The following is a 115,343-nucleotide window of genomic DNA, read 5'->3' as shown; positions in this document are numbered from 1 at the left end:
ACGTGTCCCGCGGGGACATGATCACGACGGGGGCGGCCGACACGGCGCCCTCGCTGACGCGGGACGTCCGGGCGGCGGTCTGCCATCTGGCGGAACGGCCGCTGCGGGTCGGCGACCGCGTCCTGCTCCGGCACACCACCCGTACCGTCCAGGCGATCGTCAGGGAACTCGGCGGGTTCCCCGAGCTGACCACGAACGACCTGGGCCGGATCGTGCTGCGCACGGCCGAGCCGCTCGCGCTGGACGACTACGCGGCGGTGCGGCGGACGGGGGCGTTCATCCTGGTCGACCCGGCGGACGGGGCGACGCTGACGGCGGGGATGGTGGAGCTGCGGTAGCGGCCTCCCGGGGCTTGTCCGGTGCTCGTCCGGTGTTCGTCCGGGGCCCGTCCGGCGGGTTGTCGCCGGACAAGCCCCGGCCCGTCGGCTCGGTGCCGGGAAGGGCTCGGCGCTTGAGCGTGAAGGTGAAGGTGAAGTCGCCGGAGAGCCGACCGTTCAGCCGGACCGCCGAGACGAGCTTCCCCTCCGTGATCAGTCGCTCGACCCCGGCCCGTGGGAGACCGAGGCCTTCGGCGATCGGCCGCACCGGCCGGAGGGGGATCCGCGCAGCGAAGCTGACCGACACATCGATCACCTCATGGTCCGGACGATCCGCTCCCCCCGTGTCGAGTGCCAGGGCGGGGTCGTTGTCCTCCACCGGTTTTCGGGCGCCCTCGCGGTACGGCCGCCGTCGGCCAGGACGAGGTCGGCTAGGACAGGGTCAGCCGGGGTTTGGGGGCGTCCGTGCGGCCCGTGGTGGGGCGGCGGCGGCCGGCCAGATAGGGGGAGGGCCAGGCCACGCCCGGCCCCTCGTAGCCCTGCTCCGCCGCCGCGTGGAGCGTCCAGTGCGGGTCGTACAGATGGGGGCGGCCGAGGGCGCAGAGGTCCGTACGGCCCGCCAGGATGAGGGAGTTGACGTCGTCCCAGGAGGAGATGGCGCCGACGGCGACGGTCGGTACGCCCACCTGGTGCCGGATACGGTCCGCGAACGGGGTCTGGTACGAGCGGCCGTACTCGGGGTGTTCGTCGGCGACCACCTGCCCGGTCGAGACGTCGATCGCGTCGGCGCCGTGCGCGGCGAAGGCACGGGCGATCTCGACGGCGTCCTCGGCCGTGGTCCCCCCGTCGGCCCAGTCCGTCGCCGAGATACGCACGGTCATCGGGCGCTCCTCCGGCCACACCGCCCGTACGGCGTCGAAGACTTCGAGAGGGAAGCGCAGCCGGTGGTCGAGCGGGCCGCCGTAGCGGTCGGTGCGGCGGTTGGTCAGCGGGGAGAGGAAACCGGAGAGCAAGTAGCCGTGGGCGCAGTGGAGTTCGAGGAGATCGAAGCCGCTGCGGGCGGCCCGGCCGGCGGCTGCCGTGAACTGTAGGCGGATGTCGGTGAGTTGGGCCCGGGAGAGGGCGCGCGGGGTCTGGCTGCCCGGCTTGTACGGGATCGGGGAGGCCGCCGTCAGGGGCCAGTTGTCCGCGTCCAGCGGCTCGTCGATGCCCTCCCACATCACCCTGGTCGAGCCCTTGCGGCCGGAGTGGCCCAGCTGGACGCCGATGGCCGTGCCGGGCGCCCGCTCGTGCACGAACCGCACCGTGCGGCGCCAGGCCTCGGCCTGCCGGGAGTTCCAGAGTCCCGCACAGCCCGGGGTGATCCGCCCCTCGGGGCTCACGCACACCATCTCGGTCATCACCAGCCCGGCGCCGCCGAGGGCGCGGGCGCCCAGGTGGACGAGGTGGACGTCGCCGGGGACGCCGTCGGTCGCCGAGTACATGTCCATCGGGGAGACGACGACACGGTTGCGCAGGGTCAGACCGCGCAGCCGGAACGGGGTGAACATCGGGGGCGTTCCCGGCGGGCAGCCGAACTCCCGCTCCACCGCGTCCGTGAAGCGCGGGTCGCGCAGCCGGAGGTTGTCGTGGGTGACACGGCGGCTGCGGGTGAGCAGATTGAAGGCGAACTGCCGTGAGGGCTGGTCGAGATGGAACCCGATGTTCTCGAACCACTCCAGACTGGCCCGCGCCGCCCGCTGGGTGGAAGCGACCACCGGGCGCCGCTCCGCCTCGTACGCCGTCAACGCCCTTGCCAGGTCCGGCTGTTCCTCCAGACAGGCGGCGAGCGCGAGCGCGTCCTCGACGGCCAGCTTCGTACCGGAGCCGATGGAGAAGTGCGCGGTGTGCGCGGCATCGCCGAGCAGCACCAGATTGCCGTGCGACCAGCGCTCGTTGACGACCGTGCGGAAGGTCGTCCAGGTGGAGTTGTGGGAGCGCAGGGGCCGGCCGCCGAGCGCGTCCGCGAAGAGTTTCGCGCAGTGCTCGACCGACTCCCGCTCGTCCGCCCGGTCCAGCCCGGCGGCCCGCCACACCTCCTCGCGCATCTCCACGATGACCGTGGAGGCGTCCGGCGCGTAGGGGTAGCCGTGCAGTTGCGCCACACCGTGCTCGGTCTCGGCGATCTCGAAGCGGAAGGCGTCGAAGGCGAAGTCGGCGGCGAGCCAGATATAGCGGCAGCGGTGCGCCTGGACGGTCGGCCGGAAGACCTCCGCGTATGCCTCACGGGTCGCGCTGTGCACCCCGTCCGCCGCGACGACCAGGTCGTACGTCTCGCAGAGCCAGGCGGGGTACGGGGCCTCCGTGCCGAAGCGGAGCTCTACACCCAGTTCTCGGCAGCGGGTGTGCAGGATCTGGAGGAGGCGGCGGCGGCCGAGGGCGGCGAAGCCGTGGCCTCCGGCGGTGTGGCGGGTGTTCCGGTGGACGATGGTGATGTCGTCCCAGCGGGTGAAGTGGGGGCGCAGGGCGTCGTAGACCGTGGGGTCGGCGTGTTCTATGCCGCCCAGGGTTTCGTCGGAGAGGACTACGCCGAAGCCGAAGGTGTCGTCCGGGGGGTTGCGTTCCCAGACGGTTATCTCGCGGGATGGGTTGAGGCGTTTGAGGAGGGCGGCGGCGTAGAGGCCGCCTGGGCCTCCGCCGATGATCGCGATACGGGTGGGGAGGTTCTGTCCGGTTGGCGGCTGCGGGTTTGTTGTGGCTGGTCGCGCCCACGCGGCGGTAGCCGCATATTCAGTACTGCCCCGCGCCCCTGGGTGGGCTGCCCCTGGACTTGGCGTGACAGGCGACGTCGGCATCAGTGGCCCTGCCACTTCGGGGGGCGCTTCTCCGTGAACGCCGCGTGGAATTCCGCGTAGTCCTCGCCGGTCATGAGGAGGGCCTGGGTGGCCGCGTCCAGTTCCACGGACGCGGAGAGCGGCATGTCCAGTTCGGCCGTCAGCAGGGCCTTGGTCTGGGCGTGGGCCAGGGCCGGGCCCTCGGCCAGGCGGCGGGCGAGAGCCTGGGCGGCCTCGTCGGCGCTGCCCTCGTCGGTGAGCTGGCTGATCAGGCCGATGCGTTCGGCCTCGGGGGCGCGGACGGGTTCGCCGAGCATGAGGAGGCGGGTGGCGTGGCCGAGGCCGACGACGCGGGGCAGGAGATAGGCCGCGCCCATGTCGCCGCCGGAGAGGCCGACGCGGGTGAAGAGGAAGGAGAAGCGGGCGGTGGGGTCGGCGACGCGGAAGTCGGCGGCCAGGGCGAGGACCGCGCCGGCGCCCGCGGCCACGCCGCGCACGGCGGCGACCACCGGGAACGGGCACTCGCGTACGGCCCGCACGACCTGCCCGGTCATCCGGTTGAAGTCGAGGAGCTGGGCGGTGTCCATGGCGAGGGTGGCGCCGATGATCTCGTCGACGTCGCCACCGGAGCAGAAGCCGCGGCCCGCTCCGGCCAGCACCAGGGCCCGTACGGACCTCTCGCGGGAGAGTTCGGCCAGCAGATCGCGCAGGTCGGCGTAGGCGCCGAAGGTGAGGGCGTTGAGTTTCTCGGGGCGGGCGAGAGTGACGGTGGCCACACCGTCGGTGATCTCGCACCGCAGATGTCGCCAGTCGGTGGTGCGGGCGGCGGAGCCGGTGAAGGGACTCATGACGGGCGGCCTCCTCGGGGGCTACCGCTGCGCTGCGGCTACTTCCCTGCCTGTACTTCCCCTGCCTACTTCCCTTGCTTCCCCGCCTCTCGAAGTTATCACTGATATCTGACTGTCGTCACGAGTACGCGATAGGGCGTTCGGGGTCGTCGGGGTCCGTGACTCGGTCACGGACGTTCGACAAGCCGGTAACGACGGGCTCGGTCGGGCGCGGCGGGGCGTTGCCAGGGGTAGACCGCCCGCAACGGGGCCGACGGTCCCCCACGGCTCCCGCCGCGCGACTCCGCCGGTCCTCGCCGTACCATTCGTCACGTTGAAAGCAGGACGACCCATGACCTGCTCCATGAACGGATCCGCCGCCTTGCAAGAACCCTCCGCCCCCGCCTCCTGGCGCATCGCGCTGCCGCACACCGCCGCGGCCGTGCCCGTGGCCCGTGCGCTGGTGCGTACGGCCCTGACCGAGCTGGACCACGGGGCGGACTGCGACACGGCGGAGCTGCTCACGGCGGAACTGGTCGCGAACGCGATCGAGCACGCGGCCGGGGACGGGCCCATAGAGCTGGTCGTGGAGCTGGTGCCGACCGGCTGCAAGGTGGAGGTCCACGACCCGGACCCGGCGCCCCCGGGCGACCTCACCGCCCCGGGCCGGATCGACCCCGACCCCTGGCAGGAGCACGGCCGCGGCCTGCTGCTCATCCGCGCCCTCAGCTCCGCCTGCGGCCATCGCCCCACGGACTCCGGCAAGGCGGTGTGGTTCAGGCTGCCGACGGTGCCGCCCCAGCGCCGCCACGCATAAGCGGGGGCGGGGGAGCGGGTGCTTACGCCAGCGTCGCCACCAGTACCGCCTTGATCGTGTGCAGACGGTTCTCCGCCTCGTCGAACACGACGGAGTGCGACGACTCGAACACCTCGTCCGTCACCTCCAGCGAGTCCAGCCCGTGCAGCTCATGGATCTCGCGCCCGACCTTGGTACCGAGGTCGTGGAATGCGGGCAGACAGTGCAGGAACTTGACGTCCGCGTTGCCGGTGGACCGCAGCACGTCCATGGTCACGGCGTACGGGGACAGCGCCCCGATCCGCTCGTCCCAGACCTCCTTGGGCTCCCCCATCGACACCCAGACGTCGGTGGCGACGAAGTCGGCGCCCTCGACCCCGTCGTGGATGTGCTCGGTGAGCGTGATCCGCGCCCCGCTGATCTCCGCGAGCTTGCGCGCGTGGGTGACGATCTCCTCGGCCGGCCAGTACGCCCGCGGGGCGACGATCCGGACGTCCATGCCGAGCAGGGCCCCGGTGACCAGGTAGGAGTTGCCCATGTTGAAGCGGGCGTCGCCGAGGTAGGCGAAGGTCATCCCGTGCAGCGGCTTGTCGCTGTGTTCGGTCATGGTCATCACATCGGCCAGCAACTGGGTGGGGTGCCAGTCGTCGGTGAGGCCGTTGTAGACCGGCACCCCGGCGTAGGCGGCCAGCTCCTCGACGTTCGCCTGGCTGTCGCCCCGGTACTGGATGGCGTCGAACATCCGGCCGAGCACCCGTGCGGTGTCCTTGACCGACTCCTTGTGGCCCATCTGCGAGCCGGACGGGTCGAGGTAGACCGTCCGGGCCCCCTGGTCGGCCGCCGCGACCTCGAACGCGCAGCGGGTGCGCGTCGAGGTCTTCTCGAAGACGAGCGCGATGTTCCTGCCCCGCAGCAGCGGGGTCTCCGTCCCGGCCTTCTTGGCCGCCTTCAGCTCCACGGCCAGCTCGATCAGCCCGCGGAACTCCTCCGCGGTGAAGTCCAGCTCCTTGAGGAAGTGGCGCCCGGCGAGGGCGTGGGGGACGGTCGCCATGGGGGCGCTCCTGGGTCTACGGGGCAGGGACAAGGGCAAGGACAGGATGAGGATCAGGAAGACTGGAAGTCTATACGATGTTCCACATTTCTATACGGCACCCCCTGGTGCGGCAAGAGGCCGCCGCTACACGGCGGATCTCTCCACCGGGCAGCTCATACAGCGCGGCCCACCCCTCCCCCGCCCCAGCTCGCTCCCCGGGATCTCGATCACCTCGATGCCCTGCTTGCGCAGATGCGTATTGGTGGTCGCGTTGCGTTCGTAGGCGACGACGACACCGGGCTCGACGGCGAGGACGTTGCAGCCGTCGTCCCACTGCTCGCGTTCGGCGGCGTGGACGTCCTGGGTGGCGGTGAGCACCCGGATGGAGTCGAGGCCGAGCGCGGCGGCGATCGCTCGGTGCATGTGCTCCGGCGGATGGTCGGTGACCTTGAGTTCCTTCTCCCCGACTCCGGGTTCGATGGTGTACGAGCGGAGCATGCCGAGTCCGGCGTACTGGGTGAAGGTGTCGCCGTTGACCATGGTCATGACGGTGTCGAGATGCATGAAGGCCCGGCGCTTCGGCATGTCGAGGGCCACGATGGTCTGCGCGGAGCCGGCGGCGAAGAGCTTGTGGGCGAGCATCTCGACGGCCTGGGGCGTGGTGCGCTCGCTCATGCCGATGAGGACGGCGCCGTTGCCGATGACCAGGACGTCGCCGCCCTCGATGGTGGACGGGTAGTCGGCCTGCCCCTCCGACCAGACATGGAACGTCTCGGGGCGGAAGAGCGGGTGGTGCCGGTAGATCGCCTCGAAGTGGACGGTCTCACGCTGGCGGGCGGGCCAGCGCATGGCGTTGATGGAGACCCCGTCGTAGATCCAGGCGGAGGTGTCGCGGGTGAAGAGGTGGTTGGGGAGCGGGTCGAGGAGGAATTCGTCCAGCTCCATGACATGGAAGCGGACGGAGGCCGGCTCCATGTGGGCGTCGAGGAACTCGCGCTTGGTCATGCCGCCGATCAGGGCCTCGACCAGTTCGGCCAGGGGCAGCGATTCGAAGGCGGCCCTGAGGTGGTCCGTGGCGAGCGGGCCGTACTCCTTCTCGTCGAAGACGCGGTCGAGGACGAGTTCCCGGGCCTGCGGGACACGCATGACATCGGTGAGGAGGTCGCCGAAGAGGTGGACGGCGACGCCCCGGTCCCGCAGCACGTCGGCGAATCCGTCGTGCTCGGCGCGCGCCCGGCGCACCCACAGCACATCGTCGAAGAGCAGCGCGTCCTTGTTGCTGGGGGTGAGCCTTTTGAGCTCAAGATCCGGCCGGTGCAGGATGACGCGGCGCAGGCGCCCGGCCTCGGAGTCGACATGGAATCCCATGTCCTCATCCTGACCATTCGGGCGCGTGTTCACCCGCCGGTCGGCCGAATCGGAACCCTTCCGCCCGCCCGCCCACCCCTTCATATCGTCCTCTTGACGATAAGAGCGGCGATCCATTATCGTCGGAGTGACACTAATCGGTGTCGCCCGGACGTCACGAGGGGGATCATCCATGGCCGACATCACCAGACGGCTCGGCTGGCGGCATCTGCGCGGCGCGCCCACCGCGCACATCCGTCACCACCGCTCCGGGCGGCTCGCGCACGACGGCCCGGGGCTGAGCTTCTGGTACCGGTCGCTGAGCGCCGCGCTCTCCGAAGTCCCGGTGGACGACCGGGAGTTGGCGATGACCTTCCATGCTCGTACGTCCGACTTCCAGGATGTGGCGGTGCAGGCGACGGTGACCTACCGGGTGAGCGACCCGGCGATCGCCGCCGCCCGCCTCGACTTCTCCATCGACCCCGACACCGGGATCTGGCGCGGCGCTCCCCTGGAGCAGCTGTCGACCCTGCTGACGGAGACCGCCCAGCAGCACGCGCTGGACGTCCTGGCCCGTACGACGCTGGCCTCGGCCCTGGTCGACGGGGTCGCGGCGGTCCGGGAGCGGGTGGCGAGCGGGCTGGCGGCCGAGCCCCGGCTCCCCGCCACCGGCATCGAGATCGTGGCCGTACGCGTGGTGGCGCTGCGGCCCGAGCCCGAGGTGGAGCGGGCGCTGCGCACACCGGCCCGGGAGCAGATCCAGCAGGAGGCGGACCGGGCGACGTACGAGCGGCGGGCCGTGGCCGTCGAGCGGGAGCGGGCCATCGCGGAGAACGAGCTGGCCAGTCAGATCGAACTCGCCCGGCGCGAGGAGCAGTTGGTCGACCAGCGGGGGACGAACGCACGGCGGGAGGCGGAGGAGCGGGCCGCGGCGGACGCGGTGAAGGCGGGCGCGGAGGCGGCCCGGACGGTACGGCTGACCGAGGCGGAGGCCGAACGGACCGTCAGGCTGGCGGACGCGGAGGCCACACGGAGTGTGAGGCTCGCCGAGGCCGAGGCGGTACGGCAGGTCAAGCTGGCCGAGGCGGAGGCACGGGCCGCGCGGGCCGTGGGCGAGGCACGGGCCGAGGCACAGGCGGCATGGCTGCGGGTGCACGCCGAGGTGGACGCGGCCACGCTGCACGCGCTGACCGGGACCCGGCTCGCGGAGAACCTGCCGCGGATCGAGAGCGTGACGGTGTCCCCGGACGTGCTGACCGGGCTGTTGGCGAAGCTCGGCGCGGCGGGCGGCGGAACGGCGGCCGGGCCGGGGGCCGGGGGCTCGGCGTGAGTCTGGCGCCGCGGGTGGTGCTGGTCCATCGCACCACCGAGTACGAGGAGTTGGTGGCCCGGCACGGTACGCACGGGCAGGCCGCCTTCTTCCTGCGGTCCCGGGGGCGGGACATCGAGGACGTGGCCGAGCGGCACCGGCGGGAGCGCGGGGCGCTTGCCGAGGTCACGTCCTCGGTCCCGCTGACCTGGCGTCAGGCACGAGTCGAGCGGGGTGACTTGGACCGGTTCCTGTTCGCGCCCGAGGACGTCGTGGTGGTCGTCGGGCAGGACGGGCTGGTGGCCAATGTCGCGAAGTACCTCGCGGGCCAGCCGGTGGTGGGCATCAACCCCGATCCCCGGCGCAACCCGGGGGTGCTGGTGCGGCACCGGCCGGGGCAGGCGGGCAAGTTGCTCGCTTCCGTGCTCCAACCCGGCTCCTCGACCGATGAGTTGACCATGGTCGAGGCCGTCGCCGACGACACACAGCGGCTGGTGGCGCTCAACGAGATCTACCTCGGCGCGGCGGGGCACCAGACCGCCCGGTACCGCCTGGGGCTCGACGGCGACAGGGGTGCCGTCGAGCCCCAGGCCTCGTCCGGGGTGCTCGTCGGGACCGGGACCGGGGCGAGCGGGTGGATCCGGTCGGTGTGGCAGGAGCGGGCGAGCGAGCTGGTGTTGCCCGGTCCGGGTGAGGCGCGGCTGCTGTGGTTCGTGCGGGAGGCGTGGCCGTCGCCGGTCACGGGGACGTCGTTGGTGGCGGGGGCGCTCGTGGGGGACGGGCGGTTGTCGCTCGCCGTCGAGTCGGACCGGCTCATCGTGTTCGGGGACGGGATGGAGGGGGACGCACTGGAGCTGACATGGGGGCAGACGGTGCGGGTGGGGGTGGCGGGGGTTCGGTTGCGGTTGGTGGGGTGACGAGGGGACGCGGGGGGGGTGCGTTCATCGGGTGCGGGTGCGTGGGGGCTGGTCGCGCGGTTCCCCGCACCCGGCAACGCACAGTCACGCCCCCACCCCTGATCCGGCGGTTACTCGGCCCCCTTCGCCGGGGCAGCCGAAGCCGCCCCCTTGCGACGCTTGCGCTGGGTGTAGGCGACCACCGCCTCCCACAGATCGAGGCGGTCCACCTCCGGCCAGGGCTGGTCGGTGAAGTGCAGCTCGGCGTAATGGGCGTGCCAGGGAAGGAAGTTGGAGGTACGGATCTCCCCGCTGGTGCGCCACAGAAGGTCGACGTCGGGCAGGGCGTGATGCGGCAGATGCGCGGCGAAGAGCTGCTCCGAGACCCTGGCGGGGTCGACCTCACCGGCCAGCGCGGCACGCGCCAACGCCGCGCCCGCCTGGGCGAGTTCGGCGCGACCGCCGTAGTTGACGCAGACGTTGAGGGTGAGACCGGTGCGGTGGCGGGTGGCGTGCTCCTGGGCGCGGAGGACCTCCACCACGTCGTCCGGGAGGCCGTCGGGCGAACCCACCCAGCGCAGCCGCACGTCATGGTCCAGCAACTCCCCGTCGAGGAGTTCGGAGCGCATGATCGCGAAGAGCTTGGAGACCTCGTCGGGCGACCGCTTCCAGTTCTCGGTGGAGAAGGCGTAGACCGTCAGATGCGCGAGGCCGATCTCCAGGGCGCCCTGGACGACGTCCCTCAGGGCGACCGCCCCGGCGCGATGGCCCTCGTCACGGGGCAGCCCGAGGCCGGTGGCCCAGCGGCCGTTGCCGTCCATGACGATCGCCACATGCTGCGGGAGATGGGCCTCGGCTATGGCCGGCGGGCGGGCGCCGTCGCGGTGCGGGCGGGGCGGGAGGGGTGGTTCGGCGATCCGGGTGGTGGGCAGTCCGGTGCCGGTCAGCGGGTCCGGTGCGGTGGCGTCGCCCGGGGTCGCGGGGGCCGCCGCCGTCCGCGCGGGGGCGTCCGCCCGGCCGGGCGGCAGCGTCAGCCGCCACACCACGGCCGCCCGTGCCCGAGCCGGGCCGAGGAGCCGCCACTCGATGTGCCGGGGAACGCGGACCGGACGGTGCAGCACGGCGGATCCGGCCCGGACGATCGCGTCCAGCTCCGCGCCGAACAGTTCGACGGCGCTGTCGAGCACGATGGAGGGGCCCAGCGGCAGTGTGTTCCGCAGCGCCCGGCGGGAGCCCTCCAGCCATTCCCGGGCCTGGCCGGTGAGATGCGCGATCAGCTCCCGGACCTCGGGGGTCCACTCACGGGCGATCAGGTCGGCCGGGGTGACCCGGAAGCGGTCCATGACATCGGCGGGAAACCACACCTGTCCGGCGTCCAGGTCCTCGCGGAGGTCCCGGAGCATGTCGGTGAGGAACAGCCCGTCCACGAAACGGGTGAAGCCGGGCAGGTCGCGAAGGCGTACGGGCACGGGCAGCCCGACCCGGACCAGCATCCGCATCAACTGCTCGGGCCAGCTGATGTTCTGGGAGTGGGCCCGCTCGCGCCACTCCTGCCAGTTCGCGACGCCCGTGCGGCCGTCGTCCCGCTGGACCGCGTCCATGGCGGCGAGCAGGTCGCCGAGGTCGAGCCCCCAGTGCCACACGGAGTCGGTCAGCGCGAGCCGGATCGGGTCCTCGCTGGTGCCGCTCGCCAGGTCGGACTCCAGTGCGACCCGCCACTCCTGAAGCCGCCGGCTGCGCTCCTCGGGGGTGCCCTCGGTGGAGTCGATCAGATCGTCCGCGCGGGAGAAGGCGGCGTACAGGGCCCAGCAGGCGGGGCGGGCCACCGGGGGCATGAGCTGCATCAGGGCGTGCTCGGTGGGCCGGGTCGTACGGACCAGGTGGCGGCACTCGTCGTACGCGGCGTCGAGTGCCGAGCGCTCTCGCCCGGACCGTGAGAGGGACCGGGTGACGGACCGCGTGGTACTGCGACGCATGGGGAACCCCACATACCTTCGAATGGGACCGATGGGACCGACTCGGGTGACAGAGATCGCCTGCGACTGGCCGCGATCACTGTCCCCCGAGCACTGCCGGAACCGCTGGAACCATTCGAACGCAGTGCACGGCCACGCCTGCCCGCGACATTATCAGCCGCATTGTCGCCTCACCGGGGTGGGTCCATCCGCCACGGACGCCCGCCGCGGACACCTGCCCCGAACGGGCGTCCGTGGCGGGCCGGAGGCTCACAGCCGGGGGGCGAGGCTCACAGCCGGGGGTCGACCGGCTCCGACTCCAGGGCCAGTACCCCGAACACCGCCTCGTGCACCCGCCACAGCGGCTCCCCCTCGGCGAGCCGGTCCAGGGCCTCCAGGCCGAGGGCGTACTCGCGCAGCGCGAGGGACCGCTTGTGGTTGAGGAACCGGCCGCGCAGCCGGGCGAGGTTCTCGGGGCGGGTGTACTCCGGGCCGTAGATGATCCGCAGATACTCCCGGCCCCGGCACTTGATGCCCGGCTGGACCAGCCGCCCCTTCTCTCCCCCACTCTCGGCTTCGCTATAGCGGGGGCGACCCCATCGCACCACCGCCCCGACCGGCTTGACGACCATGCCCTCGCCGCCCCGGCCGGTCATCTCCAGCCACCAGTCGATGCCCGCCCGTACGGAGGCCTCGTCGCCGGTGTCGACGAAGAGACGCCGGGTGGTCTGCAGCAGACCGCTGACGTCGAACTCGACGAGCCGGTCGATCAGGGCCAGCTGCTCGTCGTGCGGGAGCGCGGCGAGGCTGCGGCCTCGGACGGCGAGGATCTGGAAGGGCGCGAGACGTACGCCGTCCAGGCCCTCGGTGGGCCAGCAGTAACGCCGGTACGCCTCGGTGAACGCGGCGGCGTCGGCGGCCCGCTCCCGCTGCTCGCCGAGCAGGTCGCCCACGTCGACACCGCGTGCCGCCGCGCCCTCCAGGGCGGCCAGCGCGCCCGGGAACACCGCGCCGGAGGCGGCGCCGACGGCCGCGTACTGGGTGCGCAGCAGCCCGGACGCCTTCAGCGACCACGGCATCAACTCGGCGTCCAGCAGCACCCAGTCGGTGTCGAGTTCGGCCCAGAGTCCGGCCGCCGTCATGGCCTCGCGGATCCGGCCGAGGACCAGTTCGGTACGGGCCTCGTCGTCGAAGAACGGGCGTCCCGTGCGGGTGTAGAGGGAGCCGGTGGGGCCGTCCACGCCGAAGCGCTCGCGGGCCGCGTCCGCGTCGCGGCAGACCAGGGCGACCGCCCGCGAGCCCATGTGCTTCTCCTCGCACACGACCCGCGCGACCCCGTCCTCCTTGTACTGCGCGAAGGCCTCCGCCGGGTGTTCCAGGTAGCCCTCGATGTGCGAGGTGGCGGTGGGGGCCATGGTCGGCGGCAGGTACGGCAGCAGACGCGGGTCGATCGCGAAGCGGCTCATGACCTCCAGGGCCGCCGCCGCGTTCTCCTCGCGGACCGACACCCGGCCCGCGTGCCGGGTCTCGACGACCCGCCGGCCGTGCACGTCCGCCAGGTCCAGCGGCCGTCCCTCGTGCCCGCCGGGCGCCTCGGTGACCAGCGGCCTGGCCGGTTCGTACCAGACCTGCTCGGCCGGTACGTCGACCAGTTCACGTTCCGGCCAGCGCAGCGCGGTGAGCCTGCCGCCGAAGACCGCGCCCGTGTCCAGGCAGATGGTGTTGTTCAGCCAGGTGGCGGTGGGCACCGGGGTGTGGCCGTAGACGACGGCCGCGCGGCCCCGGTAGTCCTCGGCCCACGGGTAGCGCACCGGCAGCCCGAACTCGTCGGTCTCACCGGTGGTGTCGCCGTACAGCGCGTGGCTGCGGACCCGGCCGGAGGTGCGGCCGTGGTACTTCTCCGGCAGACCGGCGTGACAGACGACCAGTCGGCCGCCGTCGAGGACGTAGTGGCTGACGAGTCCGTCGATGAACTCCCGTACCTCCTTCTTGAACTCCTCGCTCTCGCCCTCCATCTGCGCGACGGTCTCGGCGAGCCCGTGCGTGTGCTGGACGTTGCGGCCCTTGAGGTAACGGCCGTACTTGTTCTCGTGGTTGCCGGGCACACAGAGCGCGTCGCCCGAGCCGACCATGGACATCACGCGGCGCAGCACGCCCGGACTGTCGGGGCCCCGGTCCACGAGGTCGCCGACGAAGACGGCCGTACGGCCCTCCGGGTGGCTGCCGTCGACATAGCCCAACTTGCCGAGCAGGGACTCCAGTTCGCTCGCGCAGCCGTGGATGTCGCCGACGATGTCGAAGGGGCCGGTGAGGTGGGTCAGGTCGTTGAAGCGCTTCTCGGTGACGATCGTGGCGTGCTCGATGTCCTCGACGCCCCGCAGGATGTGCACCTTGCGGAAGCCCTCGCGCTCCAAGTGCCGCAGGGAGCGCCGGAGTTCACGGGTGTGGCGCTGGATGACGCGGCGCGGCATGTCCGCGCGGTCGGTGCGGGTCGCGTTGCGTTCGGCGCAGACCTCCTCCGGCACGTCGAGCACGATGGCGATCGGCAGCACGTCGTGCTCGCGCGCCAGCTCGATCAGCTGCTTGCGGGACTCCGACTGCACGCTGGTCGCGTCGACGACGGTACGGCGGCCGGCCGCGAGGCGCTTGCCCGCGATGTAGTGCAGCACGTCGAAGGCGTCCTTCGTCGCGCTCTGGTCGTTCTCGTCGTCGGAGACCAGGCCCCGGCAGAAGTCGGAGGAGATGATCTCGGTGGGCTTGAAGTGGCGTCGGGCGAACGTCGACTTGCCCGAGCCGGAGGCGCCGATCAGCACCACGAGGGAGAGGTCGGTGACGGGCAGGGTGCGCCCGTGCTTCTGCTGAGTCCCGGTCATGCCGCCTTCGCCTCCTTGCTGGTGCTGTCGGTGCTGTCAGTGCTGTCGGTGCTGTCGGTGTCGCGCTGGTCGAAGACGGCCATCTGCGTCGGCGGGCCGACCTCCGGGTCGTCGGGCCCCACGGGCACGAACCGGACCTCGTAGCCGTGCCGTTCGGCCACCGTGGTCGCCCAGGTGCGGAACTCCTCGCGGGTCCACTCGAAGCGGTGGTCGCCGTGCCGGGCGTGGCCGGCGGGGAGCGTCTCCCAGCGGACGTTGTACTCGACGTTCGGGGTGGTCACGAGCACGGTCCGGGGGCGGGCCGAGCCGAAGACCGCGTACTCCAGGGCGGGCAGCCGGGGCAGGTCGAGGTGCTCGATGACCTCGGAGAGCACGGCGGCGTCATAGCCCTTGAGCCGCTTGTCGGTGTAGGCGAGGGAACTCTGGAACAGCCGGACACGGGAGGCCTGGCGCTCGCCCATGCGGTCGAGCTTGAGCCGGCGGGAGGCGATGGTGAGCGCGCGCATCGACACGTCCGTACCGACGATCTCGGTGAAGCGGACGTCCTTGAACAGCGCCTGCACCAACTGGCCCTGACCACACCCGAGATCGAGGACCCGGGCCGCCCCGGACTCCTTGAGCGCGGCGATGATCGCGTCCCGTCGCCGCACGGCGAGCGGCACGGGCTTTTCCCCGGCCGCGCCTTCGCCCTCGGCCACGCCTTCGCCCTCGGCCGCGCCGCCCTCGCCGTTCACGTTGGATTCGGCGTCTTCGGTCTCTTCCGTCGCGTCGGTCTCTTCCGTCTCCGTGACCGCGTTGTCGATCTCCTCGACCTCGCTGTCGTCGGCCTCGGCGAGCCGTACGAGTTCCAGGCGCTCCATGGCCTGCCGGGTCAGCGACCAGCGGCGGGAGAGGTAGCGGCTGGTGATCAGCTGGTGCTCCGGGTGGGCCGGGAGCCAGCCCTCGCCCGCGCGCAGCAGCTTGTCGACCTCGTCCGACGACACCCAGTAGTGCTTGGCGTCGTCGAGGACCGGCAGCAGGACGTACAGGTGGCGCAGCGCCTCGGCCAGGGTCAGCGACTCCGACTCCAGCACGAGCCGTACGTAACGGGAGGCGCCCCACTCCGGGAACACGGTGTCCAGCGCCACCGGCTCGGCGGCGACCGTCCAGCCGAGCGGCTCGAAGAGCTTGGCCACGAGGGCCGGGCCGCCGCGTGCGGGCAGCGCCGGTATCTCGACGCGCAACGGGCGGACCTGTTCCGGGAGTTCGGGCCGGGCCTTGCACTGGCCGCGCACGGCGCTGGAGAAGACGTCGTTCAGCGCGACGGCGAGCAGGGAGGAGGCCGCGTACGGGCGGTCGTTGACGTACTGGGCGAGCGCCGCGTCCGGTGCGCCGCCACGGCCCTTGCCCTTGCCGCGCCGGACCAGCGCCACGGCGTCCACCTCCAGCAGCAGCGCGGCCGTGCAGCGCTCGGCGTCCGCCTCGGGGTAGAGGACGTGCGCCTTGCCGTAGGAGGTGGAGAACGCCTGCGTCTTGTCGGGGTGCTTGTGCAGGAGGAAACCGAGGTCGGTCGCGGGGCGTTCCGGGGTGCCGGTGGTACTGATCGTCAGGAACACGGTGGGGTGCCTCGTGGTGGGTGGTTGAGCTGCGGAGAGCCCAACGTACAGGGGAAGGGGGCGTGCTTACCTGGGCTTTTCGCCCCCGCCGGCTCGGGCGTGCGGGGGCGGGTGCGTCGGCGGGTCCGGGTGGTTCGTGGTTGCTCACGCAGTTCCCCGCGCCCCTTTCGGGGCGCGGGGCGCGGGCCCGGCTTACGACAGCTGGGACCGCACCTGGGTGGAGATCAGCTCCAGGTGGTCCAGGTCGTCGAGGTCGAGGATCTGGAGGTAGACACGCTGGGAGCCGACGGCCTGGTAGCGGGCGATCTTGTCGACCACCTCGGCCGGGGAGCCGGCGAGGCCGTTGGCCTTCAGCTCGTCGACCTCACGGCCGATCGCGGCGGCGCGGCGGGCCACCTCGGCGTCGTCCTTGCCGACACAGACGACCAGGGCGTTCGAGTACACCAGGTCGTCGCCCTTGCGGCCGGCCTCCTCGGCGGCCTTGCGGACCCGCCCGAACTGCCGCTCACTGTCCTCGATCGAGGCGAACGGCATATTGAACTCGTCGGCGTACCGCGCGGCCAGCCTCGGCGTACGGCTCGCGCCGTGGCCGCCGATGAGCACCGGCACCTTGGCCTGCGCGGGCTTGGGCAGCGCGGGCGAGTCGGTCAGCTGGTAGTGGGTGCCCTCGTAGGAGAAGGTCTTGCCGACCTCGGTGGCCCACAGACCGGTGACGATGGCGAGCTGCTCCTCCAGCCGCCCGAACTTCTCCTTGGGGAAGGGGATGCCGTACGCCTTGTGCTCCTCCTCGAACCAGCCCGCGCCCAGGCCGAGTTCGACACGGCCACCGGACATCTGGTCGATCTGGGCGACCTGGATGGCGAGCACGCCGGGCAGCCGGAAGGTGCCGGCGGTCATCAGGGTGCCGAGGCGGATGCGCTTGGTCTCGCGGGCGAGTCCGGCCAGGGTGATCCAGGCGTCGGTGGGGCCGGGCAGGCCGTCCGACGAACCCATGCGGAGATAGTGGTCGGAGCGGAAGAAGGCGTCGAACCCGAGGTCCTCGGTGGCCTTGGCGACGGTGAGGAGGGTGTCGTAGGACGCCCCCTGCTGGGGCTCGGTGAAGATGCGAAGATCCATGCCTCCATCCTGCACGTTCGGCCCTCGGCCCTCGGTCAACGGCATCGGTGCCATCGGCGCCACGGGCCCACGGTCGGGTGAAAATCCGTCAATCCGGCGCATGGGGCGGGCTCGGGCCAGTGACCGGCGGGAACGGTGATCGTTGCTCGGGAGGAGCCGGACCGCCCGGCACCCGTCGCCGGCGGTCGCTGCCGGGACGCCCGCACACGTGCCCCCTCGCGGGGCGAGGGCCGAGGAGGCCGTCACATGTCCCAGGAAGCCGTGCCGGAGCAGGCCACCGTGCCTGCGCAGCCGAAGGGTCTGCTCCAGCAGATGGAGGAGCTGATGGCCGCGCTGAACGCGGACCTGTCCCAGCTCGACGCGGATCTGTCGGCACCGCGTGCCGCTGTCGCGGAGGAGCGCGACACAGCCTGACCTTCCCTGAGCCATGGAACACGACGCCCGGCCCTTCCGGCCGGGCGTTCGTCATGTGCGGGCCCCGGGGGGCGGTCGGGCGTTCGTCATGTGCGGGCCCCGGGGGGCGGTCGGGCGTTCGTCATGTGCGGGTCGGTGGGGCTTCTCGCGCAGTTCCCCGCGCCCCTCGAAAAGCCGGGGCTGCGCCTGCGCCCCTTGCTTCTCGCATGGCTCACCCCGTGGGCGCGTCCCTCTCCGACAGGACCTGGTCTCTCACCGCCAGGCGGCGCAGCATCTCCAGGACCCGGTCGCGGGCCTCGTCCGCCGCGTCGATCGCCTCCATGCACTGCCAGTACGTCGCCTCGTCGTCCGCTCCGCTCGCCAGCCCCACGAGGGCGATGCCGACCTCGCCGAGGAGGACACCGAGGCGGACGAGGGAGTCATGGGCGTCGCCCAACTCGGTGAGCTGGGCGGCACGTAAATCGCCCACACCGAGCGGCGGGGCGCCGAGTATGCCGCAGCCGCTGCCGGCCAACTCGGTCAACCCGAGGGCCTCACCACGTAGTTCGGGTGGTCCCGAGACCGCGAGACGGCTGCCGATCGCCTGGGCGAGGGCATAGGACTGCCACGCCTCCGCCATGAGCTGAGGCCCCTCGGCGCTGCCCGCCAGAGCACGCCTGCTGGCCATGATGAGCCGCACCGCATCCATGCGCTGCCCCCGACTGTCCCGACGCGCTCTCACACGTCCGCCCGAACTCCTGCCTGTTCATTACCCACAGTGAGGGTCACTGAGACAGAAAGCCAGAGGAAGCCTGAAATCTGTGGATAACAAGTCGGCTGTGGACAAGCCCTTAACTCCGGAGAGTGACAACCGGACGAGCGCGCTCGACTTGAGGCGCCCTCAAGGCTTCCCTGGCGCCGGAAATCTCCGCTCGTTGCGGTCGATCTTCGCATCCAGCGCCGACAACGGATCGATGCCCAGCACCGCGCAGAACTGGAGCAGATACGCGAGCACGTCGGCGACCTCGTCCGTGACACGGTGCGCGGTCTCCGGGTCCGCCATCACGCGCGCGGACTCCTCCGGGGTCAACCACTGGAAGATCTCCACGAGTTCGGACGCCTCGACGCTCAGCGCCGCGACCAGGTTCTTGGGTGTGTGGAACCGCTGCCAGTCCCGGGCGGCGGCGAACTCGGCCAGCCGCCGCTGCAGCGCGGGCAGGTCAAGCTCTCGTACGGGTTCTCGTGTTGGTTCCTGCGCGGCTTCTCGTACGGGTTCTCGTGCGGGTTCAGGATCTTTCACGGGTTCAGGTCTACCACCGTCACCCCTGCCACCCCGGCGGCCCAGGACGCGTCGCTCACCGCGCCGACCAGCCGGATGTGCCCCCGTTCGCACATCCGGGCCGCCAGCCGCACCAACTCCAGGGCCTGCCTGGGGTCGAGGGCCCGGTCGAAGCCGTCGGCGAGGACCGTGAGCGTCTGGAGTGCCGCGGGCACCTCCACGACCGGGTCGATCTCCAGCACACCGGGGCCGGTGAACAGCACGAGGGCCAGTGCCAGATACCTCAACTCCCCGTCCCCGAGCAGCCCCAGGGCGGTCCGCACGCCGTCGCCCCGGTCCAGCACCGCCCGTACCGCGCCGTCGCGCAGCGGCTCGGCGAGCAGATCGAGCACCGGTCCCGCACAGCCGTCGCGCACGGCACCGACGAGCAGCGCGTGCCGTCGCCCGCACTCGGTCCGCGTACGCCAGAGCACGTCGGCGAGGTTGTCGCAGCCCCGGAGCAGCCGGCCGGAGCCGAGCGGCACGGCGGCGCGCATCCGGCCGGGGCGCGGATCACAGGCGTAGACCGAGCGCAGGGCGACCACCATCTGTTCGGCGGCGGCGAGGACCTGGCGCTGGCCGTCCGTCTTTCCGGCGACGCGCAGAGGGAGCAGCGCGGTGCCGAGCAGGTCGTCGGGGAGGGGGCCCCGGGTGACCGGGGATGTGCCGGCGGTGTGCCAGGAGGCCTGGACGACGGGGCGGCTCGGGTCGACGAGCGCGGTCTCCAGGAGCGTCAGCCCGCCGGACCTCAACCGCTCGCCCACGATGCGGAGTTCGGGCTCGGCCTGGACGGCGACGTCGAGATGTACGGGTCCCTCCGGGCCGTCGGCCGTGCAGCCGATGCGGAAGCCGCGCCGGCGTTGGGCGTCGGGGCGGGCCCGTTCGGGGACACAGCTGAGCGGGTCGGGGAAGACCTCGCCGAGGTGGACGCCGCCCCCGAGTCTCGCCAGTGCCTCGTACGCCCGCAGCGCGGTGGTCTTGCCGCTGCCGCTGCGGCCCGCGAGGAGGGTCAGCGGCCCCAGTGGGAGGAAGACACCGCGGTGCCCGGCGAAGGCGGACAGCCGCAACTCGGTGACCCTCGGCCGCTCCGGACGCGCCCCGGCGTCCACGCCGGACACCACCGGCGACAGGGATGACACGGTCATATGCGGACCGTAAGGCCCCGCCGGGCAGGCAAACCGTTCCGCCGAGTGGATCTTCCCGCTATCGGGGGAGCGCCCGGCCGAGACGAGGGCGCCCCGAGCAACCGAGGAGCGCGCAAGACCGACTACGGGCGCCCCGAACACCGGGAGCGCTCATTGGGGGCGGTTCCAGGAGAGATCAGGAGAGATGGAGTGCGGTGGAGAGAAGGAAGAGGGACGGAGGCCAGGCCGAGGGGGAGGCGGAGAAGGGAGGTCGAGGGAGGGAGGCGGAGCCCACTGGGCGGCGCCAACCGACTCTCCGTCGAACTCGGCCTCGGCCCGCAGCGCGACCATGCGGCACGCACCCTCGCCGACCCCGCCACCCACGGCCTCGCCAAGCGAGACGCGTCCGATCGCCGGCGCTCAGGGCAGGTCAGGAGTGCCGGGCACCCACCACGAGCGCGCCGAACCCGTACGGACGCCGGGCGTCGCCCCCCGGCGCTCCGGACTCAGCCGGAGCACCGCACCCGGGCCTCGCCTCACGCGGTCCGGACACGCGCGCCGCACCCCACAGGTCCAGGCACCCGCAGGCACCCTCGCCCGCCCCGCCCGTCACACCCCAGGAACCCCCGCGCCCTCCATCAACCCCCGCACCTCGGTTCCCGGGGGCGTGAGAAGGAACACGTTTCGGTCGACGCGGTGCATTCCGCTGGCGAGGCCGAAAACGACCCCCGTACTGAAATCGAGCACGCGTTTGGCGGTGTCGGTCTCCGCGCCGGAGAGGTCGAGCAGCACCGGGATGCCCGCCATCAGCGTCTCCGCCACGTCACGGGCGTCCGCGAAGACGTTGACACGCAGCACCACGAAACGCCGCCGGGCCTCGGTCTCGGCTTCCGGTATGGTCCGGTGGCCGACCGCCGACGGCCAGGCGTCCCGGCCCCGCAACGGCACGACCTGGGCGAGCCCCTCCCACTGTTCGTCGGTGACATCGTGGCTGTTCACCCTGTTCACCGGCCCTCCCCCTGGCTCGCACTGAATGACTGCATCAGCCAATTCTTACGCATGGTCACCCGTTCGGCCCAACAGCGACACGGACCGCGACACCCCTGTCCCGCACAACGGCCGGAACCCGCCCTCACAGCCCCTTGCGCCGCCGTGTGTGGCGGGCGTAACGCTCCATGATCAGGTCATGTGACACAGGCGTAACGGGCAATTCGTACGATCGAACCTCCCGGACGGGTCCCGGACAGCTCCGGACGGGTTCCGGTCGGCTCCCGGAGGCTGAGCGGAAGCCGACCGGCCGCCGTACCAGAACGCAACCGCCCGACCGCACCGCCACCGGACCGACGGCCCGGCCGACCCATGGACCGCCGTGCCGGAGATGCGACCGACCGGACACCCGGACGCCGACAGAGAGGGGCCGCCCGTGGCCGCACAGGGCCCGCGGAGCACCACGAGCAGCACGACCCAGGTGCGGACCGTGTGCTCGTACTGCGGTGTCGGCTGCGGCATGCTCCTGGACGTCGGGATGGGGCCCGACGGCCGGCGCACGGTCCTGAAGGCGTCCGGCGACAAGTCCCACCCGGCGAACTTCGGCCGTCTCTGCACCAAGGGCGCGACCACGGCCGACATGCTGTCCGCGCCCGGCCGCCTCACCACCGCCCTCGTCCGGGACGACCGGGGCGACGAACCGGCCCCCGCGCCCGTCGCGGACGCGATCGCCGAGACCGCCCGGCGGCTGCGCGCGATCATCGACGAGCACGGGCCGGACGCGTTCGCCTTCTATGTCTCCGGGCAGATGAGCCTGGAAGCCCAGTATCTGGCGAACAAGCTGGCCAAGGGCTTCATCCGCACCAACCAGATCGAGTCCAACTCCCGGCTGTGCATGGCGAGCGCGGGCACCGGCTACAAGTTGTCGCTGGGCGCCGACGGACCGCCCGGCTCGTACGAGGATCTCGACAAGGCGGATGTCTTCCTCGTCATCGGATCGAACATGGCCGACTGCCATCCGATCCTGTTCCTCCGGATGATGGACCGGGTCAAAGCGGGTGCGAAACTGATCGTCGTCGACCCGCGGCGGACGGCGACGGCCGAGAAGGCCGATCTCTTCCTCCAGATACGCCCCGGCGCGGACCTCGCCCTCCTCAACGGTCTCCTCCACCTCCTGCACACGAACGGGCACACCGACCCCGAGTTCATCGCCGCCCACACCGAGGGCTGGGAGGCGATGCCCGACTTCCTCGCCGAGTACCCGCCGGAGGCCGTCGCGGACCTCACCGGCATCCCGGCGGACGACATCCGCGAGGCCGCCCGGCTGATCGGCGAGGCCGCCGAGTGGACGAGCTGCTGGACCATGGGGCTCAACCAGTCCACGCACGGCACCTGGAACACCAACGCGCTCGTCAACCTCCATCTGGCGACCGGCGCGATCTGCCGTCCGGGCAGCGGCCCCTTCTCGCTCACCGGGCAGCCCAACGCCATGGGCGGACGCGAAATGGGCTATATGGGCCCGGGGTTGCCGGGGCAGCGGTCCGTACTCGTCGACGCGGAACGGGCGTTCGTCGAGGAGCTGTGGGAGCTGGCCCCGGACAGCCTCCGCAAGGACGGCGTCGGCAAGGGCACCGTCGAGATGTTCCAGAAGATGGCCGACGGGGAGATCAAGGCCTGTTGGATCATCTGCACCAACCCGGTCGCGTCGGTCGGCAACCGGAAGACCGTGATCGAGGGGCTGGAGGCCGCCGAGTTCGTCGTCACCCAGGACGTCTTCGCGGACACCGAGACCAACGCGTACGCCGATGTCGTGCTGCCGGGTGCGCTGTGGACCGAGTCCGAGGGCGTCCTCATCAACAGCGAGCGGAATCTCACGCTCGCGGCCCCCGCCGCCGACCCGCCCGGCGAGGCGACGGCCGACTGGCGGATCATCGCGGCCGTCGCACGGGAGATGGGCTTCGAGAAGGGCTTCTCCTACGACAGCGCCGAGCAGGTCTTCGAGGAGATCAAGCGGGCCTGGAACCCGAAGACCGGCTGGGATCTGCGGGGTGTCACGTACGAGCGGCTGCGGTCCGGGTCCGTGCAGTGGCCGACGGCCTCGGAGGACGGGCCGGCCCGCAATCCGATCCGGTACGCCGGGGCCGGGGCGGACGGAGGGCTCCTCTTCCCCACCGCGAGCGGGCGGGCCGTCTTCCACGCCCGGCCGCACATGCCGGCCGCCGAACTGCCCGACGACGACTACCCGTTCGTGCTCAACACCGGCCGCTTGCAGCACCAGTGGCACACCCTGACCAAGACGGGCAGGGTCGCCAAGCTCAACAAGCTGAACCCCGGGCCGTTCGTGGAGGTGCATCCCGAGGACGCGCGTGAACTCGGCGTCCAGGACGGGGACTCCGTGGAGGTCGCGTCCCGGCGGGGGCGTGCCGTGCTCCCGGCGGTGGTGTCGGACCGGGTGATGCCCGGGTGCGTGTTCGCCCCGTTCCACTGGAACGACCTGTTCGGCGAGTACCTCAGCATCAACGCGGTGACGAGCGACGCGGTGGATCCGTTGTCGTTCCAGCCGGAGTTGAAGGTGTGCGCGGTGTCGCTGGCGAAGGTGGCGGCGCCGGTACGGGTGTCGGCGCCGACACCAACTCTGGCCGACACCAAGCCCGTCGGGTCGCTCGCGCCGGCGACGGTGACCGTACCGACGACGGTCACCCCCGGTGGCAACCCGTTCGGTCTCGAGCCCTCTCCCCCGCCCGTCCTCTCCGCCCAGGAACGCCAGTACCTCACCGGCTTCCTCGCCGGGCTCGGCTCCGGGGTGCAGGGGGTGCCCGTACTGCCGGTGGACGCGCCGTTCAGCCCCGAGCACGCGATGTGGGTGAACGGGGTGCTCGCCGGGATGTACTCACGGTCGGCGACCCCGAGCACGGCGCCCGCCGCCACCGGAACCACCGGGCCCGCCGGACGGGAGGCCCCCGGACGCGAGGTCGTCGTGCTGTGGGCCTCGCAGACCGGGACCGCCGAGGAGTTCGCGACGGCCGCCGCCGAGCACCTCGGGGCCGCCGGACACCGGGCGACGCTCGTCGGCATGGACGAGGCCATTCCCGACCAACTACCGCTCGGCGCCGACCTGTTGCTGATCACCAGCACCTTCGGGGACGGCGACGCCCCCGACAACGGCTCCGGCTTCTGGGACGCGCTCTCCCACCAGGAGGCCCCCCGCCTGGACGGCGTGCGCTACGCCGTACTGGCCTTCGGCGACTCCTCCTACGACGACTTCTGCGGCCACGGCCGCCGACTGGACGCCCGGCTCGACGAGTTGGGCGCCGTACGCCTGGCCCCGCGCACGGACTGCGAGCCGGACTACGAACCATCGGCGGACGCCTGGCTGGGCCAGGTCATCAGCGCGCTCGGCACGGACGCGGAGGCGGACGCGGGTACGGCGACCGCAGGTGGCGCGGGCACGACCGGTACGACGGGTACGGTGGCGCAGCCGCAGTCCCGTCCTGGCTCAGCCCCCGGCTCCGCTCCCGCGTCCGTCCCCCGCGCCCCCAAGCCCGCGCCCGCCGTCGCCCGGCTGGTCGGCAACCGGCTGCTCAGCCTGCCCGGGGCGGGCAAGGAGGTACGCCGGTTCACCTTCGACACCAGCGGGACGGGACTGTCGTACGAGGCGGGCGACGCGCTCGGCGTACGGCCGGTCAACTCCCTGGACCTGGTGGCGGAGTGGCTGGCGGTGACCGGTCTGGACGGCTCGACTCCCGTGGAGGTCAACGGAGTTGGCGAGGTCCCTTTCGCCGAGGCGCTGCACCGGCATCTCGACATCACCCGGATCACCTCGGACCTGCTCCGCTTCGCGGCCGAACGGACGCGGGACAACCGGGAGTTGAAGCGGCTGACCCGCCCGGACAACAAGGACGGGCTGGCCCAGTGGTCATGGGGACGGCAGGCCGTCGACGTGGTGGCCGAGTTCGCCGTACGGGCCTCCGCGCAGGAGTGGACCGGTGTGTTCAAACGGCTCCAGCCCCGGCTGTACTCCATCTCGTCGAGCCCGCTCGTCGACCCGCACCACATCTCACTGACGGTGTCGGTCGTGCGGTACGAGAACCTGCGCGGGCGCCCGCGCGGCGGGGTCTGCTCGCCCTTCCTCGCGGACGGCGAGGCGGACCTGGAAGTACCGGTCTTCGTGCAGCGCTCGCCGCACTTCCGGCCGCCCGCCGACGCGACGACCCCCATGATCATGGTCGGCCCCGGCACCGGGGTCGCCCCCTTCGTCGGCTTCCTGGACGAGCGTCGGGCGCTCGGCCACCGGGCGCCCAACTGGCTGTTCTTCGGGGAGCAGCACCAAGCGTCGGACTTCTACTACGAGGAGGAGCTGACGGCTCTTCAGGAGGCGGGCACGCTCAGCCGGTTGGACACCGCGTTCTCCCGCGACCAGCGCGCGAAGGTGTACGTCCAGGACCGGATGCGCGAGCACGGCCCCGAGTTGTGGCACTGGCTCCAGGACGGCGCCCGCTTCTATGTCTGCGGCGACGCCTCCCGTATGGCGAAGGACGTCGACCAGGCGCTGCGGGACATCGCGGCCACCCACGGCGGTATGACGGAGGGCGAGGCCGCCGCGTACGTCAAGCAACTCTCCACGGAGAAGCGGTACGTGCGGGACGTGTACTGAGCGCCCTCCCCCCTTTGCCATCTCTTTACAACGCGGTCCGTCCCTGTCTCGTCTCTCCGCTCGCTACGTGATGCCGCCGTGCCCCGGGCAATCTGCCGGGTGGCGGCAGGGAACCGACGAGAGAGAGCGACTCATGCGCCGAACCGTCCTCAGTGCCACGGCACTCGCCTTCACCACCGTGCTGGCGACCGCGTTGCCCGCGTTCGCGGACGGCACCAGCCCGTCGGCCGTACCGCAGGAGGCCTCCAAGGCGCCGAGCCCGGTCCCGTCCGCCCCCACCGCGGAGCCTCCGACGGAGGCCGAACCCAGCAAGGTCCCGGCCGACCGCGACGCGACCCCGGCGCCGAGCCAGGTCTCGGTCGTGCCCAGCGGCGCCCCCGACACCGGTGTGGTGGCGGAGTCGAAGGAGTCGGGCGGCGCGAGCGTCCTGGCCGGTACCGGCGCCGCCGCCCTGCTCGTCGGTGGCGGCGCGGCCGTCGTGCTCGTACGCCGCAGGCGGGCGAACGAGGCGTGACACGGCTCTCCAGGCGCGCCTTCGTCACCGCGGCGGGTGCCTCACTGCTCGTGGGCTGCGAGGGCGGCAGCCGCACCGACCACGCCACGACCACGCCTTCCGAGGGCGGCGCGTCCCCGTCCCGGTCCACACCGTCCGACACCGGCGTGGGCGCCGCGCGCGCCCTCGGCCGCTCGGTGCCGGTGCGGCTGCTGATCCCGGCGATCGAGGTCGACACCCCGGTCATCCGGCTGGGGCTGGCCCCGGACGGCACCGTGGAGGTGCCGCCGATCACGGCGCACGACCGGGCGGGCTGGTACCGGCACTCCCCGACACCGGGCCAGACCGGCCCGTCGGTGATCCTGGGTCATGTCACGGTGGGCTCGTACGGGGACGGCGTGTTCCGTCATCTCGCCCGGCTGCGGCGGGGCGAGCGGATCGAGGCGCGCCTGGAGAACGGCACGACACCGGAGTTCACCGTCGACTCGGTACGGACGGTCCCCAAGGCCGACTTCCCGGCGGCCGAGGTCTACGGCAACGTGGACCGCCCCGCGCTGCGTCTCATCACCTGCGGCGGCCCCCGTACGGGACGCTCGGGAGACGAGTACGGAGACGAGTACGGAGACGATTACGACGAGTACCGGGGCGGCCACCGGGACGAGTACCGCGACAACGTGATCGTCTTCGCCACGCTGGACTCCGAGCGGAACGGGGAGCGTTGAAACGGTCCCGTGGATCCCGTGAGCAGGCCGCGTCCGAACTGTTCGCCGCCCTCTACCCGCGCCTCGCCGGCTGGTGCCGTCGGCTGGTCGACGACGACGAGACGGCCCACGAGATCGCGTCGGAGGCGTTCACCCGGCTCTGGGCCCGCTGGACCTCCGTGGCGGAGCCGCACGGTTTCCTCTACGTCACCGCGGCCAACCTCGTACGGGACCACTGGCGCAAACTCGAACGCGAACGCAGGGCGATGCACCGGGCCACCGCCGAGGCGGTGGTGCACCCGCGGTCGTCCCACACCGAACAGTCCGACCCCTCGGTCCGCATGCTCGTGCGGTCCCTGCCGGAACGGCTGCGGGTGCCGATCCTGCTGCACTACTACGCTGACATGCCGATCCGGGAGGTGTCCGAACTGACCGGACGCAAGGAAGGAACCGTCAAGGCCGACCTCCACGCGGCCCGCGAACTGCTCCGCGCCCATCTGAGGAGAAGCCTTGATCACACGCCCTGACGAGGGCCCGGACTTCGAGCCCGACGACCCGCTCACCGTCCTGCTGCGCCCCCCGGCCGACCGTCTCGGCCCGCCCCCCGGCCGCTACGAGACGATCCGCCGCACCGCCGCCCGCCGCCGACTCGTCCGGGCCGCGGCCGGTGCCGCCGCGACCTGCGCGGCCGTCGCCCTCCTCGCCCTCCCCACGTACTTCGCCGGGAACGACGCCCCCGCCTCCCCCTCGGTCCCCCTGGCCCCGCCCCCCGCGACCAGCGGTTCCCCCACCGCACCGCCGACCCCGGCGCCCGACACCCGGCCCCCCACCGAACAGCCCCCGAGCCCGGTCCCCTCGGGCCCACCCACCAAGTCCGCCGCCGAGACCACGGTCCCTTCGGCGACCCCGGCCCAGGGCACCGCACGAGCATCGAAGCCGCCATCGACTCCCTCAACTCCCTGAGTCGTCATCCGTATCCGTCGGTGCGCGGGGATGTCCCGGGAAGTTCCACGGCGATACGGATGCCTCCGGTGGGGCGCGGGGTGAGGGTGAGCGTTCCGTCGTGTGCCCGGGTGATGGTTCGGACGATGGCCAGGCCGAGGCCGACGCCCGCGTGGTCGGTGTGTACGCGCTCGGTGCCGCGCTGAAACGGTTCGGTGAGTGTCGAGACCAGCTGCGGGGTGAGTTCCTCGCCGGTGTTCTCGACGGTGAGCACCACGGCGCCGGGGCGAACGCCGGTGTTCACCCACACCGTGCCCTGTTCCGGCAGGTTGTGGACGATCGCGTTGTGCACGAGATTCATGGTCAACTGCAGCAGCAGCGCGTGCGATCCGCTCACGGAGGCGATGTCGCCGCGGGTCTCGACGGTGACGCCGCGCTTCTCCGCGAGAGGGAGAAGCGTTTCGGTGGCCTCCTCCGCGAGGAGGGACAGGTCGACCGGTTCTCGGGTGAAGGCGCGCTGGTCGGCCCGGCTGAGCAGGAGCAGCGCCTCGGTGAGGTCGATCGCCCGGGAGTTGACGGCGTGGAGGCGGTCGACGAGTTCACCGGCGTCGCGGCCGGGATCGGTGCGGGCCACGTCGAGAAGCGCCTTCGAGATCGCCAGCGGGGTCCGCAGCTCGTGGGAGGCGTTGGCCGCGAATCTCCGCTGCTCGGCGATGTGCGCCTCGTGCCGCGCGAGCATGGTGTCAAAGGCGTCGGAGAGTTCGCGGAACTCGTCCTTGCGGCCCGGTAGTCGGACGCGGTGGGAGAGCGATCCGTTCGCGGCCATGCGTGTGGCGTCGGTGATCCGGTGCAGAGGGGCGAGCATGCGGCCGGCCAGGATCCACCCTCCGACAAGGCCGAACACCAGCAGGAATGCCAGCACCCCGGCCGCTCTCGGGGCGAACACCTCCAGAAGGCCGGACCGGACGGGAAAGACTCCCTGCGTCAGGTCGTCGTCCTGGTCGATGAGCGTCGCCCGCTCGGGGACGTACCGCAGCAGGAACACCCACACGGCGGCGAGCAGCAACGCACCCGCCACCATGAGGAATCCGGCGTAGCTGAGGGTGAGTTTGAGGCGAACGCTCAGCCCGGGTGCCCTGCTCCTATCCACGCCCGCCCTCCTCGTGCCCGGCCTGCGGTCGCGTGTCGATCCGGTAGCCGACGCCGGGCACGGTGGCGATGATCGAGGGTTCGCCGAGCCGTTTGCGCAGTGCCGAGACGGTGATGCGTACGGCGTTGGTGAACGGGTCGGCGTTCTCGTCCCACGCCCGCTCCAGCAGCTCTTCGGCGCTGACGACACCGCCCTCGGCGGCGAGGAGGACGTCGAGCACGGCGAACTGCTTCCTGGTCAGCGCGACATAGCGGCCGTCCCGGTAGACCTCACGGCGGAACGGATCCAGCCGCAGACCGGCGAGCGCTCGCACGGGAGGTCTGTTGTGGGCACGTCTGCGGTCCAGCGCCCTGAGCCTGAGCGCGAGTTCTCGGAGTTCGAACGGCTTCGTCAGGTAGTCGTCGGCGCCGAGTTCGAACCCCGAGGCCTTGTCGTCGAGACGGTCGGCCGCGGTGAGCATCAGGATCGGCATACCGCTGCCGGAGGCGACGATCCGTTCGGCGATCTCGTCACCGGACGGTCCGGGGATGTCGCGGTCGAGGACGGCGATGTCATAGGCGTTGACGCTCAGCAGTTCCAGAGCGGTGTCGCCGTCACCGGCGAGATCGGCCGCGATCGCCTCCAACCGCAGGCCGTCGCGGATGGCCTCCGCCAGATAGGGCTCGTCCTCGACGATCAGCACACGCATACCGCCGAGGCTACGAGTCGGCACATATCGGCGGCGTATCGAAATCCACATACGGGCCGGCAACACCGCGCCGCCTTCACTGACGGCATGAACGATGTGAACGGCAAGCAATGACAGGGGTGGAGACGCCGGAGACGGGGCGGGGAGACGTGGACGGGGGCGGCGCGGGCCGAGGCGACATGTGCCGGGGTGGCTCGGGCCGTCGCGAAGGCACCGCCGGGAGTCGGCGCGCGGGGCGCCGCGAAGGCACCGCCGGGAGTCGGCGCGCGGGGCGCCGCGATGGCACCGCCGGGAGTCGGCGCGCGGGCATCCGCCGGGTGATGCGCATCGTGTCCCGGCCGGGGCCCTGGAAACGCGGCCTGCCGCTCGCCGCGTCGGCTCTGCTGCTGGGCCTGCTCCTCCTCCTGCACGCGTGGATCCCGAACCGCATCGGGGGCCTCGGCAGCCTGGTGGAGACGTTCCTGCCGTGGTTCGGACTGTTCGTCCCCGTACTGCTGCTCGCCGGGCTGTGGCGCCGATCCGCCGCTGCGGTGGCCGCACCGCTGCTGCCGGCCGTGGTGTGGCTGGCCCTCTTCGGCGGTCTCCTCGGCGACAAGTCGCACGGCACCGGCGACCTCACCGTGGTCAGCCACAACGTCGGCGCCGAGAACCCCGATCCGGCGGGCACGGCACGCGACCTGGCCGCGTCCGGGGCGGACCTGCTGGCGCTGCAGGAGGTGACACCGGAGGCAAAGGGCACGTACGAAAGGGAGTTGGCGCGGGCGTTCCCGTACCACTCGGTGCAGGGCACGGTCGGGCTGTGGAGCAGGCTGCCGCTGTCGGACACCCGGCCGGTCGACATCAAGATGGACTACGGACCGCTGGCGGACACCAAGCCGGCCGACGTCAAGCTCTCCTACAACCGCGCGCTGCGCACCACGGTGACCACGGACCACGGGCCCCTCGCCGTGTACGTGGCCCACCTGGGATCCGTACGGCTGAACCCCAGGTCCGGCTTCTGGACGACCACCCGGGACAGAAACGCACAGGCACTCGCCGAGGCCGTCACCGCCGAGAAGAACGAGCGGGTACTCCTGCTCGGCGACCTGAACGCCACCACCGACGACCGCGCCCTCGCCGACCTCACCTCCCAACTGCGCTCAACCCAGGAAACGGCCGGAGACGGCTTCGGCTTCAGCTGGCCCGCGCCTCTCCCGACGGCCCGCATCGACCAGATCCTGTTCCGCGGAGTACGACCGAACAGCTCCTGGGTACTCGCGGCCACCACCAGCGACCACCTTCCGGTGGCGGCCGACATCAGCTGGTGACCAACGGGCGGCCGGACGCAGGCAGCCGTCCGGGCGGCCCCAGGCCCAAAGCCCGACGGCTCGATCCACCGCCGGATGCCGAGACCGCCGAGCTGACGTGGAGCGATCCGAGGCAGGGGCAGGGGCAGGGGCAGGGGCAGGGGCAGGGGCAGGGGATGACTATGGCGCGGACACGCTCACGGCGGCGGCGGCGGCGGCCACGGAGACCGACTCGTCGCGGACCTCGGTGCTCGTGATGCGCCCGGCCCCCGCTTTCGGGATCCTCACCCTCCGCAACGTTCACGCCACATCGACGCCGTAGCCGCGCGCGAGTTCGGCCAGGCCATGGTCGTAGCCCTGCCCGACGGCACGCAGCCGCCAGCCCGGTCCTTCGTGTTCGGCTCACTTGCGGTGAAGTCGCGGCCGATCAGGTCCGGGGCCTTCGCCGCAGCCGGGTCCGCGGTCGTGGTGCGGTGCCTGCGCCGCAGTCGCACTCCGGCCAGGCCGATGCTCCGCATCACCCGGGCGATCCGCTTGTGGTTGATGCGCTCGCCCGTTTCGCGGAGTTCGGCGGTGATCCTGGGGACGCCGTAGGTGCCGCCCGATTCGTGGTGCACGGCCCGTATCCGGGTGGCGAGGCGGACGTCGGCGGCCTGACGGGCGGCCCGGTCCTCAGCGGTCCGGCGCCAGTAGTAGAAGCTGGAACGGGCGATGCCCAGGATGGTGCACAGCCGCTTCACGCCGAGCGGCGCTGGTGGTCGGCGACGAACTGGAAGCGGTTCACCAGCGTGTCTCCCGGGCGAAATACTTGGCCGCCTTGCGCAGGATCTCGCGTTCTTCCTCCAACTCACGGACCTTCTTGCGCAGCGCTGCGTTCTCCGCCTCCAACGGCGTGGGCGGATCGGTGGGCACCTCCGCCCGGCGTCCCCGCGGCCGGCTCGCGCCAGCCGCCCGGACCCAGTTGCGCAGGGTCTCGGGATTGATCCCCAGATCGGCGGCAACCTGCCGGATCGTCGCCTCGGGCCGCGACTGGTACAGCGCGACCGCGTCCGCCTTGAACTGCGGCGGATAGTTCTTCATGACCACGAGATGTCCGTTCTCAGATCCTCAGGATCCAGTGTCTCGTGTGTCCAAAATCAGGGGTCAGGGCCCGCCGAGGGCTACACCGTGATCCGTCACCAGCAGGAAGTTGGCACCAGCTGTTTCGATCTGGTCAGCACCGTGGCGAATCCGGGCGGCAACACCGTGGCACTGACGGAGCCCACCGACGCGACGCAGTTCCACCGACCCTTGAGGTCCGACCGTCGCCAGCTCATTTGGGACAGTATCTTTTGCGGTATTCCCGAGGTGGCACACCGTAGGCGGATCGGAAATTCTTGCTGAGCATCGCTGAGTCCGGCATGCCCCAGGCGGCGGCCAGTTCACTTATTTTCCGGTGTCGCAGATCTGGATCGACAAGGTCGCGTGCGAAACCCTCCAGACGCCGGCGCCTGATGTACTGCATGACACTCTCGCCGGCAGGTTCGAACAGCCGGTGCAGTTGCCGCACTGATATGTGATGCTCGGCCGCAATTGTTGCCGGTCCGACGCCGAAAAAGCTGAGCTGCCTTTCGATGGATTCCTTCACATCGATCAAGAGGGGGACACCGCCGGCCGGGTGGTAGTCGCTCATATCTGCGTACGCGATTCTCGCCATGGACATACCGAGAAAGCAAACGATATGCCCCAGGCCGGGACCTAATTCACCGTCGACGTTCCAAATTTCCGTGGCAAGAGTCCTGAGGAGGGGAAATAACAGCGATCCCGTCTGTGACTCCTCGGGTCTCCGTACCACGCGGAAAGCTCCCCGGTGTGCGGTCGGCATTGCGTCCATCATCTCTCCCGCGAAGCGGAGGACGAGTAGTCGCGAGACACCCGGCGTGTGAAATGAGAAGTCGGCACAGTTATCGGTGACAATAAGAGTGCCCGTATCGATTTCCACACAATGTCCCTCGTGGACCGTGAATGCGACCCCCGACAGCATGTAAAAGATGACGCATTGTGGCGACGCATGGGGATCGCTTGAGTCATTCTCGAACCTGATGGCGGCCGGTCCGCAGTCCACGGTCGTCACTTCAATTCCGTCCGCACTGATAGAGTTCATGTCCATGTGCGACATCGGCGTGCGCAAATAACTGCCGTAAGGATGCTCACCGGCAAGAAAGGGAAACTTCTCAGGATTGACCACGGAGGACCACCCTCCAATGCACAGAATCGGCAGGCCTTCTTACTTACCTTTCTTCTTACTGTCTTCGCCATCCAACTTCCAACGAAGTAATCATTTCGATTTGCAGTCAATAATATGAAGGCGATTTTCAGCCAACTTCCAGGCTTGCGTGAACGAATTAAAGCAGACAGCAAAGGCACCCCACCCTGTCGCCTGCATATGGTTATCTAATGGTAAGTAAACTTGCAGTGAACTAAAAATTGCCGAGAGGTTCGCGGTCTCGATGTGGTCGGCGATGTGGTCGGCGGCAGCTTCTGACATGGCGTCAGCGCCTGCGATATCGCCTGATCCAGCCGGGCTTGCGGGCCGTCTCCGTCACTCCGAACGTCCCCAGCCGCGTACGGGTGAAGGTGGCCAGTTCCTGATGCGATGCGAGTGGTTGCTCGGCACTGTGCTGCGTAGTCGGTGTGCTGTGGCAGGAGGTGGTCGGCGATGGTCTTGGATACGCGTCGCTGGTCAGAACCACGGCGATTCCGGGGGTTGTTGGGGCCCTTGGCGATGGGCTTGTCGGAGATCGCCCGAGAGATGAGTTCGGCGATCACGCATGGCGACGAGCTTTGGCTCGGTACTCCTGCATGATCAGCTCACATGCTCCGGCCCTCACCATGACCAGATGAACGGCCTACCTGAGCATCGAGCCATCGCTGACCCTGCGGGAGTTGTAAGCGGAAGCGGCGTCTCGGCGGCGTACGAGTCATATGGCACCGTCTGTCGCGAAGATCACCGTGAGCTCGATATCGATCCAGGCGCTGAGCGACGGCCAGGCGTCGTCGTGCTCCACGCCTTGGCGGCGAGGGACGGCGACTGCTCAGTCTCCTCGGCCGGGACGCCGACGAAGCGGTCTCGGTCTCGCTTGGGGACGGACTGAGCTTCTTCAGCGTTGCCGCTCCAGAGTGAGTACGGCCGCCGAGATTGCCGACATTCGGTTCGGGCCGCACCGGGATCTGCGGAAGATCCGCCACGACTTCAGTCGTGCGACGCCGCGTTCGACGGGCGCCCGTGCCGCGGACAGCGCGCGGTTGACGGTCTGCTGGGTCGGTGTGAGGTCGCCGTTCGGTGGGCGTCTGAGGGGTGTCGTCACCCATGGGCCTGCTCCCATGTAGGCGCGGTCGGCGAGGATGGGAACGCCCTGGCGTTCACAGATCCGGATGATCCGGTGGGCGCGGGCCGCGGTGAGGTCGTGCGCGCGGCCGGGCAGTGCGGGTGAGATCCACAGCAGCCGCCCGACAGGGTCGGTCACGACCTGCACGTTCACCCCGTGGCGTCGGTGTTTGTGGGAGAAGTCGGCCCGGCTGTCGCCGACTCGGTCGCACTCGGCGAGGGTGCCGTCGAGCAGGACGTGGTCCGGGTCGGCTACGCGCAGGGCGCGCAGCAGGCCGGGGCGCGGTCGGCGAGCAGGTCGACAACGGCTGTCGTGTAGGCGTGGGCGGTGCCCACGGAGATACCGAAGCCGGCCGCGAGCTGGGCGAGGGTGTCGTGCCGGCGCAGGTACACCAGGCCGACCAGCGCACGCTGGTGCGGCGATAGCTTGCAGCGGCGGTCACCCTCGCGGGTGACGATGAGCATGGTGACCCACTCGACCAGGGCGTGAGGAAGGTCGAGTGCGGCAGAATACGGAACCAACGCGGCTCCTGCGCCTGTGGGTTGAGACTTCGAACACCTCCCCCGACGGCACGGGAGCCTCGTGCGTTGCGGGCACCGATCCCGTCACCCGATCAGTGGCCACGCTGAAAGAGCTCACTGATCGACAACCGGGTCCGGGCATGGTTCCACGAAATGTCCGTTGATCCACATCCGTGCGAAGGAGGGGAGGGTAAAGCCACCGGCCCTTCGCCGGTCGGCCATCGGAAGACGGGCAGTGAACACCAACTGATCTGCAGGCGAGAGCGGCACCCGTTCAGGGGCATCATCACTGCGACCAACGTCAACGACGTCACCCGAATCCTGGCCCTGCCGGACGGCATCCCGCCCGTCACCGGCAAGCCGGGCCGTCCACGCGGGCCCCCGGTCCTGCTCCACCAGTTCAATCGCCTGGCCGCCCAGTGGGAAAGACGGCTCGACCTGCACGACGCTCACGTCTCCCTCGTCCTCTGCCTCATCTGCTGGAGATGCCTCAAGAAGGCTCGCCCATGATCGGATTGCGAGCTCTGCGCACTCTCATTGCACCGTTTCAGCCAGTTCGCGCGGCCTTTGCCCGTCGCCTCGGGAGGACCGGACTACCGAGGCGACGGGCAAAAGGCCGCGCTCAGCGACCGGACCCACCGCCGACTCCGGTGGCGTGGCACGTACTGACAGAAAACTGCGCACTGGATGACAAGTATCAGGAAAAATAACCTGGCACCATACACAGAAGTAGCCGCGACTTAGTTTTCAAATAACGGCGACCGAACTGGCGGAATTGACCAACCCGCACAACTCGCGTCCAGGACCGCTTCCTGTGCGACAGAACGCGACCAGGTGGCGGAAACCCTCATGGGCTGTTCTGAGGGGCTCGACGTTCTTGCCGACGCCGGATTCATTTCCATCCGGATCGCCGAGCAAAACTCCACGAAACCCTCTATCGCATTCGCATTCGCAGGAAGGCGAACACACGTGACCGAAGAAAACGTTACTCCGTTCACCCCGCACAATGCGGGTCACGTGGCCGATCCCGACGACGCTCTCGAAGCCGCGCGCCGCGAGTGCCCCGTCACCCAAGTCAGTGATGTCTTGTTCGTCGTGACCTCTGACAGAGATGTCCGAGCCCTGTTCAAGGATAGTGCGGCCTTTTCGAACAGGGGGAACTTCACGATTGGCCGCGAAGATCGGAATCACGCATTTCCTGGTATTACGAACCTCGACCCGCCAGTACACACGGAACTACGGTCGAGGCTTCTTCGGAGCATGGCTCCCAAGAAGCTCCGCTTGCTCGGTCCACATGTCGCACGAGTCATAGCGAAGACGATGGACGGGCTACCGCTCTCCGGCGAAGTGGACCTCCACAAGGACTACATATCGCACATCCCGTCGGCCGTGACGTACTCCATGATCGGCCTTTCCGAGGAGTACTGGTCCGAGGTCGAGGTCCTGGCGGACGCGCTGGTCGAGGCGGTCCCTGCGCCCGAGACGACCATGCCGGAATACGACAGACTGATGGAACTGATGGGTCAGATCGTGCGCGACCGGCGCGAACATCCTGAGCACCGCCGGGACGACGTCCTGGACAATCTCTGTTTCGCTGCTCCGGGAGAGCGCGAGATGGAAGACCTTGAGGTCGTCATGCACTTGAGGCAACTCTTCGCCGCTGCTACGGACACAACCCGTGCGTTGATTGCGAATTGCATATACCGGCTCTTGGAACATGGCGACTGGGCGCGCATAGTTGCCGACCGATCGCTGCTCAAAAACGCAATCGAAGAGTCTCTGAGGTTTGACTCGCCGGCGCAGTTCATGACGCGATCCGTAGTACAGGACACCGTCATCGGCGAGTGCCCCGTGACCGCGGGTCACAAGGCTTACCTCAGCATCCAGTCTGCCAATCACGACGACGCTGCCTGGGGATCGACAGCTCGTCATTTCGATATCACACGACAGGTTGCCGTGCAGCATGTCGCCTTTGGACGCGGTATTCACAGTTGCCTCGGTGCGCCGTTGGCCCGAATGGAGGCGTATATGGCGATCGACGCCCTCATGGATCATTATCCGCGCATGGCTGCCGGCCGCCGAGCGACGTGGGAGAAGTGTGATGGGCTGCTCCTGAGGCGCCCGAGGGAAGTATGGGCCCAGCTCGTGGGGGAGACGCCCGCAGTGACCCGCACCAGCGGCAACGCTGGGCAGGTGACCGGATGAAGCGGGTCGTACTGGACCGTGTCACCTGCGAAGGGCACGGCATGTGCGAAGTTGCGGCACCGGCCTACTTCGAGCTTGACGATGAGGGTGCGCTGACGGTACTCGAGCCGCAGATCAGCACTGATGATGAATCGCGGGTCCAGGAAGCGGTTCGAAGTTGCCCGGTCGGTGCTCTGCGACTCGAAGCATGAGGCCGAGGGAGGAGTACGACTCCGTGCTGCGGACGCTTCCCTACCGTCGATGAACCGCGGCTCTGGCCCACGTTCCCGGAACTGCGGACCAAGTCGTTTCGATCGCCATCAGCGCGATCGCGGCACGTCGGCGAATAGCCAATGCGGCGAAGTTCAGTCCAATGTTCCGCGCGGCCTTTGCCCGTCACCGCGGCAGGACCGGGCTACCTCGCCGGCCACCCTCCACGACCGTACCCACCGCCAACTCCGGTGACGTGGCACGCACCGACAGAAAACTGCGCACGGGATGACAAGTGTCAGGAAAAATAACCTGCCACCATAAACGGAGTAGGCGAGATCTGGTCGTCCAAATAACTACGACCGGACTGGCGAGTGAGTTGCGCGACCTCGACCGCTCCGGCGCATGCACCGTTGCGGTGCCCTACGGGGCAGTTTGATTCTCTCATCCTATCGCTTCCGGGAGATACCTTATGACCGCTCGAAGTAGTATGGATATCGCCGTCGTAGGGAACGGCGTACTCGGACTCTCGATCGCTGCCGAAATCGCACGCCGGGCACCGAAGCTCAACATCGCGGTAATCGGCCCTCCGGGACGGAACCTCTCGGCATCCATGGCGGCCGGCGCAATGCTGAATTGCTTCGGCGAAGCGACAAAATACACCCATCAACATCCTGCCGCCGAAGCCAAATTCGCCATCGCACGCCAAGCGCTCGACGAGTGGCCCGCGTGGCTGGACCGGCTCTGCGACGACGTCGGGCACGACGCCACGGCCCTGCGTGCCTCGCGAACCGGGGGTACGTTCGTGCTGCTCAGCGGCAGGTCGGGGCAGCTCGCCCAGGAGAACTTCCAGGCCATGCGCGCAGCGCTCATCAAGTACGACGAGCCGCACGAGCAGGTCGACCCCCAGGACATCGAGGGCCTGGATCCCAGCCCCAGCGCACGCCCCTCGCACGCCGTGCACCTGCCCCGCGAAGGCGCCATCGACGCACGGGCCGTCGTCACCGCGCTGGAAGCAGCAGCGTGCCGCCATGGCGTCCACATTCTTCCCGCCACGGTGCAGGCCCTCCTGGCTGGCGCCGACACAGTCACCGGCGTGCGGTTCACCGACGGCAGCACACTCAGGGCCGACACCGTCATCCTCGCGGCCGGAAGTGCCAGCAGCGCTCTCGCCGACACTGTCCTGCCTCCCGGCGAGACCCCACCCATGCTGCACGGCAACGGTCTGTCACTGCTCACCCGGCGCACAGTCCCCCACCGCGCCCGCGAGGTACTGCGCACACCCATCCGCGCCGGATCATGCGGCCTCCACCTGGTGCCCCTGGCCCGAGAGGACTGGGAGTACATAGGCGCCAACAACATGGTCACGCTCCATCCGGCACACGGACCCGGGGTCGGCGACGGCCACGCGTTCCTGCGCCAGATATGCGAGCACCTCGACCAGAAGATCGCGTCCTCGCAGGTCACCCAATGGCTGCACGGAGCGCGCCCGATGTCCCTGGACTGCTTCCCCCTGATCGGTGAGAGCAGCCTCCGTGGGCTCCACTTCGCCACCGGAACCTACCGGGACGGATTCCACTGCTCACCGGTCATCGCCCGCCAGGTCGCCGATACCGTCCTGAACCAGGCCACCACCAACCCGGACTTCGACTGGTTCACCCCGAAACGCCTGCCGATCCAGACCATGACCGTCGAGCAGGCCATCGCGGAATTCGCTTCGCACGAAGTGGATGCCGCCTACGAATACGGCCTGACCCTTCCCTTCTGGCTCGACAGCGAAACGGTCGCTCAGCACTCGAGGCAGCGGGCCCGACGAGTTCACGAAGAGCTGGACGAACTCGTTGCTCTGCCGCCGGACAACCTCATGGCTCTCCAGGGCCTCACCGCCTCGGAAGGTCTGGCCGACTTGCGCCTTTACCTGCACGCGGCGCGCACCTACCACCAGAAACCCACACAGGCCACGGCAGTTTAGCCCTGGGCGCCACCTCGCCGACCTGCGCCGCAACAAGTCGACTAAATTCCAAGACCCGTAAAGGTGTCGGACCAGTGCGAGAATGTGTTCAGTTCTTGGGATTGCCAGGCCCTTCAGGACAGCGCCCTGAAGCCTCTGGATTCATCAATCTTCGATTCAATGAGAATCCTTTCGGCGGGCAGTATCTTCGCTACCCCGAGCACTCACCGGATTTCCTTGCTCCTTTATATCTGAGCGCGCTGGAAATCCTCGATCCAACTACCGAAGGCAGCGTGCGCCGTCCCTCAGCAGCGGATGCGGTGATCACTCGGGGTGCCACGGAAGCACTTGATCTGGTACTGCGGGCGCTTTTCGAACCGGGGAAGGATGCCGTGGCGGTCACATGGCCGAGCTTCGGCTTCTTCGAGCGGCTCGCGACACTGCACAACGTCGCACATCATCGTGTGGCACTCGGCGGGGCGCGGTACGACCGACTGGACATCGATCGCCTGCTGTCGCTTCCGGTGAAAGGGATCTTCCTTTGCGATCCCAACAACCCGACCAGCACCTGTCTGAACGCCGGTGACCTGGACCGCCTGCTGGATCGCTTTGACGGGCTCGTCATCATCGACGAGACCTATTCCGAGTTCACCGCTCGACCTTCGCACCGACACAAGCTGGACGCCCACCCCAACCTGATCTCGGTGCGGTCGATGTCAAAGGCCCTGGGTATGGCGAATCTGCGGCTCGGAGCGTTGTTCGGAGCATCCGCCGTCCTTGACGAGGTACGCAAGGTACGCATGCCCTTCCCCGTCCCGAGCCTGGTCGCCGAGGCCGCCACAGGGGAATTGACCAAACCCGCACAGCTCGCGTCCAGGATCGCTTCCTGCGTGGCGGAACGCGACCGGTTGGCGAAAAACCTCATGGACTGTCCTGACGTGCTCGACGTCTTTGCGGACGCCGGATTCATTTCCGTCCGGATCGCCGACCAGGACTCCGTGCTGCCGAAACTGCACGATGCTCGTATCGCCGTGGCACCCGAGCCGGAAGGTTGGCGCGATCATCTGCGGATCTCTGTCGGACCCCCGTCCGAGAACGCGCAGTTGCTTGCCGCTCTCCAGCGGAACGCTCGACGTGCCGCTCCCTGACTTCCCTCTCTCCCATTCGCGTTCGCAGGAAGGTGAACACACGTGACCGAACAACTCGCCGTCGATGAGCAGCAGTTGGACACCGCTGTCCTGACCGTCTCACGCAATGACATCCGACAGATATCCTCCGTCATCGTCGAGGGCAACACCCACCAGCTCGGAGAACAACGGGACTTCCGGCGGAACGACCTCCTAGCCGGCTTTCTCCCGGAAACCGGCCGCCTCTCGGTCTCCTGGGTCCGCCTTGCCGACGGCGAGCAACTGGACGTCCACCAACACCCGATCAAGTCGATGATCATCGTCTGCAAGGGCTCGGTCCGACTCCTCGGGGACAAGGAGCAAGAGCTGGCCGAGGGAGACACCGTCGCCGTTCCCCCGGGCGCCCGGCACGGCTTCGTGACCAGGCCGGGTGAGGAGTTCTACGGACTCTCGGTGCAGTTCGAGGGAATCGGGCTCTACGAGAACCAACACGCGGCACGAGTCGAGTTCAGCGGGGACTCCACGCCAATGGCCAAGCTGGAGGAATACAACGCCGAGCGGCTGCGCAAATTCAGCGATCACCACTTCTTCGACCTGTTCGACGGCGGCCATGTGCGACGAGACCGAAGGATGCGCGACCGCTTCGTCTCCGCTCTCTACGTCTGGTCCGTGTACTTCCAGCGCATGCTCTACGCACGGCAGGCGACCTGCGCCGATCCACTGTTGCGTGAGGTGTACGCGGGCCATCTGCGCGAGGAGTTCGGACACGACCTCCTGCTCAAGGAAAAGCACGGAGTCAGCGACACGGTGTACGACCCCATTCTGGAAGCCGTCGGCAACTGGTTCGTGATGCACATGCACGGAACGGACGAGGCGTCGAAGATCGTCATCGTTCACATGGCCGTCGAGACATGCTGCCAGGTGTTCGGCGAACGCACCACCGTGGCCTTCACCGAGGAAAACGCAGCCGGCACCGACACATCCGGCACCTCTTACTTCGATCTCCATTCCGAAGTGGACGAGGATCATCGGGAACTGGGCCGTGACTACCTCAGGGGACTGTCCGCCGCGCAATTCCCGCAGCTCATGCAGGTCTGTGCCCAGGCATGGGACCAGATCGATCTGCTCTTCGAACGGATCTCCGCCCACATGGTGCGCTGACGGGACGACGCGGGAAAGGAGGGCCCATGCGGCACACGCACTCGGGTGGGGGACTGTTTCCGCACCCGGAGAACCGCGACATGTTCACGGAACTGCTGCGACAAGTCATCGACGACTACTACCGGTGGCACGCGCAGTGCGCGGAAGCTGCCGCACCGGCTCTCATCGACCCCACGCACGAGGCCGTAGCGGATTGTCCCGCAGGTCCTGCGGGGGACATGGATGCCGTCGCAAGCCTGGTGCGCGAGTTGTCCGGGCGGCTTGCGCACCAGGCGACGCCCGTCCCCTCGCCGTTGTATTTGGCCCACATGACGCCGGACATCCCCGTAGCGGCGAGCCTCGCCTACCTCTGCGCGATGCTCTACAACCCCAACAACGTCACACCGGAGACCGCTCCGGTGACCACCGAGCTGGAACACGAGGTCTCCGACGACCTCTGCCGCCTGATCGGCTACCAGCTCGGCACCGGGTGGGCGCACCTCTCATCGGGAGGCAGCTCGGCCAACTTCGAAGCCCTGTGGATCGCCCGCAACCTGCGCAGCGTGCCCTCCGCTGCCGAGGCCCACCCCGCAGCAGCCGACCTCGTCGCCGATCGCTCCCCCCTGGTGTTGGCCAACATGCCAGTACCCCAAGTGCTGGATCTCCTCGCAGCCCTGTCCGCGCGCGGGCTGCTCCCCGAGGTGGGGCGGCTGGCCGCCGAGCAGCGCCGGGAGGCGAACACATCGGGCACGCTGCTGCTCGCCCAGAGCGCGCACTACACCTGGGACAGGTGCGCCGACCTGCTCGGGCTGGGCCCCGCCGATGTGGAGAAGGTGGAACTGACCCAGACGCACAGGGTGGACGTACGGGCACTCGGCAGGCGAGTGCGCGCCCTGTTGGCGAACAGGCAGCCGATCCTGGCCGTGGTGGCGATGTGCGGCAGCAGCGGAGAAGGCGCGGTCGACGACCTCGACGCCATCCTGCAGTTGCGGGCCGATTGCGAGCGGCGTTTCGGCGCATCGTTCTATGTCCATGTCGATGCCGCTTTCGGCGGATACTGCCGCAGCCTGTGGCTGCGACCCGACGGCACGATGGCTCCTTTCGAGGACCGACCGCTGGACGGAAGCGGCGCCCGCATGAAACCGGAGGTCCACGCCGCCTTCCGTGCACTGCACCTCGCCGATTCGGTCACGGTGGATCCCCACAAGAGCGGCCACAGCCCCTATCCGGCAGGCGGCTTGGTGTTTCGCGACAGACGAGCCGTCTCCCTCGTGGCCCGGGAGTCGATGTACTTCGGTCAGGGGAACGGCACGCGCATCCCCTTCGGTCCACACACGCTCGAAGGGGGTCGCCCTGGAGCGGCGGCTGCCGCCGTATGGGCCGCGCACCGACAGATCGGGCTGCATTCGCAGGGCTACGGCCGTTTGCTGGGCGGCTGCGTCGCGACGGCTCAGAGACTGCACAAGCGGTTCTCCGAGACCGGCCGGACCGGGCCAACGGCAACCTACGGCGTGGATTCCGAGGTCATCAGCTGCTTCGCCCCGGACCTGAACATCCTCAATCTGTCCGTCGGACCGCGGGAAAGTGAATGCCGGCGCGTCGGTGGGGGCGCCTTCGGCCGCTTGGCGCTCGACTCGATCCTTGCCGAGGCGGCTGATGAACCGCTGACCAGCCTCTACGTGTCAGGAAACTCCTTCACCGGCCGTCCATTGCCCGGAGGGGTGGAGCAGGTGCTGCGGTTGTGCACGATGAAAGAGCTCGGGCCGGCGGCCTTGGACGTCGTCGAGCTACGGCTGCGGGCCGCCGTTTCCCGGTCCGTGGCCAAGGTGGGCACCGATGGCGTCGCCGCCCGACCGGTCTCCGTTCCTGCTTCAGCGAAGGAGTGGAAGTGACCCCCGCACACACGGACAGCAGTGACAGACCGTCAAAAGTCAGCTGGGACCCCCAGTTGTACCTGCGTTTCCCGGAACACCGAATACGCCCGGCGCTGGAGCTGCTGGACCGCGTCTCGTTCGACACGCCTCCTGCGGTTGTGTACGACCTCGGGTGCGGCCCCGGGACGCTCACGCGCGTGTTGACCGAACGCTTCCCCGGCGCCGAGGTTCACGGCGTCGACAGTTCCCCGGAGATGTTGCGGACTGCGGCCGAGGCCGCGCCCACGGCACATCTGCACCAGGTGGAGATCAGCTCTTGGCGCCCGCGGCAGCGTCCCGACCTGGTGTTCGCCAATTCGCTGTTCCACCTGGTCCCCGACCACGGCGACCTCCTGCGGCGCATGGTCCGCGACCTCACTCCCCGCGGCGTACTGGCGGCGCAGATGCCGGTGTTCCACCGCACGCCGTGGTTCCGGCTGATGACCCAGACGCTGGAGGACGGTGGGCGGGGCGGCACGCCCCTGGGCGCCCCCGGTCTGCGTCGGACGCTGTACCGCCGGCACACGGTGGAAGCGATGGGCTACTACGACCTGCTGGCCGGCCCGAACACGGAAGTGGACATCTGGAGCACCGAGTATCTACACGTCCTGGACGGTCCCGATCCGGTGTGGGCCTGGGCGGAGGCCGCCGGACTACGGCCCGTCATCGACGGGCTGACCGCTGCCGAGTTCGCCGAGTTCCGTACCACCTACCTGGAACGGCTGCGCGCGGCTTACCCGCCCCTGCCGGACGGTCGCACTCTCTTTCCGTTCCAGCGGCTCTTCCTCGTCGTTCACAGCGCCTGAGCCCGGATCCACAGGATCATCTCTGTCTCTGCTCACAGGACAAGGTCATGACATGAGCGACTAAACCGCTTTCAAGCCGACAGAGCCGACAGAGCCGACAGAGCCGACAGAGCCGACGGCGGCAGTATCCGGGGCTGGCGCCCTCGAAGGTGCGAGCCCCCAACTCCAAGGGCGCATGGGTGTCATGGAGGTCGCCTTCACCGTTCTGGCCTTCGCGGCTCCCCTGGCCAGCGTTGTGGGCGTGATACCGCTGGTCATCGGCTCCGCCGGCGCGGGAGCACCACTCGCCTTCGTCGCGGCGACCCTGGTGCTGGTGGTCTTCTCCGTCGGCTACACCACGATGAGCCGCTATCTCCCCAACCCCGGCGCGTTCTACGCCTACATCACCGCCGGTCTGGGCCGGGTGGTCGGGATGGCCGCGAGTCTCCTCGCTGTCCTCGGGTATTTCATGATCGGTGTGGGCGCCTCCCTCTTCTTCGGGATCGTCGCCAACGACATGGTCGCCGACTCGCTCGGCGGCCCATCGTTGCCCTGGTGGTCGTACTCGCTGACTCTCGTCGTGGTCGTCGGGATCTTCGGATACTTCCGGATCGACGTGTCCGCCAAGGTGCTGTCGCTGGCGATGGTGCTGGAGATCGTGGTGATCCTGATCTTCGACCTGGCTGTCGCCCTCCGAGGGGGGCCGCAGGGGCGCTCGCTCACCCCGTTCGCCTTCGGCTCCTTCAGGTCAGGAGCCGTGGGGGTCGCCCTGCTCTTCGCCGTGACCACCTTCATAGGCTTCGAGGCCACGGCGATCTTCCGTGAGGAGACCAGGGATCCACGGCGAACGGTCCCTCGGGCGACCTATCTGGCCGTGCTCTCCATGGGTGTCTTCTACATCGTCGTCACGTGGCTGCTCGTGGTCGCCTACGGCACGGCGCATGCCACGCAGGTGGCTACGACCAACCCACCGGGCATGTTCTCGGACGCCATGGGGCGGTTCGTAGGAACGTGGGCACGGGATGTGATCTCGGTGCTGGTGGTGACCTCTGTGTTCGCAGGGGTGCTTTCGTGCCAGAACATCATCGCCCGGTACGGGTACTCCTTGGGCACCGACCGGGCGTTGCCGTCGCCCCTCGGCAGGGTGCACCCGCGTCACGGATCGCCCTACATGAGTTCCGTCATGGTGAGCGCCGTCTTCGTCGTCGCTGTACTCGCGTTCACCGGCAGCGACCCGGCGACGGCGTACGCCTGGCTGACCGGTGCCGGCGGTTTCCCCATTCTCGTGCTCATGTTCCTGACCAGCCTGGCCGTTCTCGTGTTCTTCCACCGATCGCGCGGGAAGGTCGACGACGCGACGCGCTGGCACACCGTGATCGCTCCCGCACTGGCCACAGCGGCTCTGGGTGCGGCGCTCTACCTGGCCTTCACCAATTTCGTCCTCCTGACCGGAGGTAGCCGCGGGACGGCAGTCACCTTGCAGGTGATCGTCTGGGGGGTCTTCCTCGCCGGGCTCGTCCTCGCCTTGGTGTTCCGGTCGCGGCGTCCGGACGTGTATGCGCGGATCGGCCGACAGTCGATCACCTGATCTGGCGCGCAGGTGCGCACGGGGTGCCGCTCTTGCGGGACTTGCGGTCGTTCGCGCAGCCACTTCAGCACCGCTCAGCCCGGCGATCGGCTGCGATGCTACCTCTGTTGCACATCACATCGCTCGACCAGGAATGCTGCACGACAGTCAGCTCCGCGCGAGCGGAGGTGTTCCGGTACAGCAGTCACATCGCCTGACCAGGGGCACAACGCGCCTGACGCCCCATCAGAACGAGCGTCAAATGAGCGTCACGAGCGTCATTTCAGCGTCACGATATCGCCCGTAACGCCCACACCGCACATAATACGCACGCAAGAAACCGCAGGTCAGGAGCCTTTCGCGACCGGTTCCAGGATCGCGACGCACTCCACATGATGAGTCATCGGAAACAGATCAAACGCCCGAAGCATCCGCACCCGATACCCCCCATCCCGGAAGTACCCCAGATCCCGCGCCAGCGCCGCCGGATCGCAGGCCACGTACGCGATGCGGCGCGCGCCCAGCGACGAAAGGTGCTGGACGGTCTTCTTGCCGGCGCCCGCGCGCGGTGGGTCAAGGACGATGAGGTCGACCTCCGTGATGCCCGTGCGGGGCAGGACCGCCTCGACCTTGCCCTGTTCGATGCGGACGCGTTCGAAGTCGGCGAGGTTGTGCCGCGCGTCCTCGACCGCGCGCTTGCCGGACTCGATGCCGAGAACGGCGCCCTTGTCGCCGACACGGTCGGCGAGGGCGCCCGCGAAGAGGCCGACACCGCAGTACAGGTCCAGCGCCATGTCCCCCTTGCGCGGCAGCAGCCCCTGCATGACGGCCTTGACGAGGGTGTCGGCGGCCTTGGGGTGGACCTGCCAGAAACCACCGCTGCCGACCCGGTACGTACGGTCGTCCGCGCGCTCGCGCACGAAGGGGCGGCCATGGACGCGATGCACGCCCCCGTCCTTCTCCTCGACCCGCATCACCGACACCGGCCTGTCCAGCTCCACCAGCGGCAGCCGCGCGCCCGGCCGGGGCTCCAGGATCACCTGACGGTCCTGCGAGCCCGTCGCCGCGATCGCGTCGATCGACGCCATGCCCGTCCAGTCGCGCTTCTCGATGCCCAGTTCGGAGACACCCGGCGCCGCGATCATGCAGTGGTCGATCGGCTCGACCTCGTGCGAGCGGTGCCTGCGCAGTCCCGCCCGGCCGGAGTCGTCCACCGCGTACTGCACCCGCGTACGCCATGCCGGGACCTCGCCCGACGGCAGCTTGTCGCCCTCGGCCGGCATCACCGTGCCGTCCCAGCCCGCCTCCTCGGGCGTCAGCCCCGCGAGCCGCTCCAGCTGCTCGGCGATCACCTCGCCCTTGAAACGGCGCTGGGCGCCCGGCTTGGCGTGCTGCCAGTCGCAGCCGCCGCAGGCGCCGGGGCCGGCGTAGGGACAGGGCGCCTCGACGCGGTCCTTGGAGGCCGACAGGACCGAGACCGCGTCCGCCCGCAGGAAGCGCGCGCTCTCCTCGCCGTCGGTCACCCGCGCCACGACCCGCTCGCCGGGCAGCGTGTGCCGGACGAAGAGAACCTGGCCCTCGGACGTACGCGCGATGCAGTGGCCGCCGTGGGCAACGGGGCCCACCTCGACCTCGTACTCCTCCCCCACCAGCGATTTCTTCGGTTCTGCCTGCATGGTGGGGTGACTCCAGAAGAGAGAAGCGGGAGGGGAAACGGCAACGGCCGGACAACAGCCCACCAGTCTACGTGGGTGCCGTCCGGCCGCCGACCACGAACATCAGCCCTTGCTGCCCGAGGACTCCTTGCTGTCCGAGGACTCCTTCGCCGAGTTCTTCGACGACTCCTTCGTCCGGTCGTGCGCCGGCCCCCGCCGCACCGACCCCGGCGCGCTCCAGTCCTGCCGCTTGCGCGCCCGGCGCTTGGCGACCTCGGAGGACTCCAGCTGGTAGGGCACGGAGGTCACCATGACACCCGGTGTGAAGAGGAGCCTGCCCTTGAGCCGGAGTGCGCTCTGGTTGTGCAGCAGGTGCTCGTACCAGTGACCGACCACGTACTCGGGGATGATCACCGACACCGCGTCGCGCGGGGACTCCTTGCGCAGCCCCTTGACGTACTCGATGACCGGCCTGGTGACCTCGCGGTACGGCGAGTCGAGGACCTTCAGCGGGACGTCGATGCCGCGCCGGGTCCACTCCTCCTGGAGCGCCTTGGTCTCGGTCGGGTCGACGTTGACGCTGAGCGCCTCCAGAGTGTGGGAGCGCATCAGCTTGGCGTAGGCGAGGGCGCGCAGGGTGGGGCGGTGGATCCGGGAGATCAGCACCACGGAGTGGACGCGCGACGGCCGTACGACGTCGTCGCTCGGGCCGTCCGGCGCGGCGATCTCCGCGGCGACCCGGTCGTAGTGCTTACGGATCGCCGTCATCGTCGCGTAGAAGATCACCATGCCGAGCAGGGCGACCCAGGCACCGTGCGTGAACTTGGTGATCAGGACCACGATCAGGACCAGGCCCGTGAAGAAGGCGCCGAAGGTGTTGATCGCGCGGGAGCGGACCATGTGGCGGCGCTTGGCCGGGTCCTTCTCGGTGCGCAGATGACGGTTCCAGTGCCGGACCATGCCGGTCTGGCTGAGCGTGAAGGAGACGAACACCCCCACGATGTACAGCTGGATGAGGCGCGTCGAGTCGGCGCCGTAGATCCACACCAGCAGCACGGCGGCGCCCGCGAGGAGCACGATGCCGTTGGAGAAGGCCAGGCGGTCGCCGCGGGTGTGCAGCTGGCGCGGGAGGTAGCGGTCCTGGGCGAGGATCGAGCCGAGCAGCGGGAAGCCGTTGTACGCGGTGTTGGCGGCCAGGAAGAGGACCAGCGCGGTGGCGGCGGCGAGGACGACGAAGAAGAAGGTCCCGTCACCGAAGACTGCTGCGGCGACCTGGGAGATCACCGGGTTCTGGACGTAGGAGTCGCCGACCGGGGTGCCGTCGCGCACCAGGTCGACCGCCGGATTCTCGGCCATCCGCACCTTGGTGGCCATGGCGAGGCCGATGATGCCGCAGAACATCGTGACGGCGAGGAAGCCCATCAGCGCCAGGGTGGTGGCCGCGTTCCTCGACTTGGGCTTGCGGAAGGCGGGGACACCGTTGGAGATCGCCTCGACTCCGGTGAGCGCGGCACAGCCGGAGGAGAAGGCGCGCAGCAGCAGGAAGACCAGCGCGAAACCGGCCAGTCCCTGATGCTCGGGCTTGATCTCCAGATCGGCGGTGGGCGCCCGCATCGTGTCGTCGAGGACGAGGCCGCGGTAGGCGCCCCAGGCGATCATCAGGAAGACACCGACGACGAAGACGTACGTCGGGATCGCGAAGAGCTTCCCGGACTCCCTCACCCCGCGCAGGTTCATCAGCGTCAGCAGCACGATGATGCCGATCGCGCACAGCACCTTGTGCTCGACGAAGAAGGGGACGGCCGAGCCGAGGTTCTCCACACCGGAGGAGATGGACACGGCGACGGTCAGGACGTAGTCGACGAGGAGCGCGCTGGCGACGGTGAGTCCGGCCTTGGGGCCGAGGTTGGTGTTGGCCACCTCGTAGTCGCCGCCGCCGCTCGGGTACGCGTGCACGTTCTGCCGGTACGACGCCACCACGGTGAACATCAGTACGACGACCGCGACGGCGATCCAGGGGCTGAAGTGGTAGGCCGACACGCCCGCGATGGAGAGGACCAGCAGTACCTCGCCGGGTGCGTACGCCACGGACGAGAGCGGGTCGGAAGCGAAGACGGGGAGTGCGATGCGCTTCGGCAGGAGCGTTTCGCCCAGCCGGTCGCTGCGCAGGGCCCGCCCGATCAGAATCCGTTTGGGCACGTCGGTCAGTTTGGACACGCAGAGGATCGTAAGCGCCCCGGCTGGTTCTGGGCACATCCGGGTGAAATCCCGGCGGGCCACGGGGTGAAATCCGTCCGCCGACGACTGCGAGGTGCGTCACGTCACGCATCCTCCGGTCAGATGGGCGGCGTCCTCACGTCCATATGACGAATCCCATGACGCTCTCCGCCCCCCTCCCCCCTCACTCCCCCCCTCACCCCTCCCACCCCATCCCACTCCCCTCCCTTTCACCTCCTCCTCCCTTTCACCTCCCTCCCTCCCTCCCTCCCTCCCTCTCACTCCCTGGAGACTCCATGCAGGCCGCGACCGCGGAGCTGATCGGCGCTCTCGCCTCCCTCGTCGGACTCGGCTTCCTGACGAGGATCAGCGTCCGCCGGATCAGCCGACGTCGTCCCACGATGTGACCCGGGCCTGCACGGGGGTGCCCCCGGTGGACCGCACGTGTGTAGCTTGGGCGACGGTCTGAGACCCTGGTTTCGACGTTTCGGCTGAACAGTAGCTATTGACACCGGAAGGACGGTCGTGCACATCGTCATCATGGGCTGCGGGCGAGTGGGTTCCACCCTCGCCCAGACCCTCGAGCAACAGGGGCACACGGTCGCCGTGATCGACCAGGACCCCACGGCATTTCGTCGTCTGGGCTCGGGATTCGGCGGCCGGCGCGTCACCGGGGTCGGCTTCGACCGCGACACCCTCCGCGAAGCGGGCATCGAGGAGGCGGGCGCCTTCGCCGCCGTCTCCAGCGGCGACAACTCCAACATCATCGCCGCCCGCGTGGCCCGCGAGATGTTCGGCATCGAGAACGTGGCGGCCCGGATCTACGACCCCCGCCGCGCCGAGGTCTACCAGCGTCTGGGCATCCCGACGGTCGCCACGGTCCGCTGGACCGCCGACCAGATGCTCCGCCGGCTGCTGCCGTCCGGGGCCGAGCCGCTGTGGCGCGACCCCACCGGCGGCGTCCAGCTCGCCGAGGTGCACGCCTCGTCGGCCTGGGTGGGCCACAAGATCAGCAAGATGCAGGAGGAGACCGGTGTCCGCGTGGCCTTCCTGACCCGCCTGGGCGAGGCGATCCTGCCGTCCTCCCAGACGGTGCTGCAGGAGGGCGACCTCGTGCACGTGATGATGCGGACGGACGACGTGGAGAAGGTCGAGGCGTCCTTCGCCGAGGGCCCCGACGAGGAGGGCGGTCACTGATGAGGGTCGCCATTGCCGGAGCCGGAGCGGTCGGCCGCTCGATCGCGGGCGAACTGCTGGAGAACGGCCACGAGGTCCTTCTCATCGACAAGGCGCCGACCGCCATCTCGGTCGAGCGCGTCCCCCAGGCGGAGTGGCTGCTCGCCGACGCCTGTGAGATCACCTCCCTGGACGAGGCCGCGCTCCAGCGCTGCAACGTCGTCATCGCCGCGACCGGCGACGACAAGGTCAACCTGGTCGTCTCACTGCTGGCGAAGACGGAGTACGGCGTGCCGCGCGTCGTCGCCCGGGTCAACAACCCCAAGAACGAGTGGCTGTTCAACGAGTCCTGGGGTGTCGACGTGGCCGTGTCGACCCCGCGACTGATGTCGGCCCTGGTCGAGGAGGCCGTCAGCGTCGGCGATCTGGTCCGGCTGCTGCGCTTCAGCCACGGTGACGCGAACCTGGTCGAGCTGACCCTGCCTCCCGAGTCGGCCCTCGCCGGCACGCAGGTGGGCGACGTCGAGTGGCCGGAGGACACCTCCCTGGTCACGATCATCCGCGGCACCCGGGTCCTCACCCCGACCCCGGACGACTCCCTGGAGGCCGGCGACGAACTCCTCTTCGTGGCCGCCCAGGCCCGCGAGGAACAGCTGGAGGACCTGCTGTCGGTACGGCGCGAGGACGCGACGAGCTGACGCGGGAGGCCGCGAGAGGCCGCGACGACGAAGGGGCGCCCCGGCGATTCGGGACGCCCCTTCGTTCATGCCGTCTTCGCAACGCTGTTTTCGCAGCCCAGTCCAGGTCCGTCCAGCCCCAGTGAGCCCCGCACCACCGCCGGGCGCCTAGTCAGCCGCCCGCGCCGCGGCCTTCCGCTCCTTCTCCGCCCGCTCTTCCGCTTCCATCTCCGCGAACACATCGATCGGCGCGGGCGCCTTCGCGAGGAAGATCCAGGTCAGCCACACGGCGAGCAGGAACGGCGGGATCTTCAGGGCGATGAGCACCCAGCCCAGCTGGGTGGTGTCGGCCCACCAGTACAGCGGGAAGAGGATCGCGCACTTGGCGAGCAGGATCGCGCCCCAGGCGTAACTCGCCTTCGCGTACGCCTTCTTGCGCCCCGGGTTCCGCTTCCGCCAGGACAGGTTCTCCTTGAAGACCGGGCCGAGCATCAGCCCGATCAGCGGCACCCCGGCCAGCGTCGTGATGATGTACGCGAGCCCGAGGCCCAGCGTGTAGAGCATGCCCGGCAGATAGAAGTCCTTGGCGTTGCCGGTCATCATCGCGAAGACCACACCGAAGGCGACCCCGAAGACACCGCTGAAGGCGTGCTTGACGGTGTCCTTCATGACGAGGCGCACCACGACCAGCAGGACGGAGACGCCAAGGGCCGCGAGGGCGGCGGAGTGCAGGTCCTTGTTGATCGTGTAGATGGAGACGAAGAGCAGCCCCGGGAGCACGGTCTCGACCATGCCGCGGACGCCACCGAACGCCTCGAACAGCGCGGCCTCCGTCACCGCCCTGGAGTCGTGCGAGCCGTCGGCTCCGTCCGGGCCGCCCTCGGCGTCCCGGACGCCGTGCTGGGCGTCTTCCGTCGGCTTGTCGAGCGACGTCACCGGCTACTCCCGTCCGAGCGGTCTGAGTTCGTATTTCGGATTGAACAGCACCCTACGGCCCCGGCTCATCGAGATCCGGCCGGATGCGATCAGCTTGCGCCCCGGTTCTATCCCGACGATGGAGCGCCTGCCCAGCCACACCACGTCCAGCGCGGCCGAACCGTCGAACAGCTCGGCCTCCAGGGCCGGGACACCGGCACGGGGGCGCAGCGTGACCGTGCGCAAGGTACCAGTAACCGTCACTATCTGTCGGTCGTGGCAGTCACATATGCGCGTGCAGCCCGCGGTGTCCGCGTCCTCGCGCAGCTCCTCCGACTCCAGGTCCGTCTGGGACGAGGAGAGCCGGTCGAGCATGCGCCGGAACCGGCCCGTCGGCTTCTCGGAACGAGGAACAGCACTCATGACAAAAGCGTACCGGGGCCCGCCGACAGAGCCGCACCCCCGTACGCGGACCCGTCCACGCGCGCGTGCACGCGTGCGTGCACGCGCGCGGGAACGGCCGCTCACTTCTCGAAGCGGTATCCCATGCCCGCCTCGGTGATGAAGTGCCGGGGCCGCGAGGGGTCGCCCTCCAGCTTGCGCCGCAGCTGGGCCATGTAGACCCGCAGATAGTTGGTCTCCGTCCCGTACGACGGCCCCCAGACCTCCTGGAGCAGCTGGCGCTGACCGACCAGCCGCCCGGTGTTGCGGACCAGCACCTCCAGGAGGTGCCACTCGGTGGGGGTCAGCCGGACGTCCTTGCCGTCCCGGTTCACCTTCTTCGCGGCCAGGTCCACGGTGAAGTCGTCGGTCTCCACGATCACGTCGCCCTCCTCGCCGCCGACGGGCTCGGCACGGCGGACGGCGGCGCGCAGCCGGGCGAGCAGCTCGTCCATCCCGAAGGGCTTGGTGACGTAGTCGTCGGCGCCCGCGTCGAGGGCCTCGACCTTCTCGTCGGAGGAGTGCCGGGCCGACAGGACGAGGATCGGGACCCGGGTCCAGCCGCGCAGCCCCTTGATCACCTCGACCCCGTCCATGTCGGGCAGCCCGAGATCGAGGACGACGACGTCGGGGTGGCGCGCGGCGGCGAGTTCGAGGGCGCTCGCGCCGTCGTGGGCCGCGTCGACCTCGTACTTGCGGGCCTTCAGGTTGATCACGAGCGCGCGGACGATCTGCGGCTCGTCGTCGACCACGAGCACCCGGGTCATGTGGTTCGCCTCTCTGCGGATCCGGCCGCGTCGGACCGTACGGCCGCGTCGGACCGTGCGGCCGCGTCGGACCGTGCGGCCGTACGTGCTGGTGAAGCCGTGTCGGCCGGTACGGACGTGCCCGCCGCGGTAGACGCGGCAACCGGTGCGGAGGTTCCCTCCGGGGCGGTCCCCGCTCCCGGTGTCGACGTGTCGGCTGACGAACCCTCGCCCGCCACGGAACCGGCCCCCGCCGTCGGGGATGCGGCAGCCGGGGCCGCCGATGTGGCCGCAGACGCGCTCCCGGCCCCCGACGCCGACGTGTCCGCCCCGGACGGGGCCACCGGTGGGTCCGTGCCCGGCCCGGAGGGCTGCTCCGCGGCCCGCACGGTCAGCACCATGGTGAGTCCTCCGCCGGGGGTGTCCTCGGCGTCGAGCGTGCCGCCCATGGCCTCGGCGAAGCCCCGGGCGACCGCGAGCCCCAGGCCGACGCCGGTGCCGCGCGGGGCGTCGCCGTGGCGCTGGAAGGGCGCGAAGATGCGGTCCTTGGCCTCGTCGGGGACGCCGGGGCCGCGATCGGTGACCCGGACCTCGACCCGGGCGCCGAGGGCGCTGGCGGAGACCTGGACGGGTGTGCCGGGCGGGCTGTACTTGACGGCGTTCTCGACGACGTTGGCGACCGCGCGCTCCAGCAGCCCGGGGTCGACGGCGACCATGGGCAGGCTCTCGGGGATCTCCAGTCCGACGCTGCCCTCGGGGACTCCGACGAGGGCCATCGGCACCACCTCGTCGAGGTCGATCTCGCGGATCAGCGTGCTGACCGTGCCGGTCTGCAGGCGGGACATGTCGAGGAGGTTGCCCACGAGGTGGTCGAGCCGGTCGGCGCCCTCCTCGATCCCGGCGAGCAGTTCGGCCTCGTCCTCCCGCGACCAGGCCACGTCGTCGGAGCGCAGGGACGACACGGAGGCCTTGATCCCGGCCAGCGGGGTGCGCAGGTCGTGGCTGACGGCGGCGAGCAGCGCGGTGCGGATGCGGTTGCCCTCGGCCAGCTCCTTGGCCTGGTCGGCCTCCTGCCGCAGGCGCCGCCGGTCCAGTACGACGGCGGCCTGGGCGGCGAACGCGGCCAGTACCCGGCGGTCCTCTGCGGGCAGGACGCGCCCGGAGAGGGCGAGCGCCATGTGGTCGCCGACCGGCATGTCCACGTCGGCGGCCTCCGGACGGTCCACCTGCCGGGGCCCCACACTGCCCGCGCAGGTCCACGGGTCGACCTCGCTCCCGCGCTCCAGCAGTGCCACCGACTCCATCCCGAAGGTCTCGCGCACCCGTTCGAGCAGCGCCTCCAGGCTGGTCTCGCCGCGCAGCACGCTGCCCGCGAGGAAGGACAGGATCTCCGACTCGGCCCGCAGCCGGGCCGCCTGCTGGGTGCGCCGGGCCGCGAGGTCCACCACGGACGCCACCGCCACCGCGACCCCTATGAAGACGGCGATGGCGACGATGTTCGTCGGGTCGTCGACCGTCAGGGTGTGCAGCGGCGGGGTGAAGAACCAGTTGAGCAGCAGCGAGCCCAGCACGGCGGCGGCCAGGGCGGGCAGCAGCCCGCCCAGCAGGGCCGCGGCCACCGTCAGGGACAGGAACAGCAGCATGTCGTTGGCGAGACCGAGGTCGGTCTCGACGTTGGCGAGCAGCAGCGCGAGCAGCAGGGGGCCGGCCGTCCCGACCAGCCAGCCCCAGACCATCCGGGCCCGGCCGAGCCGCGCGCCCCGGGCGACCGGCAGGCCGCGCCCCTTGCCCGCCTCGTCGTGGGTGATCAGATGGACGTCCAGGTCGGGCCCCGACTCCCGGGCCACGGTCGCGCCCACGCCCGGCCCGAAGACGTACTGCCAGCTCCTGCGGCGCGAGACACCCAGCACGATCTGGGTGGCGTTGACCCCGCGTGCGAAGGCGAGCAGCGCGGCCGGGACGTCGTCGCCGACGACATGGTGGAAGGTGCCGCCGAGGTCCTCGACGAGGGTGCGCTGGACGGTGAGTTCCTTGGGCGAGGCGGAGGTCAGCCCGTCGCTGCGGGCGATGTAGACGGCCATGACCTCGCCGCCCGCGCCCTTCTCCGCGAGCCGGACGGCCCGCCGGATCAGGGTCCGCCCCTCGGGACCGCCGGTGAGGCCGACGACGATCCGCTCCCGCGAGCCCCAGATCTTCGACACCTGGTGCTCGCTGCGGTACGCGTTGAGGTACTCGTCCACCCGGTCCGCCACCCACAGCAGCGCCAGCTCCCGCAGCGCGGTCAGGTTCCCGGGCCGGAAGTAGTTCGACAGGGCCGCGTCGACCTTGTCCGGCTGGTAGATGTTCCCGTGCGCCATCCGCCGCCGCAGCGCCTGGGGCGACATGTCGACCAGCTCTATCTGATCCGCCCGCCGCACCACCTCATCGGGCACGGTCTCGCGCTGCCGTACACCGGTTATCGACTCGACGACATCGCCGAGCGACTCCAGGTGCTGGATGTTGACGGTCGATATCACGTCGATGCCGGCGGTGAGGAGTTCCTCGACGTCCTGCCAGCGCTTGTCGTTGCGCGAGCCCGGCACATTGGTGTGGGCCAGTTCGTCCACCAGGGCCACCCGGGGCCGCCGGGCGAGGACGGCGTCCACGTCCATCTCGGTGAAGACCGTGTCCCGGTACGCGAGCTCCCGGCGCGGAATCTGCTCCAGACCGTGCAGCATCACCTCGGTGCGCGGGCGGCCGTGGTGCTCCACGAAGGCCACCACGCAGTCGGTGCCGCGCTCGATCCGGCGGTGCGCTTCGGACAGCATGGCGTACGTCTTGCCGACGCCCGGTGCCGCACCGAGGTAGATCCGAAGCTTTCCGCGTCCCATGTCCCCATTGTCTTCCCGTGACCGCTGCCTACGCAGCGTCGACCCTACCGGCCAACAATCACGGCAAAATGGACAGAGGCGGCCGGAGGCCGCCTCTTTGACACAACCCTGACGCCCACGCCCCCGGAGGGGCGGGGAACTGCGCGACCAGCCACGACGGACCCGCAGTTCCCGGACGGCCTCGGCCGGAACGCCGCTAGCGGACCTCGGTGATCTCCGGCCCGCGCTGCAGCTGCCCCATGCCGCCGGAGAAGCGGGAACCGGCCTGCTCCTCCTGCTGGACACCCTCGGGGACCATCTGCGCGTCGTTCGGCAGCTTCAGGACGATCGGGTCGCGCGGAGCCATGGGCCCCTCGCCGCGCACGACGACCGTGTCCCGGAAGATCTGCTCCAGCAGCCCGGCGGTCTGCGGCTCCACCGCGCCCCGCCCGGAGATCACTCCGCGCAGGAACCAGCGGGGCCCGTCCACCCCGACGAACCGGACGACCTGGAAGCCGCCCGTGCCGTCCGGCAGCTGCACCGGCACCTGCGCGCGCAGCTCCCAGCCCAGCGGACCCTCGACCTCGTCGATCACACCGCCCTGCTGGGTGATGCCGGAGGCGATCTCCTCACGGACCTCGCCCCAGATGCCCTCGCGCTTGGGTGCGGCGAAGGCCTGCAGCTGGACCGCGCTGTCCCGCAGCACGACGGTCGCCGCGACGATCGCGTCGCCCGCGACCTCGACCCGCAGCTCCATGCCGTCGACCCCGGGTACGAAGATGCCGCCGAGGTCCACCCGGCCCTCGCCGGGCTCGCGCACCTCGGTGCTGTCCCACGGCCCGTCCGGCCGCGGCTCGGGTTCGAGCCGCACGCGCTCCCGCTCGACCTCGTCCGCCTCGCCGTCGGCTTCCCCGGCAACGCCGTCGACCTGCTCGGCCTCGCTCGCCGCGTCCGCCGCGTCCTCGGCGGAACCCTTCTTCTTGCGACGTCCGAACACGTCACTGTCCTTCCCGGTCGGATACGACCGATGCGTATCGATTCCCACCCGTTGTGCCGCTTGTTGTGCCGCTCGCTGTACCGTCCACGGCGGCATGACCGCCGGTGGACCCGAAGCCCCCCTCGGCCCGCGCCGAGCCGGGAAGCTCCGCCACCTCCTGGAAGCGCACCTTCTCGACCTGCTGGACGACCAGTTGGGCAATCCGGTCGAAGCGCTCGAACCGTACGGCTTCATACGGGTCGAGATTCACCACGATCACCTTGATCTCCCCACGGTACCCGGCATCAACCGTCCCCGGGGCATTCACCAGGGCGACGCCGCAGCGGGCGGCGAGACCGGATCGTGAGTGCACGAAGGCCGCGTACCCCTCCGGGAGCGCGATGGACACGCCCGTGGGCAGTACGGCCCGTTCGCCGGGCTTCAGCTCCCGGCTCTCCGTGGTGCGCAGATCGGCTCCCGCGTCACCGGGCCGCGCGTAGTCCGGCAGCGGCACGTCGGGGTCGACGCGCCGGATCAGGACGTCGAGAGGGGTACGGCCGCCGCTCACGGGTTCACCTCGAAGGCACGCGCCCGCCGGACCTGGTCCGGGTCGTTCATGGCCGCCCGGATCTCCTCGTCACGGCCGTGGTCGATGAAGTGGTCGACCTTGACCTCGACGAAGAGCGCGTCGGCGCGGACGGCTACCGGTCCTTCGGGACCCCCGATACGGCCCTCGGCACTGGCGAAAATCTTCCGCCCTGCCACCGCCGTCACCTCGGCCCGCAGATGCAGCACGGTGTCGACGGGGACGGGCCGCAGGAAGTCGGTCTCCAGCCGTCCGGTCACCGCGATGGTGCGCAGCAGCCAGGTGAGGGAGCCGAGGGTCTCGTCGAGGGCGCTGGCCAGGACTCCGCCGTGCGCGAGGCCCGGGGCCCCCTGGTGCGCGGGCCGTACGGTGAACTCGGCGGACAGGGTGACGCCCTCACCGGCCGTCGCCTCCAGATGCAGCCCGTGGGGCTGCCCGCCGCCACAGCCGAAACACTGCCCGTAGTGCGCGCCGAGCAGCTCACCGGGGGCGGGTGCGTCGGGATGCCGTACGGGCGCCTTGGCGTCCGCCGGGGGCCGCAGGGCCGCGGAAGTACCTCTCACAGGCGCAGACCTTACCGGTCCGTCAGCGTCCGGCCATCGTCCCTACGGGCAGGGTTTCCCCTCGGACGCCCCTATTCCGGGGCGGGAGGGCCCGCATGCCAAGCTTGACGCCATGCAGCTCTCCGCCTCGCCGTACGAAGAACGCCTCACCGCCCCCCGCACCTGGTGGCTCGTCTGCTTCCTGGTCGGCGTCTCGATGGCCCTCATCCTGCTGCCGTTCGGCACCCTCCCCCTGCTGGGCGGTCTGGCCGGCGGCACCGCGGTCGCGGCGGTCGTCGCCAGTTCCTACGGTTCGGTCCGCATCCGCGTCGTCGGTGACTCCCTGGTCGCGGGCGAGGCGAAGATCCCGGTCGGCGCCCTCGGCGAACCGGAGATCCTGGACCGCGAGGAGGCCCAGGCCTGGCGCACCCACAAGGCCAACCCGCACGCCTTCATGCTCCTGCGCGCCTACATCCCCACGGCCCTGCGCATCCCCGTCACCGACCCGGCCGACCCGACCCCGTACGTGTACCTGTCGACCCGGGAACCCGAGCGCCTGGTGGCCGCCCTGAAAGCCGCGAAGACGACCACGCAGCCAGGCTGAGCCCGCCCCGCCGGCAGGCGGCACAGCTCGGCGGCGGCGCGGTTTTCTCGTCGAACTCTTACCGCCGGGAACCCTGCCGCCGCCGCGACGGCGATCAGCCACGACGGCGCGTTCCCTGCGGTGCCGAACTCGCGGGCCTCACGGAACCTCCGCGCCCGCCCGACGGACCGACCGCGTCCGCGACGACCGCTCAGCCCCCACCCAGTTCCTTCGGCAGCTCCCCCACCGCCAGCGGATCCACCGGCTCCTCCAGCGGCGGCAACTCCGGCAGCGCCTCCCACGGCACCTGAACACGCCGCAGGTCCTTACGGATCCGCTCGGCGAGGTGCTTGGTGTCCCGGCGGTTCATGACCGCCCCGACCGCGGCGCCGACCAGGAACGGCATCAGGTTCGGCAGATTCCGCACCATCCGCTTCATGATCTGCTGCCGCAGCTGCCGCTTCATCTGCCCGCCGAGCGCCGAGTTGATCGTCGACGGCTTGGTCACGTCGATCCCGCGCTCACCGGACCACGAGTCCAGATACGCGGTGCTGCGCTGCCGCAGATTCCCCGGCGGTCGCACCCCGTACACCTCGTGCAGCTCGGCGATGAGCTTCAGCTCGACCGCGGCGACCCCGGTGATCTCGGCGGCCAGCTCCGCGGGCATGGCGGGCGGCGCCGGCAGCATCGCGGCGGCCCCGACACTCGCGCCCACCGTGGAGGACGCGTTGGCCGCCCCCGCGACGAGCTTGTCGGCGATCTGCTCGGGCCCCAGCCCCGGGAAATGGGCACGCAGGGTCGCGAGGTCGCGTACGGGGATCCGCGGGGCGATCTCGACGACCCGGTCGGTGATGTAGGCGAGGCCCGCTCTGGCCCCGTCACCGCTCTTGCGGGCCCCTACCTTGAGGCCCTGTTTGATGCCGTCGCGGACGACGGCCGCGCGCCGTCGGGCGACCGGCGCCGGAGTGTCCACCGGTACGGGCAGGCGTCCCTGCTCATCCGTGGCGCCCCCCGACGCCGTGCCGGACGCACGTTCGAGCGAGGCCGCTCCCTGGCCGGAGGAGCCCCGCTCGTCGTCACGCACGCCGTCGGAGCCGTCGTACGGCCCCGGGTCCGCCCCCTTGCGGGAGCGGCGCTTCCAAGGAGGGGTCGAGCCAGTCACGGCCGACCCTGCCTCAGTCGCAGTCGCGGCAGATCGGCTGACCGTTCTTCTCGCGGGCCAGCTGGCTGCGGTGGTGCACCAGGAAGCAGCTCATGCAGGTGAACTCGTCCTGCTGCTTGGGCAGCACCCGGACGGCCAGCTCCTCGTTCGAGAGGTCGGCCCCGGGCAGTTCCAGGCCTTCGGCAGCCTCGAACTCGTCTACATCCACGGCGGAAGTCGACTTGTCGTTCCGGCGAGCCTTGAGCTCTTCCAGGCTGTCCGAGTCGACGTCGTCGTCGGTCTTGCGTGGGGTGTCGTAATCCGTTGCCATGTCGCGCTCTCCCCCTCTGGGTGTCTGCGGTGTCTCCAGCGCACGTAACGCGTGAGAGGCCGGACTTGTGCCCGACCTGAGGCGGAGATTTTGCCTCACATCAAGGTCTGTTACTCAATCGACACCCAACCGGACTCCTCAAGAGTGATCGGCTTGGATGGCGAACGGGACCGTACACGGTCCTGAGGCTGCATATCAAAGGCGCCTCAGCATGTACTTCCCGTGATCTCAACCCCCGAAAACCCGGATTTTCCCGGCTTTCCGACGGCCACATGATCACGCTCAGTAGATGGCTGGAAATTCGCCCCTGTGATCGATCACACATCGGTCGTGCACGACCGTTTCGATCAGGCGCCCGGGAAATTCCGCGCAAAGCGAACACGTCCCGGAACCGGGGGTCATTTTCTCAGACGGGAAGGGTCACGCGCATCACGAGTCCGCCTCCCTCACGTGGCCGGGCGGCGATATGGCCGCCGTGCGCGCGGGCCACGGACCGGACGATCGACAGGCCGAGGCCCACGCCCTTGTCGCTGCCCGTGCGCTCCGTACGCAGCCGCCGGAACGGCTCGAAAAGGTTGTCGATCTCGTACGCCGGGACCACGGGCCCGGTGTTCGTGACCACCAGGACCGCCTGCCCGTGCTGCAGCTCCGTCGTGACCTCCACCCAGCCGCCCGGTCCCGGCACGTTGTACCGGACGGCGTTCTGGACGAGGTTCAGGGCGATCCGCTCCAGCAGGACGCCGTTGCCCTGGACGACCGCCGGGGCCCACTCGCCGCGGATCTCCACCTTCTTGGCGTCCGCTTCGGAGCGCACCTGGTCGATGGCCTGGGAGGCGACCTCGGCGAGGTCCACGGGCTTGCGCTCGACGATCTGGTTGTCGCTGCGGGCCAGCAGCAGCAGACCCTCGACGAGTTGCTCACTGCGCTCGTTGGTGGCCAGCAGCGTCTTGCCCAACTGCTGCAGCTCGGCCGGCGCACCCGGATCGGAGAGGTGCACCTCCAGGAGGGTGCGGTTGATCGCGAGCGGTGTCCGCAGCTCGTGCGAGGCGTTCCCGACGAACCGCTGCTGGGCCGTGAAGGCCCGCTGGAGCCGCTCCAGCATGTCGTCGAAGGTGTCCGCCAGCTCCTTCAGCTCGTCGTCCGGCCCGTCCAGCTCGATCCGGCGGGACAGGTCCGAGCCGGCCACCGCGCGCGCGGTGCGGGTGATCCGGCCGAGCGGCGCCAGCACCCGGCCCGCCATCGCGTACCCGAACGCGAAGGCGATCACGGCCAGCCCGAGGAGAGCCAGCAGGGAACGGCTGAGCAGGGTGTCCAGCGCGACCTGGCGCTCATGGTCGATACAGGCGGCGATCGCCCGGTTGAAGTCGTCGAGCTGGAGATTGGTCGGAGCCGTGTCCGCGTCTACCGCCGGACATATGTTGCTGGACACGCTGATGTTGGTGCCGCCCTCGATCTTGAACACCGGGGTGTTGCCGGTGCTCACGGCCTGGGCGGCCAGCAGGTAGATGATCGACAGCAGCAGGATCCCGGCGATCAGGAACATGCCGCCGTACAGCAGCGTGAGCCGTATCCGGATGGTCGGGCGCAGCCAGGGGAGCGGGTTCTGCCCCCGCCGGGGGTCCCAGGTGGGCTTCGGGGGCGCCTGGGGCGGCGCGGGGGTGGCGGCCACGGCGGATCAGATCCGGTAGCCGGAGCCGGGCACGGTGACGATGACCGGTGGTTCGCCGAGCTTGCGGCGCAGCGTCATGACCGTCACGCGCACGACGTTGGTGAACGGGTCGGTGTTCTCGTCCCAGGCCTTCTCCAGGAGCTGCTCCGCCGAGACGACGGCGCCCTCGCTGCGCATCAGCACCTCCAGGACCGCGAACTCCTTGGGCGCGAGCTGGACCTCCTTGCCGTCGCGGAAGACCTCGCGGCGGTTGGGGTCGAGCTTGATGCCGGCGCGCTCCAGGACGGGCGGCAGCGGCAGGCTCGTACGCCGGCCGAGGGCCCGCACGCGCGCGATCAGCTCGCTGAAGGCGAACGGCTTCGGCAGATAGTCGTCGGCGCCGATCTCCAGGCCCTCGACGCGGTCGCTGACGTCTCCGGACGCGGTGAGCATCAGCACGCGCGTGGGCAGGCCCAGCTCGACGAGCTTGCGGCAGACGTCGTCGCCGTGCACGAGGGGGAGGTCCCGGTCGAGGACGACCACGTCGTAGTCGTTGACGCCGATGCGTTCCAGGGCCGCCGCACCGTCGTACACGACGTCGACGGCCATGGCCTCCCGGCGCAGTCCGGTGGCCACCGCATCGGCGAGCAGCTGCTCGTCCTCGACGACGAGTACGCGCACGTCGCTTGTCCTTCCTGTGTCCACCCGCGTAGCGCGCGAGAGGCGCGCACGGGCAGGGTGTTCGTGGGTGTGTGACCTCCATCCTGCCTTTTTCGGCCGTAAGTCGGCTGTAAGACGACCCCGTGACAGGAAGGGTGAAGGCGTCCGGCCGGGAATGCGGGATTTTTTCGTCCGGTTGAGGTTTCCGTCCGAGAGACCGGGGGGAGGACGGCTTTACACCCCGCGATCACACTCTGCTTGTGCCGCACCACCATGCGGTACGCGGCGATCCGCTTCTCCGCAGAGCGGGCGTGGGTGTCCGGCACCGTCGCCGCCCGGCCAGGGCAGCGCTGGGCATCCACAAGAGACGTGATCGCCCCTTCCGAACGGCACACCCCCGTGCCGACGACCCACGACCCAGGACGAGGGGGCGCAGCATGGACGCATTCACCGCAGGACTTCTGCAGCGCATAAGGGCGACCGAGTCCGACCTGACCAGGGCTCGCGACGAGGGCGACGACTTCCTCGTCGAGGTGGAGCAGGGCGAGCTCGACGACCTGCGCCGCCTCGCCGCCGACCACGGTGTGGAGGTCGGCGCGCAGAGCGTCTGATTCCCGGCCCGATACGCACGACGGCGAGACCCCGGCAGATCCAGGCCGGGGTCTCGCCGCGTTGTCGTACCGGCCCCTCAGTCGTGCCAGGCGCCGAGGCCGTCCAGGCGGGTCTGGAGGGCCTCGAAGAGGGTGGGCGGGGCGGCGATGGTCAAATCGGGTGAGAGGGGCTCTCCGGGGCGGCCACCGGTCAGGGCGCCCGCCTCCCGGGCGACGAGGTCGCCCGCCGCGTAGTCCCAGGCGTTCAGACCGCGCTCGTAGTACGCGTCCAGGCGGCCCACGGCCACGTCGCACAGGTCGATCGCGGCCGAGCCGCCGCGCCGGATGTCCCGCACCTCGGGGATCAGCGCGCGCAGTACGTCGGCCTGCCGGGCGCGGCGCTCGGCGCGGTAGCCGAAGCCGGTGCCGACGAGGGCGAGTCCCAGCTCCGGGGCGGGCCGCACGCGCGCGGGACGGTCGTTCAGGAACGCGCCCTCGCCGAGGACGGCCCGGAAGGTCTCGCCGCGCACCGGGGCGTGGACCACACCGACGACCGTCTCGCCGTCCACCCGGACCGCGATGGACACGGCCCAACTGGGGAGTCCGTAGAGGTAGTTGACGGTGCCGTCGAGGGGGTCGATCACCCACTGGACGCCGCTGGTGCCCTCGACGCTGGCGCCCTCCTCGCCGAGCACGCCGTCGTGCGGCCTGCGTTCGGCGAGGAGGCCGGTGATCAGCTTCTCGGAGGCGATGTCCATCTCGGTGACGACGTCGACCGCGCTGGACTTGGTGGCGGCCACGCCCAGATCGGCGGGCCGGCCGTCGCGCAGGAGGGCGCCCGCGCGGTCGGCCGCCTCCAGGGCGATCTCCAGCAGTTCGGCCCGCAGGCCGTCCGGACGGCCTGAACGCTCTGACTGGTCGGTCATGGTGCTCCTCACGCGTACGGGCTGTCGGCGCCCGCGGCGGCGGGCCGGGGGGCACGGGCCGGGCAGCAGCCGACCGGGCACAGGTTGTGGCTCGCGCCGAGCGCGCCGAGCGCGCAGGGGGTCACGTCCTCGCCCCGCTCCGTGGCGGCGCGCTCCAGGACGAGATCGCGGATCGCGGCGGCGAACCGGGGGTCGGCGCCCACGGTGGCCGAGCGGCGGACCGGCAGACCCAGCTCCTCGCCCTTGGCCATGGCCTCGGTGTCGAGGTCGTACAGGACCTCCATGTGGTCCGAGACGAAGCCGATGGGGGCCATCACGACGGCCGGGGCCCCGGACCCGTGCCGCTCCTCCAGGTGGTCGCGGATGTCGGGCTCCAGCCACGGGATGTGCGGGGCGCCGGAACGCGACTGGTAGACGAGCTGCCACGGGTGCTCGACGCCTGTCCGCTCGCGCACGGCCTCGGCGATGAGCCGTGAGACGTCCAGGTGCTCCGCGACGTACGCGCCGCCGTCGCCGTGCTCCTCGACCGGGCCGGAGGTGTCCGCCGAGGCGTTCGGGATGGAGTGGGTGCAGAAGGCGAGGTGCGCGCCGTCGCGGACGTCCTCGGGGAGGTCGGCGAGCGACTCCAGAACGCCGTCGATCATGGGTTCCAGGAAGCCCGGGTGGTTGAAGTAGTGCCGGATCCTGTCGATCCTCGGCGGCTCCAGGCCCTCGGCCGCCAGGGCGGCGAGCGAGTCGGCGAGGTTCTCGCGGTACTGGCGGCAGCCCGAGTACGAGGCGTACGCGCTCGTGGTGAGGACCAGGACGCGGCGGCGGCCGTCGGCGACCATCTCACGCAGGGTGTCGGTCAGGTAGGGCGCCCAGTTGCGGTTGCCCCAGTAGACGGGCAGATCCAGGCCGTGCCCGGCGAAGTCCTTGCGGAGGGCGTCGAGCAGGGCCCGGTTCTGGTCGTTGATGGGGCTGACCCCGCCGAACAGGAAGTAGTGCTGCCCGACTTCCTTCAGGCGTTCCTTGGGGATGCCGCGACCCCGCGTCACGTTCTCCAGGAACGGGACCACGTCGTCCGGGCCCTCCGGGCCGCCGAACGAGAGCAGGAGCAGGGCGTCGTAGGGGGTGGCGTCGTGCGCGTGTGGCATGCCATCGATCCTGCCACCCGACGCCGACAGCCGGGATCCCGGCCCATGCCCGAGGATGGCTTAGGGTGACCTGGCCTGTAAGCTGTACCAGCCGTCTTCACGCCTTACGAGGAATCAGTTCCTCCCCTTACCGGACCGACCGGAGCCCCCGTGCCCAGCCCCTACACCGCCCTGTTCGCCGCCCCCGGCACCAAGGGCTTCACCGCCGCGGGTCTCCTCGGCCGGATGCCGCTGTCCATGATGGGCATCGGCGTGGTCACGATGATCTCCCAGCTCACCGGCCGGTACGGCCTGGCCGGCGCGCTCTCGGCGACCATCGCGCTGTCCGCCGCCGTGTTCGGCCCGCAGATCTCGCGTCTGGTGGACCAGTACGGGCAGCGGCGGGTGCTGCGCCCGGCGACCCTCGTCGCCCTGGCCGCCTCCGCGGGGCTGCTGTTCGCCGCGTACTACGGCTGGCCGGACTGGGTGCTGTACCTCTGCTCGGCCGGCATCGGCTGTGTGCCCAGCCTCGGGGCGATGACCCGCGCGCGGTGGGCGGCCCTGTACCGGGACACCCCGCGGTTGCACACCGCGTACTCGTTCGAGTCCGTCATCGACGAGGTCTGCTTCATCTTCGGGCCGATCATCTCCATCGGGCTGTCCACGGCGTGGTTCCCGGAGGCCGGGCCGCTGCTCGCCGCCTGCTTCCTCGCGGCCGGTGTCTTCTGGCTGACCGCCCAGCGCGCCACCGAACCGGCGCCGCACCCGCGCGCGCGGCACGACAAGGGCCGTTCGGCGCTGCGCTCGCCCGGACTTCAGGTGCTGGTGGCCACCTTCGTGGCGACCGGGGCCATCTTCGGAGCCGTCGACGTGGTCACCGTGGCCTTCGCCGAGGAGCGCGGCCACAAGGCCGCCGCGAGCGTCGTGCTGGCCCTCTACGCGGCCGGTTCGTGCGCCGCGGGCATCGTCTTCGGGCTGTTGCGCTTCGGCGGGGCGGCGGAACGCAGGTGGCTGCTGGGCGTATGCGGCATGGCCGTGAGTATGATCCCCCTCCTACTGGTCGGAAACTTGCCGTTTCTGGCCGTGGCGCTCTTCGTCGCCGGACTGTCCATCGCACCCACGATGATCACGACCATGTCCTTGATCGAGGAGCACGTACCACGCACGCAACTGACCGAGGGCATGACCTGGGTGGGCACCGGGCTCGCGGTCGGGGTCGCGCTCGGCTCCTCGGTCTCCGGCTGGGTGATCGACGCGGCCGGGGCGAAGGCGGGGTACGTGGTTCCGGCGGCGTCCGGGGCCGTCGCGGTCGCGGTCGGTTTCCTCGGGTACCGCCGGCTGCGCAGGCCGGCTCCAAGGCGGGGAGGGCCCCATGAGCACCACCGTGATCGGGAAGAGCGGCACGTGGCGTAACTGGGCGGGGAACGTCACCGCCCGGCCCGTACGGGAGGTCACCCCGGCCACCGTCGAGGAACTCGCCGCCGCCGTACGGCAGGCCGCCGAGGACGACCTCCGGGTGAAGGCTGTCGGCACGGGCCACTCCTTCACGGCCGCCGCCGCGACCGACGGCGTACTGATCCGCCCTCAACTGCTGACGGGCATACGCAAGATCGACCGTGAGGCCATGACCGTCACGGTCGCCGCCGGCACCCCGCTCAAGCGGCTCAACCTGGCTCTCGCGCGCGAGGGACTGTCGCTCACGAACATGGGCGACATCATGGAGCAGACGGTCTCGGGCGCGACCAGCACCGGCACCCACGGCACCGGGCGGGACTCGGCCTCGATCGCCGCCCAGATCCGCGGCCTCGAACTGGTCACCGCGGACGGCTCGATCCTGACCTGTTCCGCGACGGAGAACCCCGATGTCTTCGCCGCCGCCCGGGTCGGCATCGGCGCCCTCGGCATCGTCACCGCGATCACCTTCGCCGTGGAGCCGATCTTCCTGCTCTCGGCGCGCGAGGAACCGATGCCGTTCGAGCGGGTGCTGGCCGAGTTCGACGAACTGCACGCCGAGAACGAGCACTTCGAGTTCTACTGGTTCCCGCACACCGGCAACACCAACACCAAGCGCAACAACCGCAGTGCGGGCCCCGAGAAGCCCGTACCGCAGCTGAACAGCTGGTTCGAGGACGAGTTCCTCTCCAACGGCCTGTTCCAGGTGGCCAACTGGGTCGGCCAGGCGGTGCCCGCCAGCATCCCGACGATCGCGCAGATCTCCAGCCGCGCCCTGTCCGCGCGGACCTACACCGACATCCCCTACAAGGTCTTCACGTCTCCGCGCCGAGTGCGCTTCGTGGAGATGGAGTTCGCCGTTCCGCGCGAGGCCGTGGTGGACACGCTGCGTGAACTCAAGGCGATGGTCGACCGGTCGAACCTGCGCGTGAGCTTCCCCGTGGAGGTCCGCACCGCCCCCGCCGACGACATCACGCTCTCCACCGCCTCCGGCCGCGAGAGCGCGTACGTCGCCGTGCACATGTTCAGGGGTACGCCCTATCAGGCGTACTTCACCGCCGCCGAGCGGATCTTCACCGCGCACGAGGGGCGCCCGCACTGGGGCAAGGTGCACACCCGGGACACCGACTACTTCGCCAAGGTCTACCCCCGCTTCGGTGAGTTCACCGCGCTGCGTGACCGGCTCGACCCCGAACGGCGTTTCCAGAACGACTACTTGCGCCGGGTGCTCGGGGCGTAGCCGGGCGGGCGTTTGTCGAAGATCGCGTGAAGCACGTCCCTCCCGAGGTCACGAAAAGGTCTGTTCCGGCGGCGGATTGACGTCTCCCATGAGAAGTTGGGCGGCGTGCCGATCCACGCAAGTGGCCCGAATGGAGTACTGTTGCGAGCCCTGGGTCCGGACTCCCGCCAGGGTGTCCGGGGCCTTCGAGGACCACCGGGAGGGGGATCGTTGCACAGGGTGATGAGGTTCGTCACTTAGCGTTGCGAATTGATAACCGTGCCATAACGGCAGCCTCGGGCTCACGCCCGACACGCCGGGCAACTCGGCAAGGTTGTGGCAGGCTGCACCCGGGCAGGCCACACTCGACTAGCGGAACACTCGACTAGCGGAAGCAGCGACGCACGTGACGTCGGCAGGCACCACCCGGGAGGTCCCCATGCCCGAACTGCGTGTCGTGGCCGTCTCCAATGACGGCACACGGCTGGTGCTCAAGGCTGCCGATTCCACGGAGTACACACTTCCGATCGACGAACGGCTGCGTGCCGCCGTGCGCGGCGACCGGCCCCGCCTCGGTCAGATCGAGATCGAGGTGGAGAGCCATCTCCGCCCCCGTGACATCCAGGCGCGGATACGCGCGGGTGCCACGGCCGAGGAGGTCGCGCAGCTCGCCGGCATCCCCGTCGACCGGGTCCGCCGGTTCGAGGGCCCCGTCCTGGCCGAGCGCGCCTTCATGGCCGAGCGGGCCCGCAAGACCCCCGTCCGCCGCCCCGGCGAGAACGCGGCGGGACCCCAGCTCGGCGAGGCCGTCCAGGAGCGTCTGCTGCTGCGCGGTGCCGAGAAGGACACCGTCCAGTGGGACTCGTGGCGCCGCGACGACGGCACCTGGGAAGTCCTGTTGGTGTACTGCGTCGCGGGCGAGCCGCACTCGGCGAGCTGGACGTACGACCCGCCCCGGCGGCTCGTCCAGGCCGTCGACGACGAGGCGCGTTCGCTGATCGGCGAGTCCGACGACCTCGGGACGCCCGAGCCCAGCTTCCCGTTCGTGCCGAGGATCGCGCGGCTGCCCCGTGACCGCCCCCTGGACCGCCAGGCGGAACGTCTCGCCCTGCCCTCCCCGGCCCTGGAGTCGGACGAGGAGCTGGTGAGCGAGCGCGACTCGCTGACCAGCATCCTGGAGGCCGTGCCCAGCTACCGGGGCGACCTGGTGGTGCCCGAACTGCCCTCCGTCGAACCGCAGGAGGAGTCCGCCTCCGTCGAGGAGGTGGCGGAGGAGGAGTCCGCGGCCCCCGCGGCCTCGGCCGGTTCCGCCTACGCGGACGTCCTCATGCCACGGTCGGTCAACGGCCACCGTGACCGGCTCATCGGTGCCACCGACCGCCAGGCGGAGGCCGACGGCGTCCGGCCGGGCCGGCGCGCGGCGGTGCCGAGCTGGGACGAGATCGTGTTCGGCACCAGACGGAAGAAGCAGGAGTAGCGGGCCTGCGGCGATGGGGAGTTGGACGGGTCGTACTTCAAGCAGATCCGTTTCTCTTCGGTCCTCGACTCTCTTCGGTCTTCTCGGTCTTCTTCTTCCTTGGTCTTTTCTTCGTTGCAGGATCGGTCATTCATACGTGTGTGGGGCCCGTGTCGTTCAGACGCGGGCCCCACGGCATGCCGTCAGCGGAGGGTCATCGCGGGTCGGGCCCGGTGGCCACCGGTCGGCTGCCGTCCCGGGACCACTCCGACCACGAACCCACGTACAGGGCCGCCGGGATGCCCGCGACGGCCAGCGCCAGCACCTGGTGGGCGCCCGAGACCCCGGAGCCGCAGTAGACGCCGACCTCGGAGTCGGCGGTCACCCCGAGTCCCTTGAAACGGTCGGCGAGTTCGGCGGCGGTCCGGAAGCGGCCGGATTCGGCCACGTTCTCGGTGGTCGGAGCCGACACCGCGCCCGGGATATGGCCGCCGACCGGGTCGATGGGCTCCACATCGCCCCGGTAGCGCTCGGCGGCGCGCGCGTCCAGCAGGAGCCCGGTGCGGGCCAGCGCGGCGGCGCCGTCCGCGTCGAGCAGCGGCAGCGCGCCGGGGACGGGCGCGAAGGTGCCGGGCACGGGCTCCGGGATCTCGGCGGTCAACGGGCCGTCCCAGGCGGCCAGACCGCCGTCCAGCACCCGCACCGAGGGGTGGCCGGCCCAGCGCAGCAGCCACCACGCGCGCGCGGCGGCCCAGTTGAGACCGCCGTCGTACACGACGACGGCGCGGTCCGCGGAGACCCCGGCCGCCCTCATCGCCGCACCGAAGGTGTCCGGGTCGGGCAGCGGGTGGCGGCCTCCGGAGCCCGCCGGGCCGGCGAGTTCGGCGTCCAGGTCGACGAAGACCGCTCCCGGGAGGTGTGCCTTCTCGTAGTCGGGGCGCAGGTTCGGGCCGCCCAACTGCCAACGGACGTCCAGGAGGACCGGCGGGCGGGCTCCCGCCAGCTCGTGTCCGAGGTCGGGGGCCGAGATGATGGCGTTCATGGCCCCATCCTCGCGCACGGGGTGGCCGCGTCGCCCCGGTCCGGTTACTCTGCCCGCCGGGCGGTGCCGATCACGAGGCGTACGGGGTCGGGCACATGCCGTACAACCGATGGACACCGCACGGCGACGACGTGGCAAGCGAGGGGTACCGGCGAGGCGGGCATCCTCGTCCACGGACGTGTCGCGCGGCGGTGCGGCGCGGGCCCGTGGCACTACGGGTGGTGCGAGCATCGGCACGGGGCGTGATCGCGCGTGGACGCGGTACACGCGTACGGAGGGCGGACGGAGACGGCCACCGCGAGGGGCCGGAGGAGAGAGTGACGATGACCGAGGCACGGGGGTCGACCGGCCGGCACGGTGGGGCGTATCCACCGGGCACACCCTGCTGGGTGAGCCTGATGGTGCACGGGATGGCCACGACCCAGGACTTCTACGGGGCGCTGTTCGGCTGGGAGTTCCAGCCCGGCCCCCAGCAGCTCGGCCCGTATGCGCGGGCACTGCTCGACGGGCGGCAGGTGGCGGGCATCGGCCAGTTGCCGCCCGACCGCCATCTCCCCATCGCCTGGACGCCGTACTTCGCCTCCACCGACGCGGACCGGACGGCGGAGACCGTACGGCACTGCGGTGGCACCGTCGGGGTGGGACCGCTGGACGCGGGCGAGGCGGGCCGGCTGGCGATCGCCTCGGACCCCGCGGGCGCCGTCTTCGGCATCTGGCAGGCGGCGGAGCACCTCGGCGCGGACATCACCGGGGTTCCCGGCACTCCGGCGTGGGACGAACTCCTCACCGTGGACAGCTCGCTGGTCGCCAAGTTCTACGAGACGACCTTCGGTTACGAGGAGGAGCCGGTCGTCTCGGACGACCTGGACTACGTCACCCTCCGCATCGACGGCCGCCCCGTCGCCGGCATCCACGGGGTCGGCGGTGACCTCCCCCGCGACCGCGGCCCCCACTGGCTGACGTACTTCGAGGTGACCGACCCCGACGAGGCCGCCGACCGGGTCATCGAACTCGGCGGGCACGTCCTCAAACCCACCCACGACACCCCGCACGGCCCGGTGGCCTCGCTCGCCGACCCGGAGGGGGCGAAGTTCGCGGTGGTGCGCTCGGCACGCTGAACCGGCGGACCGTCTCGGCGCCAGGTGTCAGACCGCCTCGACCGGCAGGACGTCCGGGGAGAGGGCGCTCGCGCGGGCGGTGGCGGCCGTCATCCGGCGGCGGTGGTGACGGCGGCAGAGGACCTCGTAGCCGATGTCGTCGGGCTGGTTGACGTCGCCGACGACGACCTGGGCGCCCTCGACCACCATCTGACCGCCTATGGTGCGGGCGTTGTGCGTGGCACGGGCGCCGCACCAGCACAGGGCCTCCACCTGGAGGACCTCGACGCGGTCGGCCAGCTCGACCAGGCGCTGGGAGCCGGGGAAGAGCTTGGAACGGAAATCGGTCGTGATGCCGAAGGCGTAGACGTCGAGGCTCAGATCGTCAACGACGCGGGCGAGTTGGTCGATCTGCTCGGGGGCGAGGAACTGGGCCTCGTCGGCGATCACATAGTCCGCGCGGCGGCCCTGGGAGAGATGGTCGACGAGATACGCGTAGAGGTCCTGGCCGTCCTCGACCTCCACGGCGTCGGTCACCAGGCCGAGCCGGGAGGACAGTTTGCCCTCGCCCGCGCGGTCGTCACGCGTGAAGATCATGCCCTGGAGGCCGCGTGCCGAACGGTTGTGCTCTATCTGGAGGGCCAGCGTCGACTTCCCGCAGTCCATGGTTCCGGAGAAGAACACCAGCTCGGGCATGGTGAGTTGAGCACCTTTCGGCATGGAGGGCGAGGGGGCGGACGGACGGGCAGGGCTTCAGGAGCGTACTTCGAGGAGCGGGACCAGCTGTTCCACGGGGGTCATCGAGCCGTGGTTGCCGACCATCGCCGACTCGTTGGGCTCCCGCTCGGAGGCGATGATCAGGACGTCGTCACGGGCGGCGGCGACGACGTCGCCGATGCGGGCGTACACCCGGTCGTCGATGTGCGGGCCGAACCAGCCCGCCGCCATCGCCTCGTCGCGGGAGGCGATCCAGAACTGCTCGCCCAGCACCTCGCGCCAGCAGGTCAGGACGTCCGACTCGGCGCCCCGCACGGCGTACACATGGCGGGCACGGCCCTCGCCGCCCAGCAGGGCGACCCCGGCGCGCAGCTCCCAGTCCTCGTCGAAGTCGATGCGGTGCTGCTCGTCGAACGGGATGTCGATCATGCCGTGGTCGGCGGTCACATACAGGGCCGTGCGCGGCGGGAGTTGCTCGGCCAGGCGCTGGACCAGCCGGTCGACGTGCATCAACTGGCCGCGCCAGGCGTCCGAGTCGACACCGAAGCGGTGGCCCGCGCCGTCCAGCTCGGAGTAGTACGTGTAGATCAAGGCGCGGTCGCCCGCCGCCAGTTGCTCGGCGGCCACATCCATGCGGTCGTCGCCGGAGAGACGGCCGTGGAACGTGCCGCCGCTCAGCGCGATCTGGGTGAGGGGGGTGTTCTGGAAGGCCGGGGCGGTGACCTGGGCGGTGTGCACACCCGCCCGGTCGGCGAGCTGGAAGATCGTGGGGTACGGCTGCCATACGCGCGGCGGGGTCCACGGCTGCCAGCGGAGCTGGTTCATCAGCTCCTCGGTCTCGGGGTTGCGGACCGTGTAGCCGGGCAGGCCGTGCGCGCCCGGCGGCAGACCGGTGCCCACGGAGGCGAGGGAGGTGGCGGTGGTGGCGGGGTAGCCCGCGGTGATGGGCCGGCCGGTGCCGCCGCGCGAGGACGCCAGCAGCGCGGTCATGTACGGCGCCTCGTCCGGGTGCGCCCTCAGCTGCTCCCAGCCCAGGCCGTCGACCAGGAACACACAGACCCGGTCGGCCGCCGTCAGCTCCGGTATCGAGGCGGTCGTACCGGGCACGCCCATGCCCGCCGCGAGGGTGGGCAGGAGGTCGGCGAGCGAGCCGACGCCGTACTCCGGGACGGGGGCCGTGTCGAGGGCGAGGGGTTCCGGGTCGTCCCAGGTGGGCAGTGCCATCAGCGGGCGGGGTCCGCGGTCGCCTCGGAGAGCGACTGGGCGAAGGCGAGGGCCTGACGCACGGTCTCCGGGCCGTCCCCGGCCTCGCTGACGCGCAGGCTGAGGTCGTCCGCCGTCGAACTGCCCGTGTACCCGTGGTCCGCCTCGCAGTTGGGGTCGCCACAGGCGGCGGGCTCCAGGTCGATGCGGGAGACGGCGCCCCAGCCGATGGTCAGGACGACCTCGCGGGGCAGGGTGCCCGGGGCGTACGACTCCGGGTTGGCGACCACGCGGCTGAGCACGACCGACGAGATCCGGCCGATCTTGACCGACTCGGTCGAGGTCGTGGCGTACGGCGTCGGCGAGGTGGTGTCCGCGGCCTGCTCGTCGGTGTGGCTCACGATGAAGCGGTTGCCCGTGAGGACGAGGACGGTGACATGCCGCCGCACCTCGTTCGCGTCGAACGTCGTCTCCTGGTGGACCAGGTACGACTTGATGGCCTCGCCGCCGACAGCGGCCTCCACCGCCTCGGCCACGAGGGCCGGGTAGTAGCCGCTGCGCTCGATCGCCGCACGCAGCCCCTGGGTCGTCGTACTGGTCTTGGCCATGACGTCCATCCTACGGTGGCGCACTGACTGCGAGGGACCGCTCTGCCGTCTCTGTTCTGTCGTGGACGGTTCAATGCGCGGGCCCGCGCGCCGCCCGTACGGGGTGCGCGCGCCGCCTTCGGCGGGCCGGCGGCGGGGCCGTCAGTACACCGGGAGCGTCCGGGGGCCGAGGTCGTCGCGGGCGGGCGGGCGCGCGAGCCGGACGGTGGCGCCGAGGACGCTCAGGCCGTGCGGCGCGACGACTACGGGCTCCAGGGAGACCGCCACGACCTCGGGGTGGTCGTCGACCAGCCGGGAGACCCGCAGGAGCAGCTCCTCCAGCGCCGCCGTGTCGACGGGGGCGGAGCCCCGCCAGCCGAAGAGGAGCGGGGCCGTCCGGATGGACCGGACCAGCGAGGCCGCGTCCCGCTCGGTGGCCGGAATCAGGCGGTGCGCCATGTCCCCGAGCAGCTGCGACGCGGGCCCGGCGAGCCCGAACGAGAGCACCGCTCCGGCCGCCGGGTCCACGACCGTCCGTACGATCGTGTCGACCCCGCGCGGGGCCATGCCCTGGACGACCGGGCGCAGCTCCTCCGGCCCGCCGAACAGCTCCGTCAACTCCGCGTACGCCCGCCGCAGTTGCTCCTCGTCGGCGAGATCGAGGCGTACGCCGCCCAGGTCGGCCCGGTGTCGCAGGTGCGGGGCGGTCGTCTTGAGCGCCACGGGGTAGCCGACGGCCGCCGCCGCGCTCGCCGCCTCGTCGGGTGTGGGCGCGGGGCGCGCCTGCCGCGGGTGGATGCCGTACCGACCGAGCAGCGCGCCCGTCTCCTGCGCGCCGAGCGTGAGCCCCGCGCCCCCGGCCAGCGCCGCGTCGATCTGCTCGGCCGCCCCCTTCTCGTCGATGTCCTCGAACTCCGGCACCCGCCCCGGCTCCGCCGCCTCCCGTCGCCACTGGGCGTAGTGCACGGCTTCGGAGAGGGCCCGCACGGCTCGCTCGGCGGCGGGGTAGGCGGGGATGAGGTGTGCTTCGGCAGGAAGGGGTGGTGACGCTTCCTGTCCCTCGGTGGGCAGTCGTTCCGCAGCCGAGAGTGGGGGAGGGTGGGCACCGCCGACAGCGCCGGGCGCCTTCTCGCCGACCTGTGGTGCGGTACTGGCCGCGGCGGACAGCGCTTCGGCCAAGCCCCCCAGCTCGACGTGCACCACGAGCACCGGCTTCGACGGCTTCCCCGCGACGGCGCTCCGCAGCGCCTCCGCCAGCGCCGCGTCCCCCGGCGACGCCTCCCCCAGCGCCGGTATCGCCGTCACCACCACCGCGTCGCACGAGTCGTCCGCGAGCGCCCGGGACAGCGCCGCGTGGAAGTCCCGTGCCGAGGCCCCGGTCGTCAGATCCAGCGGGGGCAGCGGGCGCAGCCCCTCGGAGAGGCACGCGTCGTACGTCAGCAGCCCCAGCGACTCGGAGTTCCCCAGGATCGCCACCCGCGGCCCCGCCGGCAGCGGCTGCCGGGCGAGCAGCAGCCCCGCGTCGACCAGCTCGGTGATCGTGTCGACCCGGATCACCCCGGCCTGGCGCAGCAGCGCGGACACGGTGGTGTGGGGCAGCTGGGTGGCGCGCACGGCGTGCCCCAGGGGCGCGGAACCGTGGCGCGCCCCCTGCACCACCACGAGCGGCTTGACCGCCGCCGTGCGCCGGGCGAGGCGGGTGAACTTGCGCGGGTTGCCGATGGACTCCAGATACATGAGGACGACATCGGTGTCCGGGTCCTCGTACCAGTACTGCAGGACGTCGTTGCCGGACACGTCCGCGCGGTTGCCGGACGACACGAAGGTGGAGACGCCCGTGACGCCGGTGACCCCTCCCCCGCGCCGGTGCAGCCGGGAGAGCAGCGCGATGCCGATGGCGCCGGACTGGGCGAACAGGCCGATGCGTCCGGAGCGCGGGGTCTCGGGGGCGAGCGAGGCGTTGAGCCGTACGTCGGGGGCGGTGTTGATGATCCCGAAGGCGTTGGGGCCGATGATGCGCATGCCGTACGTGCGGGCCTGGCGGACCAGTTCGCGCTGGCGCTCGCGCCCGGCGGGGCCGCTCTCGGCGTACCCGGCGGAGACGACCACGAGCCCCTGCACCCCGTGCTCACCGCACTCGGCGACGACCTCGGGGACGTAGGCGGCGGGGACGGCGACGACCGCGAGGTCGACGGGGCCCTCGATGTCGGTGACGGAGCGGTGCGCGGGCACCCCGTCGAGTTCCTTCTCGTCCGCCCCGAGGGCCTTGTTCACCGCGTACAGCCGCCCGGTGAAGCCGGCGTCCTTGAGGTTGGCGAGCAGGCCGCGGCCCACTCCGCCCGGCGTGCGCCCGGCGCCGACGACGGCGACCGAGCCGGGGGCCAGCAGCCGCTGGACGGATCTGGCCTCGGCCCGCTGCTCCCGGGCGCGCTGCACGGCGAGGGAGCGGTCGGTGGGCTCCAGGTCGAACTCCAGTCGGACGACGCCGTCCTCGAAGCTGCGCTTCTGCTGGTACCCGGCGTCCGTGAACACCTTGATCATCTTGCTGTTGGCGGGGAGCACCTCGGCGGCGAAGCGTCGGATGTCACGTTCGCGGGCGACGGCGGCGATGTGTTCGAGGAGGGCGGAGGCGACACCGCGGCCCTGGTGGGCGTCCTGCACGAGGAAGGCGACCTCGGCCTCGTCGGCGGGGGCGGAGGCGGCCATCCCGTCGGCGCCGATGCGGTCGTAGCGTACGGTGGCGATGAACTCGCCGCCCACCGTGGCGGCGAGCCCCACCCGGTCCACGAAGTCGTGGTGAGTGAAGCGGTGGACGTCCTTGGCGGACAGGCGAGGGTAGGGCGCGAAGAAGCGGTAGTACTTCGACTCGTCCGAGACCTGCTCATAGAAGCTGACAAGACGCTCGGCGTCATCGACCGTGATGGGCCTGATGCGTGCGGTGCCGCCGTCGCGCAGCACCACGTCGGCCTCCCAGTGGGCGGGGTACTCGTGCCGGTCCGACGAGGTCTGCATGGGCCCCAGAGTACGGCTCGCGTACGCATGCGGCGCGGGGCAGCCTGGGGAGGCACGACAGAGGCAGGACGAGCACAACACAAGCGCGACAGCCGGTTCGTGGTCAGGCCGTGGGCCCGTTCCGGTACGTCGCCCCATATGGGAAACTGGTCTAGACAACCCGGTCTAGACCTCTCTGCAACACCCGACACACCTGAAGGGCAGCATCAACATGGCTGAGCGCCGCGTCAACGTCGGCTGGGCCGAGGGCCTCCACGCCCGCCCCGCATCCATCTTCGTCCGGGCCACCACGGCCTCCGGTATCCCCGTGACGATCGCCAAGGCCGACGGGAACCCCGTCAACGCCGCCTCCATGCTGGCGGTCCTGGGCCTCGGCGCCCAGGGCGGCGAGGAGATCGTGCTCGCCTCCGACGCCGAGGGCGCGGACGTCGCGCTCGACCGTCTGGCGAAGCTCGTCGCCGAGGGGCTCGAAGAACTCCCCGAGACGGTCTGAGCGACCGGGCAACCGAAGCGGAAAGGCCTGAAAGGCTGCCCGCACGCACCACCCGCACACATGACGAAGGGCTCGTCCGATTTATCGGGCGGGCCCTTCGCATTTACGTCCTTTTTCCGTTCTGCGGGCAGCCGAAAAAATGCCCCACGGAATTCTTCCCTCTTTGTATACGGCTCCCGTGTTAATGCCGCAGACTCGGTGTGTTTACGGGGTGTTGCGAAGTCCTCACACGGTCGGCGCGCTCCGCCCCGGCGGCCCCGCCCGGAAATCGGAGCCGGTGCGCGGCGGTGGCGCGCTCGGTGTGCACGGACGTGATGGTCCGGGCCCGGTCGCTGTCGCCGCGCGCGACGGCGTCCACGATGCCGCCGTGCTCCGCCCAGGACTCCACGGGGTTGGCAGGCGCCTCGACCGCGTACATCCAGGCGATCTTGTGCCGCAGCTGGGCGAGTGTCGAGGTCAGGGCGGGGCTGCCGGACGCCTGTGCGAGCGTCTCGTGGAACCAGCCGCCCAGGGAGCGCAGATCCTCGCTGGTGCCCCTCCTGGCCCGCTCCTGGCCCAGTCTGACCAGGCCGCGCAACACCTTGAGGTGCGCCTCGGTGCGCCGCTGGGCGGCGCGGGCGGCGCCCAGCGGCTCCAGCAGCATGCGCATCTCCAGCAGGTCGGCGGCCTCCTGCTCGGTCGGCTCGGCGACGCACGCGCCCGCGTGCCGCCGGGTCACCACGAACCCCTCGGCCTCCAGGGTGCGCAGCGCCTCGCGCACGGGGACCCGGCTGACGCCGTAGCGGCGGGCGAGCAGTTCCTCGGTGAGACGGCTGCCGCGCTCGTAGACACCCGCGACGATGTCATCACGGATCGCCGTGCATACCGAGTGCGCCGGAATACGCATGACCGACCTCCGCCTTAATCCCCGTGAAACGTCGATGATTGACGTGTGTTCCAGCGACTCTATTGCAGTGAGCCGGAATTTCCGATGGCGGACCGGAATCCAGGGATATTTTTTGGACAGGAGGTGCGTCACAAGAGGTTCGCACAACAGGGAAAGCCCCGGCTCGGTGAGCCGGGGCCTCCTGGGAAGCGGTGGGTCCGTCAGACGTTCACGCCGTGCGAGCGCAAGTACGCGACGGGGTCGATGTCCGAGCCGTACTCGGCCGTCGTCCGGGCCTCGAAGTGCAGATGGGGGCCGGTGACGTTGCCGGTCGCCCCGGAGAGGCCGATCTGCTGGCCGGGGGTGACGGTCTGACCGACGGAGACGCCGATGGACGACAGGTGGCCGTACTGGGTGTACGTGCCGTCGTTCATCTTGATGACGATGTTGTTGCCGTACGCCCCGCCCCAGCCCGCCTCGACGACGGTGCCGGCGCCGACCGCGAGGACGGTGGTGCCGGACGCGGCGTGGAAGTCGACGCCGGTGTGGCTGCCGGAGGACCAGACGGCACCGCCGGCCTTGTAGCCGGTGGAGATGTAGGAGCCGCTGATGGGGGCGACATAGGCGTTGAGGCGCTCGCGCTCGGCCGCGCGGGCGGCACGGGCCTTGATCTCCTCGCGCTCCTTGGCGGCGGCACGTTCCTGCTCGGCCTTCTCGGCGGCGGCCTTGCGGGCCTCCTCCTGCGCCTTCTTCTTGACCGCGGCCACCTCGGCGGCCTGCTGCTGCGCGACGGCCTGGGCGTCGACCTGGTCGGCGACCGTGTCGCCGAGGACGATGATCTGGTTCAGGCCGGTCTGCTCGACTGCGGGCTCCTCCGCGGCGAGCGCGGGAGCGGCCAGGGTGCCGATGACACCGGTGGTGGTGAGAGCGGCTACGCCCACGTTCCTCGTGGTCGTGCGCTGCACACGGCCGGGACGGCGGTGCTTCCCGGGGGCGCGGGTGAACGCCATGAAGTGGCTGGTCCTTTCCTTCCCTCTCGCCTACCGGGTTAGCTGACGGGTTCGGAGCAGGAAGGTCTCCTACGGCTGCCCCCCGTTTCGCGTCGCTCGCGAAGGGCACCCGATTCACCCCAGGGACTTCGGTGGGTCCCCGGCTCCCCTGGCTCGCGCCATGCGGGGACTCGGCGATGACTGTCCGGTGCCGCGGCTGCGGCGAACTTCTGACGAACAGCCGGACTGACGCTAAGTGCGTCGTCTTCGAAATAACAAACGGATCACAGGATTTGTTAAGTACGCCACAGGTCAGACACACAACCTCCGCCATCAATACGGACAAACAAGGGCCCTGGTGACTCTTCAGTCACCAGGGCCCCACGGACACGCGTCCTTCTGTCCGGTTTCTCCTCGGCCTCCGCTCGGCTTCTACTCGGCCGGTACGACCGTGACTTCACCGATTCCGAGGGCCCTGACCGGCTCCTCGATCTGCGCGGCGTCCCCGACGAGGACGGTCACCAGACGGTCCACCGGGAAGGCGCTCACGGCGGCGGCGGTGGCCTCCACGGTGCCGGTCGCGGCGAGTTGGCGGTACAGCGTCGACTGGTAGTCGTCCGGCAGGTACTGCTCGACCTGGTCGGCCAGCGTGCCCGCCACGGCCGCGGCCGTCTCGAACTTGAGGGGGGCGACCCCCACCAGGTTCTGTACGGCGACATCGCGTTCGGCGTCGGTCAGGCCCTCGGCCGCCAGCGTGCGCAGAACCGTCCACAGATCGTCCAGCGCCGGACCGGTGTTCGGGGTGTCCACCGAGCCGCTGATGGCGAGCATCGCGACACCGGAGCCGTCGGACGCCGAGCGCAGCACCTGGCCGAACGCGCGCACCCCGTAGGTGTAGCCCTTCTCCTCGCGCAGGACGCGGTCCAGCCGGGAGGTGAGGGTGCCGCCGAGGCAGTAGGTGCCGAGCACCTGGGCCGGCCACACACGGTCGTGCCGGTCGGCGCCCACCCGGCCGATGAGCAACTGGGTCTGCACGGAGCCGGGACGGTCCACGATGATCACACGCCCGGTGTCGTCGGCGCTCACCGACGGCACGACGCTCGGCTTGGCCGGGGAGCCCGTCCAGGCGCCCAGGGTGTCGCCGAGCAGCGCGTCGAGGTCGACCCCGGTGAGGTCGCCGACGATCACGGCGGTGGCCGTCGCGGGACGCACATGCCGCTCGTAGAAGGCGCGTACGGCCGCGGAGTCGATGCCCTCGACGGTCTCCTCGGTGCCCTGGCGGGGCCGCGACATCCGGGACGTGGCCGGGAACAGCTGCCGGGAGAGCTCTTTGGCGGCCCGGCGGCCCGGGTTGGCGGTCTCGTGCGGGATCTCGTCGAGCCGGTTGGCCACCAGCCGCTCGATCTCGCTGTCCTCGAACGCGGGTGCCCGCAGGGCGTCGGCGAGCAGGCCCAGGGCCTTCTCCAGCCGCGACACGGGCACTTCGAGGGAGAGCCGGACGCCGGGGTGGTCGGCGTGCGAGTCGAGGGTGGCGCCGCAGCGCTCCAGCTCGGCGGCGAACTCCTCGGCCGTGTGCTTGTCGGTGCCCTCGGAGAACGCCCTCGTCATGATGGTGGCGACACCGTCGAGGCCGGCCGGTTCGGCGTCCAGGGGCGCGTCGAGGACGACCTCGACGGCGACGACCTGCTGGCCGGGGCGGTGGCAGTGCAGCACGGTCAGGCCGTTGTCCAGGGTGCCGCGCTCGGGCGCCGGGAACGCCCAGGGGCGGGCTTCGCCGGCCTGGGGCTGCGGGTGGAAGTCCATGGTCGCGAGCTCGGTCACTTCGCCGACTCCTCGGTCTCGTCGGTGGTTTCGGCGGCCTCGGCCGCGGTGGCTCCGTCTTCGGCGGCCTCTTCGGTGTCGTCCTCGCCGGCGACGGGCTCGTACACGAGCACCGCGCGGTTGTCGGGCCGCAGGCGCGCCTTGGCGATCTCCTGGACCTCGTCGGCCGTCACCTCCAGGACGCGGTCGACGGCGGTGAGGGCGAGCTTCGGGTCGCCGAACAGGACCGCGTACCGGCACAGTTCGTCGGCGCGGCCCGCGACCGTGCCGAGCCGGTCCAGCCACTCGCGCTCCAACTGGGCCTGGGCGCGCTCCATCTCCTCCGCCGTCGGGCCCTCGGCGGCGAACCGGGCGAGCTCCTCGTCGACGGCTGCCTCGATGACGGGGACCTCGACGTCACCGGAGGTCTTCACGTCCATCCAGGCCATGGAGGGCGCGCCGGCCAGCCGCAGCAGACCGAACCCGGCCGTCACGGCCGTGCGGTCACGGCGGACGAGCCGGTTGTACAGGCGGGACGATTCGCCGCCGCCGAGGATCGTGAGCGCCAGGTCGGCCGCGTCGCACGCGCGCGTGCCGTCCTCCGGCAGCCGGTAGGAGGCCATCAACGCGCGCGCGGGGACGTTCTCCTCGACGACCTCGCGCAGCTGCTCGCCCATGACGTCGGGCAGGGCGCCGTCACGGGGCGCGGGCTTGCCGTCGTACGAGGGGATGGAGCCGAAGTACTTCTCGACCCAGGCGAGGGTCTGCTCCGGGTCGATGTCGCCGACGATCGACAGGACGGCGTTGTTGGGCGCGTAGTACGTCCTGAAGAACTGCTGGGCGTCCTCCAGGCTGGCCGCCTCCAGGTCGTCCATGGAGCCGATCGGCGTGTGCCGGTAGGGGTGGCCCTCCGGGTAGGCCAGGCGGAAGATCTTCTCGAAGGCGGTGCCGTAGGGCACGTTGTCGTACCGCTGGCGGCGCTCGTTCTTGACGACGGCCCGCTGGTTGTCCAGGTTCTTCTGGTCGAGCGCGAGCAGCAGGCTGCCCATGCGGTCGGCCTCCAGCCACAGCGCCAGCTCCAGTTGGTGGGTGGGCATGGTCTCGAAGTAGTTGGTGCGCTCCCAGCTGGTGGTGCCGTTCAGCGAACCGCCCGCGCCCTGGACCAGCTCGAAGTGGCCGTTGTCCTTGACCTGGCCCGAGCCCTGGAACATCAGGTGCTCGAAGAGGTGGGCGAGGCCCGTGCGGCCCTTCACCTCGTGGCGCGAACCGACGTCGTACCAGAGGCAGACCGCGGCGACCGGGGTCAGGTGGTCCTCGGAGAGCACCACGCGCAGGCCGTTGTCCAGGCGGTGCTCCCTCACTGTCAGGCCTTCGGAGCCGGCCTCGGCTGTGGCCGTGTGACCCATGGGCGGTACGTCCCTTCGATCGCTGTGCTGTGGTCGTCGCTGTGTCGTCGTCGCTGTGCTGTGGTCGCTGTGCTGTGGTCGCTCTGTTGTGGTCGCTCTGTTGTGGTCGCGGAATCCGTGGTCGTGTTCCGTCGTGGAATCGTCGCGGAAACCGCCGTTTTCCTGCCGGTCCTGCCACTGTATGCAAGCGCGCGGACCCCTGGAGAAGTTCCCGGGGCTCGTACGCCGAGAGCGAGACCGGGGTTGCGGGCGACGGTCAGTGGTTAAGGTCGGCGCACGCTGTTGACGCGGCGGCCCGCGAGGGCGTGCCCGGCCGTCGGCGCCGGGTCGTGTCGGGGTTGTCAGTGCGGCAGTCCACAATGGTGCGCGTCAGATCCCGTTCACGTCTCGGAGAGAGTGGACCGACACACGTGAGCGCCCCGTAGGTGAGCGACCAGAAAAAGAGGAGCCGGCAGCGATGGCCCGCCGCAGCACGAAGACCCCGCCGCCCGACGACGCGTTCGAGGAGCGGATCCTCGACATCGACGTCGTCGACGAGATGCAGGGCTCCTTCCTGGAGTACGCGTACTCGGTCATCTACTCCCGAGCTCTGCCGGACGCCCGTGACGGTCTGAAGCCGGTGCACCGCCGGATCGTCTACCAGATGAACGAGATGGGCCTGCGCCCCGACCGCGGCTATGTGAAGTGCGCCCGCGTCGTCGGCGAGGTCATGGGCAAGTTGCACCCGCACGGCGACTCGTCGATCTACGACGCCCTGGTGCGCCTCGCCCAGCCCTTCTCCATGCGGGTCCCCCTGATCGACGGCCACGGCAACTTCGGCTCGCTGGGCAACGACGACCCACCGGCCGCCATGCGGTACACCGAGGCCCGGATGGCCGACGCGACGAGCCTGATGACGGAGTCGATCGAAGAGAACACGGTCGACTTCACGCCCAACTACGACGGCCAGGAGCAGGAACCGGTGGCCCTGCCCGCCGCCTTCCCGAACCTGCTGGTCAACGGCGCGTCCGGGATCGCCGTCGGTATGGCCACCAACATGCCGCCGCACAACCTGAGCGAGGTCATCGCCGCCGCCCGCCACCTCATCAGGTACCCGAACGCCGACCTGGACACGCTGATGAAGCACGTCCCGGGCCCGGACCTGCCGACCGGCGGCCGGATCGTCGGTCTCTCCGGGATCAGGGACGCCTACGAGTCGGGCCGCGGCACCTTCAAGATCCGTGCCACGGTGGCGGTGGAGACCGTGACGGCCCGCCGCAAGGGCCTCGTCGTCACCGAACTGCCGTTCACCGTCGGCCCGGAGAAGGTGATCGCCAAGATCAAGGACCTGGTCGGCTCGAAGAAGCTGCAGGGCATCGCCGACGTCAAGGACCTCACCGACCGCGCGCACGGCCTGCGCCTGGTCATCGAGATCAAGAACGGCTTCGTGCCGGAAGCGGTCCTGGAGCAGCTCTACAAGCTGACGCCGATGGAGGAGTCCTTCGGCATCAACAACGTGGCCCTGGTCGACGGCCAGCCCCTCACCCTGGGCCTGAAGGAACTCCTGGAGGTCTACCTCGACCACCGCTTCGAGGTCGTCCGCCGCCGCTCGGAGTTCCGCCGCGGCAAGAGGCGCGACCGGCTCCACCTGGTCGAGGGTCTGCTCACCGCGCTGGTGGACATCGACGAGGTCATCCGGCTGATCCGCTCCAGCGACAACTCCGCGCAGGCCAAGGAGCGCCTGATGGAGCGCTTCTCCCTGTCGGACATCCAGACGCAGTACATCCTCGACACCCCGCTGCGCCGCCTCACCCGGTTCGACCGCATCGAGCTGGAGTCCGAGAAGGACCGGCTCAACGCCGAGATCGCCGAGCTGACCCGCATCCTGGAGTCGGACGCGGAGCTGCGCAAGCTGGTCTCCGGCGAACTGGCCGCGGTGTCCAAGAAGTTCGGCACCGAGCGCCGTACGGTGCTGCTGGAGTCCTCGGGCACCCAGGTGGCCACGGTCCCGCTCCAGGTCGCGGACGACCCGTGCCGGGTGCTGCTGTCGTCGACGGGTCTGCTGGCCCGTACGGCGAACGGCGAGCCCTTCGCGGCGGACGAGGACGGCAAGCGCGCCAAGCACGACGTCATCGTCTCGGCGGTCCCGGCGACGGCCCGGGGCGAGGTGGGCGCGGTGACCTCGACGGGCCGTCTGCTGCGCCTGAACGTGGTCGATCTGCCGCAGCTGCCGGACACCTCGGCGGCCCCCAACCTGTCGGGCGGCGCCCCGCTGACGGAGTTCCTCTCCCTCCAGGACGGCGAGACGGTCATCTGTCTGATGACGCTCGACGAGTCCTCGCCGGGCCTGGCCATCGGCACCGAGCAGGGTGTCGTCAAGCGTGTGGTGCCCGACTACCCCACCAACAAGGAGGAGTTGGAGGTCATCACGCTCAAGGAGGGCGACCGGATCGTCGGGGCCGTCGAGCTGCGCACCGGCGAGGAGGACCTCGTCTTCATCACGGACGACGCCCAACTGCTGCGCTACCAGGCCTCCCAGGTCCGCCCGCAGGGCCGCCCGGCCGGCGGCATGGCCGGTATCAAGCTCACCGAGGGCGCGAAGGTCATCTCGTTCACGGCCGTCGACCCGGCCGCGGACGCCGTCGTCTTCACGGTGGCGGGCTCCCGAGGCACCCTCGACGACTCCGTGCAGACCACGGCCAAGCTGACCCCGTTCGACCAGTACCCCCGCAAGGGCCGCGCCACGGGCGGCGTGCGCTGCCAGCGGTTCCTTCGCGGCGAGGACTGCCTCTCCATCGCCTGGGCGGGCCCGGTCCCGGCCCGTGCCGCCCAGAAGAACGGCACCCCGGCCGACCTCCCGGAGATGGACCCGCGCCGCGACGGCTCGGGCGTGTCCCTGGGCAAGACGGTCGCGTCGGTGGCGGGACCGGTGTGAGCCCGAGCCCTCAGACGGCGTCGTAGGAGGCCTCGGGTTCCTCGGGCTCCTCGGCCTCCGTCCCCCGGACATAGCGAAGGACGCCCCACATGCCGTGCTCGTCGGCGTGCGGGGCGTCCTTCTCGCCCTCGCACGCCTCCAACTCCTTGGTCAGGGCCGGGGCGTCGATCCCGGCCCCGATGAGCACGAGCTGACTGAGCCGGCTCTCGTCGCCGCTCCCGTCGAGGTCGGCCCAGGGCTCGGGAGTGAACCGCAGGAACCGCCCGACGGCGTGCACGGCGTACCGGTTCCGGGGGTCGTGGGGCCCGAAGTCGACGTATCCCTTGATGCGGTAGAGCCCGTCCGCCCGCCCGTCCAGGAACTCCATGAGCCGCCGGGGGTCGAGCGGCACATCGGAGACGAAGGAGACACTGTCGTAGCCGCTGTGCAGATGCCCGGCGTGCTCGTCCCCCTCGTGGTGCGCGTCGTGATGCCCGTCGCCGTGCCCGTCGTGGTCCTGTCGGGGGAGGTCGTCGAAGGACAGCTGCCCGACGCGCTCCTCGGAGGGCCGGCAGTCGAAGAGGAACTCGGGGTCGACGCGCCCGTAGGTGGCGGGTACCACGGCGGCGCCTTCGGCCAGCGAACGGACGAGCGTCAGCACCCGCTCCCCGTCCTCGGCCCGGTCGAGCTTGTTGACGACGACGAGGTCGGCGATGGCGAGATGCCGGTCGATCCCGGGATGCCGCCGCCGGGTCTCCAGGAACTCGGCGGCGTCCACGACCTCGACGAGCCCGCCGTACACCACCCGGGGATTCTCGCCGGCGAGCACCATCCGCACGAGTTCCTGCGGCTCCGCGAGCCCGCTGGCCTCGATGACGATGACATCGATCCCGGCGGACGGCTCGGCGAGCCGGTCCAGATAGACGTCCAGCTCACTGGCGTCGACGGCACAGCACAGACACCCGTTGCCCAGCGACACGGTGGAGTCGCCGAGCGCGCCCGCCACGGCCATCGCGTCGATCTCGATCGCCCCGAAGTCATTGACGACGGCACCGATCCGGCTGCCGCCGCTGCGGTGGAGAAGATGATTGAGCAGCGTCGTCTTACCGGAACCGAGGAACCCGGCGAGAACGACGACGGGGATCTGCGACACACCCTGCGCGACAACACTCGGGTTCGGACTCGACGACTGGCTCAACACGCGCCCTCTCTCACACCGTTGCGCGCGCCGGCTCGCGGCCGGTCACCGCACGAGGGCGACTCATGGACCGGCTCTCACCGGAACGCAGCAGCTCTCGTACGTCCCTTGAATGCCGCCCCAGGATACGAGTGCGGGTGGGCACCCCGTGGAGCGCACGGTTGTCAGCGGCGCCCGCAGGGCACACGGTGGGCATGGCGCCGGTTCGCGCGACCCGCGCATCCCTCCGTGCGCCTCCTCTCCGCCTCCAGCCGACCAGCGCCTCTCGGCGACACTGAGAGGCGGCAAGCGCCGCCCACCGCTCGCCGGTCCCCATCCCGTCGCCCCGGACCCGACGACCGGCGGACGGCCGCCTGAACCGGGGGTTGACATGGCCACACGGAATTCCTGGATACGGAGGCTTCGCTCCACCGCCACAGCAAGAGCATCGGCCCTGCTGCCGGTCTCCCGCCGCCACCGGCGAGCCTCACTCAGCGAACAGCACCGGCTCCACTTCGATCTGCTCTGCAAGGCCATGGACGACCCGGCCCTCGCCGCCGTTCTGGACACCTACGAGAGCGACGTCCCGCCGGAGGCGCAACGCCAGTACCTGTTCGCGAACGCCCTCTACATCAACGCCCTCCATTTCCATCGGATCGGGACGCTGAACAGGGCGGAGCTGTACGGGCATCTGCGGATCATGTGCCGGAACAAGATCTTCCAGGAGTACTGGGAGTCGACCCGGCATCACAGGAAGAGCCTCGCCGAGGCCTCGGAGGAAGCCGAACTGGGGCGGATGACGGACGAGTTGATCCAGGAACTCACCGACGCCGACACCGATGAGTGGTGGGTGGTGGGAGAGCCACCGGACGAGTCCGCATGACCTCGCGCTCCACACCCGGCGCCCGTGCGCCGGTGACTGCCCCCGCACGCGGGCCGGGGCCCTGACCTGCCGAGGACATCGCCGATCGGGCCCCCGCACGGCATCAGGAGGGGTCGTCAAGCGGGTACGGAGAACTTCACCTGCCCGCCCGCCTCCATCTCACGTACCCGGACCGGCCGAGTCGCCTATCTTGTCGTCTGGCCCTCTCCGGGCACTCCGGCGATCATCCTTCGGCTCGGAGACAGGACGCTCCGAAGCACACCTCCGCCTCGGCGGCCACTGCACTCGGAGGGCATTCCTCTCTCTCCGAGTCCTTAAGGCTGGTACCTCTCCGTGAAAATCGTTCGACGTGTCGGGGCTTCGCCTCGTGAGCGCGGCAGCGCCACCGGGCAGACGTGTCCCGACATCTTCGAGCTCAGCGACGGCAGCTTCGCCGTCATCGGGCGCGAGGCCACCGCGGAGCTCGACCCCGAGCTCCCTCCCGACGCCGCACGTGCCGACTACGAGCGGATCGTGATCATCACTCGCGAGACGCTGGTCCGCGCGAAACCGGAGATCCCCGACGCCTGAGCCTCGTCCCGGCGCCGGCGGAAGCAGTCGCCGCGCCGGCGGAAGTAATCGCCGAGCCGACGAAACGGTCGCCGCGTCCGCGTCAGGGCCGAACGACGCACGGGCCCGCCACCCCCAGGTGGCGGGCCCCGCTCATGACCACGCCACGCCAGGTCGGCCCGCGGATCCCACGCGAGGTCCCGTATGCGCCCCTCGCGGACCCCCTTTGCACCCCTTCGGCCCGGCCGGAATTCGCTCGCGGGCAAGTCAGGTTAGGCTCACCTCTGTGAGTACGTGCACATCCGCGTCCCGACACCTCGACGAGCCTCTCGCGGGGACCGCCGCCACGGCGAGGACATGGCTGCTGCTGGAACAGCCCGGCCCCTGGGGCGTCAAGGCGCTCACTTCGAGCCACCTGGACCCCGCGCTCGGCCGTGCCCTCGAAGCCGCGACGGAGGGCGCCGGCGTACGCGTGGCGCTCATCCGGCGCCCCGGCCGCCACGCGGACCGCCGTGAGGTGCGTGAGCGCCGGGTGTACGTGGCCCACACCGTCCCCGGGAACGTCTGGCTGCACAGCGCCACGACGTCCGCCCCCGAACGACTGCTCGACCTCGACTTCGCCGCGCTCGGCCGGGGCGATCACGACTCCTTCGGGACGGTTCTGCGAGGTCGGCCCCACACCGGCGACCCCCTCGCGCTCGTCTGCACCAACGGCAAGCGCGACCGCTGCTGCGCCCTCCTCGGCCGTCCCCTCGCCGCCGAACTGGCCGCCTCCGGGGTCGAGGGCACCTGGGAGGTCACCCATCTGGGTGGCCACCGCTTCTCCCCCACCCTGCTCGTGCTGCCCTTCGGCTATGTGTACGGCCGCGCCGAGGCCCACCACGTCAAGGAGGTCCTCCAGGGCGTACGGGAGGGCCGTGTCGTCACCGAGGGGTGTCGTGGCGGCTCCGCCTGGGAGCGCCCCGGACAGGCGGCCGAGCTGGCGGTGCGGACCAGGACCGGCGAGGGCGCGGCCGACACGCTCACCGTCCTGCGCACGGACGGCGCGGCACCCCGCTGGGACGTGACGGTCGCCCACACCGACGGCCGCCGCTGGACCGTCACCGTCTCCCAGGGCGCCGCCCAGCCGCCCCGCCCGGAGAGCTGCGGCTCGGCGCTGGGTTCCCCGGCGAGGATGGACGTCCTGACCGTACGAGAACTGTCACCGGCCGCGGCGACGCGCTAGCGACCCGCTCCCGCCCCCGACCGGGCGCTGTACGAACGCCAAGCATCTGAGATCCGCGCCACACCCCACTACGAGCGGCCCGTCCCGTCCACGTACCGTCATGGGTATGAGCCCCACTCCGCCCGCGCGCCGCCTGCGTCTCGGCATGCCTCGGCGGGTGTTCTCGCAGGTCCTGCTGATGCAGGTGGCGATCGCCGCCGGCGTCGCCGTCCTCGCGACCGGGCTGTTCCTCGCGCCGCTCAGCGAACAGCTGGACGACCAGGCGATGCGCCGGGCGCTCGCGATCGCGCAGACCACGGCGGCCCAGCCGCAGATCGCGGAGGACCTGGTGTCGTCGCGGCCGTCCGTGAACGGCCCCGTGCAGATCGAGGCAGAGCGGATCCGGAAGGCCAGCGGGGCCGAGTACGTGGTCGTGATGGACCGGGTCGGCGTGCGCTGGTCGCACCCCGACCCGGCGGAGATCGGTGGGCTCGTCTCGACCGATCCGCGCCGCGCCCTGGCCGGGAACGAGGTCATGGAGATCGACTCGGGGACGCTGGGGCGCTCCGCCCGGGGCAAGGTGCCGCTGCGTGACACCGACGGGAGGATCGTCGGCGCCGTCTCGGTGGGCATCGAGTACGACAGCGTGCGCGCCCGGCTGATCCACGCGATCCCCGGGCTCCTGGCGTACGCGGGCGGGGCCATGGCCGTCGGGGCGCTGGCCGCGTATCTGATCTCCCGGCGGGTGCATCGCCAGACCCGTGACCTGGCCTTCTCCGATATCGCGGGGCTGCTTGCGGAGCGCGAGGCGATGCTGCACGGCATCCGGGAGGGCGTGGTCGCGCTGGACCGCGCCGGGCGCGTGCGCCTCCTGAACGACGAGGCGCGACGGCTGCTCGGGATAGGCGACGAGGCGGTCGGCCGGTCGCTCGACGACGCGCTCGGCCCCGGCCGTACCACCGATGTGCTGGCGGGCCGGGTCACGGGCACCGATCTGCTGACCGTGCGCGGTCAGCGCGTACTGGTCGCCAACCGCATGCCCACGGACGACGGGGGCGCCGTGGCCACCCTGCGCGACCGCACCGAACTGGAGCAGCTCGGCCGCGAACTCGACTCCACGCGCGGTCTCACGGACGCCCTGCGCGCCCAGGACCACGAGCACGCCAACCGGATGCACACCCTCCTCGGCCTGCTCGAACTGGAGATGTACGACGAGGCGGTGGAGTTCGTCGGCGAGGTGGTCGGCGACCACCGGGCGACCGCCGAGCAGGTCACCGAGAAGATCCACGATCCGCTGCTGGCCGCGGTCCTGGTCGGCAAGGCGACCGTCGCGGCCGAGCGCGGAGTGGCCCTGTCGGTCGCGGACACCACGATGCTCCCGGACCGGCTGATCGACCCCCGTGGGCTGGTCACCGTCGTCGGCAACCTCGTCGACAACGCCCTGGACGCCGTCGCGGGCACCCCGCACGCGCGCGTGGAGGTCGATCTGCGCGCCGAGGGACGCACCGCGATCCTCCGCGTACGGGACACGGGTCCCGGAGTACCGCCCGACAGGCGGGAGTTGATCTTCGCGGACGGCTGGTCCACCAAGACCCGCCCGGCCCACCGCGAGCGCGGCATCGGGCTCTCCCTGGTGCGCCGGCTCGCCGAACGGCAGGGGGGCAGCGCCCGGGTCGCGGAGGCGGAGGGCGGCGGCGCGGAGTTCACCGTCGTGCTGCCCGACGCCCTCGCCGAGCCCGACCCGACGACGCGGCCGTCCGCACCGGCGCTCGTCCCCACGGCACCCGACACCTCCACGGCACCCGACGACGGACCGGCCCGGCAGGACGAGCCGACGGCCGGCCACGACGGGCGACCGGGCCCCGAGCGGGAGCCCGGAGCCGCCATCACAGCCGCCGACAAGGAGTCGCGATGATCGAGGTCCTGATCGTGGACGACGACGTCAGAGTCGCCCGCGTCAACGCCGCCTACGTGGAGAAGGTCGCCGGTTTCCACGTCGTCGGCGTGGCCCACAACGCGGCCGAGGCGCTGCACCGGCTGGAGTCGTTGCCCCACGTGGACCTGGTCCTGCTGGACCACTATCTGCCGGACGGCACGGGTCTCGTGGTCGTCCAGGAGATGCGGCGCCGGGGCCACCAGAGCGACGTGATCATGGTGACGGCGGCCCGCGACGTCTCGACCGTCCAGGCCGCGATGCGTCAGGGCGCGCTCCAGTACCTGGTCAAACCGTTCGCGTTCGCCGGGCTGCGGGCGAAGCTGGAGGCGTACGCGGAGCTGCGGCGCACTCTGGACGGCGGCGGCGAGGCCGAACAGGCCGAGGTGGACCGGATCTTCGGCGCCCTCTCGACGGGCGGCGAGCCGGACCTGCCCAAGGGCCACTCCGCCACCACCACCGAGCTGGTGCGCCGCGCCCTGATGACCGCCGAGGGCGCGCTGTCCGCCCAGGAGATCGCCGAGCGGACCGGTCTGAGCCGCCAGACCGCCCAGCGCTATCTGAAGCTCCTGGAGCGCACGGGACGGGCCCGGCTGACCCTCAAATACGGCGACGCCGGCCGCCCGGAGCACCGCTACGAATGGGCGACCCGCCCCTGAGGTCCCCCGACGCGCCCCCGTTCTCACACCGCCCCGGCCCCCGTCAGCGACCGCACCTCGGTCTCGGCGTGCTTCGCCTCGTCCGGCGGCTCGGCCGAGGCGACGGTGCCGAGCCAGCCCGCGAGGAAGCCCAGCGGGATGGAGACGAGACCCGGGTTCTGCAAGGGGAAGTACTGGAAGTCGACGCCGGGGAACAGGGAGTCGGCGCTCCCCGACACCACCGGCGACAGCAGCACCAGGACCACGGAAGGGACCAGTCCTCCGTACACGGACCACACCGCCCCCCGTGTGGTGAAGCCGCGCCAGAACAGCGAGTACAACAGCACGGGCAGATTGGCGGAGGCGGCGACCGCGAAGGCGAGGCCGACCAGGAAGGCCACGTTGAGGTCCTTCGCGAGCAGCCCGAGCCCGATCGCCACCACACCGATGCCGACGGCTGCCGTGCGTGCCACCGCGACCTCGCTGCGCGGCTTGGAGCGACGGCGCCGCAGCGACGCGTACAGGTCGTGGGCGACGGACGCCGACGAGGCGAGGGTGATCCCGGCGACGACCGCGAGGATCGTCGCGAAGGCGATCGCGGCGACGATCGCGAACAGAACCGTTCCGCCAGTGGAGTCGGCGCCACCGCCCAGGTCGAGGGCCAGCAACGGCACCGCCGTGTTCCCGGCCGCGTTGGAACCCCGTACGGCGTCCGGGCCGACGATGGCCGCCGCGCCGAAGCCGAGCACGATCGTCATCAGGTAGAAGCCGCCGATGAGGCCGATCGACCAGACCACCGAGCGGCGCGCGGCCCGCGCGGTGGGCACCGTGTAGAAGCGCGACAGGATGTGCGGCAGCCCGGCCGTGCCCAGCACCAGGGCGAGTCCGAGGCTGATGAAGTCGAAGCGGGCAACCCAGTCACCGCCGTACTTCAACCCGGGCGCGAGGAACGAGTCGCCGTGTCCGCTGCGCTCGGCCGCCGTCCGCAGCAACTGGTCGAAGTCCCCGTGGAACCGCACCAGTACGAGCACGGTCAGCGCGATCGCCCCGCCCATGAGCAGGACCGCCTTCACGATCTGGATCCAGGTGGTGGCCCGCATCCCTCCCAACGACACATAGACGACCATGAGTGTGCCGACGCCGATGACCGTCCAGGCCTGCGCCGCCTCGCTCTCTCCCCCCAGCAGCAGCGCGACGAGGGTGCCCGCTCCCACCATCTGCGCCACCAGGTACAGAACGGACACGGTCACCGAGGAAGTTCCCGCCGCGATCCGCACCGGCCGCTCGCTCATCCGTGCCGCGACCACGTCGGCGAGTGTGAACCGCCCGCAGTTGCGCACCAGTTCGGCCACCAGGAAGAGCACCACCAGCCAGGCGACCAGGAATCCCACCGAGTAGAGCAGCCCGTCGTACCCGAACAGCGCGATGAGCCCGGAGATACCGAGGAAGGAAGCGGCGGACATGTAGTCACCCGCGATGGCAAAACCATTCTCCATCGGCGAGAACAACCGCCCGCCCGCATAGAACTCCTCCGCCGAACCATGCCGGTTGCGGCTCACCCATGTCGTGATGCCCAAGGTGACCGCCACGAACGCGCTGAACAGCACCAGCGCCAGCGTCTGATGGTCGGCGGTCACCGCTCGCCCCCTCTGACGCCCCGCGTCAACTCCTGGGTGTCCCACCGCAGATCGAGCGCCGCCCGGTCCCGGCGCAGCCTGGCGTGCCGCGCGTACGCCCAGGTGAACAGGAAGGTCGTGAGGAACTGCCCGAGCCCCGCCAGCATCGCCACATTCACCGCGCCCACCACCGGCCGCGCCATCAGCCCCGGCGCGGTGGTCGCCGTCACGACATAGGCCAGATACCAGCTGAAGAAGAGGGCGACGCCCGGGATCACGAACCTGCGATAACGGCTGCGCACCTCCTGGAAGGCCGCACTCCGCTGGACCTCCAGATAGACCTCCGCAGCGCCCCCGCCCCGGCTCTCCCGCGCCTCGGCCACGACCGGCGCCGGCCCGCCCGTGCCGTCCAACTCCCCCCAGCCGGAGGCCAACGCGTCGTACCAGGGATCGTCGAACCGCACGTCCGCGCTGGCGAGGCCGTGCTCCTCGTACTGCTCAACCGGGCTCTCAGAACCACCCCCGCGTCGGCGGGGACGGCCGGTGCTTGACTGCATGCCCAAGCATGGACAGAACGGAAAGACCCCCGACGCACCTCTTCCCGATTCTTCACCCCATCAGGTGAACCCCCGGCCAGCCTCCCCCACCCGAGCCAAAACTCGGAAAGCCATGTCCGGCAGACAAGCGCACCCCGACGGCGGGTCGGTGGCGTACGGCGAGAAGGGGGCGTGTCGGGGGGTGTCCGCCCGCAGCGGTCGGCGCGTCAACCCGTCCCACTTCTCAGCCGACCGATTCCGCGCCGTTCCGAGGACGGACACCCCCGACACGCCCCCGACCCACCCACGAACGGAAGCCACCCCGGCCCCGGCCCCGGCCCCGGCCCAAGCCCAGCGCAGCGACTACGCGTCGATCCGAGACCGATCCAACGTCGCCGCCGAACTGGAGATGAACTCCTTGCGCGGCGCCACATCGTTCCCCATCAGCAGATCGAACACCTGCTCAGCCGCCTCCAGGTCCGACAGATTGATCCGCCGCAGCGTCCGGTGCCGCGGATCCATCGTCGTCTCCGCCAACTGGTCCGCGTCCATCTCGCCGAGACCCTTGTAGCGCTGGATCGAGTCCTTGTACCGGACCCCCTTGCTCTGGAAATCCAGCAGCTTGTCGCGCAGCTCACGGTCCGAGTACGTGTAGACGTACTTGTCCTGCCCCTTCTTGGGCTGGACCAGCTCGACCCGGTGCAACGGCGGCACCGCGGCGAAGACGCGCCCCGCCTCGACCATCGGCCGCATGTACCGCTGGAAGAGCGTGAGCAGCAGACACCGGATGTGCGACCCGTCCACATCGGCGTCGGTCATCATGATGATCTTGCCGTAGCGAGCCGCTTCGATATCGAACGTACGCCCGGACCCGGCCCCTATGACCTGGATGATCGCGCCGCACTCGGCGTTCTTGAGCATGTCGGTCACGGACGACTTCTGAACGTTGAGGATCTTGCCCCGGATCGGCAGCAGCGCCTGGAACTCGGAGTTCCGCGCGAGCTTCGCCGTACCGAGCGCCGAGTCACCCTCCACGATGAACAGCTCACTGCGCTCGACGTCGTCGCTGCGGCAGTCGGCGAGCTTGGCCGGCAGCGAGGACGACTCCAGCGCGGTCTTCCGCCGCTGCGCGTCCTTGTGCTGACGTGCGGCGATCCGCGTACGAGCGGCGGCGACGGCCTTCTCCATCACGACCCGCGCCTGAGCGGCGGCGTCCCGCTTGGTGGAGGTCAGGAACGCCTTGAGCTCCTTGGCGACCACCTGCGTCACGATGCGCCGGGCCGCCGAGGTCCCGAGGACCTCCTTGGTCTGCCCCTCGAACTGAGGTTCGGCAAGACGCACGGTGACGACCGCGGTGAGGCCCTCCAGGGCGTCGTCCTTGACGACGTCGTCCTCGGCGACACGCAGCAGCTTCTTGGCGCGCAGCACCTCGTTCATGGTGGCGGCCACGGCCTGCTCGAAGCCCGCGACATGGGTGCCGCCCTTGGGGGTGGCGATGATGTTCACGAACGACTTGAGGGTCGTGTCGTAGCCGGTGCCCCAGCGCATGGCGACATCGACGCCGAGTTCACGGGTGACCTGGGTGGGTGTCATCTGGCCGTGCTCGTCGAGAACGGGCACGGTCTCCTTGAAGGTGCCCTGCCCGGAGAAGCGGAGGACGTCGCAGACCGGCTTGTCGGAGGCCAGGTACTCACAGAACTCACTGATGCCGCCGTCGAAGCGGAACGACTCCTCGCCCTTGCTGCCGCCGTCGCCCAGACCGAATTCGTCACGGACGACGATCGTCAGTCCGGGCACGAGGAACGCGGTCTGCCGGGCGCGCTGGTGCAGGTGCTCCAGCGAGAGCTTGGCGTCCTTGAGGAAGATCTGGCGGTCGGCCCAGTAGCGCACACGGGTGCCAGTGCGCGTCTTGGGAATCCGCTTGCCCTTGCGCAGACCGCCGGTCTCGAACTTGGCGTCCTGGCCGTTGCCCGTGAAGGCGCCGGGCACACCGCGGCGGAAGCTGATGGAGTGCGTGGCGCCGTTGCGGTCGACCTCGACGTCGAGGCGGGCGGAGAGCGCGTTCACCACGGAGGCGCCCACACCGTGCAGACCGCCGGAGGCCGCGTACGAGCCGCCGCCGAACTTGCCGCCGGCGTGCAGCTTGGTCATGACGACCTCGACACCGGACAGGCCGGTCTTGGGCTCGACGTCGACCGGGATCCCCCGGCCGTTGTCGCGCACCTCGACCGAGGCGTCGTCGTGGAGGATCACCTCGATGTGGTCGCAGTAGCTCCCGAGGGCCTCGTCGACGGAGTTGTCGATGATCTCCCAGAGGCAGTGCATCAGGCCTCGACTGTCCGTCGAGCCGATGTACATGCCGGGGCGCTTCCGCACGGCCTCGAGGCCCTCGAGGACGAGCAGGTGCCGCGCGGTGTAGTTGGAGCCGTCCCGGTCTGCTCCGGTCAGCAGCGCTGTGGACGGCACGGACGTATCGGCGGTCACGCGGTTCGCTCCTCGCTGAATTTCAGGTGAGGCCCTTTGGGGTAAGGGGCCGGGCTCTGTTGCCGGTCCGAGGGTACCGAGGCCTGGTAGAGCCGTTGTAACGCCACCCTCGTCCAAAACTCAGAGTAGTCCAGAGTCGCATACACGTTCGATCCCTCGATGGGGTGAAGTACATATCACGTTCCCTTCGAGGCATGAACCATTTAGGCTCCGGGCACGTCCTCATGAACAAACGGCAACCCAGCCGGTAGGACCGTACAACCGAAAGAACAACCACCAGAACCACCCGACAGACAGCGCGAACCCGTACGACACGAAGACACGCACTACGGCTCATTCGCCGCCAACCGGCAGCAGACAGCCGGCCCGGAAAGATTTTTTCGAGTTAAAGCCGCGAGCGGGAACGTTTTCGGCCTGGTTGGATGTTGACCCTGGTACGACAGCTCGTCGAGCTAGAGAAGAGGCGACGTGACTACTGTTCTGACCCCCGCGACCCCGCTGACGGCCGCTGACCGATGCGACCGCTGCGGCGCCCAGGCCTACCTGCGCGTCGTCCTGCTGAGCGGTGGAGAGCTGCTGTTCTGCGCCCACCACGGCCGCAAGTTCGAGCCGGAGCTCAAGAAGATCGCCGCGGAGATACAGGACGAGACGGAGCGGCTCACGGCTGCTCCCGCGACCGCAGAAGAGGACGAGCGCTGACGCTTCGCACCTACGACGAGCCGCCACCGGCTCGAGGCCGGTGACCGGGCGGCCACTCCCGTACACACGGGGTGGCCGCCCGCTCTCATGCCGCGCACACGGCTCGCGCCTGACACCGAGGCACGGGCGGCGCAGGCGACCGCGCAGGGGCTCCTGAGCACCGCCTCAGCGGCTCTCCTCCAGCACCCGGGCCACGTAGGAGCCCCTGGTGTAGACGCCGGGATTCCCGGCGAGTCCACAGCCGCTGCCCCACGACACGAGCCCGATCAGCTTCCCCTGGGCGACGAGCGGCCCTCCGCTGTCCCCCTGACAGGCGTCCCGGCCGCCCTGCTGCTCCCCGGCGCACACCATGGACTCGGACAGGTATCGGCCCTCCGCGCTGCCCGGATAGGCCCTCTCGCAGACCGAGTCGGCCAGCACCTTCACCGGCGCGGCCCGCAGACCCCGTGCGTAGTCGCCGGCACCCGTGGTGTCCCCCCAGCCGTAGACCGCGGCCGGTGTGCCCGGCGCGTACGCGGGGTCACCCGCCCCCGCCAGTCCGATGACGGAGTCCTCGGGCAGCGGTGAGGCAAGGGTCACCACCGCGAAGTCCCCGGCATTCGTATAGGGGTCGTACTCCGGATTGACCCAGGCTCCGCTCACCGGGATCTCCAGACCCTCGGCCGACTGCAGTTCGGCGCGGCCCGCGATGATCCGCAGATCGGGGAGGCGTTCCGGGGGACCGCCCAGGACGCTCTCGCTGAGGCAGTGGGCGGCGGTCAGGACGGTCGAGCGGCCCACCGCCACACCGCCGCAGAACTGTCCGGCCCGCGTACCCCCGAACCGGTCACGACTGGACAGCGCCACCGTCCAGGGCGCCTGGGAGATCTCGACCGGATGACCGCCGATGATGACCTCGGCCGTCGCCGGTGGCGGTGACACCAGCGGTATGACGGCCGTGGTGGCCGCGACGGCCAGCAGTCGGGCGAACGATCGACGCATGCGGGCTCCTCACTCCGGGACATGGATGGCACACCCAGAGTGATCCACCGGATCGGCTTCCGCATGCCGCACACACGCCGAAGGCCCGGCTCCTTCGAGGGAACCGGGCCTTCCGAACAGACGCGCGGGCGGGTGCCGTGTCGCCTAGTCGAGGTAGTCGCGCAGGACCTGCGAGCGCGACGGGTGGCGCAGCTTCGACATCGTCTTGGACTCGATCTGGCGGATGCGCTCACGCGTGACGCCGTACACCTTGCCGATCTCGTCGAGGGTCTTCGGCTGACCGTCGGTGAGACCGAAGCGCATGGAGACGACGCCGGCCTCGCGCTCGGAGAGCGTGTCGAGGACGGAGTGCAGCTGCTCCTGGAGGAGCGTGAAGCTGACCGCGTCGGCCGGGACGACCGCCTCGGAGTCCTCGATGAGGTCACCGAACTCGCTGTCGCCGTCCTCGCCCAGGGGAGTGTGCAGCGAGATGGGCTCACGGCCGTACTTCTGGACCTCGATGACCTTCTCGGGGGTCATGTCGAGTTCCTTGGCCAGCTCCTCCGGGGTGGGCTCGCGGCCCAGGTCCTGGAGCATCTGGCGCTGGACGCGCGCGAGCTTGTTGATGACCTCGACCATGTGCACCGGGATACGGATGGTGCGGGCCTGGTCGGCCATGGCGCGGGTGATCGCCTGACGGATCCACCAGGTGGCGTACGTGGAGAACTTGTAGCCCTTGGTGTAGTCGAACTTCTCGACCGCGCGGATCAGACCGAGGTTGCCCTCCTGGATGAGGTCCAGGAAGAGCATGCCGCGGCCGGTGTAGCGCTTGGCCAGGGAGACCACCAGACGGAGGTTGGCCTCCAGGAGGTGGTTCTTGGCGCGGCGGCCGTCCTCGGCGATGATCTCCAGCTCGCGCTTGAGCTTGGGGGCGAGCTTGTCGGCGTTGGCCAGCTTGTCCTCGGCGAACAGACCGGCCTCGATGCGCTTGGCGAGTTCGACCTCCTGCTCGGCGTTGAGCAGCGGGACCTTGCCGATCTGCTTGAGGTAGTCCTTGACCGGGTCGGCCGTGGCACCGGCCGCGGCGACCTGCTGGGCGGGCGCGTCGTCCTCGTCCTCGTCGGACAGGACGAAGCCGGCGTTCTCGGTGCCCTCGGGCTCCTCGCCGGGCTTGCCGCCGGGGGTCTCCTCGAGGACCTCTTCGTCGACGAGCTCGGCGTCGTCCTTCTTGGCGGTGGTCTTCTTGGCCACCGTTTTCTTGGCGGCGACGGTTTTCTTGGCGGGGGCCGCCTTCTTGGCGACCGCCTTCTTGGCGGCGGCCTTCTTGGCGGGTGCGGCGTCCTCGGCGGAGGCGTCGGCGGTGGGCACCGCGGGGGCGGCTGTGGCGGTGGCCTTCTTGGTGGTCACCGTCTTCGCCGCGACCGTCTTGGTGGCGGTGCGCTTGGCCGGACTCTTCGCTGCGACGCTCTTTCGGGTGCGCTTGGGCTCCGCGGCACTGACCATCAGCGTCACACCCTCTTCCTCGAGGATCTGGTTGAGGCTGCGCAGTACGTTCTTCCACTGAGTGGCCGGAATCTGGTCAGCTTCGAAGGCCCGACGCACATCGTCGCCGGCGATCTGCCCCTCAGCCTTTCCCCGCTCAATGAGCGCCATGACAGAGACGGACTCGGCGATCTCCGGCGGGAGCGTACGGGATGTGCTGGCCGACACGAACAACCTCTCGGAACGTTGGAAAACGGCTTCCGGCCCCGTCCACTGCGGACAGGAGCCGACCACCGGCTTGGGAATGGGCCGACGGTGCGGGCGGGGGCCGGGAAGATGCACAGCGCCGTGAACGGCGTCCGTATTCCCTCCGCGGCTGTCACCTCTTAGGTCATCGCGCTGTTCCCACGAGCGTTACGCCCAATCTGCGTGGCCCGAGTCACACCCCGTAAGCGCTCAAAAGCGGTCAGATACTGCCAGAGGTAATCGACCAAGGCCACAACCGATTCTGCTTCAACGGGTACCCGAACGATTCCCGAACGAACTCCTCAATGCGGATCATCGTTCCCACCAAGATCGGCACCCTCTCCGGGGACATCCGCCGCACGGGACCCGCCGCCCCCGCCGGGGCCGCGCACCGCCCCCGCCGCCCCGCCGCCTTCCGGACGGCGCCCGACGCCGGTCGTGCCGCCGGACCCCGCCGAATCCCGGGGGGATCCGATGGGGCCCGGCGGCACGGGCCGCCGGTGGAACGACGTCACGGAAGGGCCCGCGCCCGAGCCGCGCCGCCCTTGTCCCGCTCTCGGCGCCCTCAGTGCTCGCGCGGCGCCGGCACCACACGCTCCACCTCGGGGTGGACGGTGAGCAGTTGACGCATGGCGGCCTCGGCCGCCCCTCCGTCGCCCGCGGCGAGGGCGTCGACGATCCTGGCGTGGTGCGTCAGGGACGCCTCCGTCGGCCGGTCGCACCCGGTGACCGGGCTGCCGGAGACCTGCAGCGCCGCGGAGACGATCCCGGAGAGGTGCTCCAGCATGCGGTTGCCCGCGAGCTGGATGAGCAGCGAGTGGAACTCGGCGTCCGCGCGCGAGAAGGTCAGCGGGTCACCTTGCGCCATGGCGTGGCCCATCAGCTCGACCATGTCGCCGAGGCGCTGCTGCACGTCGTCACGGCCGTGGCCGGCGGCGAGGCGGGCGGCGAGCGGCTCGATCGTCCAGCGCAGCTCACTCAGCTCACGCCGCTGGTCGTCGCGCTGCGGACCGAAGGCGCGCCACTCGATGATGTCCGGGTCGAGCAGGTTCCAGTCGCTGACCGGACGGACGCGCGTGCCGACGTTCGGGCGGGCGCTGACGAGGCCCTTGGCCTCCAGAACGCGCAGGGATTCACGGACGACGGTGCGGGAGACCTCGAAGCGCTGGCCGATCTCCTCGGGCACGAGGGGGCGGTCCGCGCCCAGGTCGCCGGAGACGATCATCTGGCCGAGCTGCTGGACGAGTTGGCCGTGCAGCCCGCGTCCGCGGCTCCCGGCGGCGCGTCGGCCCACGCGCCCCAGCTCGGGGTCCGCGCCGTCCCAGGCGGGGAGGCTCACGCGGTCGACACCGGGGTGCTCGGCGTAGGGGTAGCGGTCGAGTTCGCCCGGTCCTGCGAGGCCGGAGTCGGCGGAGCGGGCGGCGGTCATCATGGTGTGCGCAAGGGTACTCACGCATCCTTTGTCGGCTGCGTTCCCAACTCCCTTGAGGTCTTTGGTGAAAAGCACACGAAAGGGTGATCGCTCACCCCGTCGCAATTGACGCCTTATCGGAAAGAAGTGGGCGTTCTACGAGGAGTTGTGCGCAATGCGCCAACGGAAGAGTACGGACGGTGAGCACGAAAGGATGACGACGATCATGACCGGACCCGGCCGCGCAGGTTCGTGAGCACGTAGGCGCCCAGCAGCGCCGTCAGCGACAACAGCAGCGCCCCGCCCACGGGTTGGGAGACGGCACGGGCCACGGCCTCCAGATAGCGCTCTCCCCCGAACGGCCACTGCATCAGGACCAGCTCACGCAGCCGCATCGGAAACCCGACCGCACTCCGCGCAGTCGCCCCCTCCAGCGCCTTCTGCACCAGGGGTACGACGACGAGGGGCACGGCGACCACGGCGGCGAGCCCGGCGGACGTGGAACGGAAGACACCGGCCGCGAGCACGCCCGCCCAGGCGCACCCGACGACGAGCCCGACCCAACTCGCGCCGAGCGGGAACCAGTCGGCGGGGACCGAGACGAGTTCGGGTCCGTAGACGAGATAGAGCACTTCGAGGTCGCAGCCGACGGTGAGGACGGCCAGCAGCAGGGCGGTGGCCGCCGCCACGAGGAGTTTCGCGACCAGCAGCCCCAGCCGACGGGGCACGGTGCCGCGATCGGTGGCCAGGGCCGGGTGCCGGAACTCGTCGCCGAAGGCGATGGCTCCCAGCAGCCCCGCCCCGATGGCGGCGGGCGGCAGCGGCAGCTCCCTCGGCCATGCGGCCAGCAGCCGTGGCTGCGGGGTGTGCCCGATCCTGGCCAGGACCACCGCCATGAGAACGGAGGTGACGAGCACGGTCGCGGCGGTGACGTACGCCGTGCCGACTCCGCCCGCCCGCCGCAGCTCGTAGCGCAGCGGACGCAACGGACTGGGAGCCGGGCGCACGGCGATGGGCGGCGGCAGCGGCAGCGGACCCGTCCCGGACGACCGGCCGGCGTGCTGCGGCGCGGGGTGATCATCGGTCGCGGGGGTGGCGTGGGGCTCGCCGGGAGCCTCGAAGCCGGCATCGGCGTCCGTCGTGAAGTGATCACCGGGCTCGGAGTCCGTGTGTGGCGTGAAGTGATCACTGGATCCGAGGTCCGCGCGCGGCACGGAGCGAGCATGCGACCCGGCGTCGGCGAGAGGCGCGGAGTTGACGTCCGGTACGTCGTCGGCCGATCCCCATGATCCGACCGCGCCCGCCTGAGGCACTCCGGCGGGTACCGAGTCATGCACCGAGTCGGGCACCGAGCCAGGTGCCGAGCCGGCTGCCGGATCGGGTGCCAGATGCCCCTCCACCGGCCCCTGGACGGCCTGGACCGCCTGGAGCGCGCCATGGGCACTCTCGGCCGCCTCCCGCTCTCCGTCGGCGGCGGACAGCCGCACCGGCGCCTGCGTGGGCCCCATGTCCCCGATCTCGTCCGCGAGTTGGTGTACGAGGATGCCGTGCCGGAACACGATCTCGCCGACCTCGGCGCAGGTACTGCCGTAGACCGAGAGGCGGTTGCCGTCCTCTCGCACGATCTCCACGGAACGCCGCGCGGTCCGGGCCTCCTTGGTGAGCAGTGCTCCGAGGCGGGCGGCGTGCGGGGTACGGACGGCGACCCGGGGCCGGAGCCGGGTGCGGGAGAACTCGGCGACGTCCTGGTCGGCGACGAGCCTGCCCTGCTCCAGGGTGAGGACCCGGTCGGCGGTCCGCGCGGCCTCCTTGGGGTCGCCGGTGGTGAACAGGACCGTGCCGCCCTGCTCGGCGTGCGCCCGCATGATCCCGTGCAGCCATCGGCCCTCGCGGACGGCCAGCCCGTCGGCGGGGTCGTCCAGCACCAGGGTGTGCGGGTCGGACAGCAGGGCGCAGGCCAGGCCCAGGCGGCGGTCCATGCCCCGCGACAGCGTGTTCAGGCGCGCCTCGCACAGGCTGACCAGGCCCACGACCTCCAGGACCTCGTCAGCACGCCGGGTGGGCAGCGCCGCAGCCGCGCAGAGCATGCGCAGATGGTTCCGGACCGTCCGGGCGGGGTGGCCGGGCACGTCACCGAGGAGCACTCCCACCTCGCGCGCGGGGTGGGCGATGCGGTGCAGGGGGCGGCCTCTGAAGTAGGCGACCCCACGGCCCCGTTGGAGTTCGAGGAGGAGTTTCAGCGCTGTCGACTTGCCCGCTCCGGGGGCCCCGAGGAGTGCGGTGACGCGGCCGGAGTGCGCCTCGAAGGAGACGTCGTCGACTGCGGGGGGAAACTCCTTGCGGGGATTGCTGGTCAATCCGATGGCCTGGATCACCTGAAGCAAGATAGCGCGGTATGTCCGTTTTTTCGGTCACCTTGGCGCTCGCCGCACGCCCGAGACCGTGGAACGCTGCGGCGCGGACGAACCGGCTTCGCGGTGTCAGACCTCGGGACGCAGCATCGGCGGATTGAGGAGGGTGGCGCCACCGGCACGGAAGAGCTGGGCGGGGCGGCCCCCCTGCCGCGTGGTGGTGCCCCCCGTCGGCACCAGGAAGCCGGGCGTACCCGTCACCTTGCGATGGAAGTTGCGCGGATCCAGCGCCACGCCCCACACCGCCTCGTAGACGCGCCGCAGCTCGCCGACGGTGAACTCCGGCGGGCAGAAGGCCGTGGCCAGCGAGGAGTACTCGATCTTGGACCGGGCACGCTCCACCCCGTCCGCGAGGATCTGCGCGTGGTCGAAGGCCAGCGGCGCCACCGGCTCGCCGTCACGCCCGTAGCCGCCCTGCTCCAGCAACTCCTCGACGGGCGCCCAACGCGCGCTGTTGGCGTCCCCGCCCGGCCTCGGCGCGGGCAGGTCGGGAGCGAGGGCGAGATGAGCGACGCTGACGACCCTCATCCGCGGGTCCCGCTTCGGGTCGCCGTAGGTCGCCAACTGCTCCAGGTGCGCGCCGTTGTCATGAGCGGGCTCGGACGGTTCATGGGCGGTCAGGCCGGTCTCCTCGGCCAGCTCCCGGGCCGCGGCCTGCGACAGGTCCTCGTCCGGCCGCACGAACCCACCGGGCAACGCCCACCGCCCCTGGAACGGCTGCTCGCCCCGCCGTACCGTCAGCGCGCAGAGCGCGTGACGACGGACGGTCAGCACGACCAGGTCCACGGTGACAGCGAAGGGCGGGTAGTCCGACGGGTCGTAGGGCATGCCGCGATCATAGTCGTCTGCCTGACGATAAACACTCCCTTCGCGGCCGCTTCCCCACTTGATCCACTTCTGTCCGATCCCGCTCCCCCGAGCCGACCACGGGCCACGTCGGAGACGGCGGCGCCCGCATTCCCCGTTCACCCGTCGCCGGAGGTCGCACTCCCCGTCTCAGGAGGTCACACCCCCAACTGCAGTCCGTCTGCCGCCTCCTCCACCATCGCGAGCCCCAGCCTGCTGACCCGTACGGCGAACGGGGCGCCCGCGACGCGCAGTCCCGTCATACCGATCTCGCCCAGCGGCGCACTGCGCACCGGCCGCAGGGTCACCGTCCCCGCAGGGGCGTCGGGACGGATGCCGACGAGGGTGGTGAGGAGCAGCACCCCCGCGGCGGCAGCCGTCGCGGCCGGTCTGCAGGCGGCCGGATGCGGCAGCGGGGCACTCCCCGCAGTCCGCTGCTCCCCCGCGTACATCTCGGGCAGCCGATGGCCGAAGCTCTCCGCCGCCGCCAGCACGCCCCGCAGGAGCGAACTCGCCTCCTTCTCGTATCCGGCGCCGGCCAGCCCGGCCACCGCGACCGCCGTCTCCTGCACCCGCACGGCACCGCCACGATGGCCGAAGGGGTTGTAGGCGGCCTCTTTCGCCCCCAGGCTCCGCAGCCCCCACCCCGAGTCCATGGCGGGTCCGCCGAGCAGCCGGGCCAGTTGTTCGGTGCGCACCTTGTCGAGGAGTCCCGGAGCGTGTTCTCCCGAGCCGAGCAGCCCGGTGTCGAGGAGGTGGGCGGCGCCGGCGCCCAGGTGCGGCACGAGGCGCCCGTCCGGGGTGCGGGCCGCCGCGGGTCTGCCGCCGCCCCGGTCCTCGACCCAGAAGTCGGCCCCGAACCGGCTCCGCAGTTCTCCCGCCCAGTCCCGCAGCGCGGGCCCGCCCGGCCTGCCGTACGCGTCGAGGAGGTCCGCGCCCAGCAGCGCGGCCCGGTAGGCGTGTGCCTGGGTCTCGCACCGCAGCGGTCCGCCGGGGCGCGGGTCGGGCAGATAGGCACCGCCGCCCACCGCGCCGCGCAGCCACCGCAGGCAGCGTTCGGCGACGGGCAGCAGTTCCTCGGTCTCCTGCTCCGGCAGTCCCCAGCGGCGGGCCTCCGCCAGGAGCACGGGGAACAGGAGGGTCGCCTCGGTGCCCGTGCAGCCCGGCGGCAGATGCGGGCCCGCGTCCCGTCGGGGGCCCGGGATCATGCCGGACTGCCTTTCCCTGCCCCCGAGTTGGGTGCGGGCGAGGGTGCGCAGGGTGCCTGCGGCGAGGCGGGTGCCGAGGGGCAGTGTCATCCGGGCCGCGACCAGCGCATCGGCCGGAGCCATGCCGCAGCGCCAGGGCGCGCCCGCCGCGAGGTGAGTGTCGGACGGGTTCTTCGGGTCGCGCAGCAGCAGGGCCTCCAGGTCCTGCAGACAGGTGTGCAGCAGGGCCGCTGCCACCGGGTCGTCGCCCGCGACCCCGGCCTGGGCGAGGGGGCTGGTGGCGCCCCGCCCGACCGGTCTGATGGGCCCGGCGCCGTCCGGTCGTACCCGCAGCTCCACACTTCGGGTGCCGCCGGGCGGGAGCTCCAACTCCCAGCGCAGCAGCCCCGCGGAGGCCAGGGCGTCGGCGGGCGGGGGGTGCGCGGTCACCGTGGAGTGCCCGTTCGCGCAGGACCAGCGGAGGCCGGAGTCGTGCACGCTCGCGGGCAGTTCCGGGCCGGCGCTGCCGGAGGCCACGGCGCCCAGTTCCGCGAGGTCCGTGCCGAGGGACACCTCGACGGGCAGGCGCAGGGGGCGCGGGGCGGTGCTGTGCAGGGTGATCCGCTCGGTGCCGTCCGCGTACCGTGTGCGCTCCACCATGACGTCCGGGTCCGGCCCGGCGTCGGCGGAGACGCACAGCGTGGCGATGAACCGGGCGCGGTCGGCCGTGACCATGCGCGCCTGCACGGCGAGCGGTTCCCTACCGGCCACCCGTACCTGGCAGCGGGAGAGCATCCGCCGTCCGGCGCGGTAGAAGCCCTCCAGTCCGCTGCCGTTCAGCTGGCCCTGGTCCGTCGAGATCGCGAGGCCCGGCAGGGCTACACAGATCAACGTGGTGTGGGCCGGTGGCAGTTCGGTGGGACGGCGTGTGGCGGAGGTCGGTGCCTGGGGGGTCGCGGGGCCTCCCGTGGGTGGGTGCGGGAGGCCCTGAGCGCCGGTCGTTGCGCCGGCGGAAGGCGCCCGGCCGATCGGGCCGCCCAGGCGTGATCCGGTGGGACGGGTCGCCTGGCTGCGGATGTCCGCCAGTGGAGCGCGGGTGTCGTCGTCACGGGCGCGAGCCGGGCGCGGGACGGACCTGCGGAAGGACGGGATGTCGTCGTGGGTGTCGGGCGTGGAGGGCAGGGGCATGGGGCGGCTTCTTCTGTCTTCGGCGCGCGTGGGGTGCGCTCGGCACCAGGTGGGGAGCCGGAGAGGGACGGGGTGCGTGGGCGGCGAGGCGGGGTCTCGCATACCGCCACTCAGGTGAACGGAACGGCTCCGCTCCGGGTCACGCCTCCGCCCCGGGAAGCCGAGGAAGCCGAGGAAGCCGAGTGATCGACGGCGTCGTGCCGTGCCCGGGACGGCCGGGAAATGGCGGGCGACAGCGGACTCGGGCGGGTGGGGTCCGCAGCGGGCCCGCCGACCGATCGGCACCAGCAGGCTGAGCCAGAACCCGATCCAGAACAGCACGCGTGTGCGGGGTCCGAACCGGACCTGTGCGGTCACGTCTCCCCCTCCGCGGACTGGCCGCCACCACCGCGGCGGACCTTCGCCCTACCGTCGGCGCCGTCCGCCCTACCGCTCGGGCCGTCCGCCGTGCTCCTCGGCCGTCGGCCGGCGGGTGGGCCGTCGGCGGAACGCGGGCGCCGGGAGCGCGCGGTGGCAGGTGATCGCCGGGTGGCGCGGACCTCGGGGCTGCTTTCGGAGCGCGGCCTGCGTCGGCGGCGGGATCCCGGGGCGGCACAGGCCTGTTCCGAGGCCGGCTGCTCACCCGGCGACCTGTCACAAGGGGTCTTCACGTCGGCGGTCCCCTCGGCGGCGGCCCCCTCGGTCTCTGTGGCGGCCCCCGCAGCAGCCGTCCCCTCAGCGGCCGTCCCCTCAACAGCGGTCGTCCCCTCGCGTCCCCTGCGCTCGGCGCGCAGGCAGCGGCGAATGGACTCGGGGTCGAGGCCTTCGTTGCAGGCCTGGTGGAGGAGGCGGGCGAAGAGGTAGTCGGGGTCTGCAGCGAGGGCCATGGCCAGGGCTTCGCGGGCCTCCAGTTCGTCGCCGGAGGACCAGGCGACCCAGCCCGCCAGCGTGAGCGGGGCGGCGGCATGCTCGCCGTAGGGGCCGACGCAGCGACGGGCGAGGGCGCGCCAGAGGCGGAGGGCCGGCCCGGCCTCGTCGCCCTCCATCCACTCGGCGGCGCGGTCGCGGGTGGCGCGGTCCTGGAGTCCGAGGATCAGGGCTGCCGCGTCGTCGTGCCCGACGAGTTCGTCGTCGCGGAGGTCCGCGTCCAGCGGGTCGGACACGGTGGGGGTGTCGGCCAGGCGCCGGATGACGCGTCGGGCCACGGTCAGGGTCTCCTCGGCCACTTCCGCGCGGCTCTCCGCGTCGAGGATCTTCGGGACGAGGGCGGACTGCGCCGCGTCGAGGGCGGCCTCCTGCCGCAGCGCGGCGGCGGTCTCCCAGGGCAGGAGCCTTGCCCGCAGTTGCTTCAGCGTGCCCCGGACCTGAAGCCCGGCGTAGGTCGCGGCGGCGGCCAGCACGGAGGTGCCCGGCAGCCCCATCGCCTCTCCGTCGGCCGAACAGCAGCCGTTGCCCGGACAGCAGTAGGACCAGAAGCGGCCGTCGGAGATGCACAGGGCCTCCACCACCGGCACGTCCAGGCTGCCGCAGGCCCTGCGGAGCAGTTGGGCGAGTGGCCGCAGGCGTTCCATGACGTCGCGTGGCGACTCGCCGCTCGCCGGGTCCTGACAGAGGAAGGCGACCATGCTCTCCGGTTTGGCGCCCCGCCGCTCACTTCCGGTCACCAGACCTTGGGCCAGTTGCTGGGCCACGGACGGCCAGTCGTCCGTCTGGGCCGGGATGCCGAGCCGTGCCCGCCCGCCGAATCGGCCGCGTGCGTCCCGGTCGTGCAGGGCGACGAGGACGATGCTGTCCTCGGGGTGGTAACCGAGCAGGTAGGGCAGGGCGTCGGCGAGTTCGGCCGGGGTGCGGAGGGTGACCTGCGGTTCCCCGTCGGGTGTGGTGGGCGCTCCGTGCCTCAGATAGGCGGAGGGCTCTCCGTGTCCCCGGAATCCGTTCCGCCCGCTGATGTCACTGTTGCCGGGGGTCCCGGCGGCTTCGCTGTGATTCGTCATGCGGCGACCATCTCGCGGATCTTGAAATTCCGCTTTGGCCTGTGGATAAGTCCGACCATGATCACGTCAGAAACTGTCCACAGTTCGCCCCGCTCGTTCGCGCGATGTCCGAGGCATCGGGTTGCATGGGGCCATGAGCGACGAAGACCTGCCCACCACGGACCGCCAAGATCTGCGTACGGCCGCCGATGCCGTGCTCGCCCGCCTCGTCGGTGCCGCGGCGGGCGCCGCGCGACTGCGCGAGGACCAGTGGCACGCCATCGAGGCGCTGGTCGCGGACAAGCGCAGAGCCCTGGTGGTGCAGCGCACGGGCTGGGGCAAGTCCGCGGTGTACTTCGTCGCGACCGCGCTGCTGCGCGAGCGGGGCGCGGGCCCCACCGTCATCGTCTCCCCGCTCCTCGCCCTCATGCGCAACCAGGTCGAGGCGGCGGCCCGCGCCGGCATCCACGCCCGGACCATCAACTCCTCGAACACGGAGGAGTGGGACACGATCCGCCAGGAGGTCGCCGCGGGCACGGTCGATGTGCTCCTGGTCAGCCCCGAGCGGCTCAACAACCCGGACTTCCGCGACCAGGTCCTGCCCGAGCTGGCGGCGGCGACCGGTCTGCTCGTGGTCGACGAGGCGCACTGCATCTCGGACTGGGGCCACGACTTCCGCCCCGACTACCGCCGGCTGCGCACCATGTTGGCCGACCTCCCGCCCGGCGTCCCCGTGCTCGCCACCACCGCGACGGCCAACGCGCGCGTGACGGCCGACGTCGCCGAGCAGTTGGGCACCGGCGGCGGCACGGACGCGCTGGTGCTGCGGGGACCCCTGGACCGGGAGAGCCTCAGCCTCGGAGTGCTCGAACTGCCGGACGCCGCCCATCGGATGGCCTGGCTCGCCGACCACCTGGGCGAGCTGCCGGGCTCCGGCATCATCTACACACTCACCGTGGCCGCCGCCGAGGAGGTCACCGCGTTCCTCCGCCAGTGCGGGCACACCGTGACGTCGTACACGGGCAAGACGGAGAACGCGGACCGGCAGCAGGCCGAGGAGGACCTCCTCGCCAACCGGGTCAAGGCGCTGGTCGCCACCTCCGCCCTGGGCATGGGCTTCGACAAGCCCGACCTGGGCTTCGTGGTCCACCTGGGCTCGCCGTCCTCCCCCATCGCCTACTACCAGCAGGTGGGTCGCGCGGGCCGTGGTGTCGAGCACGCCGAGGTGCTGCTCCTGCCCGGCAAGGAGGACCAGGCGATCTGGGAGTACTTCGCCTCGGTCGCCTTCCCTCCGGAGGAGCAGGTGCGCCGCACCCTCGACGTCCTCGCGCACGCGGAGCGACCGCTGTCGCTGCCCGCCCTCGAACCACTGGTGGAGCTGCGCCGCTCCCGGCTGGAGACGATGCTGAAGGTGCTCGACGTGGACGGTGCGGTCCGCCGTGTCCAGGGCGGCTGGCTCTCCACCGGCGTGCCCTGGATCTACGACACCGAGCGGTACGCCTGGGTCGCCAAGCAGCGCGCCACGGAGCAGCAGGCCATGCGGGACTACGTGGCGACGCCGGGTTGCCGCATGGAGTTCCTGCGACGGCAGTTGGACGACGAGGAGGCCGTCCCGTGCGGGCGCTGCGACACCTGCGCGAAACCCAGGTTCACGGACTCCGTCTCCCCGGCGGCGCTGGACGCGGCGCGCGGTGAGCTGGGGCGCGCGGGTGTCGAGGTCGAGCCCCGCAAGATGTGGCCGACGGGGCTGCCGGCGGTCGGGGTCAACCTGAAGGGACGTATTCCGGCCGGTGAGCAGGCCACTCCGGGGCGGGCGTTGGGCCGGCTGTCGGACATCGGCTGGGGCAATCGGCTGCGGCCGATGCTCGCTCCCCAGGCCCCCGACGGACCGGTTCCGGACGATGTGGCGAAGGCCGTGGTGGCCGTGCTGGCCGACTGGGCGAAGGGGCCCGGCGGTTGGGCCTCCGGGCAGGCCGACGCCCAACCCCGCCCGGTGGGTGTGGTCACCATGGCGTCCCGTTCCCGGCCGCGGTTGATCGGTTCTCTGGCGACGCGGATCGCCGAGGTCGGCCGACTGCCCCTGCTCGGCTCGGTGGCGTACACCGGCGCGGTCTCCCAGGTCACCCGTAGCAACAGCGCGCAACGGCTCAAGGCGCTCGACGGGGCGCTGACCGTGCCGCCCGAGCTGGCCGTCGCCCTCCAGGAGGCGGGCGGGCCCGTGCTCCTGGTCGACGACGCCACCGAGACCGGCTGGACACTCGCGGTCGCCGCGCGCGTGCTCCGGCGCGCGGGTGCGCAAGGGGTGTTGCCGCTCGTTCTCGCCGTCCGGGCGTGACCGGCCGACCGACCGGACGCGGGCACGGTGGCGCCCGGACGGTGCCGACGAGTTCTCTGTGCAGGGATATAAGCATTGAATCACCACAAAACTGTCAGTGGCCCCAATTGCTCGTTGCCGCAACCAAGTTCGCCAGGAAGAATTGGGGTCCGCTCCCCGCACGGCCTCCCGTGAATCGGTAGGGCTCCTGCTGCGGCGTGCGCTCCCCCAAGTCCGACCCCCGCCCGCAGTGGGCGCGTAGCCGAAGGGAGGATCGTGACCTTCGGATTCGCTCCGTCCTCGGCGGCCTCCGTGTCGACGTCTGCCGACCTGTCCGCCGCTTCCGCCAACCGGATGCTCGAGCCCGCGGAATGGGCCGCCGCCGGGATTCCGCTGCTGCGCAATCCCCGGGAGGTCGTCAGCGGGCTGCACGCACGGCATCAGCCCCGGCCCGCGACGGCGGTCATCGCCGTCCTGGATCCGGACGAGCGGTTGAGGGCGAGCGCCTCGTTCATCCGGCGTCCGGCCCCGGCCGACGGCTGGATGTTCCGCAACGCGCTCCTCGCCCAGCTGCGGCGGGTCATCCCGCACGACCTGCGCCGGCGCACTCCGGTGCGGACCGCCGTGCTGCTCTACTGCCGTGACGGCGACGCGCGTTGGACGGAGGAGGACGGGGCGTGGATGTGGGGGCTGCGGGACGCCTGCACCCTGCACGGGCTGCGCTGCGGGGCGTACATCACGCTGACCCGTGACGGCTGGCAGGTCCTCGGCGAGGGCCGTGGCGGCCGTCGCCCCCACGCGGACTCACCGGCCGAGCCCTTCGCCACGGCCATGGCCCCGCCGCCCATGCCACGCACCGGGGGCGTCGCCTCGGAGGTACTGCGCCGCGCCGCGGCACGCTGAGCCGCTCTCGGCCGCCGCAGCGACCACGGAGAACCGGCCCGCACCCACGCTCGATCCCACGGGCGGGGGTGCGGCGAGCACCGGGCCCCAGCACCGCCTTCGCCCCGGAATGCGGAGGGTGCGCTCAGCGGGCCGCCTCGTGGAGGCGGCTTCGTGGGATGCGGTCACATGGCATGCCCCAGGCATGCCGAAACACCCCGCAGGCACGCCGAAGCGCCCCCTGGCGGGGTGTGGCCGTCATCGCGCCCTGAACGCCCTGAGCCGTTCTCCGGGCACGGACGGCTCCCCGGTGAGCCCTGACAGGCCGACCGGGGCGAGGTCCGCAGTCGCTCAGACTCCGGCGCCCAGCACCGAGTTGATCGTCTGCGGGTCGCCGCACACGATCAGCAGGGTCCGGGCCCGGCCGAGGGCCTTGGGCAGCGACTGTGCGGTGACGGCGTCGGTTCCACCGTTGACGGCGACCACGACCACGGGACGCGGCGCGGCCCGGTCGGTGGCCGAGGCATCGGCGTAGAAGACGTCGTCGCCCGCGTCGTGCTGCGCCCAGTAGGCCGCCTCGCCGAAGGAGAGTTCGTGGTCGGCCCACGGATGCGACTGGCCGGTGGTGATCACCAGCACGTCACCGGGGGCACGGCCCGACTCCAGCAGCAGGTCGACGGCTTCCTCTGCGGCGTCCAGCGCGCCCTCGACCGAGGCCGGGATCAACTGGATCTGCGGGGTGGCGGCAGGAGCGGACGGGCCGGGCTTGACCGCGGCGTGCGCCGCGCGCTGGGCCGGCACCGGCCGGGCAGGACCCGGACGACCGGGCCGCGGCGGAGCCGCGGGACGGGGACCGGGTACGGGACGGGGGGTCGGCGCGACCCGGCCGCTGGCCGGAGTGGCACGCGGGCCCTGGGCACTCTCGTGAATCTGAGGCTCCTCGGGAATGAGAGGCATGAGCTGATTTTTATCAAACGCCGGTGCGACTCGCGTCGGCGGGTGGCACATGGGCACGAACGAATCCGTCAGAAATCGAAGCCGAGCTGACCCTCGATCTCCGGAACGTTTCCGTCCGCCCCGTTGCGGGCCTTCTTGAGGTGCCGCCACTGGGGCAGCGCATCAAGATACGCCCACGACAAGCGGTGGTACGGGGTGGGGCCCCGATCCGCCAGCGCGGCCTTGTGGACAGGCGACGGGTACCCGGCGTTGGCCGCGAAACCGAAGTCTGCATGGTCGACACCCAGTTCGGCCATCATTTTGTCGCGCTGAACCTTGGCGATCACGGAGGCGGCCGCCACGGCGACACAGGACTGATCGCCCTTGATCACCGTACGGACCCGCCAGGGTGACCCCAGGTAGTCGTGCTTGCCGTCGAGGATGACCGCGTCGGGCCGTATCGGGAGCGCCTCCAGGGCCCGTACCGCGGCCAGCCGCAGCGCGGCCGTCATGCCCAGGTCGTCGATCTCCTCCGGAGAGGCGTGGCCGAGGGCGTGGGACGTCACCCACTTCAGCAGCTCCTCGGAGAGCGACTCGCGTCGCTTGATCGTCAGGAGCTTGGAGTCGGTGAGGCCCTCGGGGGGTCGGCGCAGTCCGGTGACCGCCGCGCAGACGGTGACGGGACCGGCCCACGCTCCGCGCCCCACCTCGTCGACACCGGCGATGACCTTGGCCCCGGTCGTGGCGCGGAGTGAGCGCTCGACGGCGTGAGTAGGTGGTTCGTACGGCATGGCGCCCTTAGCCTACGCCGCCCGCGCCCCCGCCGGACACCCAGGTTTCCCGGGGCAACCTCAGCTCCCTCGCCGACCCGGTTCAGACGCCTCGCCGACGGAGCAGCGGCACCATCAACTGGTCGATCATCTCCTCGATGTCCCGCTCTTCCCATTCGCTCCCGCACATCTTCGAGCGGTACATCATCATGGCCGGAATCGCGTCGAAGACATAGCCGTTGGCCGCGTCGGACCGGACCTCTCCCCGGCTGATTCCGCGCTCGACCACCTCTCGCAGAAGCTTGACCGTGGGCTCCACGACGCCCCCGATGATCACGGCATGGAAGCGCTCGGCCTGAATGGTGTCGCATTCGTGAATCACGGAGCGCAGTGCGAACCCGGGTCGCGAGAACATCGCCTCGCGCGCCTGCCGGCACAGCTCCAGCAGATCCTCGCGCACGTTTCCGAGGTCCGGCACCCGATCGAAGCGCGGCAGCCCGGCCTTGAGCGCGTCGGCCACGAGGTCCTCCTTGGAGGGCCAGCGACGATAGACCGCCGCCTTGCCCGTCTGGGCGCCCGCGGCGACCCCCTCCATGGTGAGACCGCTCCAGCCGACCGTGCTGAGCTGTTCGAGCGCGGCGTCGAGGATCGCGCGCTCGAGCACGGCGCCGCGCCGGCGTGGGGAGGCCGTCCGATCGGGAGCGGCCGTCCAGCGCGAAGTGACCATCTGTGTTTCTCCGTTGAGCCGAGGGGCGGGGATACGAGAAGCGGAAGCGGACGGGCGACGCGCACCACGGCGATGGCTTCAATGAACGCTTGCGTTCACTAAGGGGGACTCACTACCGTTGACGCGTCAGTGAACGCAAGCGTTCACTAAGGCACTTGTGGGGGACCTATAGTGACAACCTCTCCGTTGATCCAGGATCAGAAGCCGGGAGCCGCCCGCCGGGAGGGGCGCCCCGGCATCGCGCTCACCGTCATCGCGGCCTGCCAACTCATGGTGGTACTCGACGCGACGATTGTGAACATCGCCCTCCCGCACATTCAAGACGCGCTCAAATTCAGCACCACCGACCTGACATGGGTGGTCAGCGCGTACACGCTGACCTTCGGCGGACTGCTGCTCCTCGGCGGCAGGGCCGGTGACATCCTGGGCCGCCGCCGTGTGTTCATGACCGGAATTCTCGTCTTCACCCTCGCCTCGCTGCTCGGCGGACTCGCCCAGGAGCCCTGGCAGCTGCTGGCGGCACGCGCCCTCCAGGGCGTGGGCGGGGCGATCGCGTCGCCGACCTCGCTGGCGCTCATCACCACGACGTTCCCCGAAGGGCCCGCGCGGAACCGGGCGTTCGGTGTCTTCGCCGCGGTCTCCGCGGGGGGTGGCGCCATCGGGCTGCTCGCGGGCGGGATGCTCACCGAGTGGCTCGACTGGCGCTGGGTGCTGTTCGTCAACGTGCCCATCGGTGTGCTGATCGCCGTCCTCACCCCGATGTACATCAGCGAGTCCGAGCGCCACCCGGGACGGTTCGACATCGCGGGCGCGCTCACCTCCACGGCCGGCATGGCCGCGCTGGTCTACGGGTTCATCCGCGCGGCGGAGGAGGGCTGGCGCGACAGCCTGACCATCGGTTCCTTCTCGGCGGCGGTCGTCCTGCTGC

Annotated in this window: 94 protein-coding genes, 3 pseudogenes and 1 riboswitch (2 of these 98 cut by a window edge); of the genes and pseudogenes, 38 read left to right on the top strand and 59 right to left on the bottom strand. The window is 70.6% G+C overall.

Going from position 1 to position 115,343, the window contains the following annotated elements; all coding sequences use genetic code 11:
- On the top strand, positions 1-338 hold the end of the coding sequence (locus F9278_RS37175) for a sulfate adenylyltransferase subunit 1 (protein ID WP_152172221.1). It extends 907 nt beyond the left edge of the window; 338 of the gene's 1,245 nt are visible here — the last part of the coding sequence; the start codon falls outside the window, past its left edge; it ends in the stop codon at positions 336-338.
- Between the two features lie 109 nt (positions 339-447).
- On the opposite strand, the pseudogene F9278_RS47680 reads toward F9278_RS37175, so the two are convergent.
- The 3 genes and pseudogenes from F9278_RS47680 to F9278_RS37160 form a co-directional block, all read right to left on the bottom strand.
- A pseudogene (locus F9278_RS47680) lies at positions 448-690 on the bottom strand (DUF1062 domain-containing protein); the annotation flags it as partial.
- Positions 691-748: 58 nt separating this feature from the next.
- Positions 749-3,151, bottom strand: a complete 2,403-nt coding sequence (locus tag F9278_RS37165) for a bifunctional salicylyl-CoA 5-hydroxylase/oxidoreductase (RefSeq protein ID WP_226967113.1) — start codon at positions 3,149-3,151, stop codon at positions 749-751.
- Positions 3,151-3,978 carry an enoyl-CoA hydratase family protein gene (locus tag F9278_RS37160; protein WP_152172220.1) on the bottom strand — a complete coding sequence of 276 codons (828 nt, stop codon included), beginning with the start codon at positions 3,976-3,978 and terminating at the stop codon, positions 3,151-3,153. Before F9278_RS37160 ends, F9278_RS37165 begins: the two co-directional genes overlap by 1 nt.
- 343 nt (positions 3,979-4,321) lie before the next feature.
- Here F9278_RS37160 and F9278_RS37155 point away from each other — a divergent pair, with 343 nt between their 5' ends.
- The gene (locus F9278_RS37155; protein WP_226967112.1) at positions 4,322-4,774 is read left to right on the top strand and encodes an ATP-binding protein; all 453 of its coding nucleotides are present in this window, start codon (positions 4,322-4,324) and stop codon (positions 4,772-4,774) included.
- Positions 4,775-4,796: 22 nt separating this feature from the next.
- On the opposite strand, the gene argF is transcribed toward F9278_RS37155, so the two are convergent.
- Together argF and F9278_RS37145 are read right to left on the bottom strand one after the other, a co-directional pair.
- Positions 4,797-5,804, bottom strand: a complete 1,008-nt coding sequence (gene argF / locus F9278_RS37150) for an ornithine carbamoyltransferase (protein ID WP_152172218.1) — start codon at positions 5,802-5,804, stop codon at positions 4,797-4,799.
- Between the two features lie 126 nt (positions 5,805-5,930).
- A complete protein-coding gene (locus F9278_RS37145; RefSeq protein ID WP_193241805.1) occupies positions 5,931-7,154 on the bottom strand; it encodes an arginine deiminase in 1,224 nt (407 codons plus the stop codon).
- Positions 7,155-7,326: 172 nt separating this feature from the next.
- Between F9278_RS37145 and F9278_RS37140 the strand changes: the two genes are divergently transcribed.
- Positions 7,327-8,463: an SPFH domain-containing protein gene (locus tag F9278_RS37140; RefSeq protein ID WP_152172216.1), complete on the top strand. Its 1,137-nt coding sequence runs from the start codon at positions 7,327-7,329 to the stop codon at positions 8,461-8,463.
- Positions 8,460-9,359, top strand: coding sequence for an NAD(+)/NADH kinase (locus F9278_RS37135; protein ID WP_152172215.1), 900 nt, complete (start codon positions 8,460-8,462; stop codon positions 9,357-9,359). Before F9278_RS37140 ends, F9278_RS37135 begins: the two co-directional genes overlap by 4 nt.
- Positions 9,360-9,469: 110 nt before the next feature.
- Here F9278_RS37135 and uppS read toward each other — a convergent pair whose 3' ends face one another.
- The 4 genes from uppS to F9278_RS37115 form a co-directional block, all read right to left on the bottom strand.
- On the bottom strand, positions 9,470-11,314 hold the full coding sequence (uppS, locus tag F9278_RS37130; RefSeq protein ID WP_152172214.1) for a polyprenyl diphosphate synthase: 1,845 nt from the start codon (positions 11,312-11,314) through the stop codon (positions 9,470-9,472).
- Positions 11,315-11,583: 269 nt separating this feature from the next.
- Positions 11,584-14,166, bottom strand: a complete 2,583-nt coding sequence (locus F9278_RS37125) for a polynucleotide kinase-phosphatase (RefSeq protein WP_152172213.1) — start codon at positions 14,164-14,166, stop codon at positions 11,584-11,586.
- On the bottom strand, positions 14,163-15,761 hold the full coding sequence (locus F9278_RS37120) for a 3' terminal RNA ribose 2'-O-methyltransferase Hen1 (protein ID WP_152172212.1): 1,599 nt from the start codon (positions 15,759-15,761) through the stop codon (positions 14,163-14,165). The genes F9278_RS37125 and F9278_RS37120 overlap by 4 nt, the downstream gene beginning before the upstream one ends.
- A gap of 192 nt (positions 15,762-15,953) precedes the next feature.
- Entirely contained in the window at positions 15,954-16,877 is a 924-nt protein-coding gene (locus F9278_RS37115; RefSeq protein ID WP_152172211.1) for an LLM class F420-dependent oxidoreductase, read from the bottom strand.
- 246 nt (positions 16,878-17,123) lie between these two features.
- Between F9278_RS37115 and F9278_RS46480 the strand changes: the two genes are divergently transcribed.
- Positions 17,124-17,291: a hypothetical protein gene (locus F9278_RS46480; RefSeq protein ID WP_193241804.1), complete on the top strand. Its 168-nt coding sequence runs from the start codon at positions 17,124-17,126 to the stop codon at positions 17,289-17,291.
- Between the two features lie 211 nt (positions 17,292-17,502).
- On the opposite strand, the gene F9278_RS37110 is transcribed toward F9278_RS46480, so the two are convergent.
- The 4 genes from F9278_RS37110 to F9278_RS37095 form a co-directional block, all read right to left on the bottom strand.
- Positions 17,503-17,979 (bottom strand): DUF6099 family protein, encoded by a 477-nt coding sequence (locus tag F9278_RS37110; RefSeq protein ID WP_152172210.1) that lies wholly within the window; start codon positions 17,977-17,979, stop codon positions 17,503-17,505.
- Positions 17,980-18,171: 192 nt separating this feature from the next.
- The gene (locus tag F9278_RS37105) at positions 18,172-18,489 is read right to left on the bottom strand and encodes a nucleotide pyrophosphohydrolase (RefSeq protein ID WP_226967364.1); all 318 of its coding nucleotides are present in this window, start codon (positions 18,487-18,489) and stop codon (positions 18,172-18,174) included.
- 77 nt (positions 18,490-18,566) lie between these two features.
- A complete protein-coding gene (locus F9278_RS37100) occupies positions 18,567-19,733 on the bottom strand; it encodes an AAA family ATPase (protein ID WP_152172208.1) in 1,167 nt (388 codons plus the stop codon).
- Between the two features lie 588 nt (positions 19,734-20,321).
- On the bottom strand, positions 20,322-20,711 hold the full coding sequence (locus F9278_RS37095) for a cell division protein SepF (protein ID WP_152174348.1): 390 nt from the start codon (positions 20,709-20,711) through the stop codon (positions 20,322-20,324).
- Between the two features lie 424 nt (positions 20,712-21,135).
- Between F9278_RS37095 and F9278_RS37085 the strand changes: the two genes are divergently transcribed.
- From F9278_RS37085 to F9278_RS37065, 5 genes are all read left to right on the top strand, one after another.
- Positions 21,136-25,353, top strand: coding sequence for a bifunctional nitrate reductase/sulfite reductase flavoprotein subunit alpha (locus tag F9278_RS37085; protein ID WP_152172206.1), 4,218 nt, complete (start codon positions 21,136-21,138; stop codon positions 25,351-25,353).
- A 133-nt stretch (positions 25,354-25,486) separates the two neighbouring features.
- Complete coding sequence (locus F9278_RS37080) at positions 25,487-25,867, top strand: Tat pathway signal sequence domain protein (protein ID WP_152172205.1); 381 nt, start codon at positions 25,487-25,489, stop codon at positions 25,865-25,867.
- The gene (locus F9278_RS37075; RefSeq protein ID WP_152172204.1) at positions 25,864-26,568 is read left to right on the top strand and encodes a class F sortase; all 705 of its coding nucleotides are present in this window, start codon (positions 25,864-25,866) and stop codon (positions 26,566-26,568) included. Before F9278_RS37080 ends, F9278_RS37075 begins: the two co-directional genes overlap by 4 nt.
- The gene (locus F9278_RS37070) at positions 26,565-27,074 is read left to right on the top strand and encodes an RNA polymerase sigma factor (protein ID WP_152172203.1); all 510 of its coding nucleotides are present in this window, start codon (positions 26,565-26,567) and stop codon (positions 27,072-27,074) included. The genes F9278_RS37075 and F9278_RS37070 overlap by 4 nt, the downstream gene beginning before the upstream one ends.
- Entirely contained in the window at positions 27,058-27,510 is a 453-nt protein-coding gene (locus F9278_RS37065) for a hypothetical protein (RefSeq protein WP_152172202.1), read from the top strand. Before F9278_RS37070 ends, F9278_RS37065 begins: the two co-directional genes overlap by 17 nt.
- 4 nt (positions 27,511-27,514) lie before the next feature.
- Here the strand turns inward: F9278_RS37065 and F9278_RS37060 are convergent, their stop codons facing one another.
- Positions 27,515-28,570: a sensor histidine kinase gene (locus F9278_RS37060; protein ID WP_193242072.1), complete on the bottom strand. Its 1,056-nt coding sequence runs from the start codon at positions 28,568-28,570 to the stop codon at positions 27,515-27,517.
- Between the two features lie 61 nt (positions 28,571-28,631).
- Positions 28,632-29,327, bottom strand: coding sequence for a response regulator transcription factor (locus F9278_RS37055; protein ID WP_152172201.1), 696 nt, complete (start codon positions 29,325-29,327; stop codon positions 28,632-28,634).
- A 320-nt stretch (positions 29,328-29,647) separates the two neighbouring features.
- On the opposite strand from F9278_RS37055, the gene F9278_RS37050 reads away from it, so the two are divergent.
- Positions 29,648-30,634 (top strand): endonuclease/exonuclease/phosphatase family protein, encoded by a 987-nt coding sequence (locus tag F9278_RS37050; RefSeq protein ID WP_226967111.1) that lies wholly within the window; start codon positions 29,648-29,650, stop codon positions 30,632-30,634.
- A gap of 368 nt (positions 30,635-31,002) precedes the next feature.
- On the opposite strand, the pseudogene F9278_RS48885 reads toward F9278_RS37050, so the two are convergent.
- The 6 genes and pseudogenes from F9278_RS48885 to F9278_RS37020 form a co-directional block, all read right to left on the bottom strand.
- A pseudogene (locus tag F9278_RS48885) lies at positions 31,003-31,353 on the bottom strand (IS3 family transposase); the annotation flags it as partial.
- Between the two features lie 40 nt (positions 31,354-31,393).
- Complete coding sequence (locus tag F9278_RS37040; protein WP_226967110.1) at positions 31,394-31,693, bottom strand: transposase; 300 nt, start codon at positions 31,691-31,693, stop codon at positions 31,394-31,396.
- Positions 31,694-31,925: 232 nt separating this feature from the next.
- Positions 31,926-32,840 (bottom strand): helix-turn-helix domain-containing protein, encoded by a 915-nt coding sequence (locus F9278_RS37035; protein WP_226967109.1) that lies wholly within the window; start codon positions 32,838-32,840, stop codon positions 31,926-31,928.
- A gap of 90 nt (positions 32,841-32,930) precedes the next feature.
- Positions 32,931-33,140 (bottom strand): hypothetical protein, encoded by a 210-nt coding sequence (locus F9278_RS37030; protein ID WP_152172198.1) that lies wholly within the window; start codon positions 33,138-33,140, stop codon positions 32,931-32,933.
- Positions 33,141-33,753: 613 nt separating this feature from the next.
- Positions 33,754-34,502 (bottom strand): annotated as a pseudogene (locus tag F9278_RS37025) (transposase).
- Between the two features lie 114 nt (positions 34,503-34,616).
- A complete protein-coding gene (locus tag F9278_RS37020) occupies positions 34,617-34,955 on the bottom strand; it encodes a hypothetical protein (protein ID WP_152172197.1) in 339 nt (112 codons plus the stop codon).
- A 381-nt stretch (positions 34,956-35,336) separates the two neighbouring features.
- Here F9278_RS37020 and F9278_RS37015 point away from each other — a divergent pair, with 381 nt between their 5' ends.
- The 8 genes from F9278_RS37015 to F9278_RS36980 all read left to right on the top strand — a co-directional run bounded on the left by F9278_RS37015 (position 35,337) and on the right by F9278_RS36980 (position 45,400).
- On the top strand, positions 35,337-36,707 hold the full coding sequence (locus tag F9278_RS37015; RefSeq protein ID WP_152172196.1) for a cytochrome P450: 1,371 nt from the start codon (positions 35,337-35,339) through the stop codon (positions 36,705-36,707).
- The gene (locus tag F9278_RS37010) at positions 36,704-36,898 is read left to right on the top strand and encodes a ferredoxin (protein ID WP_152172195.1); all 195 of its coding nucleotides are present in this window, start codon (positions 36,704-36,706) and stop codon (positions 36,896-36,898) included. The genes F9278_RS37015 and F9278_RS37010 overlap by 4 nt, the downstream gene beginning before the upstream one ends.
- 488 nt (positions 36,899-37,386) lie before the next feature.
- A complete protein-coding gene (locus F9278_RS37005) occupies positions 37,387-38,868 on the top strand; it encodes an NAD(P)/FAD-dependent oxidoreductase (RefSeq protein WP_193241802.1) in 1,482 nt (493 codons plus the stop codon).
- 95 nt (positions 38,869-38,963) lie between these two features.
- Entirely contained in the window at positions 38,964-39,995 is a 1,032-nt protein-coding gene (locus tag F9278_RS37000) for an aminotransferase class I/II-fold pyridoxal phosphate-dependent enzyme (RefSeq protein ID WP_193241801.1), read from the top strand.
- A 42-nt stretch (positions 39,996-40,037) separates the two neighbouring features.
- Positions 40,038-41,135, top strand: coding sequence for a cupin domain-containing protein (locus tag F9278_RS36995; RefSeq protein ID WP_226967108.1), 1,098 nt, complete (start codon positions 40,038-40,040; stop codon positions 41,133-41,135).
- A gap of 26 nt (positions 41,136-41,161) precedes the next feature.
- Positions 41,162-43,006: a pyridoxal phosphate-dependent decarboxylase family protein gene (locus F9278_RS36990; protein WP_193241800.1), complete on the top strand. Its 1,845-nt coding sequence runs from the start codon at positions 41,162-41,164 to the stop codon at positions 43,004-43,006.
- A complete protein-coding gene (locus tag F9278_RS36985; protein ID WP_319023125.1) occupies positions 42,997-43,833 on the top strand; it encodes a methyltransferase domain-containing protein in 837 nt (278 codons plus the stop codon). The genes F9278_RS36990 and F9278_RS36985 overlap by 10 nt, the downstream gene beginning before the upstream one ends.
- 175 nt (positions 43,834-44,008) lie before the next feature.
- Positions 44,009-45,400, top strand: a complete 1,392-nt coding sequence (locus F9278_RS36980) for an APC family permease (protein ID WP_152172190.1) — start codon at positions 44,009-44,011, stop codon at positions 45,398-45,400.
- A gap of 326 nt (positions 45,401-45,726) precedes the next feature.
- Here the strand turns inward: F9278_RS36980 and F9278_RS36975 are convergent, their stop codons facing one another.
- Together F9278_RS36975 and F9278_RS36970 are read right to left on the bottom strand one after the other, a co-directional pair.
- Positions 45,727-47,055, bottom strand: a complete 1,329-nt coding sequence (locus F9278_RS36975) for a class I SAM-dependent RNA methyltransferase (protein WP_152172189.1) — start codon at positions 47,053-47,055, stop codon at positions 45,727-45,729.
- 102 nt (positions 47,056-47,157) lie between these two features.
- Positions 47,158-49,251 carry an APC family permease gene (locus tag F9278_RS36970; protein ID WP_152172188.1) on the bottom strand — a complete coding sequence of 698 codons (2,094 nt, stop codon included), beginning with the start codon at positions 49,249-49,251 and terminating at the stop codon, positions 47,158-47,160.
- Positions 49,252-49,776: 525 nt separating this feature from the next.
- Here F9278_RS36970 and F9278_RS36965 point away from each other — a divergent pair.
- Positions 49,777-50,448 (top strand): potassium channel family protein, encoded by a 672-nt coding sequence (locus tag F9278_RS36965; protein ID WP_033525197.1) that lies wholly within the window; start codon positions 49,777-49,779, stop codon positions 50,446-50,448.
- A complete protein-coding gene (locus tag F9278_RS36960) occupies positions 50,448-51,125 on the top strand; it encodes a potassium channel family protein (RefSeq protein ID WP_152172187.1) in 678 nt (225 codons plus the stop codon). The genes F9278_RS36965 and F9278_RS36960 overlap by 1 nt, the downstream gene beginning before the upstream one ends.
- Positions 51,126-51,272: 147 nt before the next feature.
- On the opposite strand, the gene F9278_RS36955 is transcribed toward F9278_RS36960, so the two are convergent.
- The 7 genes from F9278_RS36955 to F9278_RS36925 all read right to left on the bottom strand — a co-directional run bounded on the left by F9278_RS36955 (position 51,273) and on the right by F9278_RS36925 (position 58,180).
- Entirely contained in the window at positions 51,273-52,040 is a 768-nt protein-coding gene (locus tag F9278_RS36955; RefSeq protein WP_152172186.1) for a DUF3159 domain-containing protein, read from the bottom strand.
- Between the two features lie 3 nt (positions 52,041-52,043).
- Positions 52,044-52,442, bottom strand: a complete 399-nt coding sequence (locus F9278_RS36950) for an OB-fold nucleic acid binding domain-containing protein (RefSeq protein ID WP_152172185.1) — start codon at positions 52,440-52,442, stop codon at positions 52,044-52,046.
- Positions 52,443-52,543: 101 nt separating this feature from the next.
- Positions 52,544-53,227, bottom strand: a complete 684-nt coding sequence (locus F9278_RS36945) for a response regulator (protein WP_152172184.1) — start codon at positions 53,225-53,227, stop codon at positions 52,544-52,546.
- Positions 53,224-56,076: a sensor histidine kinase gene (locus F9278_RS36940; RefSeq protein ID WP_226967107.1), complete on the bottom strand. Its 2,853-nt coding sequence runs from the start codon at positions 56,074-56,076 to the stop codon at positions 53,224-53,226. The genes F9278_RS36945 and F9278_RS36940 overlap by 4 nt, the downstream gene beginning before the upstream one ends.
- Positions 56,077-56,272: 196 nt before the next feature.
- The gene (locus tag F9278_RS36935) at positions 56,273-57,052 is read right to left on the bottom strand and encodes a DUF3710 domain-containing protein (RefSeq protein ID WP_152172183.1); all 780 of its coding nucleotides are present in this window, start codon (positions 57,050-57,052) and stop codon (positions 56,273-56,275) included.
- Between the two features lies 1 nt (position 57,053).
- Positions 57,054-57,599: a dUTP diphosphatase gene (gene dut / locus F9278_RS36930; protein WP_152172182.1), complete on the bottom strand. Its 546-nt coding sequence runs from the start codon at positions 57,597-57,599 to the stop codon at positions 57,054-57,056.
- Complete coding sequence (locus tag F9278_RS36925; RefSeq protein WP_152172181.1) at positions 57,596-58,180, bottom strand: PaaI family thioesterase; 585 nt, start codon at positions 58,178-58,180, stop codon at positions 57,596-57,598. Before F9278_RS36925 ends, dut begins: the two co-directional genes overlap by 4 nt.
- A 112-nt stretch (positions 58,181-58,292) precedes the next feature.
- Here F9278_RS36925 and F9278_RS36920 point away from each other — a divergent pair, with 112 nt between their 5' ends.
- The gene (locus F9278_RS36920; RefSeq protein WP_152172180.1) at positions 58,293-58,763 is read left to right on the top strand and encodes a DUF3093 domain-containing protein; all 471 of its coding nucleotides are present in this window, start codon (positions 58,293-58,295) and stop codon (positions 58,761-58,763) included.
- A 190-nt stretch (positions 58,764-58,953) separates the two neighbouring features.
- Here the strand turns inward: F9278_RS36920 and F9278_RS36915 are convergent, their stop codons facing one another.
- From F9278_RS36915 to F9278_RS36900, 4 genes are all read right to left on the bottom strand, one after another.
- Positions 58,954-59,904, bottom strand: coding sequence for a hypothetical protein (locus F9278_RS36915; protein ID WP_193241798.1), 951 nt, complete (start codon positions 59,902-59,904; stop codon positions 58,954-58,956).
- Positions 59,905-59,917: 13 nt separating this feature from the next.
- Complete coding sequence (locus F9278_RS36910) at positions 59,918-60,214, bottom strand: DUF4193 domain-containing protein (RefSeq protein ID WP_005481602.1); 297 nt, start codon at positions 60,212-60,214, stop codon at positions 59,918-59,920.
- Between the two features lie 406 nt (positions 60,215-60,620).
- Entirely contained in the window at positions 60,621-61,883 is a 1,263-nt protein-coding gene (locus tag F9278_RS36905; protein ID WP_152172179.1) for a sensor histidine kinase, read from the bottom strand.
- Positions 61,884-61,889: 6 nt separating this feature from the next.
- Positions 61,890-62,543 (bottom strand): response regulator transcription factor, encoded by a 654-nt coding sequence (locus F9278_RS36900; RefSeq protein ID WP_086753693.1) that lies wholly within the window; start codon positions 62,541-62,543, stop codon positions 61,890-61,892.
- A gap of 416 nt (positions 62,544-62,959) precedes the next feature.
- Here F9278_RS36900 and F9278_RS46470 point away from each other — a divergent pair, with 416 nt between their 5' ends.
- Positions 62,960-63,133, top strand: a complete 174-nt coding sequence (locus tag F9278_RS46470) for a hypothetical protein (protein ID WP_184900211.1) — start codon at positions 62,960-62,962, stop codon at positions 63,131-63,133.
- Positions 63,134-63,210: 77 nt separating this feature from the next.
- On the opposite strand, the gene F9278_RS36895 is transcribed toward F9278_RS46470, so the two are convergent.
- Both F9278_RS36895 and F9278_RS36890 read right to left on the bottom strand, forming a co-directional pair.
- Positions 63,211-64,038, bottom strand: a complete 828-nt coding sequence (locus F9278_RS36895; RefSeq protein WP_152172178.1) for an inositol monophosphatase family protein — start codon at positions 64,036-64,038, stop codon at positions 63,211-63,213.
- A gap of 8 nt (positions 64,039-64,046) precedes the next feature.
- Positions 64,047-65,174, bottom strand: coding sequence for a ferrochelatase (locus F9278_RS36890; protein WP_152172177.1), 1,128 nt, complete (start codon positions 65,172-65,174; stop codon positions 64,047-64,049).
- Positions 65,175-65,324: 150 nt separating this feature from the next.
- Between F9278_RS36890 and F9278_RS36885 the strand changes: the two genes are divergently transcribed.
- The 3 genes from F9278_RS36885 to sepH all read left to right on the top strand — a co-directional run bounded on the left by F9278_RS36885 (position 65,325) and on the right by sepH (position 69,301).
- Positions 65,325-66,566: an MFS transporter gene (locus F9278_RS36885; protein WP_152172176.1), complete on the top strand. Its 1,242-nt coding sequence runs from the start codon at positions 65,325-65,327 to the stop codon at positions 66,564-66,566.
- Positions 66,526-67,845 carry a D-arabinono-1,4-lactone oxidase gene (locus F9278_RS36880; RefSeq protein WP_152172175.1) on the top strand — a complete coding sequence of 440 codons (1,320 nt, stop codon included), beginning with the start codon at positions 66,526-66,528 and terminating at the stop codon, positions 67,843-67,845. Before F9278_RS36885 ends, F9278_RS36880 begins: the two co-directional genes overlap by 41 nt.
- A gap of 418 nt (positions 67,846-68,263) precedes the next feature.
- Positions 68,264-69,301: a septation protein SepH gene (sepH, locus tag F9278_RS36875; RefSeq protein ID WP_152172174.1), complete on the top strand. Its 1,038-nt coding sequence runs from the start codon at positions 68,264-68,266 to the stop codon at positions 69,299-69,301.
- A 193-nt stretch (positions 69,302-69,494) separates the two neighbouring features.
- Here sepH and F9278_RS36870 read toward each other — a convergent pair whose 3' ends face one another.
- A complete protein-coding gene (locus F9278_RS36870; protein WP_152172173.1) occupies positions 69,495-70,322 on the bottom strand; it encodes a sulfurtransferase in 828 nt (275 codons plus the stop codon).
- 323 nt (positions 70,323-70,645) lie between these two features.
- On the opposite strand from F9278_RS36870, the gene F9278_RS36865 reads away from it, so the two are divergent.
- Positions 70,646-71,440: a VOC family protein gene (locus F9278_RS36865; RefSeq protein ID WP_152172172.1), complete on the top strand. Its 795-nt coding sequence runs from the start codon at positions 70,646-70,648 to the stop codon at positions 71,438-71,440.
- Between the two features lie 27 nt (positions 71,441-71,467).
- Here F9278_RS36865 and F9278_RS36860 read toward each other — a convergent pair whose 3' ends face one another.
- The 4 genes from F9278_RS36860 to F9278_RS36845 form a co-directional block, all read right to left on the bottom strand.
- On the bottom strand, positions 71,468-72,115 hold the full coding sequence (locus tag F9278_RS36860; RefSeq protein WP_152172171.1) for a thymidine kinase: 648 nt from the start codon (positions 72,113-72,115) through the stop codon (positions 71,468-71,470).
- 57 nt (positions 72,116-72,172) lie between these two features.
- A complete protein-coding gene (locus F9278_RS36855) occupies positions 72,173-73,360 on the bottom strand; it encodes an alkaline phosphatase family protein (protein ID WP_152172170.1) in 1,188 nt (395 codons plus the stop codon).
- Positions 73,360-73,947 (bottom strand): DUF5998 family protein, encoded by a 588-nt coding sequence (locus F9278_RS36850; protein WP_152172169.1) that lies wholly within the window; start codon positions 73,945-73,947, stop codon positions 73,360-73,362. Before F9278_RS36850 ends, F9278_RS36855 begins: the two co-directional genes overlap by 1 nt.
- 141 nt (positions 73,948-74,088) lie before the next feature.
- Positions 74,089-76,938: a bifunctional acetate--CoA ligase family protein/GNAT family N-acetyltransferase gene (locus F9278_RS36845; RefSeq protein ID WP_152172168.1), complete on the bottom strand. Its 2,850-nt coding sequence runs from the start codon at positions 76,936-76,938 to the stop codon at positions 74,089-74,091.
- Between the two features lie 211 nt (positions 76,939-77,149).
- Between F9278_RS36845 and F9278_RS36835 the strand changes: the two genes are divergently transcribed.
- Complete coding sequence (locus tag F9278_RS36835) at positions 77,150-77,431, top strand: HPr family phosphocarrier protein (RefSeq protein WP_037700813.1); 282 nt, start codon at positions 77,150-77,152, stop codon at positions 77,429-77,431.
- 181 nt (positions 77,432-77,612) lie between these two features.
- Here the strand turns inward: F9278_RS36835 and F9278_RS36830 are convergent, their stop codons facing one another.
- From F9278_RS36830 to F9278_RS36815, 4 genes are all read right to left on the bottom strand, one after another.
- Positions 77,613-78,317, bottom strand: coding sequence for a GntR family transcriptional regulator (locus tag F9278_RS36830; protein ID WP_152172167.1), 705 nt, complete (start codon positions 78,315-78,317; stop codon positions 77,613-77,615).
- A gap of 200 nt (positions 78,318-78,517) precedes the next feature.
- The gene (locus tag F9278_RS36825; RefSeq protein WP_152172166.1) at positions 78,518-79,306 is read right to left on the bottom strand and encodes a M23 family metallopeptidase; all 789 of its coding nucleotides are present in this window, start codon (positions 79,304-79,306) and stop codon (positions 78,518-78,520) included.
- Between the two features lie 12 nt (positions 79,307-79,318).
- Positions 79,319-79,492, bottom strand: a riboswitch (cyclic di-AMP (ydaO/yuaA leader).
- A 225-nt stretch (positions 79,493-79,717) separates the two neighbouring features.
- A complete protein-coding gene (locus F9278_RS36820; RefSeq protein ID WP_152172165.1) occupies positions 79,718-81,106 on the bottom strand; it encodes a M16 family metallopeptidase in 1,389 nt (462 codons plus the stop codon).
- A complete protein-coding gene (locus tag F9278_RS36815) occupies positions 81,103-82,491 on the bottom strand; it encodes a M16 family metallopeptidase (RefSeq protein ID WP_193241797.1) in 1,389 nt (462 codons plus the stop codon). The genes F9278_RS36820 and F9278_RS36815 overlap by 4 nt, the downstream gene beginning before the upstream one ends.
- A gap of 457 nt (positions 82,492-82,948) precedes the next feature.
- Between F9278_RS36815 and F9278_RS36810 the strand changes: the two genes are divergently transcribed.
- A complete protein-coding gene (locus tag F9278_RS36810; protein WP_152172164.1) occupies positions 82,949-85,405 on the top strand; it encodes a DNA gyrase/topoisomerase IV subunit A in 2,457 nt (818 codons plus the stop codon).
- A gap of 10 nt (positions 85,406-85,415) precedes the next feature.
- Here the strand turns inward: F9278_RS36810 and F9278_RS36805 are convergent, their stop codons facing one another.
- Positions 85,416-86,582: a CobW family GTP-binding protein gene (locus tag F9278_RS36805; RefSeq protein ID WP_404818975.1), complete on the bottom strand. Its 1,167-nt coding sequence runs from the start codon at positions 86,580-86,582 to the stop codon at positions 85,416-85,418.
- A gap of 370 nt (positions 86,583-86,952) precedes the next feature.
- On the opposite strand from F9278_RS36805, the gene F9278_RS36800 reads away from it, so the two are divergent.
- From F9278_RS36800 to F9278_RS36780, 5 genes are all read left to right on the top strand, one after another.
- Positions 86,953-87,444, top strand: a complete 492-nt coding sequence (locus F9278_RS36800) for a DUF6082 family protein (protein WP_152172162.1) — start codon at positions 86,953-86,955, stop codon at positions 87,442-87,444.
- A gap of 333 nt (positions 87,445-87,777) precedes the next feature.
- Positions 87,778-88,014, top strand: a complete 237-nt coding sequence (locus F9278_RS36795) for a hypothetical protein (protein ID WP_152172161.1) — start codon at positions 87,778-87,780, stop codon at positions 88,012-88,014.
- A gap of 265 nt (positions 88,015-88,279) precedes the next feature.
- The gene (locus F9278_RS36790) at positions 88,280-89,218 is read left to right on the top strand and encodes a sucrase ferredoxin (RefSeq protein WP_152172160.1); all 939 of its coding nucleotides are present in this window, start codon (positions 88,280-88,282) and stop codon (positions 89,216-89,218) included.
- A gap of 106 nt (positions 89,219-89,324) precedes the next feature.
- Entirely contained in the window at positions 89,325-91,112 is a 1,788-nt protein-coding gene (locus tag F9278_RS36785; protein WP_226967106.1) for an ATP-binding protein, read from the top strand.
- The gene (locus tag F9278_RS36780) at positions 91,109-91,789 is read left to right on the top strand and encodes a response regulator (protein WP_152172159.1); all 681 of its coding nucleotides are present in this window, start codon (positions 91,109-91,111) and stop codon (positions 91,787-91,789) included. The genes F9278_RS36785 and F9278_RS36780 overlap by 4 nt, the downstream gene beginning before the upstream one ends.
- Positions 91,790-91,812: 23 nt before the next feature.
- On the opposite strand, the gene F9278_RS36775 is transcribed toward F9278_RS36780, so the two are convergent.
- The 3 genes from F9278_RS36775 to F9278_RS36765 form a co-directional block, all read right to left on the bottom strand.
- Positions 91,813-93,405: a solute symporter family protein gene (locus tag F9278_RS36775; protein WP_152172158.1), complete on the bottom strand. Its 1,593-nt coding sequence runs from the start codon at positions 93,403-93,405 to the stop codon at positions 91,813-91,815.
- The gene (locus F9278_RS36770; protein WP_193241796.1) at positions 93,402-93,941 is read right to left on the bottom strand and encodes a DUF485 domain-containing protein; all 540 of its coding nucleotides are present in this window, start codon (positions 93,939-93,941) and stop codon (positions 93,402-93,404) included. The genes F9278_RS36775 and F9278_RS36770 overlap by 4 nt, the downstream gene beginning before the upstream one ends.
- 342 nt (positions 93,942-94,283) lie before the next feature.
- A complete protein-coding gene (locus F9278_RS36765) occupies positions 94,284-96,404 on the bottom strand; it encodes a DNA gyrase/topoisomerase IV subunit B (RefSeq protein WP_152172157.1) in 2,121 nt (706 codons plus the stop codon).
- Between the two features lie 468 nt (positions 96,405-96,872).
- On the opposite strand from F9278_RS36765, the gene F9278_RS36760 reads away from it, so the two are divergent.
- Positions 96,873-97,103, top strand: coding sequence for a DUF7455 domain-containing protein (locus F9278_RS36760; RefSeq protein WP_013000244.1), 231 nt, complete (start codon positions 96,873-96,875; stop codon positions 97,101-97,103).
- Positions 97,104-97,268: 165 nt separating this feature from the next.
- On the opposite strand, the gene F9278_RS36755 is transcribed toward F9278_RS36760, so the two are convergent.
- The 7 genes from F9278_RS36755 to F9278_RS36720 all read right to left on the bottom strand — a co-directional run bounded on the left by F9278_RS36755 (position 97,269) and on the right by F9278_RS36720 (position 108,807).
- Positions 97,269-98,084: a S1 family peptidase gene (locus tag F9278_RS36755; protein ID WP_152172156.1), complete on the bottom strand. Its 816-nt coding sequence runs from the start codon at positions 98,082-98,084 to the stop codon at positions 97,269-97,271.
- Positions 98,085-98,228: 144 nt separating this feature from the next.
- Complete coding sequence (locus F9278_RS36750; RefSeq protein WP_152172155.1) at positions 98,229-99,773, bottom strand: RNA polymerase sigma factor; 1,545 nt, start codon at positions 99,771-99,773, stop codon at positions 98,229-98,231.
- Positions 99,774-100,356: 583 nt separating this feature from the next.
- Positions 100,357-101,244, bottom strand: a complete 888-nt coding sequence (locus F9278_RS36740; RefSeq protein ID WP_152172153.1) for a FadR/GntR family transcriptional regulator — start codon at positions 101,242-101,244, stop codon at positions 100,357-100,359.
- Positions 101,245-101,426: 182 nt separating this feature from the next.
- A complete protein-coding gene (locus F9278_RS36735) occupies positions 101,427-103,577 on the bottom strand; it encodes an ABC transporter ATP-binding protein (RefSeq protein WP_152172152.1) in 2,151 nt (716 codons plus the stop codon).
- Between the two features lie 105 nt (positions 103,578-103,682).
- Positions 103,683-104,441 carry an NUDIX hydrolase gene (locus F9278_RS36730; RefSeq protein ID WP_152172151.1) on the bottom strand — a complete coding sequence of 253 codons (759 nt, stop codon included), beginning with the start codon at positions 104,439-104,441 and terminating at the stop codon, positions 103,683-103,685.
- Between the two features lie 176 nt (positions 104,442-104,617).
- On the bottom strand, positions 104,618-106,834 hold the full coding sequence (locus F9278_RS36725; protein ID WP_226967105.1) for a glycogen debranching N-terminal domain-containing protein: 2,217 nt from the start codon (positions 106,832-106,834) through the stop codon (positions 104,618-104,620).
- 353 nt (positions 106,835-107,187) lie between these two features.
- Positions 107,188-108,807 carry a DUF4192 domain-containing protein gene (locus F9278_RS36720; protein ID WP_152172150.1) on the bottom strand — a complete coding sequence of 540 codons (1,620 nt, stop codon included), beginning with the start codon at positions 108,805-108,807 and terminating at the stop codon, positions 107,188-107,190.
- A 133-nt stretch (positions 108,808-108,940) separates the two neighbouring features.
- Between F9278_RS36720 and F9278_RS36715 the strand changes: the two genes are divergently transcribed.
- Entirely contained in the window at positions 108,941-111,121 is a 2,181-nt protein-coding gene (locus tag F9278_RS36715) for a RecQ family ATP-dependent DNA helicase (RefSeq protein ID WP_152172149.1), read from the top strand.
- 255 nt (positions 111,122-111,376) lie between these two features.
- Positions 111,377-112,003, top strand: coding sequence for a hypothetical protein (locus F9278_RS36710; protein ID WP_086756937.1), 627 nt, complete (start codon positions 111,377-111,379; stop codon positions 112,001-112,003).
- Between the two features lie 330 nt (positions 112,004-112,333).
- Here the strand turns inward: F9278_RS36710 and F9278_RS36705 are convergent, their stop codons facing one another.
- The 3 genes from F9278_RS36705 to F9278_RS36695 all read right to left on the bottom strand — a co-directional run bounded on the left by F9278_RS36705 (position 112,334) and on the right by F9278_RS36695 (position 114,415).
- Positions 112,334-112,939 carry a hypothetical protein gene (locus F9278_RS36705; protein ID WP_152172148.1) on the bottom strand — a complete coding sequence of 202 codons (606 nt, stop codon included), beginning with the start codon at positions 112,937-112,939 and terminating at the stop codon, positions 112,334-112,336.
- A gap of 68 nt (positions 112,940-113,007) precedes the next feature.
- The gene (locus tag F9278_RS36700; protein ID WP_152172147.1) at positions 113,008-113,709 is read right to left on the bottom strand and encodes a ribonuclease HII; all 702 of its coding nucleotides are present in this window, start codon (positions 113,707-113,709) and stop codon (positions 113,008-113,010) included.
- 82 nt (positions 113,710-113,791) lie between these two features.
- Positions 113,792-114,415: a TetR/AcrR family transcriptional regulator gene (locus F9278_RS36695; protein WP_152172146.1), complete on the bottom strand. Its 624-nt coding sequence runs from the start codon at positions 114,413-114,415 to the stop codon at positions 113,792-113,794.
- 171 nt (positions 114,416-114,586) lie between these two features.
- On the opposite strand from F9278_RS36695, the gene F9278_RS36690 reads away from it, so the two are divergent.
- Positions 114,587-115,343, top strand: partial view of an MFS transporter gene (locus F9278_RS36690; protein WP_152172145.1) — the beginning only. The gene runs 794 nt beyond the window's last position; 757 of the gene's 1,551 nt are visible here — the first part of the coding sequence; it begins with the start codon at positions 114,587-114,589; the stop codon falls past the right edge of the window.

The sequence above is a fragment of the Streptomyces phaeolivaceus genome, from assembly GCF_009184865.1.
Taxonomy (GTDB): domain Bacteria; phylum Actinomycetota; class Actinomycetes; order Streptomycetales; family Streptomycetaceae; genus Streptomyces; species Streptomyces phaeolivaceus.
This window is presented reverse-complemented; position numbering and strand designations above follow the sequence as displayed.

Excerpts from the sequence above, each read along its gene's own strand:
- F9278_RS37080 (WP_152172205.1), top strand. The coding sequence starts at position 25,487 with ATGCGCCGAACCGTCCTCAGTGCCACGGCACTCGCCTTCACCACCGTG.
- F9278_RS37100 (WP_152172208.1), bottom strand. The coding sequence starts at position 19,733 with ATGACCGTGTCATCCCTGTCGCCGGTGGTGTCCGGCGTGGACGCCGGG.
- F9278_RS36895 (WP_152172178.1), bottom strand. The coding sequence starts at position 64,038 with ATGACCGACCAGTCAGAGCGTTCAGGCCGTCCGGACGGCCTGCGGGCC.
- F9278_RS36785 (WP_226967106.1), top strand. The coding sequence starts at position 89,325 with ATGAGCCCCACTCCGCCCGCGCGCCGCCTGCGTCTCGGCATGCCTCGG.
- F9278_RS36700 (WP_152172147.1), bottom strand. The coding sequence starts at position 113,709 with ATGCCGTACGAACCACCTACTCACGCCGTCGAGCGCTCACTCCGCGCC.
- F9278_RS37160 (WP_152172220.1), bottom strand. The coding sequence starts at position 3,978 with ATGAGTCCCTTCACCGGCTCCGCCGCCCGCACCACCGACTGGCGACAT.
- F9278_RS36855 (WP_152172170.1), bottom strand. The coding sequence starts at position 73,360 with ATGGCACTGCCCACCTGGGACGACCCGGAACCCCTCGCCCTCGACACG.
- F9278_RS36770 (WP_193241796.1), bottom strand. The coding sequence starts at position 93,941 with ATGCAGTCAAGCACCGGCCGTCCCCGCCGACGCGGGGGTGGTTCTGAG.
- F9278_RS36950 (WP_152172185.1), bottom strand. The coding sequence starts at position 52,442 with ATGAGTGCTGTTCCTCGTTCCGAGAAGCCGACGGGCCGGTTCCGGCGC.
- uppS (WP_152172214.1), bottom strand. The coding sequence starts at position 11,314 with ATGCGTCGCAGTACCACGCGGTCCGTCACCCGGTCCCTCTCACGGTCC.
- F9278_RS37060 (WP_193242072.1), bottom strand. The coding sequence starts at position 28,570 with ATGGTGGCGGGTGCGTTGCTGCTCGCCGCCGTGTGGGTGTTCCTGCTG.
- F9278_RS36860 (WP_152172171.1), bottom strand. The coding sequence starts at position 72,115 with ATGCCCGAGCTGGTGTTCTTCTCCGGAACCATGGACTGCGGGAAGTCG.
- F9278_RS37145 (WP_193241805.1), bottom strand. The coding sequence starts at position 7,154 with ATGGGATTCCATGTCGACTCCGAGGCCGGGCGCCTGCGCCGCGTCATC.
- F9278_RS36975 (WP_152172189.1), bottom strand. The coding sequence starts at position 47,055 with ATGCAGGCAGAACCGAAGAAATCGCTGGTGGGGGAGGAGTACGAGGTC.
- F9278_RS36910 (WP_005481602.1), bottom strand. The coding sequence starts at position 60,214 with ATGGCAACGGATTACGACACCCCACGCAAGACCGACGACGACGTCGAC.
- F9278_RS36755 (WP_152172156.1), bottom strand. The coding sequence starts at position 98,084 with ATGCGTCGATCGTTCGCCCGACTGCTGGCCGTCGCGGCCACCACGGCC.
- F9278_RS36815 (WP_193241797.1), bottom strand. The coding sequence starts at position 82,491 with ATGGGTCACACGGCCACAGCCGAGGCCGGCTCCGAAGGCCTGACAGTG.
- F9278_RS37125 (WP_152172213.1), bottom strand. The coding sequence starts at position 14,166 with ATGACCGGGACTCAGCAGAAGCACGGGCGCACCCTGCCCGTCACCGAC.
- F9278_RS36990 (WP_193241800.1), top strand. The coding sequence starts at position 41,162 with ATGCGGCACACGCACTCGGGTGGGGGACTGTTTCCGCACCCGGAGAAC.
- F9278_RS36980 (WP_152172190.1), top strand. The coding sequence starts at position 44,009 with ATGGGTGTCATGGAGGTCGCCTTCACCGTTCTGGCCTTCGCGGCTCCC.
- F9278_RS36705 (WP_152172148.1), bottom strand. The coding sequence starts at position 112,939 with ATGCCTCTCATTCCCGAGGAGCCTCAGATTCACGAGAGTGCCCAGGGC.
- F9278_RS36940 (WP_226967107.1), bottom strand. The coding sequence starts at position 56,076 with ATGGGACGCGGAAAGCTTCGGATCTACCTCGGTGCGGCACCGGGCGTC.
- F9278_RS37030 (WP_152172198.1), bottom strand. The coding sequence starts at position 33,140 with ATGTCAGAAGCTGCCGCCGACCACATCGCCGACCACATCGAGACCGCG.
- F9278_RS36720 (WP_152172150.1), bottom strand. The coding sequence starts at position 108,807 with ATGACGAATCACAGCGAAGCCGCCGGGACCCCCGGCAACAGTGACATC.
- F9278_RS36800 (WP_152172162.1), top strand. The coding sequence starts at position 86,953 with ATGGCCACACGGAATTCCTGGATACGGAGGCTTCGCTCCACCGCCACA.
- F9278_RS46480 (WP_193241804.1), top strand. The coding sequence starts at position 17,124 with ATGTCCCAGGAAGCCGTGCCGGAGCAGGCCACCGTGCCTGCGCAGCCG.
- F9278_RS36960 (WP_152172187.1), top strand. The coding sequence starts at position 50,448 with ATGAGGGTCGCCATTGCCGGAGCCGGAGCGGTCGGCCGCTCGATCGCG.
- F9278_RS36810 (WP_152172164.1), top strand. The coding sequence starts at position 82,949 with ATGGCCCGCCGCAGCACGAAGACCCCGCCGCCCGACGACGCGTTCGAG.
- F9278_RS37055 (WP_152172201.1), bottom strand. The coding sequence starts at position 29,327 with ATGCGTGTGCTGATCGTCGAGGACGAGCCCTATCTGGCGGAGGCCATC.
- F9278_RS36920 (WP_152172180.1), top strand. The coding sequence starts at position 58,293 with ATGCAGCTCTCCGCCTCGCCGTACGAAGAACGCCTCACCGCCCCCCGC.
- F9278_RS36850 (WP_152172169.1), bottom strand. The coding sequence starts at position 73,947 with ATGGCCAAGACCAGTACGACGACCCAGGGGCTGCGTGCGGCGATCGAG.
- F9278_RS36695 (WP_152172146.1), bottom strand. The coding sequence starts at position 114,415 with ATGGTCACTTCGCGCTGGACGGCCGCTCCCGATCGGACGGCCTCCCCA.
- F9278_RS36865 (WP_152172172.1), top strand. The coding sequence starts at position 70,646 with ATGACCGAGGCACGGGGGTCGACCGGCCGGCACGGTGGGGCGTATCCA.
- F9278_RS36715 (WP_152172149.1), top strand. The coding sequence starts at position 108,941 with ATGAGCGACGAAGACCTGCCCACCACGGACCGCCAAGATCTGCGTACG.
- F9278_RS37110 (WP_152172210.1), bottom strand. The coding sequence starts at position 17,979 with ATGGATGCGGTGCGGCTCATCATGGCCAGCAGGCGTGCTCTGGCGGGC.
- F9278_RS36825 (WP_152172166.1), bottom strand. The coding sequence starts at position 79,306 with ATGGCGTTCACCCGCGCCCCCGGGAAGCACCGCCGTCCCGGCCGTGTG.
- F9278_RS36870 (WP_152172173.1), bottom strand. The coding sequence starts at position 70,322 with ATGAACGCCATCATCTCGGCCCCCGACCTCGGACACGAGCTGGCGGGA.
- F9278_RS36780 (WP_152172159.1), top strand. The coding sequence starts at position 91,109 with ATGATCGAGGTCCTGATCGTGGACGACGACGTCAGAGTCGCCCGCGTC.
- F9278_RS36730 (WP_152172151.1), bottom strand. The coding sequence starts at position 104,441 with ATGCCCTACGACCCGTCGGACTACCCGCCCTTCGCTGTCACCGTGGAC.
- F9278_RS37155 (WP_226967112.1), top strand. The coding sequence starts at position 4,322 with ATGAACGGATCCGCCGCCTTGCAAGAACCCTCCGCCCCCGCCTCCTGG.
- F9278_RS37050 (WP_226967111.1), top strand. The coding sequence starts at position 29,648 with ATGCGCATCGTGTCCCGGCCGGGGCCCTGGAAACGCGGCCTGCCGCTC.
- F9278_RS37165 (WP_226967113.1), bottom strand. The coding sequence starts at position 3,151 with ATGCCGACGTCGCCTGTCACGCCAAGTCCAGGGGCAGCCCACCCAGGG.
- F9278_RS37140 (WP_152172216.1), top strand. The coding sequence starts at position 7,327 with ATGGCCGACATCACCAGACGGCTCGGCTGGCGGCATCTGCGCGGCGCG.
- F9278_RS37005 (WP_193241802.1), top strand. The coding sequence starts at position 37,387 with ATGGATATCGCCGTCGTAGGGAACGGCGTACTCGGACTCTCGATCGCT.
- F9278_RS46470 (WP_184900211.1), top strand. The coding sequence starts at position 62,960 with ATGGACGCATTCACCGCAGGACTTCTGCAGCGCATAAGGGCGACCGAG.
- sepH (WP_152172174.1), top strand. The coding sequence starts at position 68,264 with ATGCCCGAACTGCGTGTCGTGGCCGTCTCCAATGACGGCACACGGCTG.
- argF (WP_152172218.1), bottom strand. The coding sequence starts at position 5,804 with ATGGCGACCGTCCCCCACGCCCTCGCCGGGCGCCACTTCCTCAAGGAG.
- F9278_RS36880 (WP_152172175.1), top strand. The coding sequence starts at position 66,526 with ATGAGCACCACCGTGATCGGGAAGAGCGGCACGTGGCGTAACTGGGCG.
- F9278_RS37040 (WP_226967110.1), bottom strand. The coding sequence starts at position 31,693 with ATGAAGAACTATCCGCCGCAGTTCAAGGCGGACGCGGTCGCGCTGTAC.
- F9278_RS36845 (WP_152172168.1), bottom strand. The coding sequence starts at position 76,938 with ATGCAGACCTCGTCGGACCGGCACGAGTACCCCGCCCACTGGGAGGCC.
- F9278_RS36725 (WP_226967105.1), bottom strand. The coding sequence starts at position 106,834 with ATGCCCCTGCCCTCCACGCCCGACACCCACGACGACATCCCGTCCTTC.
- F9278_RS37115 (WP_152172211.1), bottom strand. The coding sequence starts at position 16,877 with ATGGATCTTCGCATCTTCACCGAGCCCCAGCAGGGGGCGTCCTACGAC.
- F9278_RS36835 (WP_037700813.1), top strand. The coding sequence starts at position 77,150 with ATGGCTGAGCGCCGCGTCAACGTCGGCTGGGCCGAGGGCCTCCACGCC.
- F9278_RS36945 (WP_152172184.1), bottom strand. The coding sequence starts at position 53,227 with ATGACCCGGGTGCTCGTGGTCGACGACGAGCCGCAGATCGTCCGCGCG.
- F9278_RS36830 (WP_152172167.1), bottom strand. The coding sequence starts at position 78,317 with ATGCGTATTCCGGCGCACTCGGTATGCACGGCGATCCGTGATGACATC.
- F9278_RS36890 (WP_152172177.1), bottom strand. The coding sequence starts at position 65,174 with ATGCCACACGCGCACGACGCCACCCCCTACGACGCCCTGCTCCTGCTC.
- F9278_RS37010 (WP_152172195.1), top strand. The coding sequence starts at position 36,704 with ATGAAGCGGGTCGTACTGGACCGTGTCACCTGCGAAGGGCACGGCATG.